Origin of the sequence: Nevskia ramosa DSM 11499 (assembly GCF_000420645.1) — a bacterium.
Taxonomy (GTDB): domain Bacteria; phylum Pseudomonadota; class Gammaproteobacteria; order Nevskiales; family Nevskiaceae; genus Nevskia; species Nevskia ramosa.
Genome location: NZ_ATVI01000005.1, coordinates 402,854 through 518,196 on the forward strand (window position 1 = coordinate 402,854; position 115,343 = coordinate 518,196).

Annotated in this window: 102 protein-coding genes and 4 tRNA genes (2 of these 106 running past the window's edge); 48 read left to right on the top strand and 58 right to left on the bottom strand. The window is 63.1% G+C overall.

The window, feature by feature from the left end; genetic code table 11:
* Positions 1-246, bottom strand: partial view of a tetratricopeptide repeat-containing S1 family peptidase gene (locus tag G513_RS21025; RefSeq protein ID WP_169560483.1) — the 5' end (the start) only. Its footprint begins 747 nt before the window's first position; the window shows 246 of its 993 coding nt (coding positions 1-246); it begins with the start codon at positions 244-246; its stop codon lies beyond the left edge, outside the window.
* Between G513_RS21025 and G513_RS25930 the strand changes: the two genes are divergently transcribed.
* The gene (locus G513_RS25930) at positions 245-496 is read left to right on the top strand and encodes a hypothetical protein (protein ID WP_169560484.1); all 252 of its coding nucleotides are present in this window, start codon (positions 245-247) and stop codon (positions 494-496) included. The two genes, G513_RS21025 and G513_RS25930, sit on opposite strands and share 2 nt — an antisense overlap.
* Positions 497-595: 99 nt before the next feature.
* Here the strand turns inward: G513_RS25930 and G513_RS0102575 are convergent, their stop codons facing one another.
* The 6 genes from G513_RS0102575 to G513_RS21030 form a co-directional block, all read right to left on the bottom strand.
* Positions 596-2,380, bottom strand: coding sequence for a methanol/ethanol family PQQ-dependent dehydrogenase (locus tag G513_RS0102575; RefSeq protein WP_211219614.1), 1,785 nt, complete (start codon positions 2,378-2,380; stop codon positions 596-598).
* A 523-nt stretch (positions 2,381-2,903) separates the two neighbouring features.
* Positions 2,904-3,740 carry a sialate O-acetylesterase gene (locus G513_RS0102580; protein WP_022975273.1) on the bottom strand — a complete coding sequence of 279 codons (837 nt, stop codon included), beginning with the start codon at positions 3,738-3,740 and terminating at the stop codon, positions 2,904-2,906.
* A gap of 60 nt (positions 3,741-3,800) precedes the next feature.
* Positions 3,801-4,829, bottom strand: a complete 1,029-nt coding sequence (locus G513_RS0102585; RefSeq protein WP_022975274.1) for a hypothetical protein — start codon at positions 4,827-4,829, stop codon at positions 3,801-3,803.
* Positions 4,816-6,228 carry an MBOAT family O-acyltransferase gene (locus tag G513_RS0102590; protein WP_084711309.1) on the bottom strand — a complete coding sequence of 471 codons (1,413 nt, stop codon included), beginning with the start codon at positions 6,226-6,228 and terminating at the stop codon, positions 4,816-4,818. Before G513_RS0102590 ends, G513_RS0102585 begins: the two co-directional genes overlap by 14 nt.
* 233 nt (positions 6,229-6,461) lie before the next feature.
* Positions 6,462-7,658: an acetyl-CoA C-acyltransferase gene (locus G513_RS0102595; RefSeq protein ID WP_022975276.1), complete on the bottom strand. Its 1,197-nt coding sequence runs from the start codon at positions 7,656-7,658 to the stop codon at positions 6,462-6,464.
* Between the two features lie 102 nt (positions 7,659-7,760).
* Positions 7,761-8,231, bottom strand: a complete 471-nt coding sequence (locus G513_RS21030) for a hypothetical protein (protein ID WP_022975277.1) — start codon at positions 8,229-8,231, stop codon at positions 7,761-7,763.
* Positions 8,232-8,474: 243 nt separating this feature from the next.
* Here G513_RS21030 and G513_RS24620 point away from each other — a divergent pair, with 243 nt between their 5' ends.
* Together G513_RS24620 and G513_RS0102615 are read left to right on the top strand one after the other, a co-directional pair.
* Positions 8,475-9,152, top strand: a complete 678-nt coding sequence (locus G513_RS24620) for a class I SAM-dependent methyltransferase (RefSeq protein WP_084711310.1) — start codon at positions 8,475-8,477, stop codon at positions 9,150-9,152.
* A 321-nt stretch (positions 9,153-9,473) separates the two neighbouring features.
* A complete protein-coding gene (locus G513_RS0102615; RefSeq protein ID WP_022975280.1) occupies positions 9,474-9,830 on the top strand; it encodes a hypothetical protein in 357 nt (118 codons plus the stop codon).
* Here the strand turns inward: G513_RS0102615 and G513_RS0102620 are convergent.
* Complete coding sequence (locus G513_RS0102620) at positions 9,758-10,435, bottom strand: TetR/AcrR family transcriptional regulator (RefSeq protein ID WP_022975281.1); 678 nt, start codon at positions 10,433-10,435, stop codon at positions 9,758-9,760. The two genes, G513_RS0102615 and G513_RS0102620, sit on opposite strands and share 73 nt — an antisense overlap.
* Positions 10,436-10,578: 143 nt before the next feature.
* On the opposite strand from G513_RS0102620, the gene G513_RS0102625 reads away from it, so the two are divergent.
* The 3 genes from G513_RS0102625 to G513_RS0102635 are packed head-to-tail and all read left to right on the top strand — an operon-like array spanning position 10,579 to position 13,382.
* Complete coding sequence (locus G513_RS0102625; protein ID WP_022975282.1) at positions 10,579-12,078, top strand: flavin-containing monooxygenase; 1,500 nt, start codon at positions 10,579-10,581, stop codon at positions 12,076-12,078.
* 45 nt (positions 12,079-12,123) lie between these two features.
* Entirely contained in the window at positions 12,124-12,963 is an 840-nt protein-coding gene (locus G513_RS0102630) for an SDR family NAD(P)-dependent oxidoreductase (protein ID WP_022975283.1), read from the top strand.
* 59 nt (positions 12,964-13,022) lie between these two features.
* Entirely contained in the window at positions 13,023-13,382 is a 360-nt protein-coding gene (locus tag G513_RS0102635) for a YajD family HNH nuclease (protein WP_022975284.1), read from the top strand.
* Positions 13,383-13,385: 3 nt separating this feature from the next.
* Here the strand turns inward: G513_RS0102635 and G513_RS0102640 are convergent, their stop codons facing one another.
* Positions 13,386-14,570 carry an HPP family protein gene (locus G513_RS0102640; RefSeq protein WP_022975285.1) on the bottom strand — a complete coding sequence of 395 codons (1,185 nt, stop codon included), beginning with the start codon at positions 14,568-14,570 and terminating at the stop codon, positions 13,386-13,388.
* A 41-nt stretch (positions 14,571-14,611) separates the two neighbouring features.
* Positions 14,612-17,998, bottom strand: a complete 3,387-nt coding sequence (locus tag G513_RS0102645; RefSeq protein ID WP_022975286.1) for a transglutaminase family protein — start codon at positions 17,996-17,998, stop codon at positions 14,612-14,614.
* A 143-nt stretch (positions 17,999-18,141) separates the two neighbouring features.
* Between G513_RS0102645 and G513_RS0102650 the strand changes: the two genes are divergently transcribed.
* The 5 genes from G513_RS0102650 to G513_RS0102670 are packed head-to-tail and all read left to right on the top strand — an operon-like array spanning position 18,142 to position 21,941.
* A complete protein-coding gene (locus tag G513_RS0102650; protein WP_022975287.1) occupies positions 18,142-19,191 on the top strand; it encodes a Glu/Leu/Phe/Val dehydrogenase dimerization domain-containing protein in 1,050 nt (349 codons plus the stop codon).
* 19 nt (positions 19,192-19,210) lie between these two features.
* Positions 19,211-19,729: a CinA family protein gene (locus tag G513_RS0102655; RefSeq protein WP_022975288.1), complete on the top strand. Its 519-nt coding sequence runs from the start codon at positions 19,211-19,213 to the stop codon at positions 19,727-19,729.
* Positions 19,730-19,771: 42 nt separating this feature from the next.
* Positions 19,772-20,509: a bifunctional 2-polyprenyl-6-hydroxyphenol methylase/3-demethylubiquinol 3-O-methyltransferase UbiG gene (gene ubiG, locus G513_RS0102660; RefSeq protein WP_022975289.1), complete on the top strand. Its 738-nt coding sequence runs from the start codon at positions 19,772-19,774 to the stop codon at positions 20,507-20,509.
* 5 nt (positions 20,510-20,514) lie between these two features.
* Positions 20,515-21,186, top strand: coding sequence for an HAD family hydrolase (locus tag G513_RS0102665; RefSeq protein ID WP_033417095.1), 672 nt, complete (start codon positions 20,515-20,517; stop codon positions 21,184-21,186).
* Complete coding sequence (locus tag G513_RS0102670; protein WP_022975291.1) at positions 21,186-21,941, top strand: SDR family NAD(P)-dependent oxidoreductase; 756 nt, start codon at positions 21,186-21,188, stop codon at positions 21,939-21,941. The genes G513_RS0102665 and G513_RS0102670 overlap by 1 nt, the downstream gene beginning before the upstream one ends.
* 9 nt (positions 21,942-21,950) lie before the next feature.
* On the opposite strand, the gene G513_RS0102675 is transcribed toward G513_RS0102670, so the two are convergent.
* The 4 genes from G513_RS0102675 to G513_RS0102690 form a co-directional block, all read right to left on the bottom strand.
* A complete protein-coding gene (locus G513_RS0102675) occupies positions 21,951-22,412 on the bottom strand; it encodes a GNAT family N-acetyltransferase (protein ID WP_033417096.1) in 462 nt (153 codons plus the stop codon).
* Positions 22,409-22,750 (bottom strand): 4a-hydroxytetrahydrobiopterin dehydratase, encoded by a 342-nt coding sequence (locus G513_RS0102680; RefSeq protein WP_022975292.1) that lies wholly within the window; start codon positions 22,748-22,750, stop codon positions 22,409-22,411. Before G513_RS0102680 ends, G513_RS0102675 begins: the two co-directional genes overlap by 4 nt.
* A complete protein-coding gene (locus G513_RS0102685; protein WP_022975293.1) occupies positions 22,747-23,139 on the bottom strand; it encodes an endonuclease domain-containing protein in 393 nt (130 codons plus the stop codon). The genes G513_RS0102680 and G513_RS0102685 overlap by 4 nt, the downstream gene beginning before the upstream one ends.
* 139 nt (positions 23,140-23,278) lie before the next feature.
* A complete protein-coding gene (locus G513_RS0102690) occupies positions 23,279-24,448 on the bottom strand; it encodes a cystathionine gamma-synthase (RefSeq protein WP_022975294.1) in 1,170 nt (389 codons plus the stop codon).
* A 306-nt stretch (positions 24,449-24,754) separates the two neighbouring features.
* Here G513_RS0102690 and G513_RS0102695 point away from each other — a divergent pair, with 306 nt between their 5' ends.
* A complete protein-coding gene (locus G513_RS0102695; RefSeq protein WP_169560486.1) occupies positions 24,755-26,797 on the top strand; it encodes a TonB-dependent receptor in 2,043 nt (680 codons plus the stop codon).
* A gap of 272 nt (positions 26,798-27,069) precedes the next feature.
* Here G513_RS0102695 and nikR read toward each other — a convergent pair whose 3' ends face one another.
* Both nikR and G513_RS0102705 read right to left on the bottom strand, forming a co-directional pair.
* Positions 27,070-27,525: a nickel-responsive transcriptional regulator NikR gene (gene nikR, locus G513_RS0102700; protein ID WP_022975296.1), complete on the bottom strand. Its 456-nt coding sequence runs from the start codon at positions 27,523-27,525 to the stop codon at positions 27,070-27,072.
* Positions 27,526-27,550: 25 nt separating this feature from the next.
* Positions 27,551-28,918, bottom strand: a complete 1,368-nt coding sequence (locus G513_RS0102705) for a pyridoxal-phosphate dependent enzyme (RefSeq protein WP_022975297.1) — start codon at positions 28,916-28,918, stop codon at positions 27,551-27,553.
* 74 nt (positions 28,919-28,992) lie between these two features.
* Here G513_RS0102705 and orn point away from each other — a divergent pair, with 74 nt between their 5' ends.
* Positions 28,993-29,556 carry an oligoribonuclease gene (orn, locus tag G513_RS0102710; protein ID WP_022975298.1) on the top strand — a complete coding sequence of 188 codons (564 nt, stop codon included), beginning with the start codon at positions 28,993-28,995 and terminating at the stop codon, positions 29,554-29,556.
* 16 nt (positions 29,557-29,572) lie between these two features.
* Here the strand turns inward: orn and G513_RS0102715 are convergent, their stop codons facing one another.
* Positions 29,573-29,821, bottom strand: coding sequence for a hypothetical protein (locus G513_RS0102715; RefSeq protein ID WP_022975299.1), 249 nt, complete (start codon positions 29,819-29,821; stop codon positions 29,573-29,575).
* Between the two features lie 181 nt (positions 29,822-30,002).
* A complete protein-coding gene (locus tag G513_RS21040) occupies positions 30,003-32,207 on the bottom strand; it encodes a S8 family serine peptidase (protein WP_169560488.1) in 2,205 nt (734 codons plus the stop codon).
* 286 nt (positions 32,208-32,493) lie between these two features.
* On the opposite strand from G513_RS21040, the gene G513_RS0102725 reads away from it, so the two are divergent.
* Positions 32,494-32,569 (top strand) — tRNA-Ala (locus tag G513_RS0102725).
* A gap of 123 nt (positions 32,570-32,692) precedes the next feature.
* Here the strand turns inward: G513_RS0102725 and G513_RS24625 are convergent.
* The 4 genes from G513_RS24625 to dksA form a co-directional block, all read right to left on the bottom strand.
* Positions 32,693-33,235: an A24 family peptidase gene (locus G513_RS24625; RefSeq protein ID WP_022975301.1), complete on the bottom strand. Its 543-nt coding sequence runs from the start codon at positions 33,233-33,235 to the stop codon at positions 32,693-32,695.
* Between the two features lie 64 nt (positions 33,236-33,299).
* Positions 33,300-33,372: transfer RNA gene (locus tag G513_RS0102735), tRNA-Arg, on the bottom strand.
* Between the two features lie 39 nt (positions 33,373-33,411).
* Positions 33,412-33,498 (bottom strand) — tRNA-Leu (locus G513_RS0102740).
* A 95-nt stretch (positions 33,499-33,593) separates the two neighbouring features.
* The gene (gene dksA / locus G513_RS21050; RefSeq protein ID WP_033417099.1) at positions 33,594-34,016 is read right to left on the bottom strand and encodes an RNA polymerase-binding protein DksA; all 423 of its coding nucleotides are present in this window, start codon (positions 34,014-34,016) and stop codon (positions 33,594-33,596) included.
* Here dksA and G513_RS25630 point away from each other — a divergent pair.
* Genes G513_RS25630 through epmA form a run of 3 tightly spaced genes read left to right on the top strand, consistent with a single transcriptional unit; the run spans position 33,997 to position 35,821 of the window.
* A complete protein-coding gene (locus G513_RS25630; protein WP_156891352.1) occupies positions 33,997-34,275 on the top strand; it encodes a hypothetical protein in 279 nt (92 codons plus the stop codon). The genes dksA and G513_RS25630 overlap by 20 nt on opposite strands.
* Positions 34,272-34,838 carry a hypothetical protein gene (locus G513_RS25300; protein WP_156891354.1) on the top strand — a complete coding sequence of 189 codons (567 nt, stop codon included), beginning with the start codon at positions 34,272-34,274 and terminating at the stop codon, positions 34,836-34,838. Before G513_RS25630 ends, G513_RS25300 begins: the two co-directional genes overlap by 4 nt.
* Positions 34,835-35,821 carry an EF-P lysine aminoacylase EpmA gene (epmA, locus tag G513_RS0102755; RefSeq protein WP_028475058.1) on the top strand — a complete coding sequence of 329 codons (987 nt, stop codon included), beginning with the start codon at positions 34,835-34,837 and terminating at the stop codon, positions 35,819-35,821. The genes G513_RS25300 and epmA overlap by 4 nt, the downstream gene beginning before the upstream one ends.
* On the opposite strand, the gene G513_RS0102760 is transcribed toward epmA, so the two are convergent.
* The 5 genes from G513_RS0102760 to G513_RS0102780 form a co-directional block, all read right to left on the bottom strand.
* Entirely contained in the window at positions 35,818-36,603 is a 786-nt protein-coding gene (locus tag G513_RS0102760; protein WP_022975303.1) for a sulfite exporter TauE/SafE family protein, read from the bottom strand. The genes epmA and G513_RS0102760 overlap by 4 nt on opposite strands.
* Positions 36,604-36,623: 20 nt before the next feature.
* The gene (locus G513_RS0102765) at positions 36,624-36,956 is read right to left on the bottom strand and encodes an RNA-binding protein (protein ID WP_022975304.1); all 333 of its coding nucleotides are present in this window, start codon (positions 36,954-36,956) and stop codon (positions 36,624-36,626) included.
* A 16-nt stretch (positions 36,957-36,972) separates the two neighbouring features.
* Positions 36,973-38,412 (bottom strand): PhoH family protein, encoded by a 1,440-nt coding sequence (locus G513_RS0102770; protein WP_022975305.1) that lies wholly within the window; start codon positions 38,410-38,412, stop codon positions 36,973-36,975.
* An 89-nt stretch (positions 38,413-38,501) separates the two neighbouring features.
* Positions 38,502-38,969: a peroxiredoxin gene (locus G513_RS0102775; RefSeq protein WP_022975306.1), complete on the bottom strand. Its 468-nt coding sequence runs from the start codon at positions 38,967-38,969 to the stop codon at positions 38,502-38,504.
* Between the two features lie 113 nt (positions 38,970-39,082).
* The gene (locus G513_RS0102780) at positions 39,083-39,622 is read right to left on the bottom strand and encodes a glycine cleavage system transcriptional repressor (protein ID WP_022975307.1); all 540 of its coding nucleotides are present in this window, start codon (positions 39,620-39,622) and stop codon (positions 39,083-39,085) included.
* Positions 39,623-39,746: 124 nt separating this feature from the next.
* Here G513_RS0102780 and dapA point away from each other — a divergent pair, with 124 nt between their 5' ends.
* From dapA to G513_RS0102795, 3 genes are all read left to right on the top strand, one after another.
* Positions 39,747-40,625, top strand: coding sequence for a 4-hydroxy-tetrahydrodipicolinate synthase (gene dapA / locus G513_RS0102785; protein WP_022975308.1), 879 nt, complete (start codon positions 39,747-39,749; stop codon positions 40,623-40,625).
* Positions 40,625-41,011: a hypothetical protein gene (locus G513_RS0102790; RefSeq protein ID WP_022975309.1), complete on the top strand. Its 387-nt coding sequence runs from the start codon at positions 40,625-40,627 to the stop codon at positions 41,009-41,011. The genes dapA and G513_RS0102790 overlap by 1 nt, the downstream gene beginning before the upstream one ends.
* A gap of 52 nt (positions 41,012-41,063) precedes the next feature.
* Positions 41,064-41,155 (top strand) — tRNA-Ser (locus G513_RS0102795).
* Between the two features lie 569 nt (positions 41,156-41,724).
* Here the strand turns inward: G513_RS0102795 and brxL are convergent.
* The 18 genes from brxL to G513_RS0102890 form a co-directional block, all read right to left on the bottom strand.
* Complete coding sequence (brxL, locus tag G513_RS0102805; RefSeq protein WP_022975311.1) at positions 41,725-43,770, bottom strand: protease Lon-related BREX system protein BrxL; 2,046 nt, start codon at positions 43,768-43,770, stop codon at positions 41,725-41,727.
* Positions 43,754-46,489 carry a BREX-1 system phosphatase PglZ type A gene (gene pglZ / locus G513_RS0102810; RefSeq protein WP_156891358.1) on the bottom strand — a complete coding sequence of 912 codons (2,736 nt, stop codon included), beginning with the start codon at positions 46,487-46,489 and terminating at the stop codon, positions 43,754-43,756. The genes brxL and pglZ overlap by 17 nt, the downstream gene beginning before the upstream one ends.
* Positions 46,393-47,316: a nucleotidyl transferase AbiEii/AbiGii toxin family protein gene (locus G513_RS0102815; protein WP_022975313.1), complete on the bottom strand. Its 924-nt coding sequence runs from the start codon at positions 47,314-47,316 to the stop codon at positions 46,393-46,395. The genes pglZ and G513_RS0102815 overlap by 97 nt, the downstream gene beginning before the upstream one ends.
* The gene (locus tag G513_RS0102820) at positions 47,303-48,073 is read right to left on the bottom strand and encodes a type IV toxin-antitoxin system AbiEi family antitoxin domain-containing protein (protein WP_084711313.1); all 771 of its coding nucleotides are present in this window, start codon (positions 48,071-48,073) and stop codon (positions 47,303-47,305) included. Before G513_RS0102820 ends, G513_RS0102815 begins: the two co-directional genes overlap by 14 nt.
* A gap of 75 nt (positions 48,074-48,148) precedes the next feature.
* Positions 48,149-49,129 carry a DUF932 domain-containing protein gene (locus G513_RS0102825; RefSeq protein WP_022975315.1) on the bottom strand — a complete coding sequence of 327 codons (981 nt, stop codon included), beginning with the start codon at positions 49,127-49,129 and terminating at the stop codon, positions 48,149-48,151.
* Between the two features lie 13 nt (positions 49,130-49,142).
* Positions 49,143-52,718: a BREX-1 system adenine-specific DNA-methyltransferase PglX gene (gene pglX, locus G513_RS0102830; protein ID WP_022975316.1), complete on the bottom strand. Its 3,576-nt coding sequence runs from the start codon at positions 52,716-52,718 to the stop codon at positions 49,143-49,145.
* Positions 52,715-53,644: a nucleotidyl transferase AbiEii/AbiGii toxin family protein gene (locus G513_RS0102835; RefSeq protein ID WP_022975317.1), complete on the bottom strand. Its 930-nt coding sequence runs from the start codon at positions 53,642-53,644 to the stop codon at positions 52,715-52,717. The genes pglX and G513_RS0102835 overlap by 4 nt, the downstream gene beginning before the upstream one ends.
* Before the next feature lie 16 nt (positions 53,645-53,660).
* Positions 53,661-54,077 carry a DUF6088 family protein gene (locus tag G513_RS0102840; RefSeq protein WP_022975318.1) on the bottom strand — a complete coding sequence of 139 codons (417 nt, stop codon included), beginning with the start codon at positions 54,075-54,077 and terminating at the stop codon, positions 53,661-53,663.
* A gap of 85 nt (positions 54,078-54,162) precedes the next feature.
* Positions 54,163-57,834, bottom strand: a complete 3,672-nt coding sequence (brxC, locus tag G513_RS0102845) for a BREX system P-loop protein BrxC (RefSeq protein WP_022975319.1) — start codon at positions 57,832-57,834, stop codon at positions 54,163-54,165.
* Positions 57,835-57,845: 11 nt separating this feature from the next.
* Complete coding sequence (locus G513_RS0102850; RefSeq protein ID WP_022975320.1) at positions 57,846-58,424, bottom strand: DUF1788 domain-containing protein; 579 nt, start codon at positions 58,422-58,424, stop codon at positions 57,846-57,848.
* Positions 58,415-59,017, bottom strand: a complete 603-nt coding sequence (locus tag G513_RS21060; RefSeq protein ID WP_022975321.1) for a DUF1819 family protein — start codon at positions 59,015-59,017, stop codon at positions 58,415-58,417. The genes G513_RS0102850 and G513_RS21060 overlap by 10 nt, the downstream gene beginning before the upstream one ends.
* A 534-nt stretch (positions 59,018-59,551) precedes the next feature.
* A complete protein-coding gene (locus tag G513_RS0102860) occupies positions 59,552-59,878 on the bottom strand; it encodes a hypothetical protein (protein ID WP_156891360.1) in 327 nt (108 codons plus the stop codon).
* A gap of 137 nt (positions 59,879-60,015) precedes the next feature.
* Positions 60,016-60,315, bottom strand: a complete 300-nt coding sequence (locus tag G513_RS0102865) for a hypothetical protein (protein WP_156891362.1) — start codon at positions 60,313-60,315, stop codon at positions 60,016-60,018.
* A gap of 678 nt (positions 60,316-60,993) precedes the next feature.
* Positions 60,994-61,281: a hypothetical protein gene (locus G513_RS0102870; RefSeq protein ID WP_156891364.1), complete on the bottom strand. Its 288-nt coding sequence runs from the start codon at positions 61,279-61,281 to the stop codon at positions 60,994-60,996.
* Positions 61,272-62,888 carry a DUF3987 domain-containing protein gene (locus G513_RS21065; RefSeq protein ID WP_022975325.1) on the bottom strand — a complete coding sequence of 539 codons (1,617 nt, stop codon included), beginning with the start codon at positions 62,886-62,888 and terminating at the stop codon, positions 61,272-61,274. The genes G513_RS0102870 and G513_RS21065 overlap by 10 nt, the downstream gene beginning before the upstream one ends.
* Positions 62,885-63,907: a toprim domain-containing protein gene (locus tag G513_RS21070; RefSeq protein WP_022975326.1), complete on the bottom strand. Its 1,023-nt coding sequence runs from the start codon at positions 63,905-63,907 to the stop codon at positions 62,885-62,887. Before G513_RS21070 ends, G513_RS21065 begins: the two co-directional genes overlap by 4 nt.
* Position 63,908: 1 nt before the next feature.
* A complete protein-coding gene (locus G513_RS0102885) occupies positions 63,909-64,154 on the bottom strand; it encodes a helix-turn-helix transcriptional regulator (protein ID WP_022975327.1) in 246 nt (81 codons plus the stop codon).
* 468 nt (positions 64,155-64,622) lie between these two features.
* Positions 64,623-65,840 (bottom strand): tyrosine-type recombinase/integrase, encoded by a 1,218-nt coding sequence (locus G513_RS0102890; protein ID WP_022975328.1) that lies wholly within the window; start codon positions 65,838-65,840, stop codon positions 64,623-64,625.
* Between the two features lie 451 nt (positions 65,841-66,291).
* Between G513_RS0102890 and gloA the strand changes: the two genes are divergently transcribed.
* The gene (gene gloA, locus G513_RS0102895; RefSeq protein WP_022975329.1) at positions 66,292-66,828 is read left to right on the top strand and encodes a lactoylglutathione lyase; all 537 of its coding nucleotides are present in this window, start codon (positions 66,292-66,294) and stop codon (positions 66,826-66,828) included.
* Between the two features lie 47 nt (positions 66,829-66,875).
* Here gloA and G513_RS0102900 read toward each other — a convergent pair whose 3' ends face one another.
* Positions 66,876-67,343, bottom strand: coding sequence for a 2,4'-dihydroxyacetophenone dioxygenase family protein (locus G513_RS0102900; protein WP_022975330.1), 468 nt, complete (start codon positions 67,341-67,343; stop codon positions 66,876-66,878).
* A 237-nt stretch (positions 67,344-67,580) separates the two neighbouring features.
* Between G513_RS0102900 and G513_RS21075 the strand changes: the two genes are divergently transcribed.
* The gene (locus G513_RS21075) at positions 67,581-68,549 is read left to right on the top strand and encodes a helix-turn-helix domain-containing protein (RefSeq protein ID WP_022975331.1); all 969 of its coding nucleotides are present in this window, start codon (positions 67,581-67,583) and stop codon (positions 68,547-68,549) included.
* Between the two features lie 22 nt (positions 68,550-68,571).
* On the opposite strand, the gene G513_RS0102910 is transcribed toward G513_RS21075, so the two are convergent.
* The 4 genes from G513_RS0102910 to G513_RS0102925 form a co-directional block, all read right to left on the bottom strand.
* Positions 68,572-71,022, bottom strand: a complete 2,451-nt coding sequence (locus G513_RS0102910; protein ID WP_022975332.1) for a PAS domain-containing hybrid sensor histidine kinase/response regulator family protein — start codon at positions 71,020-71,022, stop codon at positions 68,572-68,574.
* A gap of 164 nt (positions 71,023-71,186) precedes the next feature.
* Complete coding sequence (locus G513_RS0102915) at positions 71,187-71,807, bottom strand: YceI family protein (RefSeq protein WP_022975333.1); 621 nt, start codon at positions 71,805-71,807, stop codon at positions 71,187-71,189.
* A gap of 63 nt (positions 71,808-71,870) precedes the next feature.
* Positions 71,871-72,431, bottom strand: coding sequence for a YceI family protein (locus G513_RS0102920; RefSeq protein WP_022975334.1), 561 nt, complete (start codon positions 72,429-72,431; stop codon positions 71,871-71,873).
* 28 nt (positions 72,432-72,459) lie between these two features.
* Positions 72,460-73,011, bottom strand: coding sequence for a cytochrome b (locus G513_RS0102925; RefSeq protein WP_028475065.1), 552 nt, complete (start codon positions 73,009-73,011; stop codon positions 72,460-72,462).
* A 119-nt stretch (positions 73,012-73,130) separates the two neighbouring features.
* Between G513_RS0102925 and G513_RS0102930 the strand changes: the two genes are divergently transcribed.
* From G513_RS0102930 to G513_RS0102955, 5 genes are all read left to right on the top strand, one after another.
* The gene (locus G513_RS0102930; protein WP_022975336.1) at positions 73,131-73,733 is read left to right on the top strand and encodes a TetR/AcrR family transcriptional regulator; all 603 of its coding nucleotides are present in this window, start codon (positions 73,131-73,133) and stop codon (positions 73,731-73,733) included.
* Between the two features lie 103 nt (positions 73,734-73,836).
* Entirely contained in the window at positions 73,837-74,979 is a 1,143-nt protein-coding gene (locus tag G513_RS0102935; protein ID WP_022975337.1) for an efflux RND transporter periplasmic adaptor subunit, read from the top strand.
* Between the two features lie 5 nt (positions 74,980-74,984).
* A complete protein-coding gene (locus G513_RS0102940; protein WP_022975338.1) occupies positions 74,985-78,047 on the top strand; it encodes an efflux RND transporter permease subunit in 3,063 nt (1,020 codons plus the stop codon).
* Positions 78,048-78,185: 138 nt separating this feature from the next.
* On the top strand, positions 78,186-79,331 hold the full coding sequence (locus G513_RS21080) for an alpha/beta hydrolase family protein (RefSeq protein WP_084711317.1): 1,146 nt from the start codon (positions 78,186-78,188) through the stop codon (positions 79,329-79,331).
* Entirely contained in the window at positions 79,328-80,122 is a 795-nt protein-coding gene (locus G513_RS0102955) for an SDR family oxidoreductase (protein ID WP_022975340.1), read from the top strand. The genes G513_RS21080 and G513_RS0102955 overlap by 4 nt, the downstream gene beginning before the upstream one ends.
* A gap of 7 nt (positions 80,123-80,129) precedes the next feature.
* Here the strand turns inward: G513_RS0102955 and G513_RS0102960 are convergent, their stop codons facing one another.
* From G513_RS0102960 to G513_RS0102980, 5 genes are all read right to left on the bottom strand, one after another.
* Positions 80,130-81,146, bottom strand: coding sequence for a YheT family hydrolase (locus tag G513_RS0102960; protein WP_022975341.1), 1,017 nt, complete (start codon positions 81,144-81,146; stop codon positions 80,130-80,132).
* Entirely contained in the window at positions 81,143-82,303 is a 1,161-nt protein-coding gene (dapE, locus tag G513_RS0102965; RefSeq protein ID WP_022975342.1) for a succinyl-diaminopimelate desuccinylase, read from the bottom strand. Before dapE ends, G513_RS0102960 begins: the two co-directional genes overlap by 4 nt.
* An 83-nt stretch (positions 82,304-82,386) precedes the next feature.
* Positions 82,387-83,022, bottom strand: coding sequence for a uracil phosphoribosyltransferase (upp, locus tag G513_RS0102970; RefSeq protein ID WP_028475069.1), 636 nt, complete (start codon positions 83,020-83,022; stop codon positions 82,387-82,389).
* Between the two features lie 26 nt (positions 83,023-83,048).
* Positions 83,049-84,260, bottom strand: a complete 1,212-nt coding sequence (locus G513_RS0102975) for a URC4/urg3 family protein (protein ID WP_022975344.1) — start codon at positions 84,258-84,260, stop codon at positions 83,049-83,051.
* Entirely contained in the window at positions 84,257-85,534 is a 1,278-nt protein-coding gene (locus tag G513_RS0102980) for a GTP cyclohydrolase II (RefSeq protein ID WP_022975345.1), read from the bottom strand. Before G513_RS0102980 ends, G513_RS0102975 begins: the two co-directional genes overlap by 4 nt.
* Before the next feature lie 467 nt (positions 85,535-86,001).
* Here G513_RS0102980 and G513_RS0102985 point away from each other — a divergent pair, with 467 nt between their 5' ends.
* Both G513_RS0102985 and G513_RS21085 read left to right on the top strand, forming a co-directional pair.
* On the top strand, positions 86,002-87,765 hold the full coding sequence (locus tag G513_RS0102985; protein ID WP_022975346.1) for a DUF4394 domain-containing protein: 1,764 nt from the start codon (positions 86,002-86,004) through the stop codon (positions 87,763-87,765).
* A 120-nt stretch (positions 87,766-87,885) separates the two neighbouring features.
* Entirely contained in the window at positions 87,886-88,380 is a 495-nt protein-coding gene (locus G513_RS21085; RefSeq protein WP_022975347.1) for a DUF2721 domain-containing protein, read from the top strand.
* 27 nt (positions 88,381-88,407) lie between these two features.
* Here the strand turns inward: G513_RS21085 and dapD are convergent, their stop codons facing one another.
* The 3 genes from dapD to map form a co-directional block, all read right to left on the bottom strand.
* Positions 88,408-89,229, bottom strand: a complete 822-nt coding sequence (gene dapD / locus G513_RS0102995; protein ID WP_022975348.1) for a 2,3,4,5-tetrahydropyridine-2,6-dicarboxylate N-succinyltransferase — start codon at positions 89,227-89,229, stop codon at positions 88,408-88,410.
* Positions 89,230-89,255: 26 nt separating this feature from the next.
* Positions 89,256-91,946: a [protein-PII] uridylyltransferase gene (gene glnD, locus G513_RS21090; protein WP_022975349.1), complete on the bottom strand. Its 2,691-nt coding sequence runs from the start codon at positions 91,944-91,946 to the stop codon at positions 89,256-89,258.
* Positions 91,947-92,096: 150 nt separating this feature from the next.
* A complete protein-coding gene (gene map, locus G513_RS0103005; RefSeq protein WP_022975350.1) occupies positions 92,097-92,882 on the bottom strand; it encodes a type I methionyl aminopeptidase in 786 nt (261 codons plus the stop codon).
* 281 nt (positions 92,883-93,163) lie between these two features.
* Between map and rpsB the strand changes: the two genes are divergently transcribed.
* From rpsB to kdsA, 19 genes are all read left to right on the top strand, one after another.
* Positions 93,164-93,955, top strand: a complete 792-nt coding sequence (rpsB, locus tag G513_RS0103010; RefSeq protein ID WP_022975351.1) for a 30S ribosomal protein S2 — start codon at positions 93,164-93,166, stop codon at positions 93,953-93,955.
* 213 nt (positions 93,956-94,168) lie between these two features.
* On the top strand, positions 94,169-95,209 hold the full coding sequence (tsf, locus tag G513_RS0103020) for a translation elongation factor Ts (RefSeq protein ID WP_022975352.1): 1,041 nt from the start codon (positions 94,169-94,171) through the stop codon (positions 95,207-95,209).
* 495 nt (positions 95,210-95,704) lie between these two features.
* The gene (gene pyrH / locus G513_RS0103025) at positions 95,705-96,436 is read left to right on the top strand and encodes a UMP kinase (protein WP_022975353.1); all 732 of its coding nucleotides are present in this window, start codon (positions 95,705-95,707) and stop codon (positions 96,434-96,436) included.
* A 99-nt stretch (positions 96,437-96,535) separates the two neighbouring features.
* Complete coding sequence (frr, locus tag G513_RS0103030; RefSeq protein ID WP_022975354.1) at positions 96,536-97,096, top strand: ribosome recycling factor; 561 nt, start codon at positions 96,536-96,538, stop codon at positions 97,094-97,096.
* Positions 97,093-97,812, top strand: coding sequence for a polyprenyl diphosphate synthase (gene uppS, locus G513_RS0103035; RefSeq protein WP_022975355.1), 720 nt, complete (start codon positions 97,093-97,095; stop codon positions 97,810-97,812). The genes frr and uppS overlap by 4 nt, the downstream gene beginning before the upstream one ends.
* The gene (locus G513_RS0103040; protein WP_022975356.1) at positions 97,812-98,627 is read left to right on the top strand and encodes a phosphatidate cytidylyltransferase; all 816 of its coding nucleotides are present in this window, start codon (positions 97,812-97,814) and stop codon (positions 98,625-98,627) included. Before uppS ends, G513_RS0103040 begins: the two co-directional genes overlap by 1 nt.
* Positions 98,628-98,698: 71 nt before the next feature.
* Positions 98,699-100,069, top strand: a complete 1,371-nt coding sequence (gene rseP, locus G513_RS0103045; protein WP_022975357.1) for an RIP metalloprotease RseP — start codon at positions 98,699-98,701, stop codon at positions 100,067-100,069.
* Between the two features lie 25 nt (positions 100,070-100,094).
* On the top strand, positions 100,095-102,410 hold the full coding sequence (gene bamA / locus G513_RS0103050; RefSeq protein WP_022975358.1) for an outer membrane protein assembly factor BamA: 2,316 nt from the start codon (positions 100,095-100,097) through the stop codon (positions 102,408-102,410).
* An 88-nt stretch (positions 102,411-102,498) separates the two neighbouring features.
* Positions 102,499-103,023 (top strand): OmpH/Skp family outer membrane protein, encoded by a 525-nt coding sequence (locus G513_RS0103055; RefSeq protein WP_022975359.1) that lies wholly within the window; start codon positions 102,499-102,501, stop codon positions 103,021-103,023.
* Positions 103,024-103,048: 25 nt separating this feature from the next.
* Positions 103,049-104,119, top strand: a complete 1,071-nt coding sequence (gene lpxD / locus G513_RS21095; protein WP_022975360.1) for a UDP-3-O-(3-hydroxymyristoyl)glucosamine N-acyltransferase — start codon at positions 103,049-103,051, stop codon at positions 104,117-104,119.
* On the top strand, positions 104,100-104,585 hold the full coding sequence (gene fabZ / locus G513_RS0103065; RefSeq protein ID WP_022975361.1) for a 3-hydroxyacyl-ACP dehydratase FabZ: 486 nt from the start codon (positions 104,100-104,102) through the stop codon (positions 104,583-104,585). Before lpxD ends, fabZ begins: the two co-directional genes overlap by 20 nt.
* An 8-nt stretch (positions 104,586-104,593) precedes the next feature.
* Positions 104,594-105,391: an acyl-ACP--UDP-N-acetylglucosamine O-acyltransferase gene (lpxA, locus tag G513_RS0103070; RefSeq protein WP_028475072.1), complete on the top strand. Its 798-nt coding sequence runs from the start codon at positions 104,594-104,596 to the stop codon at positions 105,389-105,391.
* A gap of 2 nt (positions 105,392-105,393) precedes the next feature.
* The gene (gene lpxB, locus G513_RS0103075; RefSeq protein ID WP_022975363.1) at positions 105,394-106,536 is read left to right on the top strand and encodes a lipid-A-disaccharide synthase; all 1,143 of its coding nucleotides are present in this window, start codon (positions 105,394-105,396) and stop codon (positions 106,534-106,536) included.
* Positions 106,533-107,144, top strand: a complete 612-nt coding sequence (rnhB, locus tag G513_RS21100) for a ribonuclease HII (protein ID WP_022975364.1) — start codon at positions 106,533-106,535, stop codon at positions 107,142-107,144. Before lpxB ends, rnhB begins: the two co-directional genes overlap by 4 nt.
* A gap of 66 nt (positions 107,145-107,210) precedes the next feature.
* A complete protein-coding gene (dnaE, locus tag G513_RS0103085) occupies positions 107,211-110,843 on the top strand; it encodes a DNA polymerase III subunit alpha (RefSeq protein WP_022975365.1) in 3,633 nt (1,210 codons plus the stop codon).
* Between the two features lies 1 nt (position 110,844).
* A complete protein-coding gene (locus tag G513_RS21105; RefSeq protein WP_051144343.1) occupies positions 110,845-111,831 on the top strand; it encodes an acetyl-CoA carboxylase carboxyltransferase subunit alpha in 987 nt (328 codons plus the stop codon).
* Positions 111,832-111,929: 98 nt separating this feature from the next.
* The gene (gene tilS / locus G513_RS21110) at positions 111,930-113,279 is read left to right on the top strand and encodes a tRNA lysidine(34) synthetase TilS (RefSeq protein ID WP_022975367.1); all 1,350 of its coding nucleotides are present in this window, start codon (positions 111,930-111,932) and stop codon (positions 113,277-113,279) included.
* 60 nt (positions 113,280-113,339) lie between these two features.
* Positions 113,340-115,004 (top strand): CTP synthase, encoded by a 1,665-nt coding sequence (gene pyrG / locus G513_RS0103100; RefSeq protein ID WP_245563055.1) that lies wholly within the window; start codon positions 113,340-113,342, stop codon positions 115,002-115,004.
* A protein-coding gene (gene kdsA, locus G513_RS0103105; RefSeq protein ID WP_022975369.1) for a 3-deoxy-8-phosphooctulonate synthase crosses the window boundary here: on the top strand, positions 115,004-115,343 show its start. Its footprint extends 497 nt past the window's final position; only the first 340 of its 837 coding nucleotides appear in the window; its start codon is at positions 115,004-115,006; its stop codon lies off the right edge, out of view. Before pyrG ends, kdsA begins: the two co-directional genes overlap by 1 nt.

Consider the following 115,343-nt stretch of genomic DNA (forward strand, 5'->3'; position numbering starts at 1 on the left):
AAGGATGCAGAGGTCGCGAACAGTGTTGGCGCGCTCGCGAACAACGGGCCAGCGCAGCCCTTGATACAGCACGGTGATCGATACAGCCTGCGCCGTGACGTGGCAGCTGGTGACGAAACGGCTGGGCTGAACCGCGACACCGCTGCCCAGCGAGAAGCTGCCACTGTCGGTGACTGCTTCGATCTTGACGATGCTGGCGACGATCGGATTGAAAAGCTCGCGGTCGATATCGCTCGCGGATGCCATGAAGCTGGTCGACAGCAGCATCGTGGCCAGCCAACAGCTGATCGAACGCGAACCAGGACTCCAGAAATCTGCGGTCGTCATGGCGTGGTCGGCGAACTGCAGTGAAGAAGGGCGCCAGTATGGCAAGCGCGATGGTCATCGCGATCAAGGCCGATCAACCACGAATCAGTCGCTGCATGGTCAAGCATCGTTCGGGCCTTTCGATCGACAGAACACGCGGTCGTCTCGACAGTTCGTCGAGACGTCCTGAATGGGGGAGTTGCGAGGCAAAAAAAGTGGCGCCACCGAGTTCATCGGTGGCGCCACCCGGTACTTCAGATGCTGCCGGGTCCGTGGACCCGATGACTGTTTATTCGCCGAGGGCGAAGACGGTCAGCGAGCCGCCCAGTTCCGTGTACTGCGCCAGTTCGCGATAGCCGCCCACTGCGCCAAGGCCGTCCGCATCCTTCTCGAGGCCCGCTGCCATGCCGATACCGGCCCAGCCGCCAATGCCCGAGTAGACGCCGACATACTGCTTGCCCTTGAACACGTAGGTGAACACGTTGCCGATGATGCCGGACGGAGTCTTGAACTTCCAAAGCTCCTTGCCGTCCTTCAGGCTGACAGCCTTCAGGTAGCCTTCCAGCGTGCCGTAGAACAGCACGTCGCCAGCGGTGGTCAGAGCACCCGACCAGACCGAGAACTTCTCCGGCTTGGACCAGACGATCTTGCCCGCGCCCGCATCCCAGACGGTGAAGTTGCCCATGCCGCCGTGGCTGTTCGGAGCCGGATACATCGCCAGGGTCGCGCCGACATACGGCTGACCTGCGGTGTAATCGACGGCGAACGGCTCATAGTCCATGCAGACGTGGTTGGTCGGGATGTAGAACAGGCCCGTCTTCGGGTTGAACGCCGCCGGCTGCTGATCCTTCGAGCCCAACGCCGCCGGGCAGACGCCCTTGGTGTTGACGTCCGGACCGTTCTGCGCGGTGGAGTACTTGGCGACGACCTGCGGACGGCCCGTCTTCATGTCGACGTTGGTCGCCCAGTTCACGGCCGGGTCGTACTTTTCGGCAACGAGCAAGGCGCCGTTGGTGCGGTCCAGCGTGTAGCCGAAGCCATTGCGGTCGAAATGCACGAGTGCCTTCGTGGCTTTGCCCTTGACCGGGATGTCGGCCAGGATCATTTCATTGATGCCGTCGAAATCCCACTCATCGTACGGGGTCATCTGATAGACCCACTTCACCTTGCCGGTGTCGAGGTCACGCGACCAGATGGACATCGACCACTTGTTGTCGCCCGGACGCTGCGACGGATTCCAGGTGGATGGGTTGCCCGAGCCGTAGAACACCTGGTTCAGCGCGCGATCGTAGCTATACCAGCCCCAGGTCGTGCCGCCACCGATCTTCCACTGGTCGCCCTTCCAGGTCGACAGCGAGGAGTCCTTCTTGACCGGCGTGACCTTGCCATCTTCCCAGGTCGTGGTCTTGCCCGGCTCGATCAGCATTTCCGCATCCGGACCGACGCTGTAGCCCTTCCAGGCCAGTTTGCCGTCCTTCAGGTTGTAGGCCGCGAGGAAGCCGCGAACGCCCCATTCACCGCCGGAAATACCGGTGATGACCTTGTCCTTGAAGATGTGCGGTGCGTTGGTGTTGACGGCACCCAGCTTCGGATCGCCATTCTTCACCGACCAGATCAGCTTGCCGGTCTTGGCATCGAGCGCGATCAGGTTCGAGTCAGCCTGCTGGAGCAGGATCTTGCCGTCGCCGAAGGCGAGGCCACGGTTGACCGTGTCGCAGCACATCTGCGGAATGACGGCCGGATCCTGCTTCGGCTCGTACTTCCAGACGATCTTCTGCGTTTCCAGGTCGTACGCGAACACCTTGTTCGGGAACGGCGTGTGGATATACATCATGCCGTCGATGACCAGCGGAGAACCTTCGTGGCCGCGGAGCACGCCGGTCGAGAAGGTCCAGGCCACCTGCAGCTTGTTGACGTTCTTGTCAGTGATCTGGCTCAGCTTGCTGTAGCGCTGGTTGTATTCATCGCCAGCCTGCGTGGTCCAGTTCTCGGGATTAGCCATTGCCTTGTCGAGATCGGCCGCGGCATGGGTGATGCCTGGAGCGACGACGAGGGCGAAGGCCGCCATTGCCATACTTGTCTTGTAGCGAAAATTCATTTGTTTTCTCCTCCGCATTTAAGAAATTACGGTTGCCGCTGTTCGATCACACCTGGGCCGCACTCTGCTGCAGCATCCGGCGCATCATTTTTGTTATCTCGAGATCTGGTGGGACATCGAGGATGTGTCACTTGAACCGACGCTGCGATGGACCCTCGCCGTATCGCCCTCAGTAACCGAACCCGGAAGCCCTTCAGCAACAGCCGTGCCACCATGGGCAAGCTTCCCGGAGGCGATTAAAAATCAACAAATACAATGGTTTGATAAGGCAAGCTATTGCTGCAGTCGCACAATTCCATGGGTGGTAAAAATCGTCTGGCGCAGTTTTGACCCAAGTGTTTCGGGGCGCGCTCGGGCTATGAGAGACGGCTTCGCCAGGTCGTCCTGATTGTTGCAATCGGAGGTCCGGGCAGGGGCTGCAGCATTGCCGCAGAACGGCATAGCCATCGGCGCGCGAGACACCGTCAACCGATCGGCAACGACGGACACCCGCCGACGCTCAACCAGGCTGGTAGCGCGCTGCAATCGAGATCTGGTCCCGCCAGAGCGCTGCCGCTTTTTCCTGGCCGGCTTTCGACAGATGACAGCCGTCGTACCGAAAATCGTCGCCGAGCGTGTCGGTATCGGCACCGGAAAAAAACCCCTTGCCGGGATCAACCAGGCCTCGCTGCGCGGCCGCCAGCACCTCATCCTGGTCCCTGGTATGGCAGCGCGTGTGTACCGCGATCAACACCCGGGTATTGCCGGGCATCGTTCCGGGCAGCACCCCGTAAGGAGCGATCGACTGCATCATTCCCATGAAGTGGGACTGATAGGCCTCCGCGGTTGTCCCGCGATCAGCCGAGCCCTGGTGCCAGAGCAGGTACGAAATCTCGAAGCCGGCGTCGCGGGTGAATCTCACAGCCTCCGTCAGGCGCTCGTTCAGGCTGCCACCCGCATCCCATTGCGCAACGCTGCTGTTACCGACGCCGATCGTCACGAAGGCCGTGTACGGCATCAGCCTGCTAGGCAGCGCGTCACCAAGGTAGGACCACATGCTGCCGAGCGTCCCGTCTGCGCCGGCCATGGGATCGCGAGCTTCGAAGCAACGTCCCTGATAGATGTTGTAGCTGGGACGCTCAGGCGTGTAAGACGCTTGATTGAAATTGGAGGCGATCGATTGGCCGAATGCCAGAAACACCACGGGCCGTACAGCAAGCAGTTCGCTGCATCGGACTTCGCGCCGGCCTTCGGGCGTGGTGCCGATCACCTCAAGGCGCGCGGGCAATAGCGCGTCCGAGTCGATCTCGCGATCGCAGCCAGGCGACAGGCTGGTAATGCAGAGCAAAGCCGCCATCCCGGAGCGCCGCCGACCGACCAAGGAGCACAAACGCCGAATCACGCCGTTCGATCCCGATTATCGAGAAGCAACGCCGAGCAGCAACTGAACGGCATGGATGAGCGGCTCGCTGTTGAGCGTCGCATTGGCTCGAAGCATGTGGGCATTGGTGTCGCAGAACTGAGTGGCGTCACTGTTCAACTGCCAGTTCCGGTTCGGGTGGATGAAGCTGGCGGAGTCGAACTGCTTCATGACCGCCACAACCTGGGCCTCCCATCGGCTGCGGTCCTTTTCATGGATCAAGACAGTCGGCAGCGTGAAGAGCACTTTCACGCCGCGCCGATTCATTCTTCTTTCGAAGTCGTCGGCTAGTTCCGTGAAGCCTTGGGAGCGTTCCAGCAGCTTCGGATCGAATTCGAGGGGCTTGGCGTTGGATGTTTGTGTGCAGTCGATCCAGTCGCCCTGATGGTTGATGACCACGGAGTGATGATTGCCGGGCAAACGCAATGCATGGTCTTCGGCGTTGCCGGTTCCTTCCAGGCTTTCGATCACCGGCGCCGAGGAGTGCCACTGAGCGTAGGTTTTCAAGCCGTTCAGCAAGGTCAACTCGTCGAACAGCGACATCAGCGGGATGTGAAACGAGCCTTGCGGCAGCGACAGATCAACGCCATGCATCGGCAGGTACCAGTCTCCGCCGGCAAGCTTCGTCAAGCTTGCGTTGGGCGTGCCGTCGCGATGAGTCAGAAAGCTGAGTGCCGAGATCACTACGATATCTCCCGGGCGCGCTCGCGCTTCCACCACGGCGAACATGTTCCGGACGTCCAGGCCTTCCGAAAGCAGTCCGAGGTTGTAGACCGGCAAGCCGATCTGCTTGGAGATGTAGGCCGAGTCGAAACTGCTGAGCGCGTTCGAGCCGCCTCCGATCAGTATTCTCGGGCCATCTCCCGAATTCATCCGCAGGTCGAGTTTCGCGCGCGAATCTGCCAACGCGGATACCGCGGATCGGTCGTCGGCCTCGTTCAACCAGCCCTTCATCAGGCAGGAGATCGGTACAGCGATGGCGATGAGCAGCCACAGCGCGAGCTTGCTGGCCTTACTGGCGCGCATAGATCATGCCCTCCGAGCCATTGCTGGCCATCAGCACCATGACGACCACGACCACCAGCATTCGCCAGCCCATGAACAGCGAATAAGCCGGCAGCTTGCGTCGCACGTTCTGCCATTCGGTGAACAGCACGAAGCCCAAGGCGGCCAGCAGCATCTGCCAGGTGCCAGGCGAGGCGAGGCTGAGCAGCCGCTGCAGCGTTGCCGATGGATCCCCGACGATGGCCAGCCATTGCATCGGATCGGCCAGCGTGCCGAACTTGGTCAGCAGACGCGGCAGGTTGTCGTCCATGAACAGCAGGCGCCCGAACAGCAGCACGGTGAAGAAGGCCAGCCAGCCGACGAGCTTGGGCCAGCGGTAGTGCCTCAGCACATTGGCGTAGAGCAGGAAGGCGGAGGCGTGGAATAGCCCCCAGAGGAAGAAATTCGCGGTGATGCCATGCCAGGCGGCAGAGACCATGAAGACGAGCAGCGGTGCGTAATGGAACCAGCGCGCGCCGATGCCGGATTCGCGGAACGGTCCGTAGACGTATTGATGGAACCAGCGGCCGAGGCTGATATGCCAGGCACGCCAGAAGTCGCGGACGTTGCCGGCAAAGAACGGGTGATTGAAGTTCAGCGTCAGTTCCGGACCGAGCATCAGGCTGATGCCGTAAGCCATCAGGCTGTAGCCGCATAGATCGAAGTAGACGCGCAGCTCGAAAGCGATGATGCCGGTGGACAGGGTCAGCGCATCGTTGGCCAGGTCGGGGAAGTAAAGGCGGGCCAGCAGGCGGCCGATGATGAACTTGTAGAACGCACCCAGCACGACCCAGCGAGCACCGCGATCGATGCGCGCCCAATCGAGCGAGAAACGAAAATTCCCGAGCACGCCAAGAAACGCAGGTTGCTCGATCGGTCCACTGAGAAACTTCGGAAAGTAGATGACGTAAAGCAGATACAGGCTGAAGTCCGGCTTCAGACGGCGCCCTCCCAGTACTTCGGCATTCACCGCGGCCATCGACAGGGCGTAGAACGGCAGACCCAGCGTGACGGCCCACTGGTCGATCAGCTGAGCCGAATTGCCGGTCAGGGTGCCGACGGCGCCAGTCAATTCAAGGCTGACGAAGCCGATGATCCAGATGGCCCAGTTGCTGCGGACCAGCCAGGCGCGGGTGCGTTCCTGATCGATGGCTCGATCGATCCAGGACTGGCCAGCCGTCAAGCTGCTGTAGCTGGTCGCAACGGTCAGCAGGATGAAGGCGAGGATCGGCGTGGAGCCGGCGAGCACCGCCAGCGCCACTGCCGAAATGCCGATCAGCCCACAGCGATGGCCGAGGGCACTCGGGCTATCGCTGAATGCGATCGCACCGGTCTGATGGAATCCCGGAGCTGCGCGAGGAACAAGCCTGGCCTCAGACATGGATTTGCTACTCGGCAGAATCGCGCGGGACGTGCGCCTGCCGTCTTTGCAACTCCTGTTCCACGAGCAGCAGCCTTCTTGCCACAGATCGGGTCGCCGATCGCGACCCTGTTTCTAGTGGTTACAGGAGCTTGCGCTGTCTGCGTGAACCAGACCCGCGACAAGAAATCGTCACCTGATCTTCTTCCGTCACGGCCGATCCGTCACGGATCAGCCGTGACGGCGATCACCGCTCAAATCATCTCGATCGCCAGCGCCACCGCTTCGCCGCCACCGATGCACAGCGAGGCGATGCCGCGCTTGCCGCCGGTCTTCTTCAGCGCGCCGATCAGGGTAGCGAGAATACGCGCGCCGCTGGCGCCGATCGGGTGGCCGAGCGCGCAGGCGCCGCCATGGATGTTGACCTTGTCGTGCGGCAGGCCGTGTTCCTTCATCGCCGCCATCGTCACCACGGCAAAGGCTTCGTTGATTTCCCAGAGGTCGACGTCGGCGGCTTTCCAGCCGAGCTTGTCAAGCAGTGTGCGGATCGCGAACACCGGGGCGGTGGCGAACTCGCCCGGCAGGCGAGCATGCGAGGCGTGGCCAAGGATGCGGGCCAGCGGCTTGAGTCCGCGCTTGCTGCTCTCGGCTTCCGACATCACGACGACGGCAGCGGCGCCATCGGAGATGCTCGACGAGGTCGCAGCGGTGATCGTGCCGTCCTTCTTGAAGGCTGCTTTCAGGGTCGGAATCTTGTCTGGACGGCCCTTCGCGGGCTGCTCGTCATGGCGGATAAGCTCTGGTCCGCTCTTGCCGGTGACTTCGACTGGCGTGATCTCGAAATCGAAAGTGCCGTCCTCGTTGGCCAGCTTCGCGCGGGCCAGCGACGCAACGGCGAAGGCATCCTGTTCCTCGCGCGTGAAGCTGTACTGGCTGGCGCAGGTTTCGGCGAACAGGCCCATCGACTTGCCGCGCTCGTAGGCGTCTTCGAGGCCGTCCATGGCCATGTGGTCGTAGATCGTCGTCGCGCCGTAGCGCACGCCGCTGCGGCCCTTCGGCAGCAGGTGCGGGGCGTTGGTCATCGACTCGAAGCCGCCGGCGACCATGATCGTGTTGGTACCGGCGTTGATCAGATCATTGGCCAGCATCACGGCCTTCAGGCCGGAGCCGCACATCTTGCTGATCTGGGTCGCGCCGACGGAGTCGGGCAAGCCTGCGCCACGGACAGCCTGGCGAGCAGGGGCCTGGCCCTGGCCAGCGATCAGGCAGCAGCCGAGGATCGCTTCCTGAACGTCGGTCGGCGCGATGCCGGCGCGTTCGACGGCCGCCTTGACGGCAATCGCACCAAGCTGAGCGCCACTGAACGGAGAGAGCATGCCCAGCAAGCCGCCCATCGGCGTGCGGGCGATCGAAACGATGACCACGGAATCGTGGCCGGCAACTGATGACATGGTGACTCCGCAGATGATTGGGCAGGTGCGGAGATTATCGCCGAAGGTCTGAGCCTACGGACTCGCCGAAGGTTGGGGCGAGCCCTCAATTTCAGATCGAGATCACTTCACTTCTTCTTCGATCGCGCTGACTTTCTTGTCCGTGAACACCACGCGCACATGATCGCGTTCCTGACGGGTGTTGCTGCTCAGGTAATACGGATAGAAGCCGGCGCCCGGCCCGTAGAAGCCCGATCCGTAGAAACTGTTGAACGGATAGGCGAAGCCACGATGGTAGAAGCCGGTGTACAGCGGCGCGCCCAGCTGATCTTCGTAGCGCGTATAGCGCCAGACCAGGCTGACGCCGTTGGCATCAGTACGCTGGGTGATCCGGTCCGGTTCGCCCATCGCCAGCTTCACCGCAGTTTCATCGAAGCCGATGCCGATCTTGCCGGCCTTGATCAAGGCCTGCTGTTCCGCCGGTAGCGAATTGAAGGCTTCCGGGTTCTTGTCGATGCGCGTCTGCGGCGACGCACAAGCCACCAGCAGCAGCGCCATGAGGCCGGGAACGAACAGACGGAACGAGCTTTTCATCGAGACACCCTCGGGGCGGGAACAGCTTGCTGGGCAACAGCTTACAGACCGCGGCGGCGATCGGAGAGTTCAGGGTTCGGGATCGCCAGCAGCGAGGTCACTGCTGCATTCACGGCAAGCGACAGGAGCGGGTGCGCTGCTTGTTTACAAATGCAAATGATTATCATTAAATAGATCGAACAAACCGCAGCGAAGCGAAGCCGCTAGCCAGCCGGACCCCTGTCTGCACAAGGAGGGCTGGTCATGCCGATTACAGATTCAGGTGCGTTACGCGGTATCGGCTGCGTTGCTCCTCACTCGATGCCGATGGCCGGCGATCGCTTGCTTCAGCATCGGCCACAGGCATTTCTGGATGCGCTGTACCAGTCAGCCCGGGCACCTTTGTGGCGTTTGCGCCGGACCGAAAGTTTGCTGTCGGCGGAGTCTGGCCGGCTGTTGCGGCAGATGGTCGATGTCAGTGCCGCGCGGCTGGTGGTGGCTTTGGGTAGCGCCGATGGCGTAGCCGCCGTCTGGCTGGCCGATGCGCTGAGGGAAGCGGCGGGTGGCCGTGGCGATCGCGCCCTGATCGCTTTCGAGCGTGATGCAGACGCCGCACAGCGAGCGCGTGCGGCGCTGCGTGGCGCTGGCATTTCCCGCTATGTCGATATCCGCTGCGACAACCCGACGCGGCTGCTCGGCGAGCTCGACACGCCCATCGACCTCGTGCTGCTGCTCGACAGCTTCGATACCGAGGCGACAGCGCTGCTGCCGCAACTGACCGCCAAGCTCCGGCCCGGCGGCATCCTGATCGTCCCGCAGATCCAGCGACGGCGGCGAGCCCTGGCCGGCTGGCTGGCTACCGTTCGCGCGCCAGACGGCCCTTATCGCAGCCTGAGCTTGCCGATCGACGGCGGTCTCGAATGGTCGGTGAAACAAGCATGAACAATTTCGGATTCGTCTCTCTTACGCCACGTGCGCGCCTCCATGAAACCACGCGCCGTGTCGTATTCCGTCTCGTCTCGTTGAGGAGTTCGACGACGGCTTTCTATTCCTCAAGCTTGGCCATTTGCACGAGGGCTGGCTGATGTGCGGACGTTGCGAGTTGTGTCCGCCAGCCGCCGAAGGTGACCGCAGCAAGTGCGGAAAGCTGGCTGCCACTGTCAGAACCGACGCGTCGGTACAGCCGAAATCGGAGCGCCTGGAAGCGCTGCTGGCGCGACGGAAAATCCAGGAGCCGGCGCAGCCGGCAACCACGGGTTTGCCGTGAGCCACCTTTTCAGTCCGATCGCCGATGCGCCGCTGCTGCTGATCGCGGCAGTCTGGTTGAGCAGCGGCCTGCGCAATCGCGATCCTTCAGCAAGGCTCGAACTGCTGGCCGCCAGCCTGATGCTGGCGTCGGCCTCCGCCGTGCTGTGGAACGCACTGGGCGGCGCTGCGGTGATGTGGACTATCGGATTTTCGCACCTGGCGCTGGTGCTGGTGGCGATCGTGGTCGCTGGGCTTGGTCAGGCGATTCCGGCCGAAGGATTCGCCCTGCGCAGCGCCCGTTATGCCGCCGGCGTCGGCTTGTCGGGCGTCGTGCTCGCGGCCAGCTTGGGCCAGTACGCACCAAGCGCCTGATAGATCGCCAGGCAGTTGCGCAGCACCACATCGAACGGCGTCTTCAGACCCTCGCGCACCCAGTGGGTCGCGATATGGATGTTGGAACCGAGCAGGCCACTGGCGATCAGGTCGAGGTCGACGCCGCGCGAAGCGGCGTCCGGAAACAGCTGATCGATGAAGCGGCGGGTCAGCTCCATGTACTCGCGGGTGATCTGGCCGGAGATCTGCTGCACGTCATGACTGATGCTGATCGCATCGATCAGCATCACCCGCGCGCGTCGGGGATCGTCCCGGATGAACTCGAGCAGCACGCGCAGGGCAGCGCCAGCCAACACGTCGATCCGGCCGCTGCTGTCCGAGGTGCTGCTGTTGGTATTCGCCGCGATCAAGGCGGCAAGCGTGGCCTGCTTCAGCTGGCCGTTCAGCTGCAGGTACAGCGCGCTGAACAGCGCTTCCAGGCTTTTGAAGGATTCGTAGAAGTAGCGTTCGGTAAGCCCGGCGCCGGCACAGATTTCCCGAACCGTCACCGCGTGGAAGCCGCGGGTGCCGAAGGCTTCCAGCGCGGCCACCAGCAGCAGCGCCCGGCGCTGGGCGACGCGATCCTGCATCGGCAGGCCTTTCATCGGCCGCAGTTTCGGTGTCGAGATCGGGGCAGCGATCCGACGTCTCGGAGAGAGTTGATTTTCTTTCATGGCGACATATTGACATCAAACGTTGTCAAAAGTTAGATTGACAACGTGCATTGTCAAACACGAGGAAAGAACAGATGGCGTACGACGCGGGCAAACCGAACGAGAACAAGCAGATCCTGATCATCGGCAGCGGCTTCGCCGGCCTGTGCATGGCGATCAAGCTGCGCGAACAGGGCATCGAAGACTTCCAGATCCTGGAGCGCGGCGACGATGTCGGCGGCACCTGGCGCGACAACCATTACCCGGGCTGCGCCTGCGACGTGCAGTCGCACCTCTATTCGTTCTCGTTCGAACCGAACCCGGAGTGGACGCGGATGTTCGCGCGCCAGCCGGAGATCAAGGCCTATCTCGAAAAGTGCGCCGCGAAGTACGATCTGCGCCGCCACATCGTGTTCGGCGCCAACGTCCAGAACGCCCGTTATGACGAAGCCGCTGCGACCTGGACGGTGAAGACCGCCGACGGCCGCAGCTTCAGCGGCCGCGTGCTGGTGTCCGGCATGGGTGGCCTGTCGAATCCGGCGATGCCGAACGTCAAGGGCCTGAACTCTTTCAAGGGCAAGGCCTTCCATTCGGCGCACTGGGATCATAGCTACGACCTCACCGACAAGCGCGTGGCCGTGATCGGCACCGGCGCCAGCGCCATCCAGTTCGTGCCACAGATCCAGAAAACGGCGAAGCGCGTCGACCTCTACCAGCGCACCGCGCCGTGGATCATGCCGAAGCCGGATCGCGAGATCGGCCCGACTGAGCGCCGCCTGTACAAGGCGCTGCCGGCGCTGCAGAACGCTTACCGCACGGCGATCTACTGGATGCTGGAATCACGGGTGCTTGGCTTTGCCGTCAACCCGAAGCTGATGACGATGGTCGAAGGTGTTGCCCGTGGTCACATCAAGCGCCAGATCAAGGACCCGGCGCTGCGCATCAAGGTCACGCCGGATTACACGATCGGCTGCAAGCGCATCCTGATTTCCAATGATTACTACCCGGCGCTGGCTCAGGCCAATGTCGAAGTGATCACCAACGACATCGTCGAAGTACGCGCCAACTCGGTGGTCGACAGCGCCGGCAACGAGCGTGCGGTTGACGCGATCATCTACGGCACCGGCTTCAAGGCGCAGGACCCGATGCCGCGCGGCACCGTGTTCGGCACCGGCGGCGTCGATCTGCTCGATGCCTGGAAGACGGGCCCCGAGGCCTACCTCGGCCTGTCGGTCGCCGGCTTCCCGAACTTCTTCATGCTGGTCGGCCCGAACACCGGCCTCGGTCACAACTCGATGGTGTTCATGATCGAGTCGCAGGTCGCCTACGTGATGGACGCGCTGAAGACCATGCGCAAGCAGAAGCTGCGCGCCGTCGACGTCAAGCCGGATGCGCAGGTGACGTTCAACAAGGGCATTCAGGGACAGCTCTCGAAGACAGTCTGGACCTCCGGCTGCAAGAGCTGGTACGTCGACGCCAACGGCAAGAACACCACGCTGTGGCCCGGCTTCACCTTCATCTACCGCGGCAAGACGCGCCGCTTCCCGGCGACCGCCTACCGGCTGGAACGCGATAGCACGACAGTTGCCGCCTGATCCATCACGCCTGCAAGAACAACCAAAAGAACGAGAAAAGACACGATGAAATCATTTGCCAACAAGGTCGCCGCGATCACCGGCGCAGCGTCCGGCATGGGCCGCGAACTGGCGCTGGAACTGGCCGCCAAGGGCTGTGCGCTGAGCCTGTCCGACGTCAACACCAAGGGTCTGGAAGAGACCGCGAAAATGGCCAAGGCCAAGGGTGTGAAAGTCACCACTGCCAAGCTCGACGTTGCCAGCCGCGAGGCGGTCTACGCCTGGGCCGAGCAGACCGCCAAGGATCACGGCGGCGTCAACCTGATCTTCAACAACGCCGGCGTCGCACTCAATGCGCCGCTGGACGCGATCTCCCAGAAGGATTTCGAGTGGATCGTCGACATCAACTTCTGGGGCGTGGTCTACGGCAGCCAGGCGTTCCTGCCGTACCTGAAGGCCAGCGGTGACGGCCACATCATCAACACCTCGAGCCTGTTCGGCCTGATCGGCACGCCGGGCACCGGCGCCTACTCGGCCACCAAGTTCGCGGTGCGCGGCTACACCGAATCCCTGCGCATCGAGCTGGACATGATGAACTGCGGCGTCAGCGCCACCTGTGTGCATCCGGGCGGCATCCGCACCGAGATCAACCGCAGCGCCCGCATCGCCGAAGGCACCGAAAAGCTGTTCGGCGTCAGCGGTGAAAAGGCGCGGGACAAGTTCGACAAGCTGCTTAACCTCACCTCGGCGAACAAGGCAGCGCGGATCATCCTGCGGGCGGTGGAGAAGAACTCACGCCGCGTGGTCGTCGGCCCGGATGCCAAGTTCATGGACATTCTCGTGCGTCTGCTCGGCTCGGCCTACCAGCCGCTGATCGCTGCCAACACCAAGCGCATGCTGCGCTGACCGATTTGCGCGACTGCCGTCCTGAGTGACGGCAGTCGCGCAGCCGCTAAACTGCCGGCATGAGCACCAACAAGACGCCGGACCGGTCGAAGCTCGACCAGATCATCATCGACACCCGGCGCAATGCCGACGCCCGCGAACTCGGCTACCGGGAGCAGGCGCTGAAGTTGTATCCCTGGGTCTGCGGCCGCTGCGCCCGCACCTTCGAACGCGCCAACCTGCGCGAACTGACCGTGCATCACCGCAACCACAACCACGACGACAATCCGTCCGATGGCAGCAACTGGGAACTGCTTTGCCTGTACTGCCACGACAACGAACATCAGCGCTATATCGACAAGACCACGGTCGGCAACGCCAAGGACAAGCTGTCGACCGGCAATCCGTTTGCCGATCTGAAGTCGCTGCTGAAGAAGTAGCGACTAGCGGGCTACGGCCTGCTCCGGCTCGATGACCCGAGCCAAAGCCCGGACGAAATCCGACTGCGTGATGATGCCGACCAGCTTGCTGTCGGCATCGACGATCGGCAGATGGTGATGACCATCGGCCGAGAACGAAGCGACGAGGTCGACGATCAGCCGATCCTCGCGGGCCACACGCACTCTGCGGGTCATGATCTGGCCGACCACTTCCGGCTTGGTCGATAGCAAGGTGCCGGTGCTGCGCACCAGTTCCTTCACTCGCTCGCCCAGCCCCTCGTGAGCATCGAGATTGGCCTGGCGCAGGAAATCCGCCTGGGTGACGATGCCGGCGATGCGGCCGCCACGATCGGTCACCGGCAGTGCTTTGACGTGATGCCGGCGCATCAGCGCCCAGGCGTCCTGCAAGCCATCGCCGAACTGCACCGTGACCGGCTCGCGCGACATGATGTCGGCGCAGCGCAGCCCGCCGAACAGGCGGTGGTAGGCATTCAGCTCGGTTTGGCGCAGCAGGCCTTCAAGGTCGTCGCGGCTGACGTCGAGCACCTCGTTGTAGCGGGCGAGGGCCTTGTCGAAATCCGCCGAATTGAAGCGTGACGGAATCTCGCCGGCCGGCGCTTTCGCCGGCTGTTGCGAGTGCGGATAGCGGCGGCCAGTTGCCCGGTGGAATGCGCTGCCTGCGAGCACCAGCAGCAAGGTATTGACAGCGACCGGGAACAGCGCGAAGCGGAAGTCATGAACCTGCAGCAGCACCGCGGTCAGCGCTACCGCGCCGCCCGGTGGATGCAGACAACGCAGGCTGAACATCGCGGCGATCGACAGGCTGGCGGCCAGTGCGGCGACCACGAAAGCCGGCTCGCCGATCCAGCGCACGCAGGCGATGCCGACCACTGCCGAAACCGTGTTGCCGGCGACGGCCGCCCAGGGCTGGGCCATCGGTCCCGCGGGTGCTGCGAACACCAGCACCGCCGAAGCGCCGAGCGAGGCGACCATCCAGACGCCATCGATGCCGGCAACGCCGGCCAGACTATGGCTCAGCAGCGCGGCGAGGCCGACACCGATCGCGGCACCGGCCACCACGCGCAGCCGCTCGCGTCCGGCCAGGGTCACCGGAGCCGGCAGCAGCGACAGGAAAACGTTCTTGATCGCTCCGGCCAGCGGAGCAGAAGGAGTGGGCGACGAGTTCATCCGCGCAGTTTATCGCGCGGGTCTCGTCGCCCCCCGTTGGCTTACAGCCCGTTCGGTCGCCGCAGATCCAGCGTGTGCGGATAGTCCGGGTTGATCTTTTCCTCGGCCGGCCAATACGGGTTCGGCGTGTGGCCGAACGGCGTGAAGCGGCTCAGGAAGCGCGCTTCGGCCTCGTAGGCGTTGACCGGGAAGGTTTCGTAATTGCGGCCGGCCGGGTGGGCGACGTGGTAGGTGCAACCAGCGACCGGACGCTTGTTCCAGGCGTCGTAGAGATCGAATACCAAAGGCGTATGGACGCCGATCGATGGATGCAACGCCGATGGCGGATGCCAGGCGCGATAGCGCAGGCCGGCCACGTATTCGCCCCTCACGCCGGTGTTCAGCAGCGGCAGGCGACGGCCACCGGCGGTGACGAAGTGACGGCCCTCGGTCAGCCCGGTGACTCTCACCTGCAGACGCTCCATCGACGAATCGACATAGCGCGCCGTGCCACCGACGGCGTTCTCCTCGCCGAGCACCGGCCAGGGCTCCAGCGCGTGGCGGATTTCCAGTTCGACCTGGCCGTGACGCACGGCGCCATGGCGCGGGAAGCGGAACTCGAAGTGCGGCGCGAACCAGTCGAGCTTGAACGGGAAATCGGCGCGATTGAGATCGCCCACCACTTCGCCGAGATCGCTCCAGACGTAGTGCGGCAGCATGAATTTGTCGTGCAGCTGTGTGCCCCAGCGAACCAGCGGCTGGGTGTAAGGCTGCTCCCAGAACCAGGCGATCAGGGACCGCAGCAGCAGCTGCTGGGCCAGGCTCATCTGGGCGTGCGGCGGCATCTCGAAAGCGCGGAATTCGACCAGGCCGAGACGGCCGGTCGGGCCATCCGGCGAATACAGCTTGTCGATCGAGATTTCGGTGCGATGGGTGTTGCCGGTGAGATCGGTCAGCAGGTTGCGCAGGGTGCGATCGATCATCCACAGCGGCACCTGCTGGCCGGGTGGCGGCAACTGGCTGAGCGCGATTTCAAGCTCGTAGAGTGCGGAATCCTGCGCTTCGTCGATGCGCGGATGCTGCGACGTGGCACCGATGAACAGACCCGAGAAGAAGTACGACAGCGACGGATGGTTCTGCCAGTAGCGGATCAGCGAACCGAGCACGTCCGGCCGGCGCAGGAACGGCGAATCGGCCGGCGTGGCGCCGCCGACGACGAAATGGTTGCCGCCACCGGTGCCGACCGAGCGGCCATCGATGAGGAATTTCTCGGTGGCCAGACGGGCCAGCCGCGCTTCCTCGTAGACGGTCAGCGTGGTTTCGCGCAGCTCTTCCCAGCTGTGCGAAGGATGGATGTTGACTTCGATGACGCCCGGGTCCGGTGTGACCTTGAGGACGTTGATGCGGTGATCGTTCGGCGGCGAATAGCCTTCGATGCGCACCGGCGTGTCGAGTTCGGCCGAGGCATCCTCGATCGCCGCGACCAGCTCCAGATAATCCTCGATCGACTCGGTCGGCGGCAGGAACACGCAGAGATGGCCTTCGCGCGGTTCCACCGTCAGCGCAGTGCGGACGTTGCCACCTTCCAGATAGGCGCCACGGCGCACCGGTTCCGGCTGGTCCTCCTCGGCAGTCAGACGCTGGCGACGCTCGCGCAGACGAGCGGCGATGTCGGTTTCGGCTTCCTCGCGCTTTTCGCCGGACGATTGCAGGAACGGCTGGCGGCGGCCATCGAAGGCCGGCAGCGGCTTCGCGGTCTGGAAATCGACCGCCATCGGGTCATACGGAATCAGGGTCGGGAAGCGCGACGGCGGCAGCCAGGGCAGGGCATCGAGCGGCAGACGGAAGCCGATCGGCGAATCGCCCGGGATCAGGAACATGCGCTTCTGGCGAAAGCTCCAGCGCTCGGAAATCCAGGCGCGTGACTGCCAGCGCTGCACCGGCAGCGCGTAGCCACGCGGCACGTCCAGCCCGCGCTCGAAGACCTTGGCGAGGCGCGAGCGCTCTTCCGGGTCCTTCAGTTTGCTGTCTTCCGGCAGCACGTTGTCCGGCAACTGGCGCTCGCGGTGCAGATAGAAGAACGCGTCCTCGTAACCGGGCACGGCGTTTTCGGGGCTCACTTCGAGCCGGTTGGCGATGCCGCGCACCAGCAGCGCCGCGGCTTCGATGGTCGGCTTGGTCTTGCCCTCGGCGAGATCGGTGCGAACGATCGGCTTGCCGTCGCCACGCCAGTACAGCGCATAGGCCCAGCGCGGCAGCGATTCACCTGGATACCACTTGCCCTGGCCGTAGGTCAGCAGACCGCCGCCTTTCTCGGCCGGCGCGAAACGGTCACGCAGACGGCGGATCAGGATGTTGGCCAGCCCCTGCTTGGTCGGGCCGACAGCCGCGATGTTCCACTCCTCGCCCTGCATGTCGTCGATCGAGATGAAGGTCGGTTCGCCGCCCATGGTCAGGCGCACGTCGCCGGCCTTGAGCCGGGCATCGACGGCCAGGCCCAGCGTGTCGATCGCCTTCCACTGCGTCTCTGTGTACGGCTTGGTCACCCGCGGCGATTCGAACAGGCGGGTGACGATCATCGAATGGCCGAACTCGGTATCGAGATCGCCCTTGCCTTCGAAGCTCATCGAGCCGGTGATCGGTGCCGCACTCGATGGTTCCGGCGTTGCGCACAGCGGAATATGGCCTTCGCCGGTCAGCAGGCCCGAGGTCGGGTCGAGGCCGACCCAGCCGGCGCCAGGCAGATAGACCTCGCACCAGGCGTGCAGATCGGTGAAATCGTGATCGGTGCCGGACGGGCCATCGAGCGATTTCACGTCCGGCGTCAGCTGGATCAGGTAACCGGAAACGAAGCGCGCGGCCAGCCCGAGCTGACGGAAGATCTGCACCAGCAGCCAGCCCGAATCGCGACAGGAACCTGAGGCCAGGGTCAGCGTGTCTTCCGGCGTCTGCACGCCGGGTTCGAGGCGGATCAGGTAGCTCACCGCTTCCTGCACGCGGCGGTTCAGTTCGACGATGAAGTCGATGGTGCGAATCTCTTCCTTCGGAATCGCCCGCAGGAACTCGGCGAGGCGCGGCGTGGCCGAGCCATGCTTGAGATAGGGCTTGAGATCTTCCTTCAGCGCCTCGTCATAGGTGAACGGGAAGGTCTCGGCCTTTTCCTCGATGAAGAAGTCGAAGGGGTTGTAGATCGACATGTCGGCAACCAGGTCGACCGTCACCTTGAACTCGGTGACCTTGTCTGGGAACACCACTCGGGCCTGCCAGTTCGCAAAGGCATCCTGCTGCCAGTTCAGGAAGTGGCCTTCCGGCTCGACCTTCAGCGAGTACGACAGCACCGGTGTGCGGCCATGCGGCGCTGGCCGCAGACGGATGATCTGCGGCGACAAGGTCACGCGCCGGTCGTACTGGTAGGTCGTTTCGTGGTGCAGGACGGCATGGATCGACATGAGGCGAGTCGGCGGTTCCGGAGGGTGGGTTCGATTGTGACGCAAGAAGAACGCCGTCGCGTCGAGGTGGGTCGAAAGCGCGCGTTGATCGTTGGTCCGCCGTTCGCCGGTAGACTCGTGACAAACATTCACGGTGTTCTTCCATGTCGGTCTTTTCCCACCCCGAATTCGATGGCCACGAGCATGTGGCCTTTCATCACGATCAGGCCTCCGGACTGCGCGCGATCATTGCCGTGCACAGCACCCGGCTCGGCCCCGGCCTCGGCGGCTGCCGCATGTGGCCGTATGCCTCTGATGCCGAAGCGCTGACCGACGTGCTGCGCCTGAGCCGCGGCATGACCTACAAGGCAGCACTCGCGGGGCTGCCGCAGGGCGGCGGCAAGTCGGTGATCCTCGGCGACCCTCGCCACGACAAGAGCCCGGCCCTGATGCGCGCCATGGGCCGCTTCGTCGAATCCCTGAACGGCCGCTATATCGTTGCCGAAGATTCCGGCACCAGCGTGCCGGACATCCGCCTGATGGCCGAGCAGACCCGTCACGTCGGCGGCCTTGCCGATGCCGCCTCGATCGCCGCCGGCCGCAGCGGCGACCCCAGCCCGGCAACTGCGCTCGGCGTGTTCATCGGCCTGCAGGCGGCGGTGCGCGCAGCGCTGGGCCGTGACGATCTGCGCGGGCTCAAGGTCGCGATCCAGGGTGTCGGCAATGTCGGCTACCGGCTCGCGCGTCATCTGCACGAGGCCGGTGCCAAGCTCTGGGTGACCGATCTGCATCAGCCCGCCGTCGACCGCGCGGTGGCCGAGTTCGGCGCGACGGCGGTGGCGATGGAGGCGATCCATGCGCTCGATGTCGACGTGTTCGCACCTTGCGCGCTCGGGGCCGTGCTCAACGAAACCCGCATTCCGCAGATCAAGGCCAAGGTGATCGCCGGTGCTGCGAACAACCAGCTGGCCAAGCCGCGCGATGGCCAGCGGGTGCTCGATCACGGCCTGCTCTACGCGCCGGACTACGTGATCAACGCCGGCGGCATCATCGACATCCACTACGAAGGTCCGGGATACAACGAAGCGGTGGTCCACGCCCATCTGCAGCGGATCGGCACCACCCTGACCGAAATCTTCACCCGTTCCTTCGCGACCGAACGCCCGACCGGCGAGATCGCCGACGCGATGGCGGAAGCCATCTTCCGCGCCTGAGCCCGAACGCATCGATCCCATGACTGCCACGATTCCCGACGACGCAAGCCTCAACACGCTGGCGGCCAGCCTCGGCCAGAAACTGCTGGCCCGCGGCGAAATGATCGGCACCGCCGAGTCCTGCACCGGCGGCCTGATCGCCAAGCTGATGACCGACATCGCCGGCAGTTCCGGCTGGTTCGAGCGCGGCATCGTCAGCTACTCGAACAGCGCCAAGCAGGAACTGCTCGGCGTGGCAGTGGAGACCATCGAGACGTTCGGCGCAGTCAGCGGCCCCACAGTGATCGCGATGGCCGACGGTCTGAAAGCACGTGCGCCGGTGCAGTGGACGGTTTCGGTCAGCGGCATCGCCGGACCCGGCGGCGGCGTCGCCGGCAAGCCGGTCGGCACCGTGTTCATCGCCTGGGCCGGGCCGGACATCGCCACTTCATCGAGCCGCTATCAGTTCGACGGCGATCGTGACGCCGTGCGCCGCCTCACTGCCGAAGCTGCGTTGAAGGGTCTGCTCGATCTGCTCGACGCGGCTGCTGCTGCCTGATCGCCCGGCAGGCCGCCGGCCGTCGTTTGGTAAACTCGCGCCATGAGCAGAACTGATTCCGGCAACGTCGATCACGACGAAATTTCCCGCTTCGAAGCGCTGGCCGCCCGCTGGTGGGACCGCGCAGGCGAGATGGGCGCGCTGCACGTCATCAACCCGCCGCGGATGCGTTACATCCAGCAGCGTACGGGTGGCGCGAGTGCTTCGATCAAAGGCAAGCGCACGCTCGATGTCGGCTGCGGCGGCGGCATCCTGACCGAAGCGCTGGCGATCGCCGGTGCCGATGCGCTAGGCATCGATCTGGCCACCGCGTCGATCGAAGTCGCCAGGCTGCACGCCGAAGAAGCCGGGCTGAAGGTTGGATATGAAGTGGTCAGTGCGGAAGCGCTGGCCGGGCAGCAGCCGGAGAGTTTCGATCTGGTCTGCTGTCTGGAAATGCTCGAACATGTGCCGGACCCGGCCGAGACCATCGAAGCTATCGCCCGTCTGGTCAAGCCGGGCGGCGATGTGGTGTTCTCGACCATCAATCGCAATCCCAAGTCTTACGCGCTGATGATCGTCGGCGCCGAATACGTGGCCCGCATTGTGCCGCGCGGCACTCATGACTACGCCAAGTTCATCCGGCCGTCCGAGCTGGATCGCTGGGCCCGCAATGCCGGCCTGGTACCACAGGATGTCATGGGCTTGCGCTACAACCCGCTGCTGAAGTCGGCCTCGCTGAACGCCAGCGACATCGACGTCAACTACCTGATGCACTGCCGGAAGCCGGCCGAGGACTGATCGTTTTGAATCCCAATACTCACTGTGTGCTGTTCGATCTGGACGGCACGCTCGTCGATAGCGCGCCCGATCTCGGCTATGCCGCCAATCTCGTTCGCGAAGCGCAGGGGCTGCCGCATCTGCCGCTGTCCGACTACCGCCCGCAGGCTTCCAACGGTGCGCGCGGCCTGCTGAAAGTGGCGCTGAACATGACCATGGATCATCGGGACTACGAGGACCGCAAGGCCCTGTTCCTGAAGTTCTATCAGGCCAATCTGACCACCCATAGCCGGCTGTTCGATGGCATTGCGGATTTGCTGGCGGCGCTCGACCAGGAAGGACTCAAGTGGGGCATCGTCACCAACAAGGCTGGCTGGCTGGCCGAGCCGATGGTCGCGCAACTCGGCTTTCCCGCCACCTGCGGCTGTCTGGTCGCCGGTGATTCGACGCCGCACCCGAAGCCGGCACCCGATGGCCTGCTGCTGGCCGCGCGGAAGATCGGCATCCAGCCCGAGCACTGCATCTATGTCGGTGACGATCTGCGCGATGTCGTCGCCGGCCGTGCCGCCGGCATGATGACGATCGCCGCCGGCTGGGGCTACCTCGGTGCCGAGCCGGACCTGTCGATCTGGAAAGCCGACGCGATCGCCCATGTGCCGGCCGATGTGCTGGCGCTGATCCGGCCGCGAGTGGGCTGATGAGTGCAGCGATTCCTGCTGGCTATACGCCGGCTGCCGGCCTGCTTCAGGGCCGGGTTGTTCTGATCACCGGCGCGGGGGCTGGCCTGGGCCGCGCCACCGCGCTGGCGGCCGCTCGGTTCGGCGCGACGGTCATCCTGCTCGGCCGCACGGTGAAGAAGCTCGAAGCAGTGTTCGACGAGATCGAAGCCGCCGGCGGACCGCAGCCGGCGATCTATCCGATGAACCTGGCCGGTACCACCTGGGCCGATATCTTCGAACTCGCCGAAACCGTCGAGCGCGAGTTCGGCCGGCTCGACGGTCTGGTCCACTGCGCCGCGCACTTCAAGGGCTTCACGGCGATGACCGAAGAAGCGCCTAAGGACTGGCTGGAAGGCCTGCAGGTCAACCTCACCGCAGCCTATTCGCTGACTCGCCAGTGCCTGCCGCTGCTGCAGCAGGCCCGCGACGCCAGCATCGTCTTCGTCACCGACGCCGTCGGCCGCGAGCCGAAAGCCCTGCGCGGTTCCTATGGCGTTGCCAAGTACGCGCTCGAAGGCCTGGTCAAGGGCTGGTCGCAGGAACTCGGCGCCACGCCGGGCCTGCGCATCAACAGCTATGACCCGGGCGCGATGCGCACCGAACTGCGCGCCCGCGGCTTCGTTGCCGAGGAAGTACAGAAGCTGCCGGGGCCGGACGCTGCCGTGGCGGGCCTGCTGTATCTGCTCGGTCCGGACAGCGCAGGCATCAACGGCCAGGCTTTGTCCCGTAGCTGATTCGTAGCGCTAGCGATCCAGCCGCATGTCGATGTGCCAGATACCGTCTTCGAGATAGGGCACGTCGATCTGCACGAAACCGAGGCTTGCGTAGAAGCGATCCAGACGCTGCTGTGCTCCGATGCGGATCGGCGCGCCAGGATGATGCTCGCGAGTCAGCCGCAAGGCTTCCAGCATCAATGCGCGGCCGAGTTGCAGCCCGCGTGCTTGTGCCGAGGTGATGACCCGGCCGATGGAAGCTTCCGGATACTTCACGCCCGGCGCCAGCAGCCGGGCGTACGCCAGCAGTTCCCCGTCAGCGTTGGTGCCGCAGAGATGCGTGCACGCCGGATCGAGGCCATCCATGTCCGGGAACACGCAGTTCTGTTCGACGACGAAGATCTCGCTGCGCAGACGCATCGCGGCATAGAGCAGATCGTTCGACCACTCGTTCCAGCGCCACAGGCGCCAGTCGATGACGGCTGCCGTCATACCAGCAGGGCGTCGGTCTTGGCCGCGCAGATGAAATCGTTCTCCGACAAACCGTCGATCGCGTGCGTCCAGTAGCGGATGTCGCAGTTCTTGTAGTCGAAGGCGATATCCGGGTGATGGTCGTCGTGAATCGCGATGTACGCCGCCGCGTTGACGAAGCTCAGCGTGCGGAAATAGTTCTTGAACTCGAAGTGCCCGTGCAGCTTGCGGCCGTCTTCGGAAAGCGTCCAGGCCGGGCCCAGCCGGGTCATGAACTCGGCGGCTTCGGAGGGCGTCAACGGCGCAACGCCGCCTTCGCAGGGAACGCAGCGGCGCTGGGCGAGGGTAGGGGTGGTCATCTGATTTCTCGTTGGACTCCTTCCCCCGCGAGCGGGGGAAGGTCGGGATGGGGGCGTTGCAGCGTAGACAAAATCGCGTCGACGACAGCATCAGTTTCGACAAGTGCCTGAGTATTCCAGAAGCGCAGCAGCCTGAAGCCTTGGGCCGCGAACCAAGCATCTCGCAAGGCATCGCGGCTGCTTTCGAGATGCTGACCGCCATCGACCTCGACGATCAAATACGCTTCCAGACAAGCGAAATCAGCGATGTAAGGACCGATCGGAACCTGGCGGCGAAACTTGCAGCCTTCGAGTTGCCGGCCGCGCAGACGTTGCCAGAGCTTCTGTTCGGCGTCGGTCAGGGCTTTACGGAGTGTTTTCGCGTGCTGCTGGGATTTTGCATTGCGCATGACCGTTCCTTCCTAAAGCCGCTGGTCTCCTTCCCCCGTTCACTTGGGAAGGCCGGGATGGGGGCGTCTGACTTCAGCGCCACCGCCCAACCGCCCCCTCCCCAGCCCTCCCCCGTGAACGGGGGAGGGAGCAAGTCGATCAGTTCAGCGCATGGGAGAGGTCAGCCCGCAGATCCTCGACATCCTCGACGCCTACCGACAGCCGGCACAGCGTGTCGCTGATGCCGAGCGCGGCGCGGTTCTCGGCCGGGATGCTGGCGTGGGTCATGATCGCCGGGTGTTCGATCAGGCTTTCGACGCCGCCCAAGCTTTCGGCGAGCGCGAACAGATGGCAGCGTTCCAGGAAGCGCTTGGCATCTTCGAGCCCACCGCGCAGTTCGATCGCGATCATGCCGCCGTAGCCGCGCGGCATCTGCTTCTTCGCCAGCGGATGCTGAGGGTGCGAGACCAGGCCGGGGTAATGAACCTTGGCGATCTTCGGATGGGTTTGTAGCCAGCCGGCCAGTTCCAAAGCATTCGAGCAATGGCGCTCCATGCGCAGCGCCAGTGTCTTGACGCCGCGCAGCGCGAGGAAGGCATCGAACGGCCCGGCGATGGCGCCGACGGCGTTCTGCAGGAAGGTCAGGCGTTCGGCCAGATCAGCATGGTCGCCGACCACCAGCATGCCGCCGACCATGTCGCTGTGGCCGTTCAGATACTTGGTGGCCGAGTGCATGACCAGATCGAAACCGAGTTCGATCGGCCGTTGCACGTAGGGGCTGGCGAAGGTGTTGTCGGCAGCGGCGATCAGCCCGTGGCGCTTGGCGATCGCAGCGATGGCCGACAGGTCGGCCAGTTTCAGCATCGGGTTGGTCGGTGTCTCGACCCAGATCATCTTGGTTTCTGGGCGGATCGCCGCTTCGACCTTGGCCGGATCGCGCAGGTCGACGAAGGAAAATTTCAGCCCGGCCGATTTCGCCCGCACCCGTTCGAACAATCGGTAGCTGCCACCGTATAGATCATCGCTGGCGATGATGTGATCGCCGGGCGCGAACAGGTCGAGCACCGTCGCGGTCGCCGCCAGACCCGAGGCGAAGGCGTAGCCGTGCGTGCCGCTTTCCAGATCGGCCACGCAGCGCTCGTAGGCGAAGCGGGTCGGGTTCTGGCTGCGCGCGTACTCGTAGCCCTTGTGAACGCCGGGGCTTTCCTGGACGTAGGTCGAGGTCGCGTAGATCGGCGGCATGATCGCGCCGGTGGTCGGATCCGGGCTCTGGCCGGCGTGGATCACGCGGGTCGCGAAGGCGTTGCGTGCTGGGGTCTGGGTGGTCATGGCGTGGCGTTTTTTGAGGTCAGGACTGCGACCACGTTAGCGCGCTGACCGAGCTTCTGCGCGCGGCTGCAGAAAGTTCGTCTTCGCTGCATCGGCTTTCATCAATCTGTCGTATGACATCGTATATAAACGTCATACCGTCGAATCGACCAAGGCTGCCGCTGTCAGGCAGACCTGGGCTCGCCGACGCGTCGCCAGGCCGGGCACAGGCCGAACAGGGTGGGGCAAATGGTTGATCACGTGAAGCGATTGATGAAGGGGGCCAGGAGACGAGCCCGGCAGGCTGGACTGGCGAGCATTGCAGGATTGTCGGGATTTTCAGTGCACTTGGCGGAAGCCGCCGGCGTGCCGGGCGAGGCGGTGCAGCTCGATACCGTGACGGTGAGTGCCGACGAACTGGTCGGCGAGGCCGACTCGGCGACCATCGGCACCGTCTATTCGGAGCAATTCGAGAACCGGCCGATTTCGCGTACCGGCGAATTGCTGGAAGTGGTACCGGGCCTGATCGTCACTCAGCACAGCGGCGAGGGCAAAGCCAACCAATACTTCCTGCGCGGCTACAACCTCGATCACGGCACCGACTTCGCGGTGTTCGTCGACGGCCTGCCGGTCAACATGCCGACCCACGCCCACGGCCAGGGTTATGCCGACAACGGCTTCTTCATTCCCGAGCTGGTCGATTCGATCGAGTACCGGAAAGGCCCGTACTACGCGCAGTACGGCGATTTCTCGGCCGCCGGTGCCGCCGATATCCGCTACAAGGAAAAATTTGATCAGAACCTCGTCGAAGCCACCGGCGGCGCCTACGGTTATGGCCGCTTGCTGTCGGTCGGTTCGATCAAGGCGGGTTCTGGCAACCTGCTGTACGGCCTCGAGTACGTGCACTACGACGGCCCCTACGATCTCGGCCAGAACTTCAACAAGGGCAATCTGGTGCTGCGCTATTCGCAGCACTACGAAGGCGGCAGCTATCACCTGGCGGCTACCGGCTATTCGACGCGCAACCTGTCGCCGGACCAGATTCCCGAACGCGCCGTCGATCAGGGCTTGATCGGCCGGCTCGGCTTCATCGATCCCACCGACGGTGGCCGCAGCCACCGGGTGAATTTCTCCGGCGGCTTCGAGCAGCAGCTCGGGCCGGGCACCTTGAAGCTTGATGCGTACGCTTTCCGCTACCGGCTCGATCTGTTCTCGAATTTCACCTACTTCCTCGACGATCCGGTCAACGGCGACCAGTTCGAGCAGTCGGACAAGCGCAACGTCTATGGCGGCAATCTCAGTTACAAGCTGACCAACCAGCTGCTCGGCCTGGAATTCCACAATGAGATCGGCGCGCAGACGCGCTATGACGACATCGACGACGTCGGGCTGTATCTGACCAAGGCACGGGAGCGGCTCGATACGACGACGGTCAGCGACGTCAAGGAATGGATCGGCTCGGTCTACGCGCAGACCAACGTCCATCTCAGGTCCTGGCTGCGCGCCAATGTCGGCGCCCGGTTCGACTCGATCAACTTCGATGTCGTCAACAACAATCCGCTGAACACCGGCAAGGCTTCGGACACTTTGATCAGCCCGAAAGGCGCGCTGATCTTCGGCCCCTGGGCGAAGACCGAGTTCTTCATCAACGCTGGCCAGGGCTTCCACTCGAACGATGCTCGCGGTGCGACGCAGACCATCGATCCGCGCAGTGGTGATGCGGTGGATCCCGTGACGCCGCTCGCCGCGGCGCGCGGCATCGATCTCGGCATGCGCACGGCGCTGATCCCGAATGTGCAGGTGGCCGCCAGCGTCTTCCGGCTGCGCTCGGATTCAGAACTGGTCTATGTCGGCGACGCCGGCACCACGGAGCCCTTCGGCGCCACCGAGCGTTACGGCGGCGAACTGGCGATCTACTGGAAGCCGATCAAGCATCTGGTCGTCGACAGTGATCTGGCCTACACCAAGGCCCGCTTCCGGGAGCAGCAGCTCGATGGAGACGGCAACGCCATCGGCAAGCGGGTGCCGCAGGCGGTGCAGGGCGTTGCGGCGCTGGGCGTGACCTACACGAGCCCGCAAGGCTGGGACACGGCGCTGCGCGTCCGTTACTTCGGCCCGCGTCCGCTGGCCGAGGACAACAGCGTCCAATCGAACTCGACGACGGTGGTCAATATCGGCGCCGGGTACCGGATCAATCGCCGCTTCAGGATCAGCGGCCAGATCAACAATCTGTTCGATTCGAAGGATCACGACATCGATTACTTCTACACCTCGCGTCTGCAAGGCGAGCCGGCGGCAGGTGTCGACGACACCCATTTCCACCCGATCGAGCCGATCAACGGCCGGATCACACTCAGCTATTCATACTGACGCGCACCGGCTGCCGCAAAACGCTTAATCCGACTCCGATGTAATTTGAGCCGCCCGTGAGGCGGCTTTCTTTTTTCAAGCAACGACTGCGGCCGGAAGCTTGGGCTGAGCGCGTGTCAGTGTGGTGACGCCGCTTCATCCGCCGAATGCTGCCGTTCACCGCGCGCGATGCGCAGAGCGCTTCCGGCGGTGAGATAAAGGCTTCGCTTTCTCCCCCGATGAAGCGTTGGCCGCCGAAAGGCGGCTTTTCTTTTTGTAGCGGTTGCGAAGCTTCAGCTGATCGGGCTCAGGTGCACATGGGCCTCACCATGTACCCGGGAGATTTCCAGCGCCACCGGCACCAGATGCAGATGGCCGTGGCGCACGCCGCGTTCGGCGATCAGCGATTCCGCGAAGGCTTTCACCTGCGGCAGCGGGCCTCTCAGCGCCATGGTTTCCAGGCAGTTGTCGTGATCCAGATGCACGTGCATCGTTGCCATGCTCAGGCCGTGATGATCGTGCTGGTTCTCGGCCAGTCGGCTGGCCAGCTGGCGCTCGTGATGGTTGTAGACGTAGGACACCGTGGCCACGCAATGCGAGGCCTTGCCATCGTCGATGCGCTCGTTCTCGAGCCGGCCGCGCAGCAGATCGCGGAACGCTTCGGAGCGGTTTTCGTAGCCGTGGCGATCGGCCCAGGCGTCGAACTGATCGGCCAGGGTTTCGTCGAGAGACAGCGTGATGCGGCGCATGTGTGCTCCAGGAAAAGATTGAGTTTCAGGTCTGCTGGCGCAGGTAGTTGAGCAGATCGATCTTGGTGATCAGGCCAATGAAGGCTCCTTCGGCATCGGCCACCACGGCGACATGATCGCGCTGGAACAAGTCGATCAGCGTAGCCATCGGCGCATCGGGCCGGATCGTTTCGACCTTGGCCACCATCGCCGTCGATACCGCGTCGTTGAAGTGCGCCGAGCCGGCCTGCACATGGAGTAGCAGATCGGATTCGTCGATGATGCCGACCACCCTCGGGCCTTCCATCACCGGCACCTGGGAGACATCGAACAGCTTCATCCGCCGATAGGCGAGCAGCAGGTTGTCGTCCGGTTTCAGGGTTACCGCGCCACCTTCCTGGTAGCGACGGACGATCAGGTCCAGCAGGTTGCCGTGGCGCGGCCGTGGCAGCAGGCCCTGCTCGAACATCCAGTGATCGTTGTACATCTTGCTCAGGTACTTGTTGCCGCTGTCGCAGACGAAGGTGACAACGCGCTTCGGCGTGGTCTGCGCGCGGCAGTAGCGCAGCGCGGCGGCAAGCAAGGTGCCGGTCGAGGAGCCGCCGAGCAGACCTTCCTTGGCCAGCAGCTCGCGTGCGGTCAGGAAGCTTTCGGCGTCCGGAATCGAGTAGGCCTTCTTCGCATAGCCGAGTTCGCAGTTCGGCGGAATGAAATCCTCGCCGATACCCTCGACCAGCCAGGAACCCGGCGTGACCTGCTCGTTGCGCTCGACCAGCGGTTCGAGGATCGAACCCTTCGGATCGGCCAGCACCATTTCCAGATGCGGCGCGACTCTCGCGAAGTAGCGGCCGAGCCCGGTCAGCGTGCCACCGGAGCCGACGCCGACGACCACGGCATCGCACATCCGTCCGGTCTGCGCCCAGATCTCCGGGCCGGTGGTTGCCTCGTGCGCGAGCGGATTCGCCGGGTTGGCGAACTGGTTGACGTAGAAGCTGTTCGGCGTCTCGCGAGCGAGGCGTTCGGCGATGTCCTGGTAGTACTCCGGATGGCCCTTGCCGACATCGCTGCGAGTGATGATCGTGGTCGCACCGAGCGCGCGCAGATGCAGGATCTTCTCCTGCGCCATCTTGTCCGGTATCACCAGGGTGATGTGGTAACCCTTCTGCGCCGCGACCAGCGCCAGACCCAGACCGGTGTTGCCGGCGGTCGCTTCGATCAGGGTGCCACCGGGATGAATCAGGCCGTCACGTTCGGCGGCTTCGATCATCGACAGGCCGATACGATCCTTGATCGAGCCGGTCGGGTTCTGGTTTTCAAGCTTGACGAACAGCCGGCACAGGCCGGTGTCGAGGTTCCTCAACTCCACCAGCGGCGTGTTGCCAATGGTGTTCAGCACGCTGCCATCACGAGGCATGTCGCACCTTTCAGATCAGGGAAGTTGCGGCAGGTTAGCACGCGACTTTTCATTGGCCTGCTAGGCTTCGCAGCATGAAAAACAATGCTGATGAAGCTGCCCGCAACCTGATCTGGATCGACTGCGAGATGACCGGCCTGATCCCCGAGGAACACCGGATCATCGAGATCGCCACCATCGTCACCGACAGCGAGCTGAACGTGCTCGCTGAAGGCCCGGTGATCGCCGTGCACCAGCCGGAGCACGAGTTGGCGAAGATGGATGAGTGGAACGTCAACCAGCACGGCAAGTCCGGGCTGACTGCGCGAGTGCGCGCCAGCCGGATCAGCGCAGCAGAAGCCGAAGCGCAGACCATCGCCTTTCTGAAGGACTGGGTACCAGCCGGCAAGTCACCGATCTGCGGCAATTCGATCTGCCAGGATCGCCGTTTCCTCGCCAACTGGATGCCGGCGCTGGAGCGCTACTTCCATTACCGCAATCTCGATGTCAGCACGGTCAAGGAACTGTGCCAGCGCTGGGCACCGGAAACGGCGAGGGGATTCAGGAAGGAGTCATCGCATCTGGCGATGGACGATATCCGCGATTCGATCGAGGAACTTCGCTACTACCGTCAGCATTTCATTCGCTCGGCAGGCTGAGCCCGCAGCCACAAGCTCAGCCGCGATTGCGGCGGCCGGGCTTGTCATCGAACAGATCGTCGAAATCCTCGCCGATCAGCTTCTTCAGTTCGCGTTCCTCGCGCAGCCGCTCGACATCCCGCCAGTCGCGCGAGCGACCATTGGGCACGACATTGCCCTTGGCATCGACCACGGGCGTGTCGTCTTCAAAGCCTTCCACCTCTTCCGCAAACTCGTCGAACGGCTTCGGTTGCGGTTGCGGTTTCTTGCCCGGTCTGCCAGCCATGCGTGTGCGTGCTCCATCGAGTGACGTCGTGATTTGCGCGCGTTTTAGCAGGCTTTCAGCAAGCGTGGAAGCCCCTTGCGCAATCCCTCGTCGAGACTGCCGACAGGCGGTCAGACAAGTGCCTGCCGAGCCTGTCGGCTTTGCTATTTCCGGACCTGTATCCCGGCTGTCCGAATCCTGATCAAGCCGCTTTCCGACGCCGTAATCCGACGACGCCCAGCAGCATCACCAGCAATACTGGTGGCATTGCGCCACCACCGCCGCCGCTGCCAGGCGGCGGTGGCGTGTTCTCCAGCGCTGCGCGCAGCGTGTAGCTCGCACCTTGGATGCCATCGAAATTGACCACGGTGACGTAGTAGGTGCCGAGGCGAGGAGTGTCGATGGTGATCGTCTCGTCGCCGTTCGCTGCGGCATCGCCGCGCTGCGTGTCCGGCACGTTGACGAAGTAGAACGGCTCCGGATCGCCCTCGGTGGTCGGCACGCCGGCGCCGAGGTCGACGTTGTACTGCGTCGGCTCGCCGTAGCGCACGAAGATGTCGACATCGTTGACGGCGGTGGACTGCACGACCAGGCGGTTGCTGCCGGCCGGCAGGCTGGTCACGTCGAAGCTCCAGGTGTGGAATTCGTCGTACAAGCCCGGTGCAAAGCTTTGCGAGGCCGTGGTGCCCAGGCTCAGCTTGCCGATTTCCATGATGAAGCGACGCGTCGCCGTATAGCCGCCGTCAGCAGTAATCGCGAGCGCGAACTGCACGTACTGATGACCGCTGACCGCGGACGGCACGCGCACCTGGAAATCCACCGGCTGGATCACACCGGAGCCAAGCGCGCCGAGCGAGGCGGTACCGCTGTTGACGACCACGCCGGCGCCGCTGGCGGTCAGCGTCGCCCGCACATTGGTTGCCGCCAGCCAGAGATTTTCGACCGTCACCCGCAACGTCGTGGTTTCTCCGGGATCGAGGCTGCCATTGCCGCTGGCACCGTCCTCGACGGTCGCTGGCACCAGCACCGGCACGTCGACGTTGCCCGTGTCGTAAGCCAGCGTGTAGCTGCTGGCCTGCACGGGCCGGATCACCAGAGAAGGCCGTGGCAGCAGATTCAGCGCCTGTCTGGCGTCGATGCGGCCAGCGGCGGTGCGCAGGTTCACCGGGTTCGATGGATCGAGACCGACCTGACCACTTTCGATCAGCCGCGCCTTCACTTCGGCAACCGTTGCGCTCGGATAGTAGTCGCGGATCAACGCGGCCACGCCGGCCACGTATGGGGACGAGAACGAGGTGCCGTTGATGCCAGCGGTGGTGTAACCGCCGCCGAGGGTCGTGGTGACGAGCTGCAGTCCGGGAGCGGCTACCGGCACGGTTGTCGAACCATAGTTCGAGAAGCTGGCGACGCCGTCCTGGCGATTGGTCGCGGCGACGGCGAGCACGTTCGGCAGTTGATAGTTGGCCGGATAGCTGGCGCCCGAGATGTCGATATTCGAATCCTGATTGCCGGCCGAAGTCACGAACAGGATGCCGGCGTTGTTCAACACGGAAATCGCGTCGCGCTCGGCCAGTGAGTAGCTCGGCCCACCGAAGCTGGCGTTGACGATGCGCGCGCCGTTGTTGCGGGCGTAGTCGAGCGCGCGCAGTTCCGAGGCCACGTCGTAGGCGAAGCGCAGCGGCATGATCTTTTCGTTCCAGGCGGCACCGGCAATGCCGATACCGTTGTTGCCGCTTGCTGCTGCAGCACCGGCCACGGCCGTGCCGTGCGATTCATCGGCTGAAGTCGGGCTGGGGTCGGAATCGTTGTCGGCAAAGTCATAACCGTTGACCAGATTGCCAACCAGATCCGGATGGGTGATCTCGAAGCCGTCGTCGATGATCGCGATCGTCACGTTGCCGCGCCCGGTGCGATCGGCGATGCCGGTGCCGAGCGAATCCCAGGCTTCGACCAGATTCATGTCGGCGCCCGCAATGCCCGCCGGACCGCCGGAGACAAAGTTCGCTTGCCCGGTGTTGCGCAATCCCCATTGCTGCGCGAACAGCGGATCGTTCGGGATGGCTGCCATCGGCCGGCGCAGGAAATTCGGTTCTGCGTACTCCACCGCGGGATCGGCGGCGAGCATCTTCAAGGCGCCCGGAACATCGACGACCGATGTCAGCTTCAGACGCTCGAAGCGGCCATCGAAATAGCGTGCTTCGGCGCTCTGTCCCTGCGACGCTCGAAGCGTATCGCTGGCCTGCCCCTTCATGCCGGCGCGGTACTTCACGATCACTTCGCCACTGCGATAAGTCAGCCGTGCCGAAGGATCGGCCGACGAGCCGGCCACGCGGACGGGTGCAATGGCTTGCACCAGCATCGGCGAGGTGGCCAGGGACAGCAGGGCAAGCTTCAGCAATCGGTTCATGAACGGGTTCTCGAAGACGGAGCGCGAGCGAATCATCGGATCATCGCCAAGCGGAAGGTGGGGCGCCACTCGCAACGGACGGCCTGCGCCGACAGCCGGCATCGAGACCCTGCGCCATGAAGAAAAGGGTTCCCCTTTCGGTTGACAAGGCTTAAACTGCGCGCCGTCGTGCAGATTGCTGGCGGGAAATTCATCCTCCCCGTGTAGACAGTTGTCGCGACGGCAAGTTGTCTTGTAGTGGCAATGATTTCGTATACGGCAAGGCAGCAAGCAGCAGGTTTCGTGTGGGGACGTAGCTCAGTTGGGAGAGCGCGTCGTTCGCAATGACGAGGTCGTCGGTTCGATCCCGATCGTCTCCACCATCTACCTGCTGATACTGAAAGCGCGTCCCGATGCGGTGCGCCTGCTTCTCGAGTAGAAGCCAAGAAAACAAGTTTCCCTTACCGCAGAGTTACGCGGCTTTCGTCGTGCCCGCGACTGACCGATCAGTGGCCAGCCGAAGCGGCCCAGAGCACGGCGGCAGTGGAACCGCAAAGAATGGCTCCGGCGTACGGAAAGCGGAGCGGGCCGGTGCCTTCCTTGTCGACGCGCTTGCCGAGCCAGGTCCCGCCGAGGATCAGGTGCTTGATGCCGAACCCGTAGCGCTGCACGGTTTCACGCAGGCCATCCCGGGCAATCAGCACGATGATGGCGATCATTGCCCCGGCGATGAACGTGCAGAGCACGGCTGCCAGCGTGATGGACGGACCCAGGAACGCGCCGACAGCCGCCATCAGCTTCACGTCGCCAGCGCCCATGGCTTTCAGCAGATGGAGCGGCAGCAAGGCAATCAAGCCCAGCGCCAGCCCGCCCAGAGACGCGCCCGGCGTCACGCTGCCGTAACCGGTCACGGCCAGCAATATCCCCATGGCTGCGCCGCCAAGCGACAGCAGGTTCGGGATTCGCCGCGTGCGGCTATCGATGATCGTCGCCGCGACCAGAACCGCGAGCAGGATCCAATGAGAGGGCGAGTTCAGACTTGCGTCCACCTTGGCGCTACTCCTGCTATCCGGCGGGTATCGAGCAGCTCGTCTTTTTGACGATGCTGCGGTGTGCCCCGAGCAGGAATCGAACCTGCGACCTACCGCTTAGGAGGCGGTCGCTCTATCCACTGAGCTACCGGGGCGTACGTCGAAACAGGTTCATGTGGCGTGTGCAGCAAGCTTGGTGCGCCCGGCCGGAATCGAACCGGCATGCCTGCGAAGGCGGGAGATTTTAAGTCTCATGCGTCTACCAATTTCGCCACGGGCGCAGCGGCGACATTGTATCGCCGTTAAGAGATCGCCCAACGAAAACGCGACGAAGGCGGTGCACGCCCTCGTCGCGTTGATGATGCTTCGACCTCGATCAGCGATCGCGGAAGTGCGTCTCGACCTTCTCGTCCTGACCTTTGACATCGACGCAGACGCTGGCCGTCGGCCGGGCGAGCAGGCGCGGAATGCCGATCGCTTCGCCGGTCTTGGTGCAGAAGCCGTATTCCTTGTCGCGGATGCGGCGCATCGATTCGTCGATCTTGCGCAGCAGCATCGATTCCCGCTCGCGCAGACGCAGATCGAGCCAATGCTCTTCTTCGGCAGTCGCGCGGTCGGCCGGATCGGCGAAGACTTCGCGCTGATGCAGGCGTTCCTTGACGTCCAGCTCGCGCGCCAGCACTTCTTCGCGCATCTTGAGCAGGCGCAGGCGGAAGAACTCCACCTGCACGTCGTTCATGTAATCGTCGTCCGACATGCCACGGATGTAGTCGTCGGTCATGTCGACGACCGTGCCCATCGTGGCTGGCGAGGATTTCGGCGCTCGCGGCGAGCGCGAGGATTTTTCAGCGACGGCAGCTGCCGGCTGTTTAACGGTTGAAGTTTTTACGGCGACGGCTCGGTTGACTTGGGGAGTTCCGGTGCTGCTGGCGGCGTTGCCGCTGCTGGCTCCGGGGCTGGCGACGGCGCTGCTGGCGTCGGCGTCGGGGCGGGAGCTACTGACTGCTTTTTTTTTTCGACCGCAGCTGCCTTGGTGGCAGGCTTCGGCGCGGCCTTGACCACGGCCTTCTTGGCTGCCGCCACCGGCTTCGCAACCGCTTTCTTGGCGGCAGGCTTGGCGACTGGAGCAACGGCCTTCTTCACTGTTGCAATCGTCTTCTTGACGGCGACAGTCGCTTTCTTCACGACGGCGGCTGCTTTCTTGACGATGGGTGCTGCTGCAACCTTCTTCTTGACGGCAGCTTTGGCGACGGCCGTCTTCGCCGGTGCGGCCTTCTTCACGGCAGCCTTCTTCGCCGGCGCAGCTTTCGCGGCGACCTTCTTAACGGCTTTCTTGGCTACTGGAGCTGCCGGCTTGGCAGTCGCTTTCTTGGCGACTTTGGCCGCCGGCTTGGCAACGGCTTTTTTCGCTGCGGGCTTCGCCGCAGCTTTGCTGACGGGCTTCACGGCTGACTTGATGACACTGGACTTGCTCGCCGGTTTAGACACGGGCTTGGCTTTTGATGCAGTCTTTTTGGTCGCCACCAGCTTCTCCTGCAGCACTGTCGAGTGGGTAAAATCGGACGCACTCAGCCATCCGATAGCGCCGCGTTATAGCACCCACCCCAATAGGCGTCAATGAAATCCAAGCCTGTGTGGCAGCCTCGTGCAAGCCTTGAAACGCTGCGCCTGCGCGCGCTTCTGATGCAGCGTGTGCGCCGCTTTTTCGCCGCACGAGAATTGCTGGAAGTGGAGACGCCGGTGCTGTCCCGTGCCGCCACCGTCGATCCGCAGATCGACAGCTTTTCGAGCCAGCGCTCGGGTGGTGTCGAACGCTGGCTGCAGACCTCGCCGGAGTTCGCGATGAAGCGCCTGCTGGCCGCCGGCAGCGGGCCGATCTTTCAGATCGCGAAGGTCTTCCGGGTCGATGAGAGCGGGCGCTTTCACAACCCCGAATTCACGATGCTGGAGTGGTATCGGCCGGGTTTCGATCACCATCGCCTGATCGATGAATGCGAAGCGCTGCTGGCGGTGCTGGACGGGCCGGCGTCGTGCGCGCGGCTTAGCTATCGGGAAGCGTTTGTTCGCGAGGCCGGGATCGATCCGTTTCTCGCTTCGCCGGCCGAGCTTGAAGCGCGCTGCGTGCAAGCGATCGGGCCGCTGCCCGTGATGCCTTCAGTCGAAGTTGCAGACGATTCCCTGACTCGCGACTTCCTGCTCGATCTGTTGATGAGTCATGTTGTCGGCCCGCAGTTGGGCCGGGATCGTCCGGAGTTCCTGATCGACTTTCCGGCTTCGCAGGCAGCGCTGGCGAAGGTCCGCCGCGACGTCGAGCCGCCGGTTGCCGAGCGTTTCGAGCTGTTCTGGCGGGGCATCGAGCTCGCGAACGGTTTCCATGAGCTGACCGATGCCGCCGAGCAGCAGCAGCGCTTCCAAGCCGATCAGGCTCGCCGCGCGTCAAGAGGGCAGGCAGTGCCGCCGTACGATGGGCATCTGATCGCCGCGCTCGAGCATGGCTTGCCGCCTTGTGCCGGTGTCGCGGTCGGCCTGGATCGGCTGCTGATGTTGCTGCTCGGTCTGCCGCACATCGGCGACGGTCTGGCCTTCGATGACGAACGAGCCTAAGGCTTGGCGATGTCCCAGCCGAAGCGTGCAATCAGCACCGTGACCACGACGATGAACAGCACTCTCACGAAGCCGCTGCCTTTGGCGATCGCCAGCCGCGATCCCAGCCATGAGCCGGCAACGTTGAAGATCGCCATCGGGATCGCGTAGGCATACAGCACGCTGCTATTGGCGACGAACCAGGCGAGTGCCGCGAAGTTGGTGATCGTGTTCACCGCTTTCGCCGAGGCTGAAGCGGCCAGGAAGCTGAAGCCGAACAGGCCGACGAAGGCGAAGATCAGAAAGCTGCCGGTGCCCGGGCCGAAGAAGCCATCGTAGAAACCGACGACCGCGCCGATCGCGAGACCGGTAAGCAGTTGCTGGCGATCGTTCAGCCGCGGCGCATGCAGCTTGCCGAAATCCTTCTTCCACAAGGTGTAGGCGAGCACCACGATCATCATCACCAGGATCAGCGGCTTCAGCTCGGCGTTGCCGATCAGGCTGACGGTACGGGCCCCCAGAAACGAGGCCAGCGCCGCCACTGCGCCAGCCGGCAGCACCACTTTCCAGCTGATAGGCACATGGCGCGCGTACTGCAGCGTAGCGCTCGCGGTGCCCCAGATCGCGGCGAACTTGTTGGTACCAAGAATCGCGGCCGGCGACAGCTGTGGCAGTAGCACAAACAGCGCCGGAATCTGGATCAGCCCGCCGCCGCCGACTACGGAATCGATGAAGCCGGCGAGAAACGCGAAGCCGCAGAGCGCGATCAGCGTCGGCGTCAGCAGCTCCGCAAATTCAGGCACGCGCGATGATCGGTATCAACTCACAGCAGCTTGCTGACCGCTCCCGGAATCTTGTAACGCTTGTCGGCGAGCAGCTTGTTCAGGATCTGCGTCAGCCAGGCGCGCGAGGCGGTGAAGCTCTTCAGCTTGATGTAGCGCGCTTCGCCTTCGCTTTCGATCTCGTAGCGTTCGACGGTGATCGTCACCGCATCGCGCTCGCCCTTGAGCAGCGCGCGCGCGGTAACCCTGTTGGCCGAGGTATCGATGTTGACGTCGATGATCTCGCCGTACTCGCTCAGCCGGTCGTTGACATAGGCCCTCAGCGACATGCCGATGGCGCTGTCTTTCACCCCGCGGGCAATTCCTTTCAGCATGTTCGGTGCTCTCGATTCAGAGGATGTCGGACGCGAAGGCCGCCAGGCGCGAACGCTCGCCGCGCGCCAGGGTCACGTGGCCGCCATGCGGCCAGCCGCGGAAGCGGTCGACGACATAAGTGAGGCCGGACGTGGTCTCGGACAAGTACGGCGTATCGATCTGCGTCAGATTGCCGAGGCAGATGATCTTCGAGCCGGGACCGCAGCGGGTGATCAGCGCCTTCATCTGCTTGGCGGTGAGGTTCTGCGCTTCGTCGATGATGATGTAGCGGTTCAGGAAGGTGCGGCCGCGCATGAAGTTCAGGCTGCGGATCTTGATGCGCTTGGAGAGCAGATCGTTGGTCGCCGCACGTTCCCAGTCACCGGCATTGCTGGTCTGGGTCAGCACTTCGAGGTTGTCCATCAGCGCGCCCATCCACGGCGTCATCTTTTCTTCCTCGGTGCCCGGCAGGAAGCCGATGTCGTCACCCAGCGGCACGGTCACGCGGGTCATGATGATTTCGCGATAGCGCGGTTCGTCGAGCGTCTGGGCCAGGCCGGCGGCGAGCGCCAGCAAGGTCTTGCCAGTGCCGGCGGCGCCGAGCAGCGACACGAAATCGACGTCCGGATCGAGCAGCAGATTGAGCGCGAAATTCTGCTCGCGATTCTTGGCGTGGATGCCCCAGACCGGCGTCTTGCCGGCGCGGTAATCGCGGATCACGTGCAGTTTGGCGCTGTCGCCGTCGAGCGCCTGGACGGTCAGTTCGAGGCCGCGTTCGACTTCGTCCGGCAAGTACAGGAATTCGTTGACATGCCATTCCTTGACCTTCGGCCCGCTGACCTTGTAGCAGGCGCGGCCGCGATCATCCTGCCAGCTGTCCATCTTCTCGCCGTGCGTGGTCCAGAAATCGTCGGGCAGCTTGGCGTAGCCGGAATAGAGCAGATCGAGGTCATCAAGCACCTGATCGTTGTGATAGTCCTCGGTATGCACGCCGACGATCGCGGCCTTGATCCGCAGGTTGATGTCTTTCGACACCAAGGTGATCGTCCGCGACGGATGCTGGCTTTGCAGCCCGAGAGCGGCAAGCAGGATGTTGTTGTCCGGCTTGTTGCCCGGCAGCATTTCCGGCAGCGCAGCGGCTGACGGCCGGGTCTGGAAGAACAGCCGGCCGGACGATGGCGCCGTCGGCGTGCCGCCGGTATGGCCATTGCCGTTGCCATTCGTGCCCTTGTTGACCGTGGTCGGCAAGGGAATGCCTTTCTCGATCTGCGCATGGTCCTTGCCATGCATCAGGCCATCCAGGATTCGCGCTACCTGACGAACATTGCGCGAGGTTTCGCTGGTGCCTTTCTTCCCGTTGTCGAGCTCTTCGAGCACGACCATCGGGATGTAGATGTCATGTTCCTCGAAGCGATACAGGCAGCTCGGGTCGTGCATCAGGACGTTGGTGTCGAGCACGAAGATTTTCTTTTTCATCGATTTCCGGGAGATGAAACAAACGAGCCGACACGCGGAGGACCGCGCATCGGCTCAGAAGGACGCTTGATGGATGTTCGGCAAGGGCGTCAGAGAGCGGTGACCGCCTCCAGCACTTCGGCGGCATGGCCTTTCGCCGAGACCTTGCGCCAGTCTTTCGCGAGTTTGCCCTTGCTGTCGAACAGGAAGGTGCAGCGGTCGATACCTATGTACTTCTTGCCGTACATGCTTTTTTCAACGATCGCGCCGAAGGCATTGCACATGGCTTCGTCACCGTCGGACAGCAAGGTGAACGGGAAGCCGAACTTGGAGCAGAAGTTGTCGTGCGATTTCACGCTGTCCTTGGACACGCCGACGATGTCGGCGCCGGCCTTGACGAAATCCGCATACAGGCCGGTGAATTCCTGGCCTTCGACGGTGCAGCCCGGCGTGTTGTCCTTCGGATAGAAGTACACGACCAGTTTCTTGCCCTTGAAATCCTTTGCCAGGCTGATGGTCTTGCCGCCGCTGGCCGCGAGCGTCAGCTCCGGCAGCTTGTCGCCAATCGTCAGGCTCATGCAGCTTGTCCTCGGTGAGTGGGGAATGATCAGGTGCGGTCTGTGGCGATCAGACTACACCCGGCTTGCGCAAACAAGACCGCAAGAATCAGGCCCTGAACGAGTGCTCAGGTTCAGCTTTTGATCGGGTCGAGCATGCCGTCGGCGTTCAGATCGTCGCAGAGATCCATGAACGATTCGCGCAAGGCCTGCGGATGCTGGTTGACCGGCACGTGCAAGACCATCTGCACGCTGACCATGCCGGCGCCGGTATGCGTCGACTGGTACTTCTGGGTCGACATTTCCGCCACCTGAACATCTTGGCTGTGGAAGAACTCCAGCAGATGAACCAGCAGATCCGGTTGTTGCGGCGCGATCACGTCGGCGGCGTACGGGCGGAACTCCGGGTTCTGCTCGCGCATGTTGCAGCGCTGGAAACGCACCTGCAGTTCGAGCTTCTCGGCAATGCCGGGCAGGGCGGTTTCCAAACGGCCGAGGGCGCTCCAGTTACCGGAGACGACGAGATTTGCGGTCAAGCGGTCGCCGATCGGCGCAATGCGGCAATCCTCGACTTCACCACCGCGCTCGCGGATTGCCTTGAACAGCTCCAGCGCGAGCTGAGGACGGGGTTGGCCGAGTACTGAAATCGACAGCAGGTTTTCTGGGGCGGCCATTGCGGGAACGGTTCGGGGATCCGGTGGTCTTGTAGGTCAGGACGGGCGAGGCCAGCGGCATGGGCGGGTGGCGATCGACGTTCCGTTATAATCGCAGTTTAGCCAATTCCGCACTCTCTTCCGAATGATCAAGGGCAGCATAGTCGCGATCGTGACGCCGATGACGGCCTCCGGCGAAGTCGATTTCGACTCGCTCGGGCGGCTGGTCGAATGGCACATCACCGAAGGCACCGATGCCATCGTCGCCGTCGGCACCACCGGTGAATCGGCGACCTTGAGCGTCGACGAACACCTCGCCGTGATCCGGAAAGTGATCGAAGTTTCGGCCAAGCGCGTACCGGTGATCGCCGGTACCGGCGCCAATTCGACGACCGAAGCGATCGAGCTGACCCAGCTGGCCAAGGACGCTGGCGCCGATGCCTGCCTGATCGTCACGCCTTACTACAACAAGCCGCCGCAGGAAGGCCTGTATCGCCACTTCAAGGCGATCGCCGAAGCGGTGAACGTGCCGATCATCCTGTACAACGTGCCTGGCCGTACCGGCTGCGATATGTTGCCGGCAACGGTTGCCCGTCTGGCCGGCGTGCCGAACATCGTCGGCATCAAGGAAGCCAAGGGCGAGTTGTCACGGGTACGCGATCTGCTGGCGCTCGGCTTGCCAGCCTCGTTCGCGCTTTACACTGGCGACGATGCGACGGCGCGCGACTCGATGCTGCTCGGCTTTCACGGCGACATTTCGGTCACCGCCAACGTTGCACCCAAGCTGATGCACCAGATGTGTGCAGCGGCGCTGGCCGGCGATGCCGCCAAGGCCGAAGCGTTCGACGCCAAGCTGGCGCTGCTGCACAAGAATTTGTTTGTTGATCCGAACCCGATTCCCGCCAAGTGGGCACTGGAAGTGATGGGCCGGATTCCCGGCGGCATCCGCCTGCCGCTGGTGCCGATGAACCCTGACCATATCGACGTCGTGCAGACCAGCCTGCGCGCGGCGGGAGTGATTTGATGAGCTCGATGTACACGCGGCACGCGACGAAGCAAGCCGGCCTGCTGATGGTGGCGCTGTCGTCGCTGGCAGCCGGCTGCTCGACAACCTCCTACTGCTCCGGTCCGCAGCCCTACGAATCTGCCGCCTCGATCACCCCGATCGTCGCGCCGGAAGGCATGCGCATCCCGACGCCGAGCACGGCGCTGAAGGTGCCGGAAGCGAAGACCGAATCGGTGACCTACGGCTTCTACGCCCCAGATCCCGCCAAGCCCGGCAAGAAGCGCATGTTCTGCCTTGACCAGCCGCCGGCGCTGACCCAGCAAGCTGAAGCTGCTCCCGCAGCCGTAGTAGTGCCCGCGGCGGCTGCAGTCGCCCCTGCAGCGGCTGCGGAAAAATCGCCCTAAGACCCGGCCATTTCGTTAGAATGCCGCCGCCTACACGGTAGCAGCAAGACACGGAGAGGTGTCCGAGCGGTTGAAGGAGCACGCCTGGAAAGCGTGTATACGAGTCAAATCGTATCGCGGGTTCGAATCCCGCTCTCTCCGCCACACAAGCAGCAAAATCAACGACTTACATCGTTGTTTTTGATAGATCCGCCATAAGGCCCCTGATAAAAAAGGGTGCTTGAAGGCGGATTTTTTTATGGCCGGGATCGGCTCTCTGGTGTGCGATGGACCCTCGGCTTTACCAAACGACGTTCAAGTGCCGTTCTGCGCAGCCTTGGCAAAGGTCGCGGTGGTACATATGCCCTGCGTTATTCAATTCGCCGCAGGACTCGCAGGTTTGAAAGAACCGTGTTGTGGCTAACGCTGCCTGTCCTGCACGGGCGATCCGCTCCGGCGTCGGCGCTGACTTCCAGAATCGAAACCGTTTCCAGGTCAGCCCAGGCTCGTGCGGATGAGGCCATCCAACAACGCCTACCTCAAACCAGTAGCCGTCGGGGTGAGGCTCGATGCGGGTGTAATCGCTCAGCAACTCGTTGTGGTTGAGCGTGCCATCGACGTGGTCCCGGTTGCTTTCAGCTGATTGCACTGCTCGGCTGGCTTGTTCGTGTGTCATGTCGTTCGAGGATCAGCGGCGGTGCTTGCAGGACATCCGTTGGCGGTCGACCGGGCCATCAGATTCCCAGCGCCTTGAACGCGGCATCGACTGGATCTGAATAAAAGCTGGTCTGGAACTTCCCGAACAGCTCCGCCGGCACGGTCGGAATTGCAGTAACGCTGGCCATCGGCATCAGGATCCTCCGTGCGCCTGCATCCATCGCCATCTGCAGGCACTCGGCCAAGTTGTCGACCGGTACGATGTTGCCGCCCAGACTCATGTCGCCAAGCACTATCAATTGCGCCTGTACCGGCCGCTGAACGAGGCCTGAGCACAGCGCTACCAGTGCCGGCAGCGTCAGTGATCGAGGCACGCCGGTGTTATGCAGCTCGACTAGGTGCAGGTGAAAGTCGTGATCGCCGATCTTGGTGCCGGCACTGATGCGCGCGGCGTTGGCCTTCAGAAAATCGAAGCCGACCTTGACTGCCTCCTTCGCCGCCGTGCTTGAGCCGACGCCTGAGGTACTGAGCTTGCCGCCGCCCATGGTTACCTGCGTTTCAATCCGGGACAGGCCCAGGTGCCCGTTGGCGCCGGTCGAGATCAGATGCAGAACACCCGGTTTCGGCACGCCATCCGGGATCAGGCTACCGCCGCCCTGTTCCGGGACCAGCACGTAATTCTCTTCAAAGGTTTCGTTGTCGATGTAGGAGAAATTGACGTCGTAGAACTCCATGCCGCCGATCTTCTTCAGCTGTTCCTTGACTCGGCGACGGACTTCCAGCGCGTATTCGAGACAGCGCCGCACCGCGTCCTTGTCGAAGTCGCCAGCCGGGTACAGCAGCTTCAGCAAGCCTGACGTGGTTCGACGGACGGCGATGGTGTCGCGCTGGTTCAGATCCTTGCCGAGGCGGAAGAAGCGGTCGATCGCATCGGCGAAGTTCTGCTTGCGCATCTCGCGCAGGAACTCGGCAAGGTAATCGGTGATCAGGCCATAGCGGTCGGTGAAGTATTCCGGCCGCATCTTCGGAATTTCCCAGCCCGGAATGTAGGCGTGGAAGCGGTCGAAGAACGCGGAATCGATCATCGCTTCGGGGAACGGCGCCAGCAGATGGCTGGTCTTGACCAAGGTTTCGACCGACTGGTTGATGTTGCCGATGAACATCATGCTGGCGTTGGCGGAAATCGAATCCCGGCCGCGTGCGAACGACCCGGACGCCATGTAGTCCTTCATGATCTGGACGCCGTCCTTCTCCTTGAAAGTAATGCCGGCCACCTCGTCGAAAGCCACCACGTCCCACAGCCCAACTAGGCCCACCACTCGGCGCGCCATGTTGTAGAACAGGTTGGCGACCGTCGTCTGGCCGCCCGACACCAGAATGCTGTTCGGGCTGACTTCCTTGTAGATGTGGCTCTTGCCGGTGCCGCGCGGGCCGAGTTCGCAGCTGTTGTAGTTGTTCTCGACGTAGCCAATCATCCGCGCCAGTAGATGCCAGCGAGCACGCTTCGACAGGTTCGCTGGCTCCATGCCGGTCGAGCGCAGCAGCACGTCCAGCCATTCGTCTTCGGTGAACGAGGCGCGGGCAGACTTGAGCCCAGCCATGTCCATGTTCGGCATCTGGATCGGCTTCAGCTCGGTGACGATGAACGGCGAAGTCTTTGCCGACTCATCGAACACGTAATTCAGCGTGACGATGCACCAGATGCCGCCGGCCAGCAGCTTTTCGTACTGCTGCACGTAGCGATTGTGAATCTCGGCGTCCTTGACGCCAAGGCTCAGGAAGTGAGCTTCGTACTGATCCTTTCGCTCGTTCAGCCGCACCGACACCTTGTCGATGATCTTGTAGCTACCGCGCTCCCGGATCTTTGACTTGACCTTCTCTGCCTCGTCTGGCCGCACGTAGTTATCGGCCAGGATTCGCTTGACGGTTTCCATGCCGGCGGCAATCACGTCTGCGTCATCGGATGCGCAGTACATGCCGAGTAGGTACTCCAACACGTAGACCGGCACGTTTGCGCCTTCCTTCAGACGTTTGGTCAGGTCTTTGCGGACCACGCGCCCCGCGAAATGCTCGTTCAGCAGGCGGTCGAGGTCACGCTGTTCCACGTCAGAAGTCGAAGTCATTGCCAAAGGCCAGATCAATGCGAACCACGATGCGACACAACTCCATCGTGGTCTCGGCATCGGTGATCAAAAGGTAGTACGGCTTGTTGCTGGCGATGCGGTCGCTGGTAAGGCTCAGCATCACCTTGCGCCGACTCTGGCTGGAATCGGCCGCGGCACTGTCGAAAGTGAGGGTTTCAGTGTTCGATACCGGCTTGTCGGCATCATCGACCAAGGTCACGCGCGCGATCACCGGTCGGATGCGCTCGGTGACGGGCTCGGTCTGCAAAAGTTGGAAGGGGTACTGCGGCGTCGTGATTCGGAACGGGCCGCCGATCACGCTGACCGAGGTCTTGCGAACCTCGATCGCCTTGGCCTTTTCGCCACGCTGGTGCTTGACCGTCAGCACCGGCACCACGATTTCCTGCAGCGCAGCACCGCCGTGGACGAATCGCGCGCCGCCGACGAAGTGGAAGCGATTCACGCCCTTCGGCACCCAGAACATCATGTCGTCTTCGACGCCGGCGGTGTCGCGGATGTAACCGGAGAATGCCTGCGGCACTTCGCCAAGGTTGCGGCCGAACAGGTAGCGCTTCTTCGATTTCACCGTTCCGGCTGGCTTCAAGTCGAGCTTGTTCTTGTCCAGCTCTCCCAGCGCACTCCGCTGGAACAGGAAGCCATGATCGGCGGTTATCACGACATGGTTACCGTTCAAGTTGTTGATGATGCGGGAGACCAGTCCGTCGAGTTCGTTGATCGCGTCGCGGCAAGCGTCAAAGGTGCCAAGCTCGGTTGGCAGCTTGTCGCCGATCTTGTCAATGCAGTCGTGGAACACGTAAACGACTGAGGCATCGCGCACCGCATCGCGGCCGTCCTGCTTGTTCAGCGCGATGAACTCGTCATAGGTGAACGCGATGCCCCGATGTGCCGCCAGGATCTTGCGTCGCTGCTCGATGCCATCGCTGGACTGCCCATCGACATAGACCGTTTCGGATTCGCGATAGGCCATCGACTTGTGCGGCAGCAAGCTGGCCATGCCGAGGCCGGTATAGGACGGCAATACGCCGAGCTGGGCGGATAGTTCGGCGGCAAATCGGTTGCGGCCGTTGATTTGCTCGGCGAGTTCCTGCGCCACTTCATAGCGCAGGGCGTCACTGATCACGACGAAGATCCTGCGGTCCTCGCCTTCACCCAGATAGCCCCTGACCTTCTGCTCGAAGAAATGCTGCTGGGATGGCAGCCCCTCTACCTTCCAATCCAGCAACAAGCCGGCGCGCACGAAGTCGTCCCAGCGTTGCGCCAGCGGTTGCAGAAAGCGATTTAGGTACTGGTCCTCGATGCGCCGCGTAAGCGCTTCGAGCGTCGCAGGATCGCGGCTGGCGACCACGCTGCCCGCTTCGTGGTATCGCCGGTAGAGCTGGTCAACGCGATACAGGGTCCGCGTGTAGGCCGTGACGCAATCCTGTGCCGAGGCAAAGCTCATACAGGCGCTGGCCAGGTCGCACTCGGTGAAGAATGCTTGCGCGGCTTCGATTGCGCGATAGAAGGCATTCCAAGTCGAACGCGGTACTTGCTCGCTATCCGGTAGTCGGCCATTGGCCCAGTAGCCGTCCCGCCTTGCGGTAACTACCTGCCGGATCTCGTCCGCCAATGCTGCACCACCGCCGTCAGCTAAGGCTTCGCGGAGCCGACCCGCAATCTGCTTTTCCAGCACCACGAAGGTGTTGCAGGCGGCCAGCCGCTTGAGCGGTACGCTGTCGAAGTCCTCGTTGATTCGAAGTTCGGTTGCCATCCGGGCAGACACCCGGTCATAGGCGGTCTGCCGCAGACTGCTGTCACGCCATTGCGCCAGAAACATCGTGGCCGCCGCCGTCATACGGGGCGGCAGCTGCATCGATTTGAAGCGATCCGGCAGGTCAGTCTGCAAAGCTGCACCGAGGTCGGATACGAACAGCTGCAGCAGCAGGTTCAACAGGGATGGCGTGTCGGACCTGAATCCGAAGGTCTTGGCAGCCAGTGCCCAGAGCGGTGCTTCCAGATCCAGCTTGACGATCGCCTGCCAGGCCTTTGCCTCGTTGACCGATTCTGCAGGATCCAGATCGCTCACCGATGCGAACAGGGTCGAAAACAGACTGAAGGTGTCGGCTTGGTCGGCGCGCACCGCGACTGCCAGCATCTTCAGATCAAGTTCGGCTTCCAGGTCATCCTGCGTGACCCAGCGTTGCAGGCGTTCAAGCCGTGCCTTGCTGCCAAGGAACCTCGCACGCAGCTTCAGGTGCTCGCTCATCTGCTGATGTCGCAGGCCGAGATCCTGCACCAACATTGCGCTCGCGTCGGCGGAGAACGGCGCGGCATAGCGGCGAATGTCCAGCAGCCAGTCACGCGTCGGCTCCGGGGCCTGCTCGTCTTCGTAGATTACGAAGGCCTGACCGGGTTCGATCAGCTCCAGCTGTCGTTTCAAGGCTAGTGCCGGCACCTGCGAGCGGCGCAGCAAGGTCAAGTCTTCAAGTTGCAGCTCATCGACCAGTTCGGTGAATTGCGCTTCGGGATCGGCCCACCAGATCACGCGGTGTTGCTTCGCGCGCAGTGCCAGCAGGCTTTCGCGAATCCGGCTTGCGTGCGGATTGGTTGGGGCTTCGATACTCATAAGCGTCCGTAAGTGTCCAGAACAGCTTCCAGTCTTTCCCGCGCGGCGAGGCGCTGGGTCGTTTTCATCGTTTGCAGATTGCGCAGCTTCCACTGCACGGCCGGAAGTTCAGCAATGCGCGGGTGGGGGAAGAGCGCCCAGTCCGGCTCGCCGGCTTTCAGTGACAGCAGGAACGCCTTGTCGCGCTCCGTCATTAATTTCTGCAGCTGGTTCAGCAAACGCTCGCGTGCTGCTTCCAGCTGGTCGAGCGTCACCGGTAACACGGTCATGCCGGCGAACTGCTTTGCGTAGCTGTCCGCCAGCGGCTTCCAGCGCGGTGCCAGCAGTTCATTGATCGGCCGGCCGTGGCTGACCAGGTAGGTCAGGAAGCCTTCAAACACTGCGCGATCGAGTTCGTCGGCATCCAGCAGCAGCATCACGTCGAACCAGTCACGCGGATGCTGACGATCTAGCGCAGCGCATAGCTTGCCGCCGTAAAGATCCGGCAGTGAAAGCACCGGCACGCTGGCGAAGCCGAACTCGGTTTGCGCACGGCGCGCCAGATCGCGGACAGACGGCTCATGCAAGGTGCCGCGCAGCACCGGCGAGATCTCGACCTTGATCTGCACGTTGCCACGGCCGACGACGATGCGGAGGGCATCGCTGCGATTCGTGTCGAGGCGTACCCGGCAGCCGGGTAGCCTTCGCTCGCATTCAGCAGCGATACGGTGCAGCGCCGCCCGCGCGTTCGGCAGTGCCTGATCCCGTGGCTCAAGCGGAAGGTAGGCTAGATCGATATCCACCGACAGCCTTGGCATATCGCGCACGAACAGGTTGATTGCCGTGCCGCCTTTCAGCCCGAAGCAGGCCTCCGCGCCGGTGAACGGCAGCACATCGATCAGCAATCGCACCTGTTCGACGTAGTACTCAGTCGCGGCCATCGACAAACCCTTTCGGTACGCTGATCTGATGGATGCGGTGAATGGCGCTGCCCGGCCAGAGGTGCCGCTTGCCGCTGCCACGATCGACCGAAGCAAGGTCGATCCTCGACACCCAGGGATGCCGATGATGCTCGCCCAGCAGCAATACCAGCCGGGTCACGCGGACCTGAGCGCAGGCCTGCAATAGCGCTTGCATCAGGCTCGGGCGCAAGCCCATCAAGCCCTGCATCGCATGGTCCAGTGCTTCGAAGCCCGGCTCGTCGTGCACCGCATGGGCCAGTTCGAACACGGCGCGCTCAGCAGCGGCGATGGTGATCGACAACTCGCCGATCACATGCTTTTTGAACGAGGCATCGAGGCCGTCCAGCGTGCTGAACAGGGCCGACTTCTGCACCGACACCGGACGGGTCCAGTTTGCCTTCGCGAACCAGGTAGGCACGCGGGTCTTCGGTCTGGCGAACAGGTGGACCGGTGCTGCGCCCATTGCGATGTTCTGGCCATAGCCCAGCAGATCCAGTGCAGTCTGCCCGGCGATCCATATCGGAACGCCATCGTGCTGCAAGCCATGCACGCCACCGGGCCAGTCCACCGATTCGCCTGCACGCGCATAGGCTCCCGTGCCCACCGGCACCAGCCAGCCACTGCGCAGGTAATGCGCGGTGAGGTTCCGGTCAATGCCCTGCGTCCGCAGCCACGCTGCCGTCACTACGGCATTCCGGGGCAGGCGCTGCAGCACAAGGTTTAATTTGGAACTCATGGGCGTAGCGATACTACGCCAAAGAGAACTTCCTTAAACCAATGCACGGCGAAAATCCTTTGATGTGGACGATGCCTAGGCGGCTTCCAGCTTCGCAATCAGCGACGGAATGTCCCGCTGCCAGCCGCTACGCTCATCCGCGTTGCGCCGATGCGTGGCGACCCAGGACAGCGCCTGACCGACGTCGTACAAGTTGACCACGTGGCGCACGGCACCTGGAACCGGTGCCAGCATCCCGGCGCGTTTCTTCGACGGAATAGCTTTCTCGAATGAATCCGCGAACTCGGCGTCATGCCCGGTGCGGCAAATGTGCAGCGTGCGGAAGGCTGCCAGCTTGCCCCAGGTATCGGCAACAGCCGTGTCCGCCCAGCGCGACAGGTGCTGCTGCTTGACCGCCGTCGTCGACCAGCGATGCAGCTGCTCGCGGTCTGCTGCCACGGTATTCAGCGCTTCTGGAACCAGCTGCGACAGCATCGAAATATCCAGCGAGGCGTCGTGAATCGCCCGCAGTTGCCTGAGCGACTTGTTGATCACCAGGCCGTTCGAACACACCAACCGGTACCAGCCGAGAAACAGTTCGAGCGATGCGCCGCCGTCGACGGCATTGAAGCATTCGAAGCGCAGTCGCAGGCGGTGTTGGTCCGGCGGCACGTAATCCTTGCCTTCCGGCAGGAACATCCGGAAGTTCATCCATTCGCCGAGTGTCGTCAGGCCCAGCTGGCACTCAAGTCGATTGACGTCGAAACCGCAGCTCGCGAGCGCATTCACACAGCGCTCGGCGACTTCCTGATGCTGCGCCAGCGTGTAGGTGTTCGACACGATGCCAACCGGCATCCGTTGCTCGAATGGCGTCATCGGCAGCCGATATACCGCGCGGTAATACGGGTTGGCCGGCGCGCCGCCGTCACTGCGGAACTCGGCTAGCTCGAACCGGGGGATATGTTTGCGGACTTGTGGCCAGTAGCCGCTGACATAGGTCACTTCGCGCGAGTGCCAGTTCGCGCTTTCGTCGGTCAGCCGAACGCCGTCTTCAGGCGGCGGGGCCGGGTTGGGCAAAAAAAGGTGACCATCATTCATCGTTGTCGCCGCCAGTCACAGCCTTCACTTCCGCCAGCAGGTCGCCGAACTTGCCGTAATTGACCTTCACGCCATCGTCGAGATCTAGGGTGATGCGCTGGTCGGCGGCGTGGCGGAGTTTTTCGTCGAATCGACGGAGTTCTTCGAGTTGCTTGCGCAGGCTGTCCTGCTGCTTGCGCAGGCGGGTGGTGGTGGCGCTGCTGGTGCTGGCGGCGATGTCCTGGTCGAGCTGGTCGATGCGGGCTTGCAGGCGGCTTTGCAGCGGCACCACGTAGTCCATGCGCATGCGCGACAGGGTGCCGGCGTTGTAGCGGTGCAGGTAGACCAGGCACTGGAAGGCCTTTTCCTTGCCGCTGCTGAACAGCCAGTAGATCGGCCGCTTCTTGTAGGTCTGCAGGTGGTCCTTGAAGAAGCGGTCGCATAGATAGCGGCGCAGCGTGTCGCGGCTGGCCTCGCCCGTCTTCGGCGACAGGTTTTCGGCCAGGAAGCGCAGGTTCTCTTCTAGGTGCGTGGCATCCCAGGCCACCGAAATGAACTCGACCAGACGCTTGCAGGCATCGTCCTCGAACCATTCGGTATCGGTCAGCGGCAGGATGCCATCGGCATCGGCCGGGAAGCGGGTGTAGCGGCTGGGGTCGAAGCCTTCGTTGCCACTGTGCGCGTAGATCAGTCCCGGCGCATCGAGGCTGTAGCGGCCCATCATGCAGCCGATGGCGTAGGACACCAGCTCCTGCATCGTGTCTTCGCGGAAGCGGGTCCACTGCTCTTCCTCGGTCAGCTTGCCGCCGTAGCGATAGGCTGGGTTCACCGTTAGCGTGATCTGCTCGATCGGGACTTCTGATGTCAGCTCGTCCTGCAGGCCGTAGGCGTCTATGAAGACGCGGTTGTTCTTTTCTTCGAGGCGCCGCATCTGGGCGATGGTGGCGCGGTTCTGAGTAATCCAGGCTGTGCAGCATGATTCGAGCGTTGACTTGGCTGTAGCGACGGCAACCAAGATCGGTAGAGATTGGAAGTCCCAAGAGCGCTCGTAAGCGTTCCAGTCGTTCATTGCGATATCAATGCACGGCCTGACCACTTCAGTCGTTCTGCGCGCTACATCAACATTAATAGGCAGCTTGCCTAAAGGACCTTGCGAGTAATGAACATCTGGGCTAAGAAATCGCAGGAAGTAATCGAGGATCGGCGAGCAACCGAGTGCTAAAACGCTATAAAGATCGGAAATATTGCTCGCAAAGCACATCGGTCCTGTATGGCTGAACACGAAGCCCGGCGGAGAGAATCTTATAGAAAAACTTCCAATGCTGACGCTAGACCAAGTGACTCCCTGCTGAAAATATTTCTCTTTGTTAATTACACGTCCATTTGATTTTACTCGTGCACCAGGGGTGCTATCAATAAATCTACAAATAGTTTCGCCATCGTTCTCATAGTTGATGACATGCTGATTGTTCCCGAACCACTTACGGAAATTTCCGCCCTTGTTTAGGGCAAACCACTTGCCCGATCGACGGGTTTCGTACGACACACAGGAAGGATGTACAAATGAGGCAACAGAGGGCTCATGCCATTGTCTTAAGAAAATTTCATCCTTTGTCGTGGCAAGCCCCTGCCGAGGCCTAGCAAAATCGTAGAGACTTGGAAATTCAGAGAAGGCTCTAATCGTCGAAGCACCGGCCCAATACGCTATTGGATTTCCGGGAATCTTTGAGAATTCAGCATTAGAGATGCTGAACCTAGTGTTTATGCGAAAACGGCGTTGTAGTTCTTCATTGCTCGCGACGCTGCCTGGCTTGTCGAATAGGCGTAAGAATCGACCACAAAATTGATGCGGTGCCCCCCGAAGCAATACATAGGAACAACTGCCAAAATCTGAGCCCCATACTCCTCGGCCATTATGTACAAGTGTCGAAATCGGGGCATCGCTTGATATGGTGTTCCGCAACTCTTCGAAGGAGGATAGGAACATCCAATTGGGAATTGTAATCATCCCGACACGACCGTTCTTCCGTGCAAAGATGACGTTTCTCTGGGCGAATGCACCATAGAGATCCGATTTTCCGGCTGGGTAAGTACGATGTACGAAGTCCTTAAGTGGTTCGTCGTAATACTTTCCGCCCATATACGGCGGATTCGCCACAACGGAGTCATACCGTGCTGCCAGCATCTCTGCCTGTCGCGTCAGAACAGCCAACTGCGCCAGCGCCTCGAGCACGAACAGATCCTGCCCATCCGTCTCGCTCAAGCGCCGCAAAGCCGCCAGCTTGGCTGCCAGCGCTTCCGGCACGTGGATCAACGAGCCAAACGTCGTCGCATGCTCGAACAGCCCCTTCAGCGCCGTGAGGTCTCCCGAGGTCAGGCCGTAGTCCGCCAGCTTCACGCCCTGCACCAGCCGCTCGGCGTCAAAGCTTGCGCTGTCCTGCAGCGCCATCACGTTCAGCTGCACGCCTCGCTCGAACAGCCGCCGGTCGTCGGCGCGGGCCTTCATCATCAACGCGAAGCCGGTGAGCTGGGCGGCGCGGTCGTCGATGTCCAGCCCATACAGGTTCTTTTCCAGTATCAGCTTCGGGATGTCGCGCAGCACATAGCCGCGTTCCAGATAGATCGCTTTGAACAGTTCGTAGGCCTCGACCAGGATGTGGCCGGAGCCGCAAGCTGGGTCGATCAGGGTCAAGGCTTCCGGGTCTAGGCTGGCTGGCGTGATCGCCGCCAGTTGCGCCCTGACCGTTTCGGTCTGCTCGGCCGGCTCAATGTAGTAGGCCATCTGGGCCTTGAGGCCTGAATCCGGATAGGTGGCCAGCCACTGCGCGCCCAGCGAGTTCTGGACCATGTACTTGACGATCCAGTTCGGCGTGAACAGCTGGGTGGCGGCCGGAATGTCTTCCGACTTCACGACCTTGCCGATCACTTGGTCCTTCTTTTCCGAGATGTAGAACTGGTACAGCCAGCCGATGATCTCGACGTCCTGCCAGCTGGCTTCGTCGATGGCGGTGACCAGGCTGCGGATCAACGAATCGGTGCGCAGCAGGCCGTCCGGCAGCAGCAGTTCGGTGGCGTCATCAATGGCTTCGAACAGGAAGGGCATTGCGGTGTGCAGCGCGTGGCATTGGGCGAGCAGCACGGCGCGGTACAGGTCTTCATCGCGATTGCCGGCGGCCTTCCATTCCAGCGCCTGCTGGCGATCCAGCCCCGGCAGCTCGATGCGGGCCAGGTGTTCGAGGATTTCCGGCTGGCTGCTGCCATCCGGATGGCTCAGCACGCGGTAGCCGTGGTCGAGATAGCCGTGCAGCTCCATGTAGCGGATCGCGACCAGCCGGTTGAACCAGGTGTAGGCCAGTGCTTCGATGACGGACGCATAGCTCTGCTGCTGGATGCGGGCGGCGAGCTTGCGGCGCTGCTCGGCGATCCGCGCCGGATGCGGCTGGCCGTTGATCAGCAGCACGTCGCCCTGCTGCTGGACGGTGGCCGGGTGCTCCGGGTTCAGGCCGAGCATTTCGGCGCGGCGGCCAACGGCGGCGATGAACGCCTTGCGGGCCAGCGGGGCGTAGGTTTTGAGGGGGGCGGTGTTCATGGTGGGTTGGCGGCGAGCAGGCAACGCGTCGCGATGTCCCGAAAGGTATTCAGGACATCGTCGAAGGCGGGGTTCTGGTTGGAAAACAGCAAGGGGACAACGTGCTGGTCGTAGTCCGACCGATGCCGATCGGATTCGTCGAGGCTTTGCAGTGCGGCCTGAAGGGCCGATGCCGGGCTGGTCGCATCGGTGAAACTGCGGCCATAGCTGGCGCGTTCTTCTTGGAGAACTTCGGCAAACAGGTTCACGGCCTCGTCCACGGCACCGGGGTGCCGGTGCGCGATGGCGTGAACATCATGCAGATGCCGGGCAAGCGTACGGTCCGATGGCTTGGCTGATGCTGGGTCGCGGATCTCGTCGGCCCGCCGCCGCAGCCACGCCATGACCTTTTCGGCGAGGGTTTCGGCGATGTTCTGGCAGGGCACCTGGATCAGCGGGTTCGGGGTGTCGCCGACAAACTGGTCAACCATTCGCCAGATCGGCCTGGTTGTTGCTGGTCGCCGAAGGGTGGACAGGCGCAGTTCGATTTGCAGTTCAGGCCGCAGGGCGATGGCTTGCGCATATCGGGGGAGGTAGCGCCAGCGCATGGTTATCTGCCGTGACTGATCGGCCTTGGTCAGCCATTGGTCGTCGGCCGGCTCGAATCCGGCGCTGGAAAGACGACCGGCGATGGCTTCGAAGACCGCCTTCATGGCTTTCGTCTGCTGGCCCCCGCTCAAATGCCCTTCCAGGTGGACCTTGATGTCGATGTCTTCCGACATGCGGGCGATGACGCCGTGACCCTTGGACAGGCTGGTGCCGCCGCAGAAGGTCAGGCTGGCGCCTGCGTTGACCGGCCAAGGGAACAGTTGGGCCAGGCTTTCGGTAACGTGGATGTCCTTTTCGAAAATCGCTGCCGTGAGACCGCCGACGTCACGTTCGGCCATCACGGCGTCGATCCGTTCAGCGTGTTCGGCTGAAATCGTTCTCATAGCGGACGGTCACGTTGCCGAAGCTGATCTTTCGGGAAATCCGCTTGCGCCCGGTGTTGAGCACGACTCCGGCCGGGATCTGGGTGGTGGCCTGGGCGTTGTAGCGCTGCGCCGCAAGTGACGGCCGGACCTGGACGCCGAGCTTTTTCAACGCCGCCGGTGCGAGTTCTTCCACCGGACGGACCGGGATGGGCTTGCCGGAGAGGGCGCTGGGCTTGGCGCGGGCATAGACACCCTTGCCAAGGCGAACGATGCGGCCATCCGCCTGCAAGGTCTTGATGGCGCGGCCGACCTGTTCATCGCTGCCGAGCTTGGCGAAGTCTGCGCGCACGAAGACATCGTCGCCGCGCAGGGCGATGGACCGCTTGAGGCGTTCGATGATGTTCACAGGCGGCGTTGTCTTCTGGAAATTTGTATTATAAATATCTGTCTTTGTTACAAAATAGTCAACAAAGAACCGTCATTGTCTTCGATCATCTTATCTCGATTCGCTCGCCGCGCTCCAGCGCGGCATGCAGCGCGCTGCGCAGCGTGGCGAGGAAGGCTTCGACCTCGGCTTCGGTGCTCAGCGCGGAACCGCTCGCCAGCTTCGCCACTTGCAGGATGTGCGGGCGTTTCAGCTCCGGCACTGGCTTGATGACTGCCGGCTCTGGCTCGTTCACCGACCGGGCAGGGGTGGTCGTATTCGGCTTGTAGGTCACCGCTTGCGCGGCGGCCGCTGCGGCCTTTGCGGCGGCTTCGGCGGCGGCTTTTTTGCGGGCGTCGAGCCAGTTGTGGATCAGGTCGATGGCTTCGTCGGCATGGCGCTCGGCGTCGTCCTTCGACAGGTAGATGTGGGCAACGCTGGCTTGCTGCTCGATGGTGGCCTTCAGCGTTTGCAGCGGGCGCAGGCAGCGGTTGGCCAGATCGGCATCGGCTTCGGCGGCGGTCAGCTCCTGCTGCACGCGGTCGATCTTGCCGGCGATGTAGTCCGTGCCTTGCTTGCGGGCGGCGGCGAGCAGTTCGTCGTTGGTCTTGCGGACGGTGGTGATCAGACCATCAACCTCCCGCAGCAGACCGTAGGGCGACGGCGCGGCCAGGATTTCCTGCATCCGGCTCAGTGCAGCCTTGGCTTCGGGCACCTGTTCGAGCTTGCCGGCGTTCGGCTTGAACTCTTGCAGCGCGGACTTGAGCTTGTCCCAAGTAGGCTTCTGGCTTTCGAAGAAGTTTTTCAGCTCGCCGTAGCTGTCGGCAGCGGCGAGCAGTTCGTTTCGGTTGGCCAGGAACAGTTCGATGGCGGCAAAGCTGTTGGCCGCAGCCAGCTGTTTGCGGGCGGCGATCAGGGTGTCGGTGATCGCCTTCGCACCGGGGTAGATGCCGCTGCTGACAAGCAGCTGCCAGCGGTCCAGCGACTGCTTCCAGGCTTCGAAGCGTTCGCGCAGAAATTCGTACAGCTTGTCTTCGCCATCCGGCCCGATGGTCTGGAACACGTCCTTCGCGAGCTGACGGGCCTTCTGCAGATCTGCCGAGGCCACGGCCTTTCGTTTCTGTACGCGAAGGGTGCGCCAGCGGCTTTGGGTGACGATTTCTTCCCAGATGGCATTTGCTGCTAGCGGCTGGCTGTCCGCGCCTTTCATCAGCGTCACTTCTCCGCGCATCACCAGTCGCACAACCAGCAAGACGGTTTCCCATTCCGGCCACCCGTAAGGGCGGCGGGCATAAATGCCTTCCGCGAGGTCGTGCAGCACTGGCGTGCGGGACAGGGCCTCCTGCGTCTCAAGGTGCTGCGCCACTTCCTTCATGGCACGAGGATTGGTTTCGGACGTCTGTTCGAGCCCGAGTCCAGTGGTTGGCGGCGCGCTCAGCAGCAGGCGGATTTCCTTCTGCGGATCGGCATTCAGGTGTTCGATGTAGCCGAGCTTGGAAAAGGTGTTGGCGACCAGATAGCCAAGCGCTTCGTCGAACATCGACGCCGCGTTGCTGGATTTCAGGCTCGGCTTCTGGCCCGCGACATACACATCTGCTTCCTTCAGCAGCTTGTCGAGGATGACTACGAGGCGCTTGCGTCGCTCGCGGTTCTCGTCGGCGCGGTGGCTCAGGATGGTCATCGTCGACGACGGTTGGGTGCCATCGCTCTTGCGGCTGATGTAACGATCAGTCTGCAGGTAAAGGCGCAGTTCGCGGGCCAGCGCGTCATCGTCCCGGAGGCGGATCAACACGCTGCCGTCGTTCGTACTGCTATCGAGGATGCAGCGCGGCGGCGTGAGCTGCGCGCGGTCATCCGATAGCGGCGAAATGACCATCACGTTGAGATCGCCTTCGGTGCGGTTGCCATGCGGATGCTGGTCGCAGGACAGGTTCAAACCGAAGTCCTTCTTGTTAGCCACATAACGGAACTTGCGCTTGTTGCCGAGCACTTCGTCGAAGATCAGCCGGGCGACTTCACGGGCTTCATCGGCGCTACTGAGGTCGACGTTTTTGATTTCCTTGCTGACGTCGCGCTCTTCGTTGGTCAGGAAGAAAAAGTCATCGCCATTGCGGCCGACCAGATTCTGGTTTTCCAGCCGCTGTAGGCTAGCTTCCAGTTCTTGGCGCAGCGCGAGGCGATCTGCGTCTAGCTGGTCAATGAACAGGGTGATCAGGTTGTCGACCGATCCTTTCAGCTCATCGACGTAGCGGATCAAGAACAGCGTTTTCAGTACCAGTACGTCGAAGGATTTGAGGCTGGCGTTATCAGCGGCATGGTCGATGGTCGACTTCACGACACCTTCGAGAAAGCTCTCGATCGAAGGGTAGAAGCGGTATAGCGGAATCAACAAGCCGACCGACTGATCAGCAACGGCGACCGCTGCCGATTGGAAGGCATCGAGAAGCGAGCGTTCGCCACGAGCAAGGTGCAGGCCGGTGGCCCCTGCCTTGCGGATGCTTTCGAAAATGCGCTGGACTAGCTGGAACTGGTAGGGAGCGAACGGGTAGACGGCGGCGAAGTTGTCTTCATCGGTGAAGCCCTTGAAGTTGCGGCCTGTGCTTCCGAAGCTGAGCTGGTTGCGAAGGATGTCCGCCTTGTCGCGGTAAATGCCGCGCAGCGTGGCGAGTACGTCATCCGGCTTGGCAAGCAGACGGGCTTGGATCACTTCATCGACGTTGGCGCTGGACAGCGACAGCCGCGTCTTGAAGCGGCCCTGAATCTTCGAGAAATCGTTGGCACTGCCGCCCCGCATGTCCTTGAGCACGTCGTCGATGTTTTCCTGCGAGGTGACCACTACCCAAGCGCGGCCGCCACAGACGGTGCCGAGATTTTCGGTGATGGTCTGCAGGCTGAGCATCAACTCGCTGTTCTTGCCGATGAATTGGCCGATCTCGTCGACCAGGAAGATCAGGCGGGCCTGCTTGCCCTTCTGATCGAGGTATTCCCGAACCCAGCCGGCAAAGTTTTCGACGGTGAGAGAGAAGCCGGTTTCGAAGCGCTGCATCCAGGCTTCTGCATCCGGGACGTCTTTCTTTAACGTGACCGATAAGGCTTTGCCGAGGGCATCGAGGTGGAAGTTGTAGGCGTCGCGGCTGTCTTCCCAGGATTCGCCTGCTTCCAGTCGGAAGGCGTTGCGGAAGTTATCGTAGTCCTTCCTGCCGGCCAGATAACGCTCCATGTGGGCGATGTGGGCGTGGTCGCCGCAGTAGCCCTGCATCTCGTTGAACACCTTCAGGAACACCCGAAGGATGGTGTCTCGGCCATCGGCGGCATCGGCCTTGCTGTCGATGTTGAAAAGCAGAACCTCGGCCCCGCCGCCGACGGCGCGCTTCAAGTCGCCGAACAGCATGGCGTCCTTGATCTTGTCTTCGAAGAAGCTGATGGCCTTGCGTTCGCCGCCCGCTGCGCTGACCGCTGCGCGGTTGCTAAGCAGGTAGGAAAGGATCTTCAAAAAGTGCGATTTGCCTGAGCCGAAGAAGCCGGAAATCCACACGCCCACCTTGCCGGAGGCCTCTTCCGGACGCTGCAGCGCCGACAGATAGGTTTCGAAAAAGCGACGCAGGTGCTGGTCCAGTTCACGTGTGATGACGTATTCGTCCAGTTCCTGCCAGACGGCGGCGGCATCGTTCTGATCTGCCTTGATGACACCGTTGATTGACCGGCGGATAGGGCGGCTGAAAAGGGCTTCGATATTCATGAGAATTTTCTTTATCCGACGAGGCGAAAGGCGCGGTAGTACGGGCTTTCGCCGAGTTCACCGAACAGGCGTAATGACTGGCCGTCGTAACGGCCGGGGTAGAACAGGACCAGGGGCGTCGCACCCATCAGCGGCTGGAGACTGTTCAGCAAGGTATGGGTGCGGATCAGCGGGTAGGCGCTGCCAACACCGGTCAGTAACAGCACATCGCAGCTGCTGGGCGGCTGGCGCTTCATCAACTCGGCAGCGACTTTGTCGGCACTCAGCGGTGCAAGCAGTGCTTTCAGCAGGGCGTCGTCGCCCTTCTTGCGCTGCATGTCGAGCGACTTTTCGTACAGGCCGCGCGCTTCGACCATGCCGATCAGCAGATCCAGCAGATTGATACGCGCGACTCGTAGATCCGGCTTGCGCTTCGGGATCGCGTCAACCAGGAAGTCGACATGGGCTCGAACCTGTTCTTCTGCCTCTGGCGGGTAGTCGAAGGCGTAAAACGGGACTTCGTTGCCGAGGCCGCGCCCGGACAAGAATTCCGCCGATGTGATCCGATCCAAAATAGCGTTCAGTCGGACTTCGAGCGTGGTCACGGACATATCAGCAGGCACTCCAAAATTTGACGCTCGCCTGCGGCTTCGAGCAATTGACGGACAGCAGGTTCGATCGGGCGACGACGCAGCGCGAGGTGTTTGGTATCGAGCACGAAGCCGGCTTCCTGCAGCATGCGCATGCCGTTCTGGCGGAGCTTTATGCGGGTCGACGCGTTGTAAGGCTCGATTTCCGGGTGCGCGCGCAGCTGCTGGTCGATGTAGTCATCCCAGGCGGTTGGCGCGAGCGCGGTTGAGAAACGACGGAACTCGTCGCGCAGAACATCACGAAGAAATTGACCGAACAGTGGCGAGAACTTGACCGTGGCGGCAAGGGCGACGTCGGTGGCTTCGGCATGGCTGCCGTTGCGTGCCAGCTGCCACAAGGTCGTCGGCACGACCTGCAGCCGTGAGCGGGCAAGGGTGGCGTAGGTCACCGCTGTCAGGCGGGTTTTCTTCTGTAGGACGTTGTCGACTTCGATCGCCTGCTTCCAGTCCGCAGGCGAGATCCGATCCAGCAACAGCCCTGCCACGATCCGCGTTTCTGGAACGATCAGGGAGGCCTTGGTGAAGTTCGCCTTCATCGTGCGCGGAACGGCCATTGCGGCGCCGCGTCCATGCCAGCGGCGGGCAATGCAAGGCAGCCCGCTGGCCTGCGGGGCAAGAAGAACTGAGCCATTACTCCCCGAATAAATTTTGTGGCCGATTAGCGGCTTTTCGTGAGTTTAGCCGTGCTTGTCGGCGCAGTGTTCCTGCTTGCCGGCTGTACGTGCTGATGACGGTTCTGAAGCGTGATCAAGCTCTCACGACGAGTCTGTAGCCTTCAGGAACGGAGCGGAAGTTAGGCGCGGGCATTGGGCGGCTGTTGACTCGGGTAGGCCAAAGTTCCGATTGCCTTGAAACAACTGTCGCAGTTTAGTGGTCTGCACCCCGAGCCAGGTACGGAAGGTTGGCTCTACATACCAACGACGGTACGCCTACCTCGGGGTACAGATGAAAAAGGAGACACCGGGTGGAAGTAAGGAGATTTTTGACGCCGCTGTATCCGCGACGCTGAATCTGACCTTCCCACAACCCAACGGGCCACCGTCGGGGCGGCGCCTCCCCCGCAGCATCTGGCCGGTGACGACAGAAGGTCAATCAGCCATCACTGATGCCATCAACGCTCGATAAGCAGCGCTTCCGGATCGTCGACGCTCGGCTTTCGTCAGAAGCGCGCTCAGCAGACGTAGTGCATCGTCAGCAGCCTTCAAGCGCACGTCTTGGTCCGTAGGCTCCGACGCGACATGCACCGCCCACAGACGGCCGAACGCCAGGTTGACCGACGCGCGCCAGCGCTCCGGGACGGCCCCTGCATTGTTGGCGTGGCGGCGGTGCTGCAATTGCTGCTCAGGTTGTGTGGCCTCGCCCATAAAGCACTGAAGCCGGTGGTTTCTCGATTGCATGAAGGATTTGCGACTCATCGTTCTCACCCGAATGGTTGCCGCTGGCGCTGACTCAGAAAAGCGCAGCCGACGGCCGCGCGATGCTGGCGCTCGCGAATTGGGGTTCTGGTGTGAAGCAATGACGCTACCCGGAACGGCCTGTTAGATGCCGGTCTTCAGCCGTCGATGACGAGCAAGTCGTGATTGAAGGTCTTGTGTATCACTCGAATATCCGCTCCGACCAGCGCCTTTATTTCCAGAGCGATAAGCCGGCCCTCGGCATCCAGATAAACCGGGTCGAACTTTTCGGGCTCGTCAAGCCGAAGCCAGAAATGACGCTCCCAGTCGTCAATACGCTGTTCCAGCGCTTCCGGCCAGCCAAGCTCGTCCAGCCATATAGCAGCAAATGATTGATCCCAAATGCATGCGCCATAGTCAGCCATCAGGGTGATTTCGGTGATGGGGTCTGCATCCATGGCAGGAGAGGCTTGGGGCTCGATCATCGAAATAGCTTACCCGGCATGCCGGTTCAGCAAGGCAGGGTCTTCATCGACGCTGCTCGAAGAAGTAAGAGACTTTGGGCTAACCACCGCCAGCGAACGGTATTGGTCCGACCCTCGTTCAGGTCGACGATCGGTAGCGACGAGAAATAGGCCGCGATAAAAAGGTCTAGGAAGGACGCCATACCTTCATCGTATTCCGGCCCTCTCAGGAACCGGCCCCCCAGTCGGCGAATTTTCTGGTGCTCTAGACGTTTTGAGTATATCGGCCGTCGAGTGCGGGTAGGTAGTGGCAAGGTTTCGCTTTAGACATCTTGTAAGTCGCCAATTTGATGCTGTCTAAACCATCGGTAGATCAGGGATTTGCGCTGATACCCTACGTCGGCCTTGATGGAAGCGGAGCCATTAGGAGCACGGTAATGGTCCGACCGTGCGCCGCAGCCGCACACGTAGGACACAGACCGTCCGTAGGCGTCATCCGATAGTGATGCCCCCGCTCCCAGCGCTCGCGTGTGATCCGGTGCTTTACAGCCGCTCGGCTAGTGCCGAAGCGGGCGGCCACGTCGTCAGCGTTGATTCTCCGACCGCCGCGTTCCCAATACAGCCGGGCTTCAAGCCAGATGTGCGCCGATAGGCGAGGGGTGTACGGCCGGCTCACGCGGTGCCCTCGGACAATTTCAGCAGCAGACGGGCCGCAACTTCCGCGTTCGCGCGAGTCATGCCGCCGTCGTATTCCATGATGGCGGCACGCTCTTCGAATGCTTCGGATTGCGCTTCGCGCCGAAGCACTTCCGCCACCTCGTTCCTGCACGCCACCAACGCCGGCAGCATGCTTGTCAGCGCCGCTTTGGGTCCTTGGTAGCGCACACGCCCGGCTTCATGCCAGAGCCTGACGCCAACGGCCTGGGCTTCGCCGATCACTCCTTCCGCGTTCAAAGCCAACCCTCGACAATCTCGTCCGCATCGGCTTTTTCGCTTTCAGCAGTAGCAGCTTGCGAACATTGCGACTGTTGCGAACATTCAATAACCGCAAGGGTTTCAGCCTGCGAACTTAGCTGCGAACTTCGTGCGAACTTTGACCGGGACACATCCGGTTGTGCTTGCTTGATCCGGTACTCGGTCCGCTTCCTCGGTCCACCGCCGTCTATTTCGCGCCGTTCGATCCGAGCTTCAAGGGCCAGCCTCTCCAGTGCTTCGTCGATCACGGGCTTGGCGGTGTGACCTTGGAAGCATTTGCTGGTGATGTCCTTCCGGCTTTGCCATCCGTCCTTAAGAATCAGCCAAGCTGCCAGCTTCTCGGCGTCATCGTTGCGGTGCGCTTCGCCCTCTACGTCAACTGCCGGCGCGAAGATCATTTGCGCGGACTGGGCGAAGTAGGTCATCCATGCCTGCGCCGCTTCGACATGGCCCCGATCGATTTCGTCGGCAAGGTCAGTGACCGCGAACAGGCCTGCCATTCGTAACAGCATCGGGGCGCGCCGTTGCAGCAGCCCCCCGATCAGCTCGCCACCCGGATGCGGCTTGGCGAACTCGCGGTAGCAGTCGGCATACAGGCTCAATGCCGTGCGGCTCATTCGCAGGGGGCAAGTTTCCGTTGCATCGGGGTAGCCCGCCAAGCCATGCCGGATGATGGCCGCGAACAATTTCGCCAGTTCGTGCACGGTCGCATCCGACGCGCGGCTGGGAAAAGGAATCACGCCCGTGCGTTCGCCCCAGACCATCAAAAACCGATTGGCAAAGCCGTTCGACAGGTCATTGCTGGCGAGCTTGGCGCGCAGTTCGGTCGGCGTGATGCAGCCATGCAGGGCGATGTGGGGCCGTGATGCCCAGACCTGTGAGGACTTCGTTGCCGGCTTGATCGCCGACCCATCCCAAACATCACGCAGACACGTAGACAGCGTGTTGCCGTCGCGTTTTCCCTGTGCGAGCACGTTGGCAAACTCCGATTCGACGATGAACAAGCGCTTGTCGACGATCGGCGGGTACTCGGTTTTCCCTTCGGTATAGCCGTCATGAATCAGCACCGCCAGACCTTCACGGCTAGACAGCCCGCCCGTGTGCATCTGCGGGCGTAGCGTCGTCGCATCATCCAGCTTGCCGATGGCAGCGATGACGCGCTTCAACAATCCCAGTGCCATGCCCTTGCCGCCTCGCGAGCTTCGGCCGACGTGCAAGGTGAACAGACGCAGGTGATGCCATTCGTCGCCGATCGCTATCGCTCGATTGCGGCCCATACAGGCGGAGAGCCAGGACATTGCCGCCGCCATGGCAGCGACAGGATTGACCTCGGTGCCTTCAGCGGCTTGTCGGGCGAGCCTGCCGAGCGGGCCATAGAACATTGCCGGATCGACTGCCGGGGGCGGAATCACGTAGTCCGATTCTGATTCCGCTGCGTCTTCTGCCAACGTTCGCGCGCGGTTCGCAGCAACCTTCGCAGCCGCAAAGCCACGTCGTTGCTGAATGTTCGCAAGGTTCGCAATGTTCGCGACCTCAATTGTTTCTTGCGACAACGCACCCGGTGCATCGCTCAAACCCAGATCGAGGGTCATGACCGCACCTCGCTTACCGCGTTCAGCAGCACTGCTGCCGTCGCGTCGCGTCCATAGCTCGCCTGATAGTCGTTCCAATCCGTGCCAGTATCGCCAGCGCCGAATGCCGGTGCGATGACGGTGCCGCCAATGGCTCGCGCCGCTGCCCGGCCTTTGGTCAGCCCCGGATTGCCCGGTGTGCCGTGATCGTTGTCGGCACCGATGACGATGCGAGCGCTCGGGTACTTCGCCCGAAGCGCTAGTGCGACGGGTTCAAGGTTGCCGGCGTCGAATGCGGTGACTGTCGGCCAGCCTGTCACCTCATGAATCGTTGCCGCCGTGGCGAAGCCTTCGGCGATGGCCAGCATGCTGCCAGCGGCCAGCGGAGGGCTTCCGAGGGCATGAAAGCATCCGGTTTTCGCGGTATCCGTCAGGAATCGCTTGCCGCCGTCGGCCGCGATGAATTGCAGGCCATGCAGGGTGTCGGACGTATCGACGACTGGCACCACGATGCGGGCCGCATGCTGGCGCGAGCCGTGCGGCTTGATACCTTTGCGGATCAGGTAAAAATGCGCGGCATCGACTTCTTTAGCAGCTTGCCAGAGCGTTGCGGCACGCTTCCGGCAGACCTGCCGCGCCTTGGCGACTTCGGCGCAACGCATGGCCCTTGCGGCTTCCACCCGCGCTCGGTGATCAGCCTGTTCGGTCCTTGTCAGCATTCGCCCGATACTGGCGCGCCAAGTGCCGCCGATGCCAGATTTCCAGTGTCCGAAAGCCGCAGCAGGAACGCCATCCACATGCAGGATGTACCAGCCGTTGACGGTGCCGCGCCGATCGCCGTCGACATGAAAGCGATGCAGCCTGCCGTCGGCCTGAATCGCGGCATCGGTATCCAGTCCCGCCGATCGCAGCGCGGCCCGGAACGCGTCAACGACCTCGCCAAAGGTGAAGACCTTAGCCGTATGATTCTGGTGTGTTTGGACATGCAATCCCGCCGCTTCCCGGTTCCAGCCGGGCGCGGCGTTTTTGTTGGCGTGCATGTCAGGCCACCGCCTTTGCGGCCAGTGACGCACGCAGTTCGCCGACGTTCCAAACCGTCGTGCGGGGCCCATGCTTGCGCGGCGCAGGGATTAAACCGGCGTTCACCCAACGCCATACCGTGGCGGCGGAAACTGCATAAAGCTGCTCGACCGTCTTCTGCCTGACGAATGCGCAGTCCGGGGACCGGTCAAAGTTTTCGAACGATGCGGACTTGGCGTTATTTACGATCTGCGTTTTGTCGGCCATTTTTAGGTTCCGCTTCCCTCCGTCACGTCCAGCGGGGCGCTGGTTTGCATGAGCAAGGTGAAGTCGTTCCTATGGTTATGCATGCCAATCGCCGTTCTGGCGGGGGGTTTCCCAAGTCGTCTCGCTCCGACTAATGCGGTCTTTTTCTATATCAATCAGATATTTAGGAAAAATCCGTACGCCCCGTATGCTCTTAGCAACCTTCCTGCCGGCGTGTTTTCGAATCCGCGCACCCCAGTGTTGTCAGCGATTGTCCGCGGCCACGGTTTAAGTCCCCGGAGCAACCTGCAAGCGCGTCACGAGGTCACGTCGCTGCAAGAAGCTGGGATTGCCTGGCCGCACCGATGGGTCGTCGGTTCGGCGCAGCGTCAACAAAGATCAAAAAGCAGCGGCAATGGTCATGTCGCCACTGGTGCTTCCCGCCGCAGTCGAAACCTGACTTCGCGTCGAGCAGGCACCGCAAACACTTTACCGAGCGGACGGTGGGAGGTCTGCGTTTAAAAAGCCCGCCCAATCAGCCATCAGGTTTCGTCGTTTTACGAAAAGGTCGCCGCGAGCATAGGCACCCTCGGTCGCGTCACCAACACGATGCGCGAGTGCCAGTTCGGCAACTTCGCGAGGGTAGGCGGTGAGTTCACCCGCCCAATCGCGGAAGGTACTGCGGAAGCCATGCACGGTTGCATCGACGCCCATGCGCCGTAGGATCATCAGCATCGCCATACCTGATAACTGCTCCCCGCGCGGCGAGCGAAAAACTGCGTCGGTTGCGGCGCCGCGCGGCAACGTCTTTAGCAGATCAATTGCTTCTGACGTTAGCGGAACGCGGTGTTCTCGCTCGGCTTTCATGCGCTCGGCTGGAATCGTCCAGCAGGCGTTTTCAAAGTCAATTTCACCCCAAATCGCTCCACGCACCTCGGTGGTCCTGGTCGCAGTAAGGATCGTGAATTCCATGGCGCGCGCCGCCACGCCCTTCGCTGTGCGCAGCCGGACCATGAACCCACCTACTTCGTGAACAGGCAGCGCCTCGAAATGCCCCTTCTTGGTGACCTTGGTCGGCTTCGGCAGCATCATCTGCAAGTTTCCGCGCCATCGAGCAGGGTTCTGGCCGGTGCGGCCTGCACGTACCATCGACGATGCGATGACGAGCTCGATTCGGTTACGGACGCGGTTTGCAGTCTCCGTTTTCGTGGTCCATATCGGATCGAGGATCGCCAAGACGTCCTGATTGGTGATTTCCCAGACCACCTTGTTCCCGATCACCGGGAAGGCGTACTCCGTCAGCGTCGATTCCCACTGCGCAGCGTGTTTGGCGTTTTTCCATCCGGCTCGATGCGCTTTGATGTAATCGGCGGCGGCTTCCTTGAATGTGTTGCGTATGCGCTCGGCGGCTTCATTGCGGATGGACGCCTGTGCTCTTGCCCTTAGTTCCACCGGATCGATGCCTTCGTCGATCGCTAGACGTTCCTTTCGCGCTCTCTCGATTGCACCCGCCAGTTTTACAGCAGGGTAGCCGCCAAGACCCATTTCCCGGCGGCGGCCACCGATGCTCGCGCGAAGCACCCAAGATCGTGCACCCGAGTCCTTAACCTGCAGGTACAGGCCGGGTACGGTGCCGACTGACCAGGTACCCGGCGTCTTCAAGCGCTCGACTTCGAGCGCCCGCAATTCTTTCGCGATTCTTGGCATTATTTGAACTCAGACCCACCATCGGACCCACCATAGGTCCTAAGGTCACATGATAGGGCTTGAGATGATATACGTCTATAAGTATTTGTTAAATAACGAATAGTGCGCACTATTGTCTGCGTCAAACCGTCTCAATTTAACTCAGAATGGCGGACGCTCTCTCCGCCACACAAATGAAAAAGCCCCTTGAATGGGGCTTTTTCATTTGTGCGACGTGCGCACGAGAGCGGGATTCGAAGCGGCGGCAGCCGCCGGGGGTGGAATCAAGGACGGGAGAGATGGAACGTAAAGCCCGACTTTTTGTGCGAAGCGAGCGCGGCGAGCGGAATTCGCTTCTGCCAGTTGCAGGTTGCACTGTTCGCCGGGTGCCCTTGCACTGCCGCGAGTACGTTCAGGACCGTACTTCGATGAAGTAGGGTACTTGGCCCAACAGAACCTTCACGGACTGCACATGACAACTCCTACAACAGACGCTGCTCCCGCCGTCACCCGGGACTTCATTCTCAGCCAGACGATGCTGCGCATTCGTGATCCGGAGCAATCGATCGCCTTCTATCGCGATGTACTGGGCATGACCCTGCTGGATCGCTTCGATTTTCCGGAGATGAAGTTCAGCCTGTACTTCGTCGGTTACCTGCGCGCAGAGGATGGAGTGCTGCCGGAAGAGCGTCTGGCGCGCGCCGAGTTCACGTTTCGCCAGAAGGGTGCGATCGAGCTGACTCACAACTGGGGCACGGAATCGGATGAGGCCTTCACGGGCTATCACAATGGCAACGGTGATCCGCGAGGTTTTGGACACATCGGCATCACCGTGCCGGATGTGGACGCCGCCTGTGATCACTTCAGTGCCCATGGCGTCGAGTTCGTGAAGCGTCCGAACGATGGAAAGATGAAAGGACTGGCTTTCATCAAGGATCCGGACGGTTACTGGATCGAGGTTCTGTCAGCCAACAATTCGGCTCGCCTCGTGACCCACACCGCAGGCTGATCGAGGAAGGCGCGTCGCTATGCGGCGACGCGCCTTCCTGACGGGCCTCAGGCTGCTTTCCTGACACCGGCCTGGGAATCGAGAAACGCGTGCCAGGCGCCTTGCGCCTCTTTCCAGCCCACGGCCACGATCGGATTTCCCTCCGGCGTGATGAACAGCAGAGGGCCGAGGAAAGTCATGAAGAACTCGCTGTCGACCGGGAAGCTGGTCTGGTCGTGACGGGCACCCGAGGATTCATATCCGTAGCCGGGCGCAACAGCCGTATCGCCGCCATTCGCCTTGCCGCCGCGAACGTCCATCAGCCCCTTGGTCAGCAGGTATTCGCCAGGCCCTTGATGGACATGGGCGTTGAAGGACGATCCCTTCGGGCAGTCGAAGATCGCGGTCCAGGCGCCCATCTCGGGCGAGACGTGCAGCAGCTTCCAGCGGATTCCTCCCGTCGACAGGACATCGGGGAACGGTGCCCAGGGCTGGGCATCGATCTGCACGTACTCTTCGGGCGTTTGGCTTTTCATGATGGCTCCTCTGGCTGGTCCGATTGCAGGTGCCGAGCGACATCGCCAATCAGGTCGACAGGGCTATTGAAGGATAGACAGCGACCGGCGGTGGCTCGTTGCCACGGGTGCCATTCCGTGTGCGTTTCCGTGCAAGCGAAAACTACGAGTTCTTGCGAACGACACTGATGACGTTACAGTGCAAGTCACGAGCAGGACGCCGCATGAACGGTGCCGCTCGATGGAGGAGGAAAGAAAATGACTGCCAGCGCAACGGAGTGGTCCACTGCGGCTCACTCGCGGCGGGACTCTTATGAAGCTTGGGAGAGCAAGCTGCAGGAGGTCTACGGCGCATTCCGCTTCGACGACAAGCCGAGCGACGCGTTCTCCGCCAGCATCAGACGCCGCGTTGTTTCCGGCTTTCAGGTGGTGGATTGCCGATGCGATCCCTGCGGCGCCACGCGTACCGGCTCCGAGATGTCCCTGGATACCCGCGAGGTCCTGGGCATCCAGCTGGTTCTGCAGGGGCGTGAACACATCTCGTTCGGGCACGAGCAGATCGTGCTGACGCCCGGTGACCTCCTGATCTGGGATACCACCCGGCCGATGCGCTTCCAGGTGATGGAGAGTCTGCACAAGGTTTCAGTGCTGTTGCCGCTGGCCCGTCTGCAGAGCTGGTTGCCGCGCAGCTGGCATTCGATACGGCACAAGCTCGACAAGGATTCCAACGCCGCGAAGCTGATGGCGTCCTACGTTCGTTCGGTTTCGCCAATGTTCATGAGCGGCGCTTTCAGCCAGAGCGATGGCCTGACCGAATCGGCGATCGGTCTGCTGGTGACAGCGCTCGAGGATCCTCAAGCACCAATCTCGACCTCGCTGCGCGAAGTGCAGCTGGAGCAGGTTCGCGATTACATCGATGCCCATCTCGAAGATCCGGAACTCTCGCCGGCCACGATTGCCAACGGCACCCGGATTTCTGTTCGTTACCTGCACTGGTTGTTCAAGAGCACGGGAACGACAGCGTTCCAGTACGTCGTGCACAAGCGCCTGCTTCGCTGCCGCCTCGATCTGGAGAATCCCCGGATGCAGGGCCGCAAGATCATCGACATCGCCTATTCCGCAGGCTTTCAGAACGCGACGCACTTTGCGCGCAGGTTCCGCGACGAGTTCGGTATGAGCCCGAAGGATTACCGCGATTCACGCCTCGAGATCGCTGCCAATCAGTGAGCGTCGCTGGGACTGTGCAGTCCTATCGGTCGATCATCTCGCTGACCAGCGTCGTCAAGGCTGCCAGTTCGAAGGGCTTGGTGATCACTCGCATGTCGTGCGTCAGGTGGCCGTTGCCGACCACGGCGTTCTCGGCGTAGCCGGTGGCGAAAAGCACCTTGAGGTCGGGTCGGACGACTCTGGCCGCATCGGCAACCTGACGCCCGTTGAGGCCGCCGGGCAGGCCGACGTCGGTAATCAGCAGATCAATCCGGGTATCCGATTGCAGGATCTTCAGGCCTGACGGCCCGGTGTCTGCTTCGAGGACGCGATAGCCCGCTTCTTCCAGCACCATGACCAGCAGCATGCGGATCGATTCTTCATCGTCGATCACCAGCACGGTTTCGCCGTGGCCGGTCTGTGGCTGTTCCTGGGTAGCGGTTTCGTCGGGCGTATCCAGTTCGCCGATGTAGCGCGGGAAGTACAGACACATCGTGGTGCCCATTCCAAGCTCGGAGTAGATGCGCACCTGGCCACCGGATTGCCGCACGAAGCCATGAATCATCGACAGGCCCAGGCCGGTGCCTTCGCCGATCGGCTTGGTGGTGAAGAACGGATCGAAGGCGCGGGAAATCACCTCGGGCGTCATGCCGGTGCCGGTGTCGGTGACGCACAGCGACAGATATTGACCGGGGACCAGATCGCGTTCCTGCGCTGCGTTCCGGTCGAGCCATTTGTTGGCGGTCTCGATGGTGATCCGGCCGCCATCGGGCATCGCATCACGCGCGTTGATGACCAGATTCAGCAAGGCGTTTTCGAGCTGCGGCGGATCGACGAGCGTTGGCCAGAGGCCGCCGGCGCCGACCACTTCCACCTCGATGGCCGGGCCGACGGTGCGGCGAATCAGGTCCGCCATGCCCGCGATCAGCCGATTGACATCGATGGGCTTGGGATCGAGCGTCTGGCGCCGCGAGAAAGCCAGCAGGCGCTGGGTCAGCGCGGCGGCGCGATTGGTGGAAGTTCGCGCTGCATCGATCAGCCGCTGGACGCCATTGAGGCGACCGTCCTGAATCCGCTTCTCAAGCAGTTCCAGGCTGCCGCCGATGCCGGCGAGCAGGTTGTTGAAGTCGTGGGCGATGCCGCCCGTGAGTTGCCCGATCGCTTCCATCTTCTGCGATTGCCGCAGGGCTTCCTGAGCTTGCGCCAGCGCATCGGCCGATGCGCGCTCCTGGGTAACGTCATGCCCGATGCAATAGATCAGGCCGTCTTCCTCGACACCGAACCAGCTGATCCAGCGATAGGTTCCGTCCTTGGCGCGGTAGCGGTTGGGAAAGCGGAACGCGGGGTTGTCTTCATTGATCGCCTGAAATCCCAGGCGCGTGGATTCGACGTCATCAGGATGAAGCAGCTCGAAAATGGAGTGCTGCGAAACTTCATCCTCGGTCCAGCCGAGCACCTGTTCCCAGGCCGGATTCGAAGTCTCGAAGTAACCCTTCCGGTTCAGCGCGCCAAGCAGGTCCGGACAGAGCTTCCAGATCTGCCCGCGCGCCTGGGTGCGCTCGATGACCTGGCGTTCGAGGTTGGCGTTGAGGTCTCTGAGTCGGGCCTCGCTGTCGCGCAGTGCGGCTTCAGCTTGCGCGCGCTCGGTAACGTCGGCGCCTTCGACGAAGATGCCGGAAACCTGACCGTCGGCGTCCTTGATCGGCTGGTAGACGAAATCGAGCAGCCTTTCAGTTGCCGGAGCGTCGTGCGTTGCCTGCGCCTCGTAGCGGGCACTGGAAGCCACATAGGTTTCGCCGGTTTCGAAGACCCGGTCCAGCACTTCGATGTACTCCTGCGCCTTGGTTTCGCCGACAAAGTCGGAAACCTTGAGGCCGACGACGTCGCTGCGTCCAACCAGCTTCAAGTAACCCGGATTGGCCAAGGCGATGCGGTGCTCCCGGCCGCGCAGCAAGGCCATGAAAGTCGGCGCCTGGGTGAACATCTGGGTCAGCTGTTCCCGTTCTGCAGCAAGCTGCCGGCTCGCCTGCACGGCCTCGGTCGTCTCCAGGACGAACACGATCACGCCGCCGGGACGCCCGCTTTCGTCGAGTACTGGCGAGTAATCCAGGTTCATCCAGAGCGTTTCGGGTTTGCCGCGCCGCTGCAACGACATTTCCTGGTTGCGATAGGTCAGCGTGCCGCCAGCCAGCCCCACCTTCATCACGTTGTCGTTGAAGCTCGCAACTTCCGGCCAGGCTTCCCGCACCTTGCAGCCCAGCAGTTGCGGGTGACGATTACCGGCGAAAGCCGCGTAGCCGTCGTTGTAGATCAGGATGCCATCCGGTCCCCACAGCAGGACGATGGGAATCTTCGACAGCAACAGGGTGCTGGTGGTCGTCTTCAGGCTCGCGGGCCACTGATCGATCGGCCCCAGGGCGGTGCTCGACCAGTCGAAGTCGCGAATCAGCCCGGCGAGATCCGCCGAGGCCGTGTGCAAGGTGGTGTTCGTCATTCCGAACTTATCTTTATTGAATGGCTGCGAAGAACTGCGTGTTGCACGCTATTTGACGATTATTGCCTCTTGCTCAAAAGGAAACCACGGCAAGGGCCGTGGTTTCTGGTCAGCGGATGCCACTTCTTCTCGAGACGAGAAGGAGCGGAACATCGAATGCTTGCTTAGCCGGCCGGGCCTGCCGCTTCATCCTTCAGCGCCTCGACCTGGATTTCCAGAGTCACCTTGCCGTCGGGAATTGCCTTGCCGACGCCGTAGCTGACGCCGAAATCAGTGCGATCGATCGTGGCGCTGGCATCCGCACCGCAGACTTCGCGCTTGTAGAACGGATGCGGAATGCACTTGAACTGGTTGACCGTCAGACGCACCGGCTTGGTCACGCCGTGCAGGGTCAGGTCGCCGTCGACGGCGGTCAGCGTGTCGCCGCTGAACGTGAGCTTGGTCGACTTGTAGGTGGCCGTCGGGTACTTGGCGACGTCGAAGAAGTCTTCCTTCTTGGCGTGCTCGTTCATCTTGTCCATGCCGAAGTCGATCGAGGTCATATCCATCAGGATTTCGATCGAACCGGTCTTCGCAGCACGATCGAGCACGACCGCACCGCTGTTCTTGTCGATCTTGCCGCGCCAGAACGAGATGCCGCCGATGTGCGCGGCCTTGAAGCTCGGATAGGTGTGGCTGGAATCGATCGTGTAGCTCTCGGGCGCGGCGAGCGCGGCACTGCAGGCGAGCAGCAGGGCGGCGGGAAGCAGGCCAGCGGTAAACAGATTCTTCTTGAGGTTCAGCATTGGGGGACTCCTGTCAGTCGTGAGTTCGAAAACGGCTAGCGGCAAATCGGGTGATGCGGGATATCAGCCGGCGGCGGGCACGGCGATGCGGAAGCGGATCTTCACCGTGTCTTCGACGGTGTCATCCCAGCTGGGGCTGCCGATTGCGAAGGCCTTGCGGGAGATCGATACGGCGCCGCTGTAGGTGGTCATGCCGCCTTCGGTCTTGGTGGTGACCGGCACTTTCAGTTCGACGGTCTTGCCCTTCAGGCTGAGCTTGCCGCTGGCTTCGAAGTTGCCCGGCGTGGTCGGCTTCAGGCCGCTGGCAACGAAGCTAGCCTTGGGAAATTTCGCGGTGTCGAACCACTCCGGCTTGCGGACTTCGGCGTTGTAGTCGTCATCGCCGATATCGAAGCTCGCGGTATCGATATCGAAATGGGCGCGCGCCTCGGCTGGTTTGGCGGGATCAAGATCGACGCCGCCGCTGAATTTCTTGAACGGTGCGTTGACCGGCACGCTCATCTGGGTGAACTCGGCGCTGATCGAGCTTTTCGCGGCGTCGATAGCGCGTTCGGCGGCGAACGCGGTGGGAGCAGAAGCCAGGCTCGCCAGCGCGAGGATGGCGGCGACGGAGCGGAAGCGCATGGGGCGATCAGGTCTCGGAAAATGAAGCTCAGCGGGATGGAAGCACGGGCAGCATGCGGCGCAGCGTGCCATCGCGATCGATCAGATGATGCTTCAGTGCGGCGGCAGCGTGCACTGTGACCAGCGCGGCCATCGTCCAGTTCAGCAGCTCGTGGATCTGTTTCAGCACGGTCGCCAATTCCTTGTCCTTGGCCACCAGATCCGGCAGGCGCAGCGCCTTGATGCCGAGATAGACCACCGGATAGCCCGAGGCCGAGCTGTACAGCCAGCCGCTGAGCGGAATCGCCAGGATCAGCCCATACAGTGCGAGGTGAGTGTAGTGCGCGGCACGCAGCTGCCACATCGGTTGCCCCGGCAGCGGTGCCGGCACTGGATGACCCAGGCGCCAGCCGATGCGGATCAGCGCCAGCGCCAATACCGTGATGCCGCTCCACTTGTGCCAGGAGTACAGCTTCAGCTTGTCCGGGCTTAAGCGCAGCCCGGTCATGTACAGGCCGACTGCGAAGCCGCCGATGATCATCAGCGCCATCAACCAGTGCAGCGCAATCGCGGGGCGGGTGTAGGAGTCGTTGGCAGACATATCGAAAAACTCGGGAACGACGACACCGTAACGCGCCGCGCTGCGCATTGCCACCGCCTGTTGCCACAGAGGGAATATCCCCGGTTGACGTATGACTGACGATTTTCGATACTCGTCACATGAGAAGCGCTGCCATTACCCAGCCCGACATCCGGGACCGCATCCTGACCGAGGCCGAACGTCTGTTCCGGGCCTTCGGTTATTCCAAGACCACCGTCGCCGATGTCGCCCAGGCCTGCGAGATGTCGCCGGCCAACGTCTATCGCTTCTTCGAGAGCAAGGCGGCGATCAACGAAGCGATCACCGAAGTGGTGCTCGCGCGGATGGAAGCGATGTCGCTCGGCATCGCCCGCGAAACGCGGCCGGCGGCGGATCGCCTGAAGCGCCTGATCATGGAAGGCCATCGCTTTTCGTGCGAGCAATACCTCAATGAATCCAAGGTTCACGAGATCGTCATCAAGGCGATGGACGAACAGTGGAGCGTCATCGACGCGCACATCGAACGCATCCGCGCCTGCTTCCGGCTGGTCATCGAAGACGGCGTGCGCAGCGGCGAGTTCGTCGCCGATCACGTCGAGGAAAGCGCTCAGTGCGTGTTCAACGCGGTGATTCCGTTCTGCCATCCGCAGATCGTCGCCGAACGCTTTTCGCAGGATCGCGGTCGACAGGCGGCGCTGATGGCCGAGTTTCTGGTGGCTTCGCTGCTGGTCAGGGCGCAGTGACGGAACTGTCGAAAAATTTCGATTTTCAATAACGATTAACGGTGTTTCGTCAACGGCCGACTTGAGCCGGGACGAGTGTCCGATTGTGCGGGAGGGAGCAAGCATGACCGTCACCGAGCGCCAGTCCGGCGTGCTGCGAACGCTGAAATCTGTCTCCGTTTCAGCCGGCCTGATCGCCGCGCAGATGCTGTCGGCCTGCAGCAAGCCGCCGGTCGTGGCCGAGGAAGTGCGCTCGGTGCGCACCATCGTCGCGGCGCCGAGCGCGATCGACTCGCGCAATACCTATGCGGGCGAGGTGCGGCCGCGCTACGAGTCGAACCTTGGTTTCCGGGTGACCGGCAAGATCGACCAGCGCAAGGTCAATGTCGGCGATCGGGTCAGGAAGGGTCAGTTGCTGCTTCAGCTCGATCCCGCCGATCTGGCGCTCAACGAAGCTTCTAGCCAGGCCACCGTCACCGCCCAGGAAGCGCAGTTCGCGGTCGAGAAGGCCGACCTCGCACGCTATCGCAAGCTGCTCGATACCGGCTTCATCAGCGCCGCCGAATTCGATCGCCAGCAGACCCGCTTTGCCGCTGCCGAAGCCCAGCTTGCATCGGTAAGAGCGCAGGCCCGGGTCAGCGGCAATCAGACCGGCTACGCGCAGCTGCATGCCGATGCCGATGGCGTGATCACCGCGATCGATGCCGAAGTCGGGCAGGTGGTCGCAGCCGGCCAGACCATCGTCCGTCTGGCTCAAGCCGGCACCATGGAAGTGGCTGCCAACGTGCCGGAACAATTGCTGCGCACGCTGAAACCGGACGCACCGGTGACGGTGATGCTGTGGACCGACGATGGCCACGAGTTCCCCGGCCGCATTCGCGAGCTTGCGTCGTCGGCCGATCCGGCGACGCGTACCTATGCGCTGCGGGTGATGGTCGACAAACCGCCGCCGGAAATGCAGCTCGGCATGACCGCGAGCATCCGCATCCAGGGGCCGAAGCTGCCGTCGCTGATCCATGTGCCTCTGACTGCCTACACCGAGCAGAAGAGTGTGCACGGCGTCTGGGTGTTCGATGAAGCAAGCACTGAGGTGCACTTCCGGCCGGTGCGGCTGAGCGGCTTCGATGGCAACAGCGCCTTGATCGCCGAAGGCCTGGCCGCGGGCGAGCGCGTAGTCACCGCCGGCGCGCCGTTGCTGCGCGAAGGCCAGAAGGTACGTTTGATGCCCGATGCGGCCACGCCGGTGGCTCAAGACAGCGCCGGCTGAACACCATGAACCAGCCGGGAGATTCGAGCGGTTTCAATCTGTCGCGCTGGGCGATCGAGCACGCCTCGTTCACTCGCTTCATCGTCGTGTTGCTGATGATCAGCGGCGTCTTCGCCTATCTGAATCTCGGCCAGAAGGAAGACCCCGAGTTCACCTTCCGGATCATGGTCGTCCGCGCCTACTGGCCCGGCGCCACCGCCGCCGAGATGGAACAGCAGGTCACCGATCGCATCGAGGAAAAGCTCGAGGAAACGCCGTGGCTGGATCGCACGCAGAGCTATTCCAAACCGGGCGAAACCCAGGTCTTCGTGTTCCTGCGCGAGGACACGCCGCCGAAGGACGTGCGCAACGTCTGGTACCAGGTGCGCAAGAAGGTCGGCGATGTTCAGGGCCAATTACCGCAAGGCGTGCAGGGGCCGTTCTTCAACGATGAGTTCGGCGACACCTACATCGCGATGTACGCCTTCCATGCCGAAGGCTTCACCTATGTCGAGCTGAAGGATTACGTCGATACCGCGCGCAAGGTGTTCGGCGCGGTGAAAGGGGTGGAGAAGGTCGATCTGCTTGGCGAGCAACAGCCGAAGATCTTTGTCGAGTTCTCGTACCGCAAGTTCGCTCAGCTCGGCATCACCTTCCAGCAGCTTTCCGAAGCGCTGCGCGGGCAGAACATTGTCGTGCCTTCCGGGCAGCTGAACACCGAGGAGCGCGCGCTGTTCGTTCGCGTCGACGGCACTTACGGCGATCTCGCGGCGATCGAGGACACCCGCTTCCGGGTTGGCCGCTCGACGTTCCGGCTCGGCGATTTCGCCAAGGTCTATCGCGGTTACGAAGACCCGCCGCGGATGAAGATCCGCCATCGCGGCAAGGAAACCATCGCGCTCGGCATCGTGATGGAGAAGGACAGCGATGTGTTGAAGGTCGGCGAGCAGCTCGACAGCACCCTGGCGCGGTTGCGCAGCAGCTTCCCGGTCGGCATCGAAGTCAATCAGGTCACCGATCAGCCGAAGGTGGTGAAGAGCGCCGTCGGTGAGTTCGTGCAATCGCTCGCCGAGGCGGTGGTGATCGTGCTGGTGGTCAGCTTCTTCAGCCTCGGCCTGCGTACCGGCATGGTCGTGGCGCTGACCATTCCGTTCGTGCTCGGCGTCACTTTCCTGGCGATGGACTGGGCCGGCATCCAGCTGCAGAAGATTTCGCTCGGCGCGCTGGTACTGGCGCTGGGCCTGCTGGTCGACGACGCGATGATCGCCGTCGAAATGATGGCGCGGAAGCTCGAAGAGGGCTACGACAAGCTGAAGGCGGCCTCGTTCGCCTATACCTCGACCGCGTTCCCGATGCTGACCGGCACCCTGATCACCGCCGCCGGCTTCCTGCCGGTGGGCTTCGCGAAATCGGCGGCCGGCGAGTACACCTTCTCGATCTTCGCGGTGGTCGGCATGGCGCTGGTGATCTCCTGGATCGCCTCGGTCTATGTCACGCCCTGGCTCGGCATGATGCTGCTCAAGGAGCGCCCTGCCGGCGAGCATCACGAGCTGTTCGACACGCCGTTCTACCGCCGCCTGCGCCGGGTCATCGATTGGTGCGTGGCGCAGCGCAAGACGGTGATGATCGCGACGTTCGCGGCCTTCGTGCTTGGCGTCGCCAGCTTCGCGGTGATCCCGCAGCAGTTCTTTCCGGACTCGACACGCGACGAGCTGATGGTCGATCTGTGGCTGCCGGAAGGTGCCAGCTATCTGGCCAGCGAGAACATCGCCAAGCGCATGGAAGCGAAGCTGGCGGGTGATCCCGATGTCGTCGATTACGTCGCCTATGTCGGTAACGGCGCGCCGCGTTTCTATCTGGCGCTCGATCAGCAGCTGGCCCACGTCAACTTCACCCAGTTCATGGTCGTGGCCCACGATCTGAAGGGCCGCGAACGTCTGCGTGCGCGGCTTCGCACCTGGATTGCCGAAGAATTTCCGGAAGTTCGCGGCCGTGTCGATCCGCTGCCGAACGGCCCGCCGGTGGGCTGGCCAGTGCAGTTCCGGGTGCAGGGGCCGGACCCGAAGCTGGTCCGCAGTTACGCCGATCAGATCAAGGCGATCATCGCCGCCAGCCCGATGACCCGGAACGTCCACGACAACTGGCACGAGTCGATTCTGGTGGTTCAGGACCGTATCGATCAGGACAAGCTCCGCGTGCTCGGCATCACCAGCGAGCAGATACGTGGCGCCGGCCAGACGATCCTCTCCGGCAGCGTCATCGGCACTTATCGCGAGGCCAATCGCAATGTCGAGATCATCGCTCGTCAGCCGCTCGACGAGCGCTCGCGGATCAGCGATCTGGCCGATGCCTACATGCCGACCGCGAGCGGCGTCTCGGTACCGTTCTCGCAGTTCGGCAAGGCGCAGCCGTCGTTCGAGCCAGGCGTGCTGTGGCGCTATTCGCGGCTGCCGGCGATCACCATTCAGGCCGAAACGGTGCCTGGCAAGCAGGCGCCGGACGTCACCAATTCGATTGATCCGCAGCTTGATGCGCTGCGCGCCCAGTTGCCGGTCGGCTATGCGATCAGCATCGCCGGCGCGCTGGAGCAGTCGAAGATCGCCAACGATTCGATCAACGCCCAGATGCCGATGATGCTGGTGGTCATCGTGGTGTTGCTGATGATCCAGCTGCAGCACTTCGGCCGCACGGTGATGGTGCTCCTGACCGCGCCGCTCGGCATCATCGGCGCCGCTGCTGCCTTGCTGGTGACCGGCCTGCCGTTCGGCTTCGTGGCCTTGCTCGGCGTCATCGCCCTGGCCGGCATCATCATGCGCAACTCGGTGATCCTGGTTGATCAGATCGATCAGGACATCCAGGGCGGCCACGATCCCTGGACGGCGATCGTCGAATCAGCGGTGCGTCGCTTCCGGCCGATCGTGCTGACCGCAGCGGCGGCGGTGCTGGCGCTGATTCCGCTGGTGCGCAGCACTTTCTTTGGGCCGATGGCGGCAGCGTTGATGGGTGGTTTGATCGTCGCCACGGTGCTGACCATGACCTTCCTGCCGGCGCTATATGCGGCCTGGTTCCGGGTACGACGACCGGCGTAAGTGGGTCTGTACCGCCTTTCCGTCGTTCGTCGCCGCTTGTAGGCATTTCCGCCCCAGCTGGCTTCCCGAACGAGGGTTGGCCCTTTTGTTGCACTGCACATAACTGCCAGCTTGGGCTGGATCGGCAGGAGTGCAGTGATGAACGGAATCGTGAGGGCAGCAGGCAGGTGGCTTTCGGCGGCGGCGCTGGCTACGGCGGCGCTGCCCTTGGCGGCGCACACCGAGTACGAAGACGACGCGGCGGCGATGGCCACGGCCCGCGTCGAGGAGGAAGTCCGGTTCCGGGGCGCCAGCGACGAAGTGATGCTCGCTGGCACGCTGAGCCGCCCGGCCTATGTCGCACGCGACCTGCCGGTGCCGGCCGTCGTACTGATCCACGGCAGCGGCCCGAACGATCGCGACGAAACGCTGTACGGCCACAAGCCGTTTCGCATGCTGGCCGCGGCGTTCGAATCGGCCGGTTATGCGGTGCTGCGCTACGACAAGCGGGGCGTCGGCGAATCCGGCGGCAATCTTCGCGCGGCGACGTTGGTCGATTACGCAGCCGATGCCGAAGCAGCGTTTGATTACCTGCGCAGCCGTCCGGATATCGACGCCACGCGCATCGGTCTGCTTGGTCACAGCGAAGGCGGCATGATCGCGCCGATGATCGCCGCCCGGCGCAGCGACGTTGCCTGGCTGGTGCTGCTGGCACCGCCGACGGTGCCGGGCCGCGCGATCTCCGAATACCAGAACGTCCAGGGCGCACTCGACCGCGGTGCCAGCGAGCAGGCCGCGCTGGCCGCTGCCGCTGAGGCTGGCCGTTTGTTCGACATCCTGCAGGCCGATCTGCCGACCGAGCAGCGCGATGCCCGCCTGTGTACCGCGCTGCAGCGGATCGGCGAGCAGCGGCAGCTGTCACCGGCTTTCGTAGAAGGGCAGCGGCAGTCGCTCAGCTCGCCGTGGTTCCGCCATATCCTGAGCTATGACCCGGCGCCGGTGCTGGAGAAAATCCGCAAGCCAGCCCTGGTGCTGTTCGGCGCGATGGATCACCAGATCGCGCCGTCACTGAACGAAGGCCCGGCGCGGGCCGCGCTGAAGGGCAATGCGGCCGCCGAGGTACGCGTGCTGCCCGGCGTCAACCACCTGTTCCTGAACACGCACTCTGGTGCAGTATCGGAATATCCCCGGCTCGGCGGCGGCCTGTCGCCGGTCCTGCTCGACACCTTGCAGGACTGGCTGGCCGTCCAGTCACGGAGGGGACCGGACAACTTGATTGCCACCGCTTATTACGAAGCTCCATGACCCAACTGCGCGACACCACCATCTGGATCACCGGCGCTTCGAGCGGCATTGGCGAAGCCTTGGCGCTGAAGGCTGCCGAAAGTGGCGCCAAGCTGGTGCTCAGCGCACGCCGTGAAGCGGAACTGCAGCGAGTGCGCACGGCTTGCGCCGATCCCTCGAAGGTGGCGGTGCTGCCGCTCGATCTGCTGGCGTTCGATGGCGGCGATGCCGTTGCCAAGGCCGAAGCCTGCTTCGGGCCGATCGACGTGCTGGTCAACAACGCCGGCATCTCGCAGCGCAGCCGGTTGGTCGATACCTCGATGGAGGTCTATCGGCAGCTGATGGAACTGGATTTCTTCGCCCCGGTGGCGCTGACCCGCGCGCTGGTGCCGGGCATGCGCACCCGCAAGCGTGGCCACATCGTGATGATCTCGTCGATCGCCGGCCGTATCGGTGCGCCGCAACGCACCGGCTACTCGGCCGCGAAATTCGCACTCGCCGGTTTCACCGAAGCGGCGCGTGCCGAGCTGTGGCGCGACGGCGTCCGGTTCACCGCCGTCTATCCCGGCTATGTGCGCACGCAGATTTCGGTCAACGCCGTGAAGGGCGATGGCCGCGCCAATGGCGTCACCGATCACAACATCGCCGGCGGCATCAGCGCCGAGGATTGCGCGGACGACATCTGGGATGCCGTCGAAACCAATCAGGAAGAAGTGATGATGGGCGGCAAGGAAGTGTTCTACGAACGCCTCAAGCGCTATGCGCCGCAATTGTTCTCGTTCGCGCTGAAGCGCTCGACGCCGAAAGCCTGAGCCGAAGCTACAGCTGCTCCAGCAGCTCCGCGACCCGCCGCTCCGCCCAGCTTTCCAGGCGCAGATTCTCGATGAAGCCGCAGTGGCCGCCGCGTCGTGGCGCGTCGTAGGCGATCACCGAACCACGCGCGCCGAGGCCGTCGAAATCGCGGATCGGGATCACCGTGTCGTCCTGCGCGGTCAGCACCGCGAGCGGCGAGGCGGCACCCATCAGCATCGGCGGCGTCAGCGTGTAGGTGGCGAGGTAGTCGTCCAGCGTGTCGTACTCGGTGTGCTCGACGACGAAGCGGCGGGTGATGCCGACGAAGCTGTCGATACGCTTCAGCTCGCTGAAATCGTAGCGGCCGGGCCAAGCTTCGGCCTTGGCGTCGAGCGTCTTGCGCCACTTGTCGAGGAAGTAGCGCTTGAACACGGTCGGGCCGTTGTCGATCGCCAGCAGGGTGGCGCCCGGATCGATCGACGGCGAGATGCCGATCGACAGCTGCGGCACGATGCCGGCGGCCGGGCCGAGCAGGCCGACTCTCAAGGCGAAGTTGCCGCCCAGCGAGAAGCCGATGACCGCCAGCTTCTCGGCGCCGTCGATCGCCTGGATCGCACGCACCGCGTTCAGCACTTCATCGATGCGCGCCGAGTGGAACATCCGCTCGTTCAGGCCGTGCGTGCCGGCGTGGTCGCGCAGGTTCAGGCGGAACACGTTCCAGCCGGCTTCGAAGACACGCGCGGCCATCGAATACAGGTAAGCCGATTCGTGGCTGCCTTCCCAGCCGTGGATCAGCACCACCAAGCCGCGTGATTCGCGATCGGCAGGCTGGCGCGAATGCATGCCGGTGAGGCGCACCTGCTGGCCGGATTCGTCGACGCCGCAGTCGAGCAGATGCTGCATCGCGCCTTCGTGCATGCCGTTGCCGCGCTTCTGCCAGCGCTTGATCACCGGCCGCTTGCCGGCGAGCACGGTCTGGATCAGCTGCGGCGCCAGCAACAGGCTCGGGCGGAACAGGCCGACGACCGACGATTCGCTGCTCATGACGATGCCCCGGCCGTGCCGAGCAGCCGCGCCAGCGTGCCTTCGTAGACGGCGCTCAAGGCATCGAGATCGACGACGCGAACGTGCTCATCGACCTTGTGGATCGAATCGTTGACCGGACCGATCTCGACCACTTCGGTGCCCATCGGTGCGATGAAGCGCGCATCCGAAGTGCCGCCGCCGGTGAACAGCAGCGGCGTCAGGCCGGTGACGGCACGAATGCTGTCTTTAGCAGCTGCGATCAAGGCGCCCTGGCGAGTCAGGAACGGCAGGCCGCTGAGCCACCAGCTGGCTTCGTAGCGCAGGCCGTGGCGATCGAGCACTTCGTGGACTCGCGCTTTCAGGCTGTCGGCGGTCGATTCGGTGCAGTAGCGGAAATTGAAGATCAGCTCGGCGGTACCGGGAATGACATTGGTCGCGCCGGTGCCGGAATGGATGTTCGAGATCTGGAACGAGGTTGGCGGAAAGTGGGCATTGCCGGCGTCCCATTCGATCGACACCAGCTCGGCCAGCGCCGGCGCCAGGCGATGGATAGGGTTGTCGGCCTTCAGCGGATAGGCGACGTGGCCCTGCTTGCCGAACACGGTCAGGTTGCAGCCCAGCGAGCCGCGCCGGCCGATGGTGATGCGATCGCCGAACTGGGTGTCACCGGTGGCTTCGCCGACGATGGCGTAGTCCGGCTTGATGCCGCGCGACTTCAGCACTTCGACGACGTGCTTGGTGCCGTGATGGGCCAGGCCTTCCTCGTCGCTGGTGATCAGGAAGGCGATGGTGCCGCTGACGCTGCCCTGGGCCAGCAGCCGCTCGACGGCGCAAACCATCGCGGCGAGGCCGCTCTTCATGTCCGCCGCACCACGGCCGTAGAGCACGCCGTCGCGGATTTCCGGCACGAACGGGTCGCTGGCCCAGGCCGCGATCGGGCCCGGCGGCACGACGTCGGTGTGGCCGGCGAGCACGAACAGCGGCGCGCCTGCGCCATAAGTCGCCCACAGGTTGGTGATGCCTTCAGCGTTGATCCATTCGATCGTGAAACCGAGCGCGGCAAGACGTTCGGCGATCAGCGCGCAGCAGCCGGCGTCATCGGGCGTCAGCGAGCGGCGGGCGATCAGCGCGCGGGTCAGTTCCAGCACCGCGGAGGTGCGAAGGTCATCAGCCATGTGAGCGGCAAGGGCGAAAATGTGGACCGGTAATTCTACCGCGATGCAACATCGTGACTCGGGCCATGGGTGCGGCTTGGCGACTACTTGGTGCCAAAGATCCGATCGCCGGCATCGCCCAGCCCCGGCACGATGTAGCCATGCTCGTTCAGGCCCTGATCGATCGCCGCGGTGTAGACCGGCACGTCCGGATGCTGGCTGTGAAAGTTCGCCAGGCCTTCCGGGCAGGTCAGCAGGCAGACGAAGCGAATCGAGCGCGGGTGGGTTTCCTTCAGGCGGTCGACGGCGGCGACCGCCGAATTGCCAGTCGCCAGCATCGGATCGAGCACGATCGCATCGCGATTGCGCATGCCGGACGGCATCTTGAAGTAGTACTCGATGGCGCCGAGCGTCTTCGGATCGCGGTACAGGCCGATATGGCCGACGCGCGCGCCGGGAATGACGCTGCGCATGCCGGCGAGGATGCCGAGGCCGGCGCGCAGGATCGGCACCAGGACGATTTTCTTGCCGTCGATCAGCTTCGAAGTCATCGAACAGATCGGCGTTTCGATCTCCACTTCGTGCATCGGCATGTCGCGGGTGACCTCGTAGGCCATCAAGGTCGACAGTTCGTCGAGCAGCCGCGTGAAGCTGTTGACGCTGGCGCTCTTCTTCCGCATCAGGGTCAGCTTGTGCTGGACCAGCGGGTGGTCGATCAGGTGGACGGTGCCTGCGGTCATCGGCTTCATTCCTAAGGTTTTGGGAGTCAGAACACGGTGCCGTCGCTGACGATGTTCAGCGGCGGCAAGCCGCCCCGCAGTTCTGCGGCATACGCGCGGCCAGCGGCCCAGGTGCCGCCTTCGAGGATGCAGGCCAGCGGCAGTTCATCGGCGCTGCGCTTGAGCAGCGCGCGGACCCGGTCGGCGATCACATCGATCAGGTTCACGGTCAGCGCCCGCCATTCGACGATCAGCGCGTCGCCGGCAGTCCATTGCCGAGTCGCGAACGCCGGATCGCGCAGCACGATCACGCCGGCATCGATCAGCAGGCCGCCGTTGCGGTACTCGGGCAGGCCGGTCAGCGCATCGCGGCCGGCTATGGTGATGCCGGCCCATTCGAACGGCTCGAACAGCGAATAGACCAGCCACTGGCTGAGCTTGTGGAACGGCATCCAGCCTGTGCTGGCACCGTCGCCGCCTGCGAGCGGATGCGGCCAGGCGTCGCCGAGCGCTACGCCATCGAGCGCATTGCCGGCCAGCCAGATGTCGCTGGTGTGGTCGAGCAGCGCACGCAGCAAGGCTGCGACTTCGATCTCGCGCTTCACGCCGTGATCGGTCAGCAGATCGAACAGGCCACCGGGACGGGCGTCGACACCGAAGGCTTGCGGCCGTTCGATCAGCGTCTGGCCGAAGCGTCTCAGCAATTCGGCGCGGCCATCGAGGCCGACCAGCGGGTTGCTGTCGCGGACCTGGAACAGGTTGCCGAGTCGCGCGGCATCGAGCCTCAGCAGCGCCTTGCCGTCGACCTGCAGCGGCTGCGCCGGATCGGACGAAAACGCACCCGCCATGAATGCCCGGAAGCTGGCCACACCGAGACCTTCCGAGCGACCGTAATCGCGGCCACCATCGCAGTACTGCCATTGCGCGCCGGCACCGGCATCGAGCAGCACGCTGACGATGGCCAGATCGATCCTTACGCGGGCTTGCGCGGCGGCATCGAGCCTGGTCATCGCCGCCGTGAGTTCTGCTGCACGATCGACGCCGCCAGCTTCGAAGTGCCGCCAGCGGCTGTGGTACGGAATCGCCAAGGTCGGATAGCGGGCGAGGGTGACTTCGACGACCTTCTTGGCGGCGGTTTCGATCCGCGATTCATCGACAAACCACCAGTCCGACCTGCCGGCCACGACTGCAGCGGTGATGTTGCCGGCGCGGGCGCGGATCGTTACCGGATCGCGCAGGGTCGCAACCGCTGGGTTCACAGTGCCCGGCCCTTGACGTCGATCAGCTTGTCGGCGGCGATCACCACACCGTCGGTGAAATAGCCGGCGGCCATCTTCGCTTCGATCTCGACTCGGGCATCGGCCGGAATCAGCTCGTCCGGCAGCTTCACTCTCTCATCGACCTTGATGCCGGCGCCGACGATGGCGTCGTATTTCATGTTGCTCATCGACACCAGGCGATGGATGCGCTGTACGCCGAACCAGTGCAGCACGTCGGGCATCAGCTCCTGGAAGCGCATGTCCTGCACGCCGGCGACGCATTCGGTGCGCAGGAAGTATTTGTCGGCGCTGTCGCCGCCGATCTGTCTCTTGCGGGCGTTGTAGACCAGGAACTTGGTGACTTCGCCGAGCGCGCGGCCTTCCTTGCGCGAGTAGACGATCAGGCCGACGCCGTTCAGCCCGCCGTGCGAAACCGGCTGGGCGCCCTTGATGCATTCCTCGATTGCGTGGGTCAGATACGGCCGGCAGGTGCAGATGTCGGAGCCGAACACGTCAGAGCCATTGCACTCGTCGTGGATTCGGCAGGACAGGCTCACGTCCGGGTTCGCCAGCGAGGTCGGGTCGCCGAAGATGTAGGCGGTCTGGCCGCCGATCGGCGGCAGGAATACTTCGAGATCGGAGCGGGTCACCAGCTCCGGATACATGCCGCCGGTTTCCTCGAACAGCGCGCGACGCAGCGCGTTTTCCTCGACACCAAAACGTTTGGCGACACCGGGCAGCCACCAGACCGGTTCCAGCGCCACCTTGGTGACCACCGCCGAGCCGTCGTCGAGCAGGATCTTGCCATCGGGCTTGAGCCGGCCGGCGACGATCGCTTCGCGAATCTCCGGCAGATCGATATGCGCCTTGGTCACCGCGATCGTCGGCCGCAGATCGAAGCCCTGCTCGATCTGCGCGCGATAGACATCCGCGACGATCGCGCCGAACGGATCGAGCGAGACGATGCGCTCGGCGCCGAACCAGGATGGGTAGGGGCCGATGATGTCGGTCGGCAAGGTATTGGTCAGATCGGCGCGATGGCCTTTCGGCAGCGCTTTCGCGGCCACCGCCAAGGCGCGGTAGACGCCGTAGGAACCGGAATGCGAGCCGATGACGTTGCGCTGCAGGCGATTGGTGGTAGTGCCGACCAGCGGCCCGCGCTCCAGCGGATCGGCCGCGCCCCAGTGGATGGTCAGCAACTCGGTATCGGCGACCGGCGGGTGCGAAGTCAGGCGGATGTGGCGAGCCTTCTCTGATCCTGGTTCGGCGGTCATCGGCACTCCTGTCTGGGTAATGCGGTCGTGTGCGCTGAAGGATCATTGGTGAAGCGCGACTCGAGTGTCGCAGGCGAGCAGCTTCCGTGCCGTTGCCGTCTTCGAATTGCAGAAACTGCCGGGATTCTTTCGTCGTGCGATGAAGTCTGGAGACGCCATCACGCTGTTGTTCGCTGTCTGTCGGCCGGCGATAAGTTGCTTTTCACCGGTGTCGCATGGTTGAAACCAATGCCAAACGTTCAAAAAGCAGTGAAAGCCGAAGATAATCCGATTGGCGATTACGTTAGTTCGTAAGTTTCTTGTAGAAAATTAATACCAATCAAAGTTGTGGGCTTCCTAATTGCTAAGTAACTGGATCGGCGATCCGATCCACAAACTAGAACTACAGGAACAGCGGCATTGTCCATGCCGCCAATCTGCCTGACCCGTTTCCAGAAAAATAAGCTGAACAGCACAGGAATGAATGAATGAATGCATCGATAAACGCCGCGCGCGGCTATCCGCGTCGGAACCGCAGCGCGCTCGCAGGAGCCTTGTTGGCGATTGCGGCGCTGACCATGGCCGGTTGTGCGGACCAGTTCGATAGCGTTGCAACGCCCGTGGATCCGGGCACCCCACCGATCGATCCGGGCACGCCGCCCGTTGATCCGGTGGCGACGGTGTTCGGTATTCGCGGAGGTGCGGAACTGGTCCGCTTCAGCCCGGATAGTCCGGCGACCGTCACCAGCATCGGCGCCATCAGCGGCCTCGGCGCTGGCGAAACGATTCTGGGCATCGATTTCCGGCCCGCCGACGGCAATCTGTATGCAGTCACCAGCGCTGGCCGCGTGTTGACCGTCGATCCGGCAACCGGCATCGCGTCATCGATCCAGCCGATCACTGGCGATGGCACGGCACTCACCGCACTGCGTTACGGCATCGATTTCAATCCGGTCGCCAATGCCCTGCGGATCATCGGTGACGATGGCCTGAATCTGCGGGTGCCGACCGCCGCATTGGTATCGCCGGCTCCGGCCGTGCCGGTCGCCGCGATCGTCGATGGCCGCATGGGTTATCTGCGCGGCGTCACCGCTGCGGCCTACACGAATCCGGAGAGCGGCTCGAGCACCACCTTGTTCGTGATCGAAGCCGACACCGACACCGTGTACACGCAGGACGCCAATGTCGGGCGGCTGACGCGGGTCGGCAGCCTCGGTGTCGATGCTGTCGCCGTCAACGGTTACGACATCTACCAATCCGGTGTGTCGAACGAGCATTACGCGCTGCTGACCACGGCCGCGGGCAGTGCCATCTACAAGATCAATCCTCTGACCGGCGCCGCGACGCTGTTCTCGCAGCCCCTGCCGGCGGCCGATTACCGCAGCTTGGTCGTGGTCAACGATGATCGCCTGGATGAGCCCGGCACTCGCGCGTTTGCCTTGCTGGTGCGGACGCCGTCAGGCGATGTGGTCGTCGGCTTCAGGCTGGATGCGCTGACCGGCGTAGTGACCGCCGGGCCGGTCACCTTGCCGGTCAACGGGCTGGCCGATGGCGAGCATCTGGTCGGCATCTCCGAGCGCACCGCGTCGACGGTTGGCTTCATCGGCGGCGGCGGCTACGGAGTGTCGGATCAGAACCGGGTTCTGGCATTACCGATCCAGAACGCCCAGAACGGCTTCGCCACGGCGACCGTCAATGCTCAGCCGATCGGCACGCTGAGCACGCCGCTGGCAGGCTCCCGCTTCGGTATCGATTTCAATCCGCGCGCCGACCTGCTGCGCATCGTCGGCGACACTGGCCAGAACCTGAGAGTCAACGTGGAAGAAGGCCGGGTGATCGCCGATGCGCCGCGCGCCGCCGCGTTCGCCTTCGTCGATGGCACCACGCGCACCGTCGAGCCGGCGCCGCAGATCGTCGCCACGGCCTATCGGGCAGCTCCGATCGGCGGCACCTTCCAGTACGCCATCGATGCCTCGAACAGCTCGCTGGTGCGAGTGGCGGTGCCCAATGATGGCGCGCTGGTCGTGGTCGGTCCGCTGGGCGTGAGCCTGCCGGCCTCGGCTCCTGGTGCTGCCGAGCAGAGTCTGGATATCGCCGGTACGGCAGACCAGTTCGTGTTCGCCACGCTGCGCACCACGGGCAGCCCGCTGTCGACGCTTTACCGGATCGACCTCGACACCGGTGCCGCCACTGCCATCGGTCCGATCGGCAACAGCGGCGCGGTGAACGCGATCAGTTCGCGCGTGCAGTAAGCCGTCGGATCGAGGTCAGAAGACAACGGGCTGGTCTTTCCGGACCGGCCCTTTTTCATGGCGCCGGCCAATCGATGGCATTCACGGCGATAATCTCGACAGACCCTAGGACGCCGCCCGATGGACCCAGATTCCCAGATCACGTCGATTGCCCACGTCATCCAGCTGGCGGTGGCACCCGTGTTCCTGTTGGCCGGTGTTGCCGCCTTCACCGGCGTGATCTCGAACCGGCTCGGGCGCATCGTCGATCGGGCGCGGCACCTGGAATCGCAGGTCCGCGGTGCTTCGATCGTCCGGGCCGACGGGATCCGTGCGGCACTGAAGAATCTGGCCAAGCGCGCCCGGCTGGCGAACCGGGCGATGACCTTGTGCGTGTCCTGCGCAGTGATGATCTGCAGCGACATCGTCGTGCTGTTCATCAGCACCTTGACCGGCGTCGGGCTCAGCGGCGTGGTGGCGACGGTGTTCGTGTTCGCGATGCTGCTACTGATCGCCGGGCTGCTGCACTTCCTGCGCGAGGTCTATCTGGCCACCCGCTTCCTGCGCATCGGCGGGCCGGACAGCCAACCCGATGCGCAGGCGATTGAAACGCCGCCGCCTCCGCCGCCTGCCTGAGCCGGACGGCGACTCGGCGACCCCAACTTAAAGGTCGCGAAGCAGCGCGTTGATGCCGACCTTCGAGCGCGTCTGGGCGTCGACGGTCTTGACGATCACCGCACAATTGATGCTGTAGCGACCGTTTTCCCGGGGCAGCGAACCGGCGACCACCACCGAGCCGGCCGGCACGCGGCCATAGCTGACGGTGTTCTTCTCGCGATCGAAGATCGGCGTCGACTGGCCGATGAACACGCCCATCGAGATCACGGCACCCTTCTCGACGATCACGCCTTCAACGATTTCCGAACGAGCGCCGATGAAGCAGTCGTCCTCGATGATCGTCGGCGCTGCCTGCAGCGGTTCGAGCACGCCGCCGATGCCAACGCCGCCGGACAGATGGACGTTGGCGCCGATCTGCGCGCAGGAGCCGACCGTGGCCCAGGTGTCGACCATCGTGCCCTTGCCGACATAGCCGCCGATGTTGACGAAGCTCGGCATCAGGATCGCGCCCGGTGCGATATAGGCGCCACGGCGTACCGAGGCCGGCGGCACGATGCGCGCGCCCTGCGCCTTGAAGCGTTCGGCAGTCCAGCCGGCGTACTTCAGCGGCACCTTGTCGTAGCCCATCAAGGGGCCCATTTCCATCGGCGCGTTGTCGTGCAGGCGGAAGTACAGCAGCACGGCTTTCTTCAGCCAGTCGTTGACCTGCCAGCCAGCGTCAACAGGTTCGGCGACGCGGGCCGCACCCGAGTCCAGCAGTTCGATCGCGGCTTCGACGGCAGCGGCGACAGCGGTGTTCGAGGCATCCAGCGTGGCGCGATCTTCCCAGGCGCTCTCGACGATCGCCTTCAATTCTTGATTGTTCAAGCAGTCTCTCGGTTGTTACGTTTGTTTTATTTGTGGGTGCTTTCGGCGCTGTTCAGCGTGCGGGTCAGCACTTCGCGCAGTTCGTCCAGCACCTTCTCGTTGGTGATCGGCTGATGCTGCCGATCGGTGATGTAGAACACGTCCTCGGCACGTTCGCCGATGGTCGCGATCTTGGCGGCATCGAGCAGGAAGCCGCGCTTGTGGAACACACGGCCGATCAGCGACAGCAGGCCTGGCTGGTCGGCGCTCACCAGTTCCAGCATGGTCCGGCCGTGAGCGGTGTCCTGGCTGAAATGAATGTTGGTCGGGGTGTCGAAGTGGCGCAGACGCGTGGCGCGACGGCGATTGACATCGACGACCGAGATCGACGGATCCGCCAGCACCTTGCGCAGCGCGCCGCCGATTTCCTCGAAGCGATGAGCGTTTTCGATCGGCGTGCCGTCGCCCTCCATGACCACGAAGGAATCGAGCGCGTAGCCGTCGGCCGTGGTGTTGATGCGGGCGTCGAGAATGTTCAGGCCCAGCTTGGCGAGCACGCCGGTCGACAGGCCGAACAGGTGATCGCGATCGCGCATGTAGACGAACACCGTGGTGCCGCGGCCATCCAAGGTGCGGACCAGGATCAGCGGCAGCTGATCCTCGGTGGTGTTGGCGATCGCGGCCAGATGCCAGACCAGTTCGGCCGGGGAGTGGCGCAGGAAATAGTCTGGCGTGAAGCGGCCCCAGATGCGATCGGTCAGCGCGCCGTCGACATCGCCCGCCCCCGGCAGTGCATAGGCCGTGCGCCGCTGTTCAGCGACCTTTTCGGCGATCGTCATCGGGTTGTCGAGCCCGCGCTCCAGCGCCCGGCCGGCGCTGTGATACAGCTCGCGCAGCAGGCTTTCGCGCCAGGAATTCCACAGCGCTGGATTGGTCGCGCGGATGTCGGAGACGGTCAGCACCAGCAGGTAGTCGAGGCGGCTGCGGTTGCCGACCTTGGTGGCGAACGCGGTGACGATTTCCGGGTTGGAGATGTCCTGACGCTGCGCAGTCAACGACATCAGCAGATGGTTGCGGACCAGCCAGCAGACCAGGTCGGCATCGGCATGGGACAGGCCGTGGGCGAGGCAGAATTTCTCTGCTTCCACCGCGCCGGCTTCCGAGTGATCGCCACCGGAACCCTTGCCGAGATCGTGATAGAGACCGGCGACGTAGAGCAGATCCGGACGGGCAATGCGGCTCATCACGTCGCTGAAGAACGGCAGCTCGTGATGGAACTGCGCCATGTTCAGGCGGCGCAGATTGCGCACCAGGCGCAGCGTGTGTTCGTCGACGGTCAGCGTGTGGAACAGGTCGTACTGCATGTGGCCGATGATCTGGCCGAATACCGGCAGATAGCGGCCGAGCACGCCGTAGCGATTCATCCGTCGCAGCGCGCGAGTCAGCCCAGGGCCTTGCTGGAACATGCCGATGAACAGGCTGCGGCTGCGCAATTCGCCACGCACGCTGTCGTCGATCAGCCTGCGATCGCGGCGAATCAGCCGCAAAGTATTGGTGGTGATGCCTTCGATCTTCGGATGCAGCTGCATCAGCGCGAACACTTCGATCAGCGCCGACGGCGACTTTTGGAACACGTCGTCGGCCCGGGCTTCGATGTAGCTGCCGCGCAGCTGGAAGCGCGAGTTGAGCGGCTTGGCTTCGAGATCCTGGCCCTTGCCGAGGATCGCTTCCTCGAATAGCTGCAGCAGCATGTCGTTCAGGCAGCTCAGACTTTTGATCGTCCGGTAGTACAGCTGCATGAACTGTTCGACGGCGCGGTTGCGGTCCGGGTCCTCGTAGCCGAACAAGGTGGCGATCTTGTTCTGGTGATCGAACAGCAGCCGGTCTTCGTGGCGGCCAGTGATCATATGCAGCGCGAAGCGCACCCGCCAGAGGAAATCCTGGCCGGCGAACAGTTCGTCGCATTCGGTCTTGGTCAGGAAACCGCGCTCGCGCAGTTCGCCGAGACTTGATGCGCCGAAATGCCGCTTGGCTACCCAGGCCACGGTGTGGATGTCACGCAGACCGCCAGGGCTTTCCTTGACATTCGGCTCCAGCTTGTAGGCGCTGTCGTCGTACTTCGCGTGACGAGCCTGCTGCTCGGCAACCTTGGCGCGGAAGAAGGCATCGACCGGCCACATGTGCTCGGGCCGCATCGCGTCCTGAAGCGCCGCGAACAGGCTCAGATCGCCGATCAGCGGCCGGGCTTCGGTCAGATTGGTGATGACGGTGACATCGCTGGCCGCCAGTTCGGCGCACTGGTGCACGCTGCGCACGGCCGAGCCGACATCGAGGCCGATGTCCCACAGGAAGGCGAAGAAGTTTTCCAGCTGCGACTTCGAAGCTTCCAGCGAGGCCTCGTCGAACAGCACCAGCAGATCGATATCCGAATGTGGCAGCAGTTCGCCGCGGCCGTAACCGCCGACGGCCATCAGCGCCAGACCGCTAGAGGATTGCGGCAGGAACTGTGTCCAGGCTTCGCGCAGCACTTCGTCGACCAGGTGGGCGCGGGCGTGGACCAGCGAATCGGCCGGTGTGCCTTCATGGAACAGACCGACCAGCCGCTCGCGACCCCAGGCCAGGGTTTCCCGGAACGCGGTGATCGGCTTGCCGCCATCGGCGCGCAAACGGTTGCGGACACGGCGCGCGGAGAAGACGGCGATGCTTTCGTCTTCGTTCAGCTCGATTTCAGCGCCCATGAAACAGTGTCCAGTGATGAGTGGCCAGTGGCCCGCGGCCCTTGGAATCAGAGCATTCTGCGGATCGCAGGTGATTCCTGCTTGAAGAGCGGAAGGCGCGTGCTGCGCGATCTCTGACGGCTGACCACGGGTCAATGACCACAGCCGTCCTCAAGCGACCTCCCCTTCGCGCAGGGTCAGGATTTCGTAGCCGGTTTCGGTGACCAGGATCGTGTGTTCCCACTGCGCCGACAGCGAATGGTCCTTGGTGACCACGGTCCAGCCATCCGGCAGCAGCCTGACTTCGGCCTTGCCGGCGTTGAGCATCGGTTCGATCGTGAAGGTCATGCCCGGCACCAGTTCCATGCCGGTGCCGACGCGTCCGTAGTGAACCACCTGCGGGTCTTCATGGAAGATCCGGCCGATGCCGTGGCCGCAGTAGTCGCGGACGATCGAATAACCGCGCGATTCGGCGATCGTCTGGATCGCCGCGCCGATATCGCCGAGACGCGCGCCCGGCTTGACCTTGCGGATGCCGGCCAGCATCGCTTCCCGCGTGGTTTCGGTCAGCCGCTTGGCGAGGATGGTCGGCTCGCCGATGTAGAACATCTGGCTGGTGTCGCCGTGCCAGCCGTCGATGATCACGGTGACGTCGATATTCAGCGCGTCGCCGCGCTTCAGTGCCTTGTTCGCGGGAATGCCGTGGCAGACAACATGATTAAGCGAGGTGCACACCGACTTCGGAAACGGCATCCGGCCGTGGCCGCCGCCGTAGCCGAGCGGGGCGGGGATGCCCTTCAGTTCGTTGACGATGTAGTCGTGGCAGAGCTTGTCGAGCGCCTCGGTGGTCACGCCGGCCTTCACATGCGGCGCGATCATGGTCAGCACGGAGGCTGCGGCCCGGCCGGCGGCGCGCATGCCGTCGCGCTCTTCCGGATTCTTGATGGTTACCGACATGTAGGGTTTCGTGCCTGCTGCTGGGGGAGATGCGGCGGTCGCCGCGCGCTGTCCGGGTGAGGCCCCGAGGGGCGGGTGGTCAGCGTCGAGCGGCGTATGGTATAAAGCGCGCCGCCGCAAGGCAATGCAACCATCGCGCCGTCTTTTCAAAGGCTTGGTGGGGGCAGGCAGCAAGAAACCATCCGCGCTCGTCCCTGGGTGTTCTGAACGCTCGTCAAACAATCTGACGAAGCCGAAGGATTCCTCGATGCGCGGTCAGCCCAACCCAAGGAGATTGCACCATGTCGTCGATTACCATGCGTCAGCTGCTGGAAGCGGGCGTCCATTTCGGACACCGCACCCGCTACTGGAACCCGAAGATGGAGTCCTACATCTTCGGCGACCGCAACAAGATTCACATCATCAACCTCGAGAACACGCTGCCGCTGCTCAAGGACGCCTGCAACTTTGCCGGCAAGCTGGCCGCCAACGGTGGCCGCATCCTGTTCGTCGGCACCAAGCGCGCCGCCCGCGACGCGATCCGTGACGAAGCCGTGCGTTCGGCCATGCCGCATGTCAGCCAGCGCTGGCTCGGCGGCACGCTGACCAACTTCAAGACCATCAAGGGCTCGATCAAGCGCCTGCACGAGATGGAAAAGCAGGTCACCGACGGCACCATCGGTCGCCTGTCGAAGAAGGAACAGCTGCTGTTCACCCGCGAGCTGGAAAAGCTGCAGCGCTCGCTGGGCGGCATCAAGGACATGCCGGCACTGCCGGATGCCCTGTTCATCATCGACACCGGCTACGAAAAGATCGCCGTCTCGGAAGCCAAGAAGCTCGGCATTCCGATCATTGCCGTCGTCGACACCAACAACAACCCGGACGGTATCGACTGCGTGATCCCGGGTAACGACGACGCCATCCGCGCGATCAAGGTCTACGCCCAGTGCATCGCTGACGCGATCATCGAAGGCCGTGGCACCAACACCGTCAATGTCCGTGCCGAAGAATTCACGACCGGCAGCGACGACGCAGCACCGGCCCGTCCGCGCCGTCCGCGCACCGGCAAGCCGGCTGGCCGCGCCGAGGCCTGAAGCATCGCCGGCGGCGGATGAGTTGCTCATCCGTCGCCGCTGTCTTCAAGAAGGATCGGCTCGAGGCGGCGCGACAGCGCCGTTTCGCGTTCCGGGGCCAGCTTCAAGCCCGTCCCGGCCTTCGCCGGCCGATCGATGCATCGACACAATCAATCCGTAAGGTCCGCTTTTCCGACCCTACGTCCCCCACATTCGAATCAAGGTTGAACGGATATGAGCACTCCCATCACTGCGGCCCTCGTCAAGGAACTGCGCGACCGTACCGGCGCCGGCATGAGCGACTGCAAGAAAGCACTGGAAGCCACCGGCGGCAATGTCGATGCGGCCGCTGAAAAGCTGCGCGTCGACGGCATGGCCAAGGCCGACAAGAAGGGCAGCCGCACTGCTGCCGAAGGCGTGATCTCGATCGCCGTCGGCGCCGATGCGATTGCCCTGGTCGAAACCAACAGCGAAACCGATTTCGTCTCCAAGGGCGACGATTTCAAGGCGCTCGGCGATGCCGCTGCCAAGGCCGCACTGGTGGCCCGTCCGGCCTCGCTGGCCGAACTGCTGGCACTGAAGAACGAAGCCGGCCAGACCATCGAAGAAATGCGTCGCGGTCTGGTTGCGACGATCGGCGAGAACATCACCGTGCGTCGCTTCGAAGTCGTCGCCAAGGCTGCCGGCGCGATCAACTACTACATGCACGGCACCAAGATCGGTGTGGTCGTGGCGCTCAGCGCCGGTGACGAAGAACTGGCTCGCGACATCGCCATGCACATCGCCGCCAGCCAGCCGCGCTTCCTCGACACCACGCAGATTCCGGCAGACGTGATCGAAGCCGAAAAGCGGGTCATCGAAGCGACGATGGCGCAGGAACAGGCGGAAGCGCAGGCCGATTCCGATCGTTTCGGCGGCTTCCTCAAGGAAATGGACGCCGAGAAGACCAACGGCACCTACGAAGCCCTCGACGCCGAAGGCAAGAAGAACTGGGACGACGAGTACGCCGGCGTCAAGAAGAAGTTTGGCGGTGGTTACCGGCCGAAGCCGGCGGACATCCTCGCCAAGATGGGCGAAGGCAAGATCCGCAAGTTCGTCAACGACATCACGCTGATGGGCCAGCCGTTCGTCAAGAACCCGGACGAAACCGTCGAAAAGCTCCTGAAGTCGAAGAACGCGGGCGTCGCCAGTTTCGTGCGTCTGGCGGTCGGCGAAGGCATCGAGAAGAAAACCCTTGATTTCGCCGCTGAAGTGGCGGCTGCCAGCCAGGTCTGAGGCATAGGGTCTGTTGCCATTGTTTTGATCGCTGCGGCGGAGGTCGTTTTTGCCCAGTGCAACGAAAGAGGAGCGGGCAATGGCCGACCCATTGACGCGACGAGAGAGGCAGCAATGGGCCCAGTAAACTTTATTGGCGATCCCGCCCCGAAGGGTTGCGGCCGAAAAGCCGCCGGGACTTCGTTGCGAACCTTGACCATAGGTAAGCTATGGCCTGCGGTTCGCGCCTCGCCCGGCGGCTTTTTGACTCGTAACGCAGCGACCAAAGCAATGCCAACAGACCCTAAGTCAGGGCCTGATTTTCAGGTTAAAGTATTGTCATCTGAGGCCCCGGAAACGGGGCCTTTTGGTAACTGTCCTTTAAGTAACGGTCATTTAAACTGGTCCTTCTTTTGGTTTCGCGGCTCGTTTGTCACTGCAAATGCCTGAATTCTTCTGCGGCATGCTGATGGCTGGCCCGACGATCCTTACGCTGATTGACTCGGAGCTTGGTCATTGAATCAACAGCCTGCTAAACCTGCCTACAAGCGCATCCTGCTGAAGATTTCCGGCGAAGCCCTGATGGGCGACCTCGGCTTCGGTATCTCGCCGGACGTGATGACGTTTCTGGCCAATGAACTGAAGGAAATCGTCGATCTCGGCGTGCAGGTCGCGCTGGTCGTCGGCGCTGGCAACATCTTCCGCGGCGAAGGCCTGGCGCGTGGCGGCATGGACCGCGTCACCGGTGATCAGATGGGCATGCTGGCCACGGTCATCAATGCGCTGGCGATCCAGGACGCGATCGAGCGGATCGGTCTGGAAGCCCGCGTGCAGTCGGCAATCCGGATCAACGAGGTCTGCGAGGATTTCATCCGCCGCAAGGCGATCCGCCATCTCGAGAAGGGCCGGGTGCTGGTGTTCGCTGCCGGTACCGGCAATCCGTTCTTCACCACCGATTCCGCGGCTGCGCTGCGGGCGATCGAAATCTCCGCCGACCTTATGCTGAAGGCGACCAAGGTCGACGGCATCTACACCGCGGACCCGAAAAAGGACCCGACTGCGACGCGCTACGATGAACTGACCTACGACGAGGCGCTGGATCGCCGTCTCGGCGTCATGGATCAGACTGCGCTGGTACTGTGCCGCGATCACAAGGTCCGCCTGCGGGTCTATGACATGGACCGCCCGAAGGCACTGCACCGGATCATCACCGGCGATACCTCGCTGGGCACGCTGGTTCGCGTCTGAGCGGCGCCAACGTCACCACCTGGCCTCGGAAATTGCACCGCAACTGCACCGCCGCCTGCCAATCTCACTACCCGAATCTGTTGTTCCGGAACTGACACGATGATCGAAGACATCAAGAAAGACGCGACGGCTCGCATGCAGAAGACCGTCGATGGCCTGAAGCAGGCCTTCAGCAAGCTCCGCACCGGCCGCGCCAGCGCGGCGATCCTCGACCACGTGCGGGTCGATTACTACGGTTCCGAATCGCCGCTTTCGCAGGTCGCCAGCGTGGTCGTCGAAGATGCCCGCACGATTTCGATCGCGCCCTGGGATCGCAACATGATCGGCGCCATCGAGAAAGCCATCCTCGCCTCCGATCTCGGCATCACGCCGAACACCGCCGGCACCACGATCCGCATCAACATGCCGCCGCTGACCGAAGAGCGCCGCAAGGATCTGGTCAAGGTGGTCAAGTCCGAGACCGAAAACGCCCGCGTCGCGATCCGCAACGTGCGCCGCGACGCCAATCAGGCGATCAAGGAACTGGCCAAGGAAAAGATCATCACCGAGGATGAGGAAAAGGGTGCCGAGACGGCGATCCAGAAACTCACCGACCAGTTCGTCGCCAAGGCGGAAGAAGTGATGAACGTCAAGGAAAAAGAGCTGTTGTCACACGGATGACCCAGCACCTGCCGCCGCTAGGCCAGGCCGGTATTCCGGCGCACGTGGCCGTCATCATGGACGGCAACGGGCGCTGGGCGAAGCAGCGGCTGCGGCCGCGTGCCTTCGGTCATCAGGCGGGCGTGAAAGCGGCACGGCGGATCGTCCGCGCCTCGCACAAGGCCGGCGTCCAGGTGCTGACCCTGTTCGCGTTCAGTCAGGAAAACTGGCAACGGCCGCCGACCGAGGTGTCGCTGCTGATCCGTCTGTTCGTGCGCACGCTGACACATGAGATCGCCAGCCTGCACAAGAACGGTGTGCGCATCCGCTTCATCGGCAATCACGACGATTTCCCCGAGGAATTGCGCAAGCTGATGGCCGACGCCGAAGCACTGACCGGCGCCAATACCAGCCTGACCCTGGTGATCGCCGTAGGCTACGGCGGCCAGTGGGACATCGCCCAGGCGGCGTCCAGTCTGTGCCGCGATGGTTTGCCGATCACCCCGGAAGCAATCGAATCGCGATTGGTCGTCGCCGACCTACCGCATCCCGATCTGCTGATCCGTACCGGTGGCGAGAAGCGCCTGTCGAACTTCCTGATCTGGCAGCTCGCCTATACCGAACTGCATCTGGTCGAAACGCTGTGGCCGGATTTCGACGAAACGGCTTACGCCGAAGCGCTCGCCTGGTACGCGTCACGCGAACGCCGCTTCGGCCGCGTGCCGGAAGCCAGCTGATGTTGAAACAGCGGGTCATCACCGCGCTGATCCTGGTGCCGCTGATTCTCGGGCCGATCATCTTCTTCCCGACGCACTGGCTGTACCTGTTCCTGTCGGCCGTCGGCCTGCTCGCAGCCTGGGAATGGACAGCGCTGATGGGGCTGACCCAGACAAGCTCGCGCGCGGCCTATCTGCTGCTGGTCGCAGTAATGCTGACGCTGGCCTGGTTCATGGGCACCATCGGTCTCGGCCTCTGGGTGGTCATGTTCGGGGCGATCTGGTGGGGCAATGCCCTGAGCACGATCGCCGGCTATCCAGTGAATTTCCGGCTCAAGCCGCCGGGCACGACGATGATGGCGATCTACGGCCTGCTGATGCTGGTGCCGGCGCTGCTCGGCCTGGCGATGCTGCGTGCCGGCAGCAATGGCGTGCTGCGGCTGTTCTTCCTGTTCGGCCTGGTCTGGATGGCCGACATCGGTGCTTACTTCGCCGGCCGCCGTTTCGGCAGGCGCAAGCTGGCGCCCGAAGTCAGCCCGGGCAAGACGGTCGAAGGGGCCATCGGTGGCTTCGTCGCTGCCTTGCTGGTGGCAGGCACGGCGCCGTGGGTATTCGGTTTCGGCCGCTTCGACTGGTGGAAGCTGTTACTGCTCTGCGTGGCCGTGATCGGCGTCTCGGTGATCGGTGATCTGACCGAAAGCCTGTTCAAGCGCCATCGCGGCGTCAAGGACAGCGGCACCCTGTTGCCAGGCCATGGCGGCATCCTCGATCGAGTCGACAGTCTGCTGGCCGCCGCGCCTGTGCTGGCGCTCGGTCTGGCCTTGCTGGGAATTTGAAGGTGACGGCGAACGCTTTTGCCTCATCCATTGTCGAAGCCGCGGCCTCATCCTATTTCGGGTTCTGATCCATGCTCGATACGCTGCATTCCGCTGCCTCTTTCATCGTTGCGATCGGCGTGCTGGTCGCCTTCCACGAGTTCGGTCATTTCTGGGTAGCGCGGCGTTTCGGCATCAAGGTGCTGAAGTTTTCGATCGGCTTCGGCAAGCCGCTGTGGTCACGCCGTGGCAAGGATGGCGTCGAGTACGTGCTGGCGATGATCCCGCTCGGTGGCTATGTGAAGCTGCTCGATGAGCGCGAAGCCGATGTGGTGATCGCGCCGGAAGATCTTCCGCGTGCCTTCAATCGCCAGCCGGTTGCCAAGCGCATCGCCGTGTTCGCGGCCGGCCCGGCGTTCAACTTCATCCTGGCGATCGCCTTCTACTGGGTGCTGTACATGGTCGGCGTGCCGGGCATGAAGCCGGTGATAGGCGCGCCGCCAGCCGGCAGCCTGGCGGCTACTGCCGGACTCGTGGGCGGTGATCGCATCGTCGCCCTCGACGACCAGAAGATTCCGACCTGGTCGGTGCTGCGTGCCGAATTGCTCGACCGCGCCCTGAGCCGCGGCGATACGGCCTTCCTGGTTGCCCACGCCAACGGCCGCGAGCAGACCGTCAACATCGATCTCGGCAAGGCGCGCGTCGACCCGGTGCTGCTGTTCGAGGACCTCGGCCTGAATCCGTTCGAGCCGCCGATTCCGGCCGTGGTCGGGCAGGTGGTGGCGGGTGAAGCGGCGGACCGTGCCGGCCTGAAGATCGGCGATCGCATCGTCGACATCGATGGCAAGCCGGTCGCCTCGTTCCAGGATCTGCGCAGCCAGGTATCGGCGCGTCCCGGGCAGCTGGCCAAGTTCGGCATCGAACGTGCCGGCAGCGCCCAGCAGATCAGCGTGATCATCGGTACGGACACCAGCCATGGCGAGGCCATCGGCCGAGTCGGCCTGGCGCCGCAGCGCATGGCGACCGAGGGTGATTTGTGGCAGGATTTGCGCGCTGAAGTGCGGCTGGGACCCTTGGCTGCGGCTTCAGCGGCGTTGCACCAGACTTGGCAGGTGTCGGCCCTGACGGTACGCCTGCTGTACCGGATGGTTGTCGGCGATGTCTCGGTGAAGAACGTCAGTGGTCCGATCCAGATCGCGCAAGCGGCGGGCTATTCGGCCAGCGCCGGAATTGGCGCGTTCCTGACGTTTGTAGCATTGGTCAGCGTCAGCATCGGCGTCTTCAATCTGTTGCCGATACCGATGCTCGATGGCGGACAGATCCTGTTTGGCGTGATCGAAGCGGTGAAGGGTTCGCCGCTTTCCGAGCGCGTGCAGGCAGCGGGGCAGCAGCTGGGCATGACCTTGCTGCTGATGCTGATGGGTTTGGCGTTTTACAACGATGTCACCAGCGTGATCGGCTGACAACGACTATGGGTTTATTCGAGGAATGGTTCTGAACGGTCTAGGCAACACGGCACGCGGCGCGCTGCTGACTCTGGTCGCGATCGCCGCAAGCACCAAGGCGGCGTGGGCATTTGATCCGTTCGTGATCAAGCAGGTGCGAGCAGAGGGCCTGCAGCGCCTCGAACTCGGCACGGTGCTGACCTACTTCCCGCTGACGGTCGGCGACGAACTCACCGAAACGGCATCGCGTTCGGCGATCCGCAGTCTGTACGGCTCGGGCCTGTTTCTCGATGTGCAGCTGGTGCGCGATGGCGATGACCTGGTCATCAAGCTCAAGGAACGCCCGGCGATTGCCAGCTTCAAGCTGGAAGGCAACGAGAAGGTCGGCGGTGATGAGCTGAACAAGTCGCTCAAGGATGCCGGTCTTGCCGAAGGTGAACTGTTCAAGCGCGCACTGCTCGATTCGGTCGAACAGGAACTGCGCCGCCAGTACTACGCCAACGGCTATTACGATGTCGCCATCGAGGCCAAGGTCACCGACCTGCCGAACAACCGCGTCGACATCAACATCAAGGTGACCGAAGGCAAGGTCACCAAGATCAAGGAAATCAACCTGATCGGCAACACGGCTTTCCCGCGCGATGAACTGCTCAAGCAGCTCAAGCTCGAGAAGACCACCTGGATGCCGTTCCAGAAGACCGATCGCTACTCCAAGCAGCAGCTCGGTGGCGATCTCGAAACGCTGTCCTCGTACTACCAGGATCGCGGCTACCTGCAGTTCAACATCGCCTCCGTGCAGGTGGCGCTGTCGCCGGACAAGCAAGACATCTACGTCACCCTGGCGCTCGAAGAAGGCGCGGTCTACAAGGTCAAGGATCACCGCTTCTCCGGCGAGATCGTGCTCAACGAGAAGTTTCTCGATGCACTGACCTCGTCGAAGAACGGCGCGATCTTCTCGCGCAAGGAAGCCACCGAAACCGCGACCCGCATCGAAGGCGCGCTGTCGGATATCGGCTACGCCTTCGCCAAGGTCACGCCGCTGCCGGAAGTGGATGAGCCGAATCGCGAAGTCAGCCTGAATTTCTTCATCGAGCCCGGCAAGCGCGCCTACATCCGGCGCATCAACTTCCAGGGCCACACCGGCACCAACGACGAAACGCTGCGCCGCGAAATGCGCCAGCTGGAAGCCGCGCCGTTCTCGAAGAGCGCCGTCGAACGCTCGCGTCAGCGTCTTGCGCGCCTGCCGTTCATCGAGGACGCGGAAGTCGAGACCAAGCCGGTGCCGGGCACCGACGATCTCGTCGACATCGAATTCAAGGTCAAGGAACGCGCCCCGGGCTCGATCCAGTTCGGCGTCGGCTATTCGGGCGCTCAGGGCTTCCTGATCAACGCCAGCATCACCAACACCAATTTCCTTGGTACCGGCAACAGAGTGCAGCTGGCTGCCGACACCAGCACCTTCAACCGCTCGGTGTCCTTGAGCCTGACCGATCCGTACTTCACCCAAGACGGCATCAGCCAGACGGTGTCGACGTACTTCCGCAAGTCGCAGTCGGTCATCCGCTTCAGTTCGGGTTTCGATACCAACGTCGTCGGCGGCGATCTGACCTACGGCATTCCGCTGTCGGAATTCGCATCCCTGCGATTGGGTGGCGGCGTCAGCCAGACGGCGGTGAAAACCTTCCCGGGTGCCTCGAGCAACGAAATTCTCAATTTCGTGATCAACAATGGAACGGAATTCACCGCGTTCCAGCTGCGCACCGGTATCGCCCGCGATACTCGTAATCGCACGTTCTTCGCGACCAGCGGCATGCTGACCCGCCTGAATCTCGACATCACGCTGCCCGGCATCAGTGATCTGTCGTACTACAACACCAGCATTTCGCACGAGCAGTACTTCCAGCTGCCGTTCAAGTTCTTCACCAAGTTCAATGCGACGGTGGGTTACGTCCACGCCTACGGTTCCAGCAAGGACGTGCCGCCGTACGAGCTGTACTTCGCCGGTGGCGCGAACACCGTCCGTGGCTATCGCGATGGCTCGCTCGGGCCGCGCGATTTCCCGAACAACAATCCGTTCGGTGGCGAGCTGCGTGCCACCAGCCAGACCGACCTGGTGTTTCCGATCCCGGTGGTCAGCGACAACAAGACGACGCGCGCCAGCTTGTTCTACGACTTCGGCAACGTCTACGCCAAGCCGGGCGATTTCAGCGTGTCGACCTTGCGTCAGGCTTACGGCTTGAGCTTCAGCTTCTTCACGCCGATCCTCGGTCTGTTGTCCTTGAGCTATGCGTTCCCGCTGAACGACAAGCCGGGTGATTTCACCGACAGCTTCCAGATCAACTTCGGCACCGGCTTCTAAGCTTCATCCTGACTGTGATCCGGTCATCGCCGGATCTGTTGCATCCCGCAAACCCTGCTGCATTTTTCACTTTCAACGAGAGACCGACATGATTCAGCCCCGCATTCTTGCCGCCGCCGCCGCCGCTGTTGCCGCGCTGGCCGTGTTCGCTGCACCGACGATGGCTGTTGCCGCCGACGCCAAGGTCGCCGTGGTCCGCTTCGACGACGCCGTGCGCTCGTCGCCGCAGTACAAGGTTGCCGATCAGAAGATGACCGCCGAGTTCCAGAAGCGGAAGTCCGATCTGGAAGCGCAGTCCAAGCAGTTCGAATCCGACGTCGAGAAATTCAAGCGTGACCGCGTGACGGTCAGCCCGGACGCCGCCGCCAAGACCGAGAAGGATCTGGCCGCCCGCCAGGTCGACCTCAGCCAGGCCGGCCGCAAGTTCCAGGAAGACGCCCAGACCCGTCAGCGCGAACTGACCAACGAAGTGGTCAGCAAGGTCCGTGACGCCGTGGTCGCCGTGGCCAAGGAAAAGAGCCTCGACGTCGTCGTCGCCGATCCGGTATTCGCCAACGCCTCGTTCGACATCACCGACGACGTGGTCAAGAAGCTCGGCGGCACCGCGAAGTAAGCGCGGACTCAAGTCCCCGGCACAGATGAGCCCACGCCCGACGACGACCCTGGCCGCACTGGCCGAGCGTCATGGTCTGGAGCTGCGCGGTGACGGGGCAATCGCGATCGAAGGCGTCTGTTCGCTGTTGCCCGGCAAGCCCGGGCACCTTGGCTTCTTCGCCAATTCAAAGCTGCGCAAGCAGTTGTCGGACACGCGCGCTGCTGCTGTCATCCTGAGTGCGCGCGACGCCGCCGGCTACGTCGGCAATGCACTGGTCAGCACCGATACCGCGCTGGCCTTCGGGCGGATCGCCCGGGAATTCGATCGTGCCGAGGAATTCGTCGCCGGTCGTCACGCATCGGCGAGCATCGATCCTTTGGCGCAGATCGGAGACGGCTGCGGCGTTGCCGCCGGTGCGGTGATCGAAGCGGATGCCGTGATCGGCGCCGGCAGCTACATCGGCCCGAACTGCGTGATTCGTCGAGGTGCCGCGATCGGCGCCGGATCGCGTCTGGAAGCGAACGTCTATATCGGACCGGACTGCGTGCTCGGCGCGCGGGCGCGGCTATTGCCTGGCGCAGTGATCGGCGGTCGTGGCTTCGGACTGGCACCCAGCTCGGCGGGCTGGATCGAAGTGCCGCAGCTGGGGCGCGTGATCATCGGCGATGACGTCGAGATCGGCGCCAACACCACCATCGATCGTGGCGCGCTCGATGACACGGTGATCGAGGATGGCGTCAAGCTCGACAACCAGATCCAGATCGCCCACAACTGCCGGATCGGCGCCCGCACTGCGATCGCCGCCTGCACCGGCATCGCCGGGTCGACCACCATCGGCCGCAACTGCATGATCGGTGGTGCCTCGGTGATTGGCGGACATCTGACGATCGTCGATAACGTTGTCGTGTTCGGCTACGCGATGGTCACCAAGTCGATCACCGCTCCCGGCCAGTACGGCTCGGGCATTCCGGCAAAGCCGGCGCGCGAATGGCGTCGCGAAGTGGCAAGGATTCGGAGACTGCCGAAAGTCGATGAACGACTTGCGGCGATCGAGCAAATACTGAAAATGACTCCGGTAACGGGAGAGGAGCAAGGTGAGCAAGGCGATTTTTGATATCCGCGACATCATGGCGATGCTGCCGCACAGGCAGCCGTTCCTGCTGATCGACAAGATCATCGAGCACGACCCGGGCAAGTCGCTGGTGGCGATCAAGAACGTCACCTACAACGAGCCCTTCTTCCTGGGTCACTTTCCGCAGGTGCCGACGATGCCCGGCGTGCTGATCATCGAAGCGATGGCCCAGGCCTGCGGCCTGCTGACCGCGATCGAAACCGGCATCAAGCCGGAATCCGGCTTGATCTTCTACTTCGCCGGCATCGAGGACGCGCGCTTCAAGCGTATCGTCGAACCGGGCGACCAGCTGCGTTTCGAAGTCAGCCTCGACCGGGTCAAGCGCCATTTGCGCCGCTTCAAGGCCAAGGCAACCGTCGACGGCGAACTGGCTTGTGAAGCCACGCTGATGTGCGTGCTCAAGGATGCTTCGCGTGCGGCACCCGTTGCCGCTGAATCGGCGGAGTGAGCGGCAGCATGGCGGCAGTTGAAACCGGCGCGATTCATCCGACGGCGATCATCGACGCCGGCACGCGATTGCACCCGAGCGTGTCGGTCGGCCCGTATTCGATCATCGGCGCCGGTGTCGAGATCGGTGAGGGCACCACCGTCGGCCCGCATGTGGTGCTGAAAGGCCCGATGCGGATCGGCCGAAACAACACTATCTTCCAGTTCGCCAGCCTCGGCGAGATCTCGCAGGACAAGACCGCGAAGTACGAAGATGCGACCCGCGTCGAGATCGGTGACGGCAACACCATTCGCGAGTACGTGACCATCCAGCGCGGCACTTTGAAGACGGCCGAAGGCCTGACCAAGGTCGGCGATCGCAACTGGATCATGGCCAACGCCCACATCGCCCACGACTGCGTCGTCGGCAACGACAACATCCTGGCCAACGGCACAACCTTGGCCGGCCACGTGACGATCGAGGACTGGGCCGGCATCGGCGGCTTTACGCTGATCCATCAGTACTGCCGGATCGGCGGCCACGCCTTTACCGGCGGTGGCAGCGTCATCCTCAAGGACGTGCCGCCGTTCATGATGATCGAAGGCCAGCCGGCCAAGGCCCGCGGCATCAATAGCGAAGGTCTGAAGCGGCGCGGTTTCTCGCCGGAAGAGATCAGCGACATCAAGGATGCCTACAAGCTGATCTACATCTCGGACCTGCTGATGGTCGACGTGAAAGTGAAGCTCGCCGAAATGGCCGTGACCTCGATGCACTGCGCGCGCCTGCTGGCGTTCATCGAAAGCTCGACGCGGTCGATCGTCCGCTGACCATGCACTTCGCGCTGATCGCCGGTGAAGCTTCTGGCGACCTGCTCGGCGGTGCGCTGATCCCGGCATTGCGCGCGCGGTTTCCCGATGCAAGATTCAGCGGCGTCACCGGCCCGCGGATGCTGGCCGCTGGCTGCGAGTCGCTGGCCAGCATCGATCGCCTGTCGGTGATGGGCATTGCCGAGGTGCTGCCCAAGCTGCCGGACCTGTTCCGGCTGCGCGCCGAGCTGATCGAAAAGCTCAGTGCCGATCGTCCGGACGTGGTCATCGGCATCGACGCGCCCGACTTCAATCTGGGCCTCGAACGTCGCTTGCGCGAACGCGGCCTGAAGACCGTGCAGATGGTCAGCCCGACGGTCTGGGCCTGGCGGCAGGGGCGAGTGAAAACCATCGCCAGGGCCGTTGACCTGGTGCTCTGTCTGTTTCCGTTCGAGCCGAAGTTCTACGCCGGCCACGGCGTCAAGGCGGTCTACATCGGTCATCCGCTGGCCGAGGAACTGGCCGATCCGCTGTCCCGGGCCGAGGCGCGCCAGACCTTGGGCTTGCCTGCCGAGGGGCCGGTGCTCGCGGTGCTGCCGGGCAGTCGGGGTGGCGAGTTGGCGCGGCTGGCGGTGCCGTTCGCACAGACGGCAGCGCTGCTGGCCCGGCAGCTGCCGGGGCTGACAATGGTCACGCCGATCGCCAAGCCCAGCCTGCGGCCGGTCATGGAAACTGCGATCGCCGCACACGCGCCCTTGGTGAACTGGAAGCTTGTCGATGGTCAGTCCCGTGCCGCGATGCGCGCGGCAGATGCGGTGCTGCTGGCCTCTGGCACCGCCACCCTGGAATGCCTGTTGCTCGATCGGCCGATGGTCGTCGCCTATCGCGGTTCACTGCTGACCTATTTCCTGCTGTCGACGCTCGGCATGCTGAAAACCAAGCACGTCAGTCTGCCGAACCTGCTGGCTGCCGAGCCGGTGGTCCCCGAATACCTGCAGGACGCGGCGCAGCCGGCAGTGATGGCCGAGGCGCTGCACGCACTGATCGAAGACGGCCAGGCCCGCGATCGGCAGCTCGCGCAGTTCGGCGCGGTGCGCGATGAGCTGCGCCGCAATGCTGCGCTTGCCTCGGCTGCGGCGATCGCCGAGCTGATCGCTGCCCGATGAACGTCTGCATCGCCGGAATCGACGAAGTCGGCCGCGGCTGTCTGGCCGGGCCGGTCTATGCGGCAGCGGTCGTGTTGCCGGAAGCGCATGGCCTGATCGGGCTCAAGGATTCCAAGGCGCTCAGCGCGCTGCAGCGCGAGCGTCTGGTACCACTGATCGAAGCGGTGGCGCTCGATTGGGCGATCGGCATCGCCAGCGCCGAGGAGATCGATGCGATCAACATCCTGCAGGCAACGTTTCTGGCCATGCAGCGCGCCGTCGCTGCGCTGAAGACGGTGCCGACCTTGTGCCTGATCGACGGCAGCCAGCAACCACGGCTGCCAGTGCCGATCCGCATGGTCATCGGCGGCGATCGGACCGAGGACGCGATCATGGCTGCGGCGATCATCGCCAAGGTGGCTCGTGATGCCGAGATGACCCGGCTCGATGCGCAGTTTCCCGGTTACGGCCTGGCCCGGCACAAGGGCTACGGCACGCCGGCGCACCTGCAAGCGCTTGTGCAGCAAGGTGCCAGCCGCATACACCGGCTGAGCTTCGCGCCCTGCGCCGTCGCGGGTTTCGGGCTACCGGCTGCGAGTTTGCAGAGTAGCGACGTGCAGAGCCCGTAAACTTCACGCTCGCTGCTGGCGGCGCTCCGCTTCTCTGGCAAACCACCCCTGGAAACTGGCAAAGCCTTGTTCGTCCATCTGCACCTGCATACCGAATTCTCACTGGTCGACAGCCTGATCCGCGTCGAAGCGCCAGCCAGGAAAAGTGCGGGCGCCAATGTCCAGACCTTGACTGGCTTTGCCGCGAAGCTCGGCCTGCCCGCCATTGCCGTCACCGATCAGGACAACCTGTTCGCGATGGTGAAGTTCTACAAGCTGGCGGAAGCTGCGGGCGTCAAGCCGATCATCGGCGCCGATATCGCGATGCCGGAATCCGGTGACGGCGAGCAGGCTGAAAACGTGACCTTGCTGGTGCAGAACGACACCGGCTACCGCAATCTCACGCGCCTGCTGTCGCGCGCCTACAACGAAGGGCAGGGCCGGGGTCGACCGCGCATCCATCGCGCCTGGATCGAAGCGGCGAGCGATGGCCTGATCGCGCTCAGCGGCCGTGATGGCGAGATCGGCCGGGCGCTGCTGGCCGGGAAAGTCGAACACGCACGCGGGCTGACCCAGTGGTGGAGCCGGTTCTTCCCGGATCGCCTGTACTTGGAGATCACCCGCTGCGGCCGCCGCGATGACGACAGCCATCTGCGCGCGGCCGTCAGCTTTGCCCGCGACACCGGCTTGCCGGTGGTCGCCAGCAACGAGGTGCGCTTTCTCGAACGCGGCGATTTCGATGCCCACGAGGCGCGCGTCTGCATCAACCAGGGCCGGGTCATCAACGACGATCGCCGGCCTCGCGAGTACACGCCGGATCAGTACCTGAAGTCGGCCGAGGAAATGATCGAGCTGTTCGCCGATCTGCCCGAAGCGGTCGAGAACACGCTGGAGATCGCGCGCCGCTGCACCTTGAGCCTCAGCTTCGGCGTCAACCATCTGCCGGACTATCCGGTGCCGGAAGGCTTCACGGTGCCGGGCTACCTGCGCAAGACTGCGCAGGATGGTCTGGAGCAGCGCTTCGCGCACCAGGGTGCGTTCAAGCCGGTCGAGGAATATCAGCAACGGCTCGATTTCGAACTGGCCGTCATCGAGCGCATGGGCTTCGTCGGCTACTTCCTGGTGGTGGCCGACTTCATCCGCTGGGGCAAGAGCAATGGCGTGCCGGTCGGCCCCGGTCGTGGCTCGGGTGCTGGTTCGCTGGTCGCCTATGCCATCGGCATCACCGATCTCGATCCGCTGCCTTACAACCTGCTGTTCGAGCGCTTCCTGAATCCGGAACGCGTGTCGCTGCCGGATTTCGACGTCGATTTCTGCATCGAAGGCCGCGACCGGGTGATCGCCTACGTCGCCGAGAAATACGGCCGCGAGCGCGTCAGCCAGATCATCACCTACGGCTCGATGGCGGCGCGCGCCGTGGTACGCGACGTGACCCGGGTGATGGGCCATCCGTATGGTCTCGGCGACCGCATCGCCAAGCTGATTCCGGGCGCGCCGGCGTTCAAGGCTGACGCCGAAAAGGCCGGGCGTTCATCGCTCGAACATGCGCTGGTCGAAGTGCCGGATCTGAAGGCCGCCTACGACGCAGAAGAAGATCTGCGCGAGATCATCGACCTCGGCATGGCGCTGGAAGATCTCACTCGCGGCGTCGGCATCCACGCCGGCGGTGTGGTCATCGCGCCGCTGCCGCTGACCGAGTACACGCCGATGTTCTGCGAAGCCGGTGGTGCCGGCCTGCGCACCCAGTTCGACATGAAGGACTGCGAGACCGTCGGCCTGGTCAAGTTCGACTTCCTTGGCCTGCGCACCTTGACCATCATCGAGTCCGCCGTGCAGCAGATCAATGCGCGCTGGCCGGACAAGAAGCTCGACATCCTGAGCCTGCCGCTGACCGACCGCGAGGCTTACAAGCTGTACGCCGAAGGCCAGACCACGGCGGTGTTCCAGATGGAATCGCAGGGCATGCAGCGCGCCTCGGTGGACCTCAAGCCGGACTGCTTCGAGGACATCATCGCGCTGATCTCGCTGTACCGCCCCGGCCCGATGGACCTGATTCCGCAGTACTGCCGGCGCAAGCACGGCACCGAGGAAGTCACCTACCTGCATCCGGACATGGAGGGCGTGCTCAAGCCCACCTACGGCAACTTCGTCTACCAGGAACAGGTGATGCAGATGGCGCAGGTGCTGGCCGGCTATACGCTCGGGGGTGCCGACATGCTGCGCCGCGCGATGGGCAAGAAGAAGCCCGAGGAGATGGCCCAGCAGCGCGGCATCTTCGAGAAGGGTGCTGCCGAGCGCGGCATCGACGCACCGACCGCGTCGGCCGTGTTCAGCCTGATGGAGAAGTTCGCCGGCTACGGCTTCAACAAGTCGCATGCGGCGGCCTATGCGCTGGTCTCGTACCAGACCGCCTGGCTGAAGGCGCACTACCCGGCGCAGTTCATGGCGGCGGTGATGTCGGCGGAAATGAGCCACACCGATACCGTGGTGGTGATGCTCGAAGAATGCCGGCGCATGAAGCAGACGGTGCTGCCGCCGGACGTGAACTCGTCCGAGTACCGGTTCACGGTCAACGCGGCTGGAGCGATCGTCTACGGCCTTGGCGCGGTCAAGGGCGCAGGTGAGGGCGCGATCGACGGCATCATCAACGAGCGCCGCAGCCATGGCGCCTTTCTTGATCTGTTCGACTTCTGCCGCCGCATCGACACCCGCAAAGCCAATCGCCGGGTGCTCGAAGCGCTGATCGGCGCCGGTGCGATGGACTGCTTCCAGCTCAATCGCCCGAGCCTGATGAAGACTCTGCCCAAGGCTCTGCAACTGGCCGAGCAGACCGCCGCCTCGGCCGGCGCCGGCATTGCCGATCTGTTCGGTCTCGGTGCGCCGGCCGATGCCTCGAACACCGGCACCGTGGCCGCCGAACTGGAAACCGACTGGGAGCCGAATGAGCGCCTGTCGGTCGAGAAGAAGGTGCTCGGTCTGTATCTGTCCGGCCATCCGGTCGAGGCCTATCGCGCGCTGATCGAGCAGGTCTGCTCGGGCAACATCAAGACGCTGATCGACGAGGCGGGTCCGCCGCCCGACTTCGGTGGCAACACGGGTGGCGGTGGTGACGACGAGGAGGGCGCGCCGGCACCGCGCCGTCGCGGCTACCGCAAGCAAGTGATGCTGGCGGGCTGGCTGACCGACATCCGCACCATCATGGGCGACCGGCCGGGCAAGATCCTGATCCTCGACGACCGCACCGCGCAGCTGGTCTGCTGGCTCGATTTCCAGGACTGGCAGCGCTTCCAGACCCTGCTCAAGCCGGACACGCTGATCTTTGCCACCGGCTCGATCAGCGCTTCGCAGCGCGAAGGCCGTGAACTCGAATATCGGCTGTCGGCGAAGAGCTTCTACGATCTCGACTCGCTGCTGCGCGAGCGCACCGAGCGTGTGACTTTGACCTGGAAAAAGCCGTCGATCGCCGTCACCGCGCTGCCACAGCGCCTGGCCCCGTGGCGTGGCCCGAATGGTGCGGCGGTTTCCGTGGAATACTGGAACGGCACGGCGCGGGCCGTGCTCGATTGGGGCACCGCCTGGCGTTTGAAGTTCGAGACGGCTGCCGAGACGGAGCTGAAACGCCTGCTCGGCGCGGAAAGCGTGAAGGCCGAATATCGACGCTGGGTCGCCCCGGTTTCAAGCAACCAGAGGTCTAGGGCAGAATACGACGATGGCGAATAACATGACGTACCTGGATTTCGAGCAGCCGATTGCCGATCTCCAGAAGAAAATCGAAGAGCTGCGCTTCATGACCGGCGGCAGCGACCTGAATCTCACCGACGAGATTTCGCGGCTGGAAGCGAAGATCGGCGAGCAGACCAAGTCGATCTTCGCGAACCTCACGCCCTGGCAGATCGCCCAGCTTGCCCGTCATCCGCAGCGCCCTTACGCGCTCGATTACGTGCACGGCGTCTTCACCGAGTGGGAAGAACTGCACGGTGACCGCCACTACGCCGATGATCCGGCCATGGTCTGCGGCGTCGCCCGCCTCGAAGGCCGCGCGGTCGTCGTGATCGGCGAGCAGAAAGGCCGCGATGCCAAGGAACGCGTCTATCGCAACTTCGGCATGCCGCGTCCCGAGGGTTATCGCAAGGCGCTGCGGATCATGAAGCTCGCCGAGAAATTCAACCTGCCGATCGTCACCTTCATCGACACGCCGGGTGCCTATCCGGGCATCGGCGCCGAAGAGCGCAACCAGTCGGAAGCGATCGCCCGCAACCTGTTCGAACTTTCCAAGCTGCGCGCGCCGATCGTCGCCACGGTGACCGGCGAAGGCGGTTCCGGTGGTGCGCTGGCGATCGGCGTGGCCGATCACGTGATGATGCTTCAATACGGCATCTACTCGGTGATCTCGCCGGAAGGCTGCGCCTCGATCCTGTTCAAGAAGGCCGAGCGCGCCAAGGAAGCCGCCGAAGCGATGAGAGTCACCGCCAAGGATCTGATCGAGTTCAAGCTGGTCGACGAGATCGTGCCGGAGCCGCATGGCGGCGCCCATCGTGATCCGGTGTTGATGATGGCGACCCTGAAGGAGCGCATCGTTCACCACGTCGAGCGCCTGTGCCGCGTGCCGATGACCCGTCTGCTGTCCGACCGCTATGGCCGCCTGATGACCTATGGCACTTACGAGGAGCCGGGCGAGGTCGCCCAGTCTTCGGTCGCCGCCGCCTGATCGCGGAAGTCTCCGTAGCCTGTCGCCCTTCGAGGCCCGCTACGGCGGGCCTTGTCGTTTCTGGGCGTTTCTGCAGCGCCGCTCCGTAAACTGCCTGTATGCCGTCCAGACCCACTTCCGAGCTGATCCCGCCGCTGCCTGAACGAGCCGCCGGCGCGCGGGTGCTGGTCGCCTACAGCGGTGGACTCGATTCGACGGTGCTGCTGCACGCGCTGGCGCAGCGCGGTCCGCAGGAGTTGGTCGCAGTCCACGTTCACCACGGCCTGCAGGAAGCGGCTGACGGCTGGGCGCGGGACGGTGCTGTTTTCTGCAAGTCCCTCGGCGTGCCGATGATTCTCCGCCGGGCCGCGATTGCCGGTGACGACGCCGCCGGCCCCGAAGGCGCGGCTCGTGAGGCGCGCTATGCGCTGCTGCGCGCGCAGATGCAGTCCGGCGATCTGCTGGTCACCGCCCATCATCGCGACGATCAGGCCGAAACGGTGCTGCTGCGCCTGCTGCGCGGGGCCGGTGTTCACGGGCTGGCGGCGATGCGGCCGCTGACTGTGTTCGCGCCCGGTCAGCTATGGCGACCGCTGCTCGATCAGCCGCGGACTGCCTTGCGTGCCTATGCAGAGCAGCACGGCCTGAGCTGGATCGACGATCCGCATAACGAAGACCCGCGCTACGCCCGCAGCTGGCTGCGGCGTGAGGTGATGCCCGGCCTGCGCACGCGCTTTGGGCAGACCGATCCGAGCCTGGCGCGCGCCGCGCGGCTCGCTGCCGAAGCGGCAGACCTGCTCGACGAGCGAGCGGCGGAAGATCATCTGCAGGCCGCGCAGGGCGCGGCGTTGTCGGTCTCGCGACTGCTGATGCTGAGCGCAGCCCGGCGCCACAACCTGATCCGCTGGTGGTTGCATGAGCAGGGTTTTCGCGCGCCGTTCGCCAACCATCTCGATCTCGTCGACGAGCAGTTGCTCAAGCCCGGCCCGGATGCCACGCCGCGTCATGCCTGGCCCGGCTGCGAGCTGCGCCGCTATCGCGACCAGCTGCATGCGATGACGCCTTTGCCTGCAGCGCCGGCAGCTGGCGGCTGGGGCCTGTGGTCGAAGGAAACGCATTTCCAGCTGCCGGGCGACGGCGGCATGCTGGTAGCCAACCGGCCGCCGCCGATTCCGCTCAAGCTCAGAAGCCCGCAGCCAGGCGAAGCTTTTCGCAATGATGGCGCGGCGCATGCGCGGACCTTACGCAACCGGTTTCAGGAACTGGGCGTGGCGCCCTGGCTGCGTGCGCGCATTCCGGTGATCGAGGCGGCAGACGGCGCACTGTGCATGCCCGGAATCGGCGCCACGCGCGAGTGGCGGGAAAGCCTTGTCGCACAAGGCTGGCAGGGTTTCTGGCGGCACGATTTTGCCGGCTTGCGCAGTCCTTTGGCACTCGATGGCACGCCGTCGTTGCGCGATTGCCCGTAAAATCCGCGAAACCCGCAGCCCGCCTCGCTCATGCCCGACGTTACCCAGGCCCCAGCCCTCGTGGCTGGTCAGACCCGCTTCATTTTCGTCACCGGCGGCGTCGTGTCGTCGCTCGGCAAGGGCATCGCTGCGGCGAGCCTTGGCGCGATTCTCGAATCGCGCGGCCTGACGGTGTCGATGATCAAGCTCGATCCGTACATCAACGTCGACGCGGGCACCATGAGCCCGTTCCAGCACGGCGAAGTGTTCGTCACCCAGGACGGCGCCGAGACCGATCTCGACCTCGGCCATTACGAGCGCTTCCTGCGCGGCAAGACCAGCCGCCTGTCGAACGTGACGACCGGCCAGATCTACCGCCACGTGCTCGACAAGGAGCGCCGCGGCGACTACCTCGGCCGCACCGTGCAGGTGATCCCGCACATCACCGACGAGATCCAGAACCGCATCCGTGATGGCGCCCGTGGTGCCGACATCTGCCTGGTCGAGATCGGCGGCACGGTCGGCGATATCGAATCGCTGCCGTTCCTCGAAGCGATCCGCCAGATGGGCGCCGAACTGGGTCACAAGTTCGCGATGTTCGTGCATCTGACTCTGCTGCCGTACGTGAAGTCCTCGGGCGAACTGAAGACCAAGCCGACTCAGCATTCGGTCAAGGAACTGCGCTCGATCGGCATCCAGGCCGACGTGCTGCTGTGCCGCTCGGAAAAACCGATGCCCGAGGGCGAGAAGCGCAAGATCGCGCTGTTCACCAACGTGCCGTATCGCGCGGTGATCTCGGCCGTCGATCTCGACGATATCTACAAGATCCCCGGCTGGCTGCATCAGCAGGGCTTCGACGATCTGGTCGTCGAACATTTCGGCCTGCAGTGCCGCCCGGCGGATCTCAGCGCCTGGGAGCGGGTGGTCAACGCGCGCGCCGAGCAGGACGTCGAAGTGCAGGTGGCGATGGTCGGCAAGTACGTTGATCTCGCCGATGCCTACAAGTCGCTGAACGAAGCGCTGTACCACGCCGGCCTGCACACCAAGACGCGAGTCAAGATTCGTTTCATCGAATCGGAAACCGTCGAAAGCCAGGGCCTGTCGGTGCTGCAGGGCGCGGACGCGATCCTGGTACCTGGCGGCTTCGGCGAACGCGGCATCGAAGGCAAGATCGAAGCTGCCCGCCACGCCCGCGAGAACCGCATTCCGTATCTCGGCATCTGCCTCGGCATGCAGGTGGCGGCGATCGAATACGCGCGCAATGTCTGCGGTCTCGAAGGCGCGCACTCCACCGAATTCGCGCCGGCGTCGCCGCATCCGATCATCGCGCTGGTCACCGAGTGGAAGGACGTCACCGGCCGCATCGAAACGCGCAGTGAGAACTCGAACCTCGGCGGCACCATGCGTCTCGGCATCCAGACCTGCCGTCTGGTGGCCGGTAGTCGCTCGCGGGCGCTGTACAACGCCGAGCTGATCGGCGAGCGCCATCGTCACCGCTTCGAGTTCAACAACAATTACCGCGATACCTTGACCTCGCGTGGCATGAAGATCGCCGGCACCTCGGAAGACGGCGAACTGGTCGAGATGCTCGAGCTGCCCGAGCATCCCTGGTTCATCGGCTGTCAGTTCCATCCGGAATTCACTTCGACGCCGCGGGATGGTCATCCGCTGTTCGAAGGTTTCATCCGCGCAGCGCGCGAGCAGCGTCTGGCTCATCAGGCGACCAGTCAGCCCGAGGTGGCGTGATGAAACTTTGTGGACGCGATATCGGCATCGATCAACCGCTGTTCCTGATCGCCGGCCCGGATACGCTGGAATCGCTGGATCTGGCGCTGGAAGTGGCGTCGACGATCAAGGCGATCACCGATCGCCTCGGCATCCTGTACGTGTTCAAGGGCTCGTTCGACAAGGCCAACCGCAGCTCCGGTCGGAGCTATCGTGGCCCGGGCATCGCCGAAGGCCTGAAGATCATGGAGACCGTGAAGGCCAAGATCGGCGTGCCGGTGCTGACCGACGTCCATGAAGACACGCCGCTGGGCGAAGTGGCTTCCGTCATTGACGTGATCCAGACACCGGCGTTCCTGT

Coding starts and splice junctions, on each gene's coding strand:
- G513_RS0102815 (WP_022975313.1), bottom strand. CDS start 47,316: ATGGCCGCGACTGAGTACTACGTCGAACAGGTGCGATTGCTGATCGAT.
- upp (WP_028475069.1), bottom strand. CDS start 83,022: ATGACCGCAGGCACCGTCCACCTGATCGACCACCCGCTGGTCCAGCAC.
- epmA (WP_028475058.1), top strand. CDS start 34,835: ATGAAATCCAAGCCTGTGTGGCAGCCTCGTGCAAGCCTTGAAACGCTG.
- G513_RS0102915 (WP_022975333.1), bottom strand. CDS start 71,807: ATGCTGAACCTCAAGAAGAATCTGTTTACCGCTGGCCTGCTTCCCGCC.
- orn (WP_022975298.1), top strand. CDS start 28,993: ATGAAAAACAATGCTGATGAAGCTGCCCGCAACCTGATCTGGATCGAC.
- dapE (WP_022975342.1), bottom strand. CDS start 82,303: ATGGCTGATGACCTTCGCACCTCCGCGGTGCTGGAACTGACCCGCGCG.
- G513_RS0102685 (WP_022975293.1), bottom strand. CDS start 23,139: ATGCGCAATGCAAAATCCCAGCAGCACGCGAAAACACTCCGTAAAGCC.
- G513_RS0102955 (WP_022975340.1), top strand. CDS start 79,328: ATGACCCAACTGCGCGACACCACCATCTGGATCACCGGCGCTTCGAGC.
- G513_RS21085 (WP_022975347.1), top strand. CDS start 87,886: ATGGACCCAGATTCCCAGATCACGTCGATTGCCCACGTCATCCAGCTG.
- G513_RS0102715 (WP_022975299.1), bottom strand. CDS start 29,821: ATGGCTGGCAGACCGGGCAAGAAACCGCAACCGCAACCGAAGCCGTTC.
- G513_RS21030 (WP_022975277.1), bottom strand. CDS start 8,231: ATGAAAAGCTCGTTCCGTCTGTTCGTTCCCGGCCTCATGGCGCTGCTG.
- G513_RS0102835 (WP_022975317.1), bottom strand. CDS start 53,644: ATGGCCGAACGTGACGTCGGCGGTCTCACGGCAGCGATTTTCGAAAAG.
- G513_RS0102635 (WP_022975284.1), top strand. CDS start 13,023: ATGAGCACCAACAAGACGCCGGACCGGTCGAAGCTCGACCAGATCATC.
- G513_RS0102885 (WP_022975327.1), bottom strand. CDS start 64,154: ATGGCCGACAAAACGCAGATCGTAAATAACGCCAAGTCCGCATCGTTC.
- G513_RS0102770 (WP_022975305.1), bottom strand. CDS start 38,412: ATGAAAAAGAAAATCTTCGTGCTCGACACCAACGTCCTGATGCACGAC.
- gloA (WP_022975329.1), top strand. CDS start 66,292: ATGACAACTCCTACAACAGACGCTGCTCCCGCCGTCACCCGGGACTTC.
- G513_RS21105 (WP_051144343.1), top strand. CDS start 110,845: ATGACGTACCTGGATTTCGAGCAGCCGATTGCCGATCTCCAGAAGAAA.
- G513_RS0103055 (WP_022975359.1), top strand. CDS start 102,499: ATGATTCAGCCCCGCATTCTTGCCGCCGCCGCCGCCGCTGTTGCCGCG.
- G513_RS0102625 (WP_022975282.1), top strand. CDS start 10,579: ATGGCGTACGACGCGGGCAAACCGAACGAGAACAAGCAGATCCTGATC.
- G513_RS0102960 (WP_022975341.1), bottom strand. CDS start 81,146: ATGAGCAGCGAATCGTCGGTCGTCGGCCTGTTCCGCCCGAGCCTGTTG.
- G513_RS0102850 (WP_022975320.1), bottom strand. CDS start 58,424: ATGTCCGTGACCACGCTCGAAGTCCGACTGAACGCTATTTTGGATCGG.
- tilS (WP_022975367.1), top strand. CDS start 111,930: ATGCCGTCCAGACCCACTTCCGAGCTGATCCCGCCGCTGCCTGAACGA.
- G513_RS0102935 (WP_022975337.1), top strand. CDS start 73,837: ATGACCGTCACCGAGCGCCAGTCCGGCGTGCTGCGAACGCTGAAATCT.
- G513_RS0102865 (WP_156891362.1), bottom strand. CDS start 60,315: ATGGATGCAGACCCCATCACCGAAATCACCCTGATGGCTGACTATGGC.
- G513_RS0102585 (WP_022975274.1), bottom strand. CDS start 4,829: ATGCGCGCCAGTAAGGCCAGCAAGCTCGCGCTGTGGCTGCTCATCGCC.
- tsf (WP_022975352.1), top strand. CDS start 94,169: ATGAGCACTCCCATCACTGCGGCCCTCGTCAAGGAACTGCGCGACCGT.
- G513_RS0102645 (WP_022975286.1), bottom strand. CDS start 17,998: ATGTCGATCCATGCCGTCCTGCACCACGAAACGACCTACCAGTACGAC.
- G513_RS0102775 (WP_022975306.1), bottom strand. CDS start 38,969: ATGAGCCTGACGATTGGCGACAAGCTGCCGGAGCTGACGCTCGCGGCC.
- pglX (WP_022975316.1), bottom strand. CDS start 52,718: ATGAACACCGCCCCCCTCAAAACCTACGCCCCGCTGGCCCGCAAGGCG.
- G513_RS0102790 (WP_022975309.1), top strand. CDS start 40,625: ATGAGCTCGATGTACACGCGGCACGCGACGAAGCAAGCCGGCCTGCTG.
- G513_RS0102640 (WP_022975285.1), bottom strand. CDS start 14,570: ATGAACTCGTCGCCCACTCCTTCTGCTCCGCTGGCCGGAGCGATCAAG.
- G513_RS0102985 (WP_022975346.1), top strand. CDS start 86,002: ATGAATGCATCGATAAACGCCGCGCGCGGCTATCCGCGTCGGAACCGC.
- G513_RS0102910 (WP_022975332.1), bottom strand. CDS start 71,022: ATGACGAACACCACCTTGCACACGGCCTCGGCGGATCTCGCCGGGCTG.
- G513_RS0102675 (WP_033417096.1), bottom strand. CDS start 22,412: ATGACGGCAGCCGTCATCGACTGGCGCCTGTGGCGCTGGAACGAGTGG.
- G513_RS0102980 (WP_022975345.1), bottom strand. CDS start 85,534: ATGACCGCCGAACCAGGATCAGAGAAGGCTCGCCACATCCGCCTGACT.
- rseP (WP_022975357.1), top strand. CDS start 98,699: ATGCTCGATACGCTGCATTCCGCTGCCTCTTTCATCGTTGCGATCGGC.
- G513_RS0102940 (WP_022975338.1), top strand. CDS start 74,985: ATGAACCAGCCGGGAGATTCGAGCGGTTTCAATCTGTCGCGCTGGGCG.
- G513_RS0102860 (WP_156891360.1), bottom strand. CDS start 59,878: ATGAGTCGCAAATCCTTCATGCAATCGAGAAACCACCGGCTTCAGTGC.
- G513_RS0102765 (WP_022975304.1), bottom strand. CDS start 36,956: ATGCTGAAAGGAATTGCCCGCGGGGTGAAAGACAGCGCCATCGGCATG.
- G513_RS0102670 (WP_022975291.1), top strand. CDS start 21,186: ATGAGTGCAGCGATTCCTGCTGGCTATACGCCGGCTGCCGGCCTGCTT.
- G513_RS0102925 (WP_028475065.1), bottom strand. CDS start 73,011: ATGTCTGCCAACGACTCCTACACCCGCCCCGCGATTGCGCTGCACTGG.
- lpxA (WP_028475072.1), top strand. CDS start 104,594: ATGGCGGCAGTTGAAACCGGCGCGATTCATCCGACGGCGATCATCGAC.
- G513_RS0102580 (WP_022975273.1), bottom strand. CDS start 3,740: ATGGCGGCTTTGCTCTGCATTACCAGCCTGTCGCCTGGCTGCGATCGC.
- G513_RS0102680 (WP_022975292.1), bottom strand. CDS start 22,750: ATGACCACCCCTACCCTCGCCCAGCGCCGCTGCGTTCCCTGCGAAGGC.
- G513_RS25930 (WP_169560484.1), top strand. CDS start 245: ATGAAGCTGGTCGACAGCAGCATCGTGGCCAGCCAACAGCTGATCGAA.
- G513_RS0102930 (WP_022975336.1), top strand. CDS start 73,131: ATGAGAAGCGCTGCCATTACCCAGCCCGACATCCGGGACCGCATCCTG.
- G513_RS0102780 (WP_022975307.1), bottom strand. CDS start 39,622: ATGGCCGCCCCAGAAAACCTGCTGTCGATTTCAGTACTCGGCCAACCC.
- G513_RS24620 (WP_084711310.1), top strand. CDS start 8,475: ATGCCGATTACAGATTCAGGTGCGTTACGCGGTATCGGCTGCGTTGCT.
- map (WP_022975350.1), bottom strand. CDS start 92,882: ATGTCGGTAACCATCAAGAATCCGGAAGAGCGCGACGGCATGCGCGCC.
- G513_RS21065 (WP_022975325.1), bottom strand. CDS start 62,888: ATGACCCTCGATCTGGGTTTGAGCGATGCACCGGGTGCGTTGTCGCAA.
- brxL (WP_022975311.1), bottom strand. CDS start 43,770: ATGACTTCGACTTCTGACGTGGAACAGCGTGACCTCGACCGCCTGCTG.
- dapA (WP_022975308.1), top strand. CDS start 39,747: ATGATCAAGGGCAGCATAGTCGCGATCGTGACGCCGATGACGGCCTCC.
- G513_RS0103040 (WP_022975356.1), top strand. CDS start 97,812: ATGTTGAAACAGCGGGTCATCACCGCGCTGATCCTGGTGCCGCTGATT.
- bamA (WP_022975358.1), top strand. CDS start 100,095: ATGGTTCTGAACGGTCTAGGCAACACGGCACGCGGCGCGCTGCTGACT.
- G513_RS25630 (WP_156891352.1), top strand. CDS start 33,997: ATGTCGACGACCGTGCCCATCGTGGCTGGCGAGGATTTCGGCGCTCGC.
- G513_RS0102920 (WP_022975334.1), bottom strand. CDS start 72,431: ATGCGCTTCCGCTCCGTCGCCGCCATCCTCGCGCTGGCGAGCCTGGCT.
- lpxB (WP_022975363.1), top strand. CDS start 105,394: ATGCACTTCGCGCTGATCGCCGGTGAAGCTTCTGGCGACCTGCTCGGC.
- G513_RS0102590 (WP_084711309.1), bottom strand. CDS start 6,228: ATGTCTGAGGCCAGGCTTGTTCCTCGCGCAGCTCCGGGATTCCATCAG.
- frr (WP_022975354.1), top strand. CDS start 96,536: ATGATCGAAGACATCAAGAAAGACGCGACGGCTCGCATGCAGAAGACC.
- G513_RS21075 (WP_022975331.1), top strand. CDS start 67,581: ATGACTGCCAGCGCAACGGAGTGGTCCACTGCGGCTCACTCGCGGCGG.
- G513_RS0102575 (WP_211219614.1), bottom strand. CDS start 2,380: ATGGCAATGGCGGCCTTCGCCCTCGTCGTCGCTCCAGGCATCACCCAT.
- G513_RS0102630 (WP_022975283.1), top strand. CDS start 12,124: ATGAAATCATTTGCCAACAAGGTCGCCGCGATCACCGGCGCAGCGTCC.
- G513_RS21040 (WP_169560488.1), bottom strand. CDS start 32,207: ATGAACCGATTGCTGAAGCTTGCCCTGCTGTCCCTGGCCACCTCGCCG.
- rpsB (WP_022975351.1), top strand. CDS start 93,164: ATGTCGTCGATTACCATGCGTCAGCTGCTGGAAGCGGGCGTCCATTTC.
- glnD (WP_022975349.1), bottom strand. CDS start 91,946: ATGGGCGCTGAAATCGAGCTGAACGAAGACGAAAGCATCGCCGTCTTC.
- G513_RS0102820 (WP_084711313.1), bottom strand. CDS start 48,073: ATGAGTTCCAAATTAAACCTTGTGCTGCAGCGCCTGCCCCGGAATGCC.
- ubiG (WP_022975289.1), top strand. CDS start 19,772: ATGAGCAGAACTGATTCCGGCAACGTCGATCACGACGAAATTTCCCGC.
- dksA (WP_033417099.1), bottom strand. CDS start 34,016: ATGGGCACGGTCGTCGACATGACCGACGACTACATCCGTGGCATGTCG.
- G513_RS0102620 (WP_022975281.1), bottom strand. CDS start 10,435: ATGAAAGGCCTGCCGATGCAGGATCGCGTCGCCCAGCGCCGGGCGCTG.
- G513_RS0102655 (WP_022975288.1), top strand. CDS start 19,211: ATGACTGCCACGATTCCCGACGACGCAAGCCTCAACACGCTGGCGGCC.
- uppS (WP_022975355.1), top strand. CDS start 97,093: ATGACCCAGCACCTGCCGCCGCTAGGCCAGGCCGGTATTCCGGCGCAC.
- G513_RS0102900 (WP_022975330.1), bottom strand. CDS start 67,343: ATGAAAAGCCAAACGCCCGAAGAGTACGTGCAGATCGATGCCCAGCCC.
- G513_RS0102690 (WP_022975294.1), bottom strand. CDS start 24,448: ATGACCACCCAGACCCCAGCACGCAACGCCTTCGCGACCCGCGTGATC.
- G513_RS0102890 (WP_022975328.1), bottom strand. CDS start 65,840: ATGCCAAGAATCGCGAAAGAATTGCGGGCGCTCGAAGTCGAGCGCTTG.
- G513_RS0102650 (WP_022975287.1), top strand. CDS start 18,142: ATGTCGGTCTTTTCCCACCCCGAATTCGATGGCCACGAGCATGTGGCC.
- nikR (WP_022975296.1), bottom strand. CDS start 27,525: ATGCGCCGCATCACGCTGTCTCTCGACGAAACCCTGGCCGATCAGTTC.
- rnhB (WP_022975364.1), top strand. CDS start 106,533: ATGAACGTCTGCATCGCCGGAATCGACGAAGTCGGCCGCGGCTGTCTG.
- brxC (WP_022975319.1), bottom strand. CDS start 57,834: ATGAATATCGAAGCCCTTTTCAGCCGCCCTATCCGCCGGTCAATCAAC.
- G513_RS21070 (WP_022975326.1), bottom strand. CDS start 63,907: ATGCACGCCAACAAAAACGCCGCGCCCGGCTGGAACCGGGAAGCGGCG.
- G513_RS21080 (WP_084711317.1), top strand. CDS start 78,186: ATGAACGGAATCGTGAGGGCAGCAGGCAGGTGGCTTTCGGCGGCGGCG.
- G513_RS21060 (WP_022975321.1), bottom strand. CDS start 59,017: ATGGCCGTTCCGCGCACGATGAAGGCGAACTTCACCAAGGCCTCCCTG.
- G513_RS0102595 (WP_022975276.1), bottom strand. CDS start 7,658: ATGTCATCAGTTGCCGGCCACGATTCCGTGGTCATCGTTTCGATCGCC.
- lpxD (WP_022975360.1), top strand. CDS start 103,049: ATGAGCCCACGCCCGACGACGACCCTGGCCGCACTGGCCGAGCGTCAT.
- G513_RS0102705 (WP_022975297.1), bottom strand. CDS start 28,918: ATGCCTCGTGATGGCAGCGTGCTGAACACCATTGGCAACACGCCGCTG.